Raw genomic sequence first — 86,806 nt, forward strand, 5'->3', positions numbered from 1 at the left:
ATTCGTCGCCCGCGAGATCTACCGCCACCTACCCCGCACGATCCAAACCACTGAATCGCTCCCACAGACCGCTTGACGATCTATAGGAGCTTCCCGACCACCCGGGCGTGGACGACTCCTCCAACGCTGTCTCGGCACTGCGCGTAATTAACCAACTGCGGTTCCGCATACCGCGACGCTAAACTCGCCCTGCTCCGCCGTAGGTGCTGGCTTAGGCCGGCCAACAGAGCCAGGAGCGTAACGACGCCATGAGCCGTCTCACCGAGTCCGTAGTCCGCGCCATGGAGATCCTCAAGGGATCGGACCTGGCCGCGGACTATATGGTCGCCCGGCTCTTGGAAGAGACGTATCGCCGGCGCTCGCTGGACCTGTCCGACCTCTCGCCGGCCGAGCAGGCCGCGCTGGTCGAAGGCCGTGCGATCAACGTCATTCCCTCCGCCTCCGGGCTCGCGGAGAAGATCGCCGCTGCCCAGCGGGAGGGGCGCTCGCTCGTGGTCAAGTACGGGATCGACCCGACGTCCCCGGACGTGCACCTGGGTCACTCGGTGCCGATCATCATTGCGTCCCGGTTCCAGCGGATGGGGCACCACGTCGTCTTCATCATCGGCGACGTCACAGCCAAGATCGGCGACCCGTCCGGCCGCTCCTCCGAGCGACCGCCACTGACCGACGCCGACATCGCCCACAACCTCAGCGGCTACCAGCAGCAGGTCACGCCGTTCATCGACTTCACGCGTGCGGACCTGCGCTTCAACGGCGAGTGGCTGAACAAGGTCAGCCTGCCCGAGCTGGTGGGGATCCTGGCCCACGTCCCGGTCTCGATGACGCTCCAGCGTGACGACTTCCGCAGTCGTCTCGCCGCGGGTGACGGCCTGTCAGTCGCCGAGTTCGTGTACTCAGTCGTGATGGCGCTGGACTCCGTGGCCATCACAGCGGACGTCGAGCTCGGCGGCGTGGACCAGCTGCTGAACCTCCAGATGTGCCGCAAGGTCATGGAGATCCGGGACCAGACCCCCGAGGTCATCATCACCACCCCGCTCATCGAGGGCGCCGACGGCACCGGCGCCAAGATGAGCAAGTCCAAGGGCAACTACGTCGGACTCTCCTCCTCCCCGGACGAGATCTTCGGCCGTGTGATGTCCATCCCGGACCACCTCATCGAGCCCTACCTCAAGCAGCTCACCGAGTGGACCGACGAGGAGATCACGACCGTCACTGGCCGGGTAGCGGACGGCACCGCGCACCCCATGGCCGTCAAGCGCATCCTGGCTGGCGAGGTCACTGCGGCCCTGCACGGCCTGAAGGCTGCTGAGGCAGCCCGAGCCGAGTTCACCGCCCGCTTCTCCAAGCGGACCTTCGGCGAGGCGCAGAACCTCCCGGCCGTCTCGTTCCAGGAGCACGCCGAGACTCCGCTGGTAGCCCTGCTGACTCAGGTCCTGGGCTTCGCCGCCAGCAACTCGGCCGCCCGCCGAGTCGCTGCTCAGAACGGCCTTCGCCTGATCGCCGAGGGCGTCGACGGCGAGCAGCACACCACCCAGCTCGACGAGGGCAGCACCCAGCAGCCGCTGTCCGCCCTCGTGGGAGAGGCCGAGCTCGCCGGAGAGGCGACCTTCTACCTCAAGGCCGGCCGGAAGATCGCCCGCATCGACGTCTGAGCAGCAGCGTGAGGTGGGGCGGCCGGACTGGCCACCCCACCCCACGCTGCTGAGCCGAGCTTCAGCTGGCGGAAGTCAGGAGCTTGCGCACGTGCTCCGCCACCTCGGCCACCGGCACCAGCTGCATCTCGCCGGTGGCCCGGGTGGTGACCTCGACCGTCCCCTCGGCGAGGCCGCGGGCCCCGACCGTGATCCGGTACGGGATGCCGATCAGCTCGACGTCGCTGAACTTCACCCCGGGCCGCTCGTTGCGGTCATCCAGCAGCACATCCACCCGCTCGGCCCGTAGCTGCCGGTACAGGTCCTCGGCTGCCTCGGCCACGGTCGCGTCGGTGACGCCCAGGACGACGAGCGCGACCTCGAACGGTGCGACCGAGAGCGGCCAGACGATGCCCTTCTCGTCGCGGTGCGACTCCACGATCGAGGCCATCGCGCGCTCCACGCCGATGCCGTAGCTGCCCATGGTCGGGACGACCCGGTCGCCGTCGGGGCCGAGCACCGTGACGCCGAGCTTCTCGGTGTACTTGCGGCCGAGCTTGAAGATGTGGCCGACCTCGATGGTGACCACCACGTCCAGGGGCTCGCCACAGTTGGGGCAGGGCTCGCCGGAGACGACCTCGCGCAGGTCCGCCCACCGCTGCACCGCGATGTCCCGCTCCACCGACAGGCCCCGCAGGTGGACGCCATCGGTGTTGGCGCCGGTGGTCATGTCGGTGCGCCCGCGCAGGGCCTCGTCCGCGAGGATCGGCAGTCCGGTGACGCCGACCGCCCCGAGGCTGCCGGGCGCGGCGCCCAGCGCGGCCTGGATCTCCTCGGCGGTAGCCGGCCGCACGGCGGTGGCGGCCAGGGTGTCGATGAGCTTCTGTTCCACCAGGCTGTGGTCGCCGCGCAGCAGGACCAGGGTCAGCTGGTCGTCGACCACGTACACCAGCGTCTTGATCTGGCGTTCGGCCGGGACGCCGTGCAGGCGCGCCAGCTCCTCGATGGTCCGGGCCTCGGGGGTGTCGAATCGCTCCGGCACGTCCAGGCCGGGGCCGTCCGCCACGGCGGCCAGGGCGGAGGTGGCCTTCTCGGTGTTCGCGGCGTAGCCGCAGCCGAGGCAGCGGACCACCAGGTCCTCGCCGGCGGCGGAGGGGCTCATGAACTCCACCGATGCGCTGCCGCCCATGCTCCCGCTGGATGCCTGCACGGCGATGGCGGGCAGGCCGAGCCGCTCGAAGATCCGCTCGTACGCGCCCCGGTGCAGGTCGAACGAGCGGTCCAGGCCCCCGTCCGCCACGTCGAAGCTGTACGAGTCCTTCATGGTGAACTCGCGCACCCGGAGCAGGCCGCTCTTGGGCCGCGCCTCGTCGCGGAACTTGGTCTGGAACTGGTACCAGATCTGCGGCAGGTCCCGGTACGAGCGCAGCTCCTGGGACAGGACGGTGAAGATCTCCTCGTGGGTCATGCCGAGGGCCATGTCCGCGCCCTTGCGGTCCTTGAGCCGGAACATCTCCTCGCCCATGACCTCCCAGCGGCCGGTCCGCTGCCAGATCTCCGCCGGGTGCATGGCCGGCAGGGCAAACTCCTGGGCGCCGATCGCGGTCATCTCCTCGCGGATGATGTCCACGATCTTCGCGCGGACGCGCACCGCCAGCGGCAGCAGGGAGTAGTGACCGGCCATCAGCTGCCGGACAAACCCTCCCCTCACCAGCAGGCGGTGACTCACCGCATCCGCGTCCGCCGGATCCTCCCGGAGAGTGGGCACGTACAGCTGGGACCAACGCATAGGACCGGAGACCGTCCTCTCGGTGAAGCTGCGGAGTGTCGCGGCGGCGCTCGCGCCGACATCACGACGGGGAACGGATCCTAGTGGCTGAGCTCTGCCCGAATCACCCCATTTTGAGAAGCCCAGGTGAGAGGCCCTCAGGGTCACAGCTCGACACGCGACAGCCCGAACGGAGGCAGATGTCTGGCAACACAGCCGACCTGCCCAGCAGCGATCGGTCCGTCGAGGGCATCCGCCGCTACTACGACGCCCTCGCCGAGGGTGAAGAGGACCGGCTCGCCAAGGACGTCGCTGGCAGGGTCCCCTTCGAGATCCACCGACGCTTCCTGGAGCCCCATCTGCGTGAAGGGCAGCGCGTACTTGAGATCGGGGCCGGCCCCGGGCGATTCACCATCGTGCTCGCCGAACACGGTGCACGCGTGGTGGTCACCGATATCTCGCCCGTCCAGCTCCGCCTCAATGAGGCCAACGTGTCCGCAGCGGTGGCCGAAGACGCAGTCGAATGCCGCCACACACTGGACATCCGCGACACCAGCCGCTTCCCCGACGCCGCGTTCGACCTCATCCTCGCCTACGGCGGCCCGCTCTCGTACGCCTTCGACCAGGAGCACGAGGCACTCACCGGCCTCCTCCGGATCCTGAAGCCTGGCGGCATCGTGGTCGCCTCGGTGATGTCCTTGTGGGGAAGCTGGCGGGCCCGCCTCACCGGTGCCACCCAGCTCGCGATCCGCCATGGCATCGACGTCGCCGATGCCGTGATCCGCACCGGCGACCTACGCCACGTCCCTGACGCGGCCCACGTCTGCCGCATGTTCACCTGGGAACAGCTCACCGACCTCGTCGCCGAGTGCGGCGGCGAAATCCTCGCGGGCTCGGCCAGCAACTGGGCGAGCCTCGAAGACCCGGCCGTCCTCGCCAACATTGAACGCGCCCCTCAGCTCTGGGAGCGGTTCCTCGCCTACGAGACTGCCGCCTGCGCCAGCCTCGGCGCCCGAGACGGCGGTACCCACATCCTCTTTGCTGCCCGCCCCAGTAGCTGTCTCTGAAGTGTCATCTCCAACCAGATGAGCGCCAACAATCATGCAAATTCAGCTACTTGATGTCGCGTAGCGGCTCCAGACGTCGCTCACCTGGGCAGGGCCGCTACAGTCGCCGCTATGAGCGACTCCGCCCATTAGGTCGTGGCCGAGCGAGCGCGGACTTCAACAAACGGGCGACAGCGCGGAGAGCATCTTCATGACCGCACTGCGGCGGCTCTCTTTGATCATCCCGCTGCACCGAGAGGTATTGCCCATGGCATGGAGCCCGCAAGCAGCTGGCCCGATGCAGCGGCTGGTCAATCAGGCTGACTACGTCGGCCACTTCCGGACCGGTCGGAGGGTCGACAACCGGCCCGAGTCACTCGCCACCTGGCGCGTGACTATGGCTGCCCCGAACGTCGCCACGGACGTCGCCAGACTGCTCGGTGGCGAGCCTGCGCAGTGGGAGACGACCACCGAGGACTCTTGGGAGGTGTTGACCGACTACGACACGGTACGGATCGTCCTTGACGGACCATCCGCCGTCCAGGTCCGCATGGTGCTCTTCGGTTACAAGGGCAAGAAGCTGCACGAGTGCGACGGTGCCCAGCTCCTCGCGCCGGAGGTGGAGGCTGGCAAACCGTGCGGGTGCCCTTCGACCTTCGAAGAGCGGCGGCTGAAGGCGAAGTCAGGCCGAGGTCCGGCGCCAAGCACGTCCGTCGCGTTCAGGCTCGCCGCCGAGCCCGCACTCGGAGAGTTCTGCTTCGCGAGCGGCTCGTGGGAGCTGCTCAAGACAGTCCCCGATCTCCAACGTGCGCTGGAGGACGTTGATGGCCCCGTGACCTGTGAGATCGCGCTTGAGCTGGTGAAATGTACGACCGCCTCCGGCATGGCTGTGTCTTATCGGAAGCCGGTGATCCGTGTGCTCGGCGATCCGTCCGCTCCGGAGCCTCGCCCCGTCCCAAGGCGCTCCTCGGTCCCACTGGTTTCACCGGCGGCCGCCTCCGATGTGCGCGCACTGGTACGGAGCCCAACAGGGCCGCCGTCGCGTAGGCGGCCCGCTCCGGAGCCCCAAGACCTTCTCAGCGGGTCAAGCGGGACCGCCACCGGACGACGGATCGAGTACTACAACGACCCCGACGCTCCAAAGGCCAACACGCTGATCCCTGCCAGCAACCTGCTCGTCGTCGACAACCACGGCGCCATCCTGCTCCAGCGCCGCCGTGACACCGGCCAGTGGGCGCTGCCCGGCGGGGCCCAGGACATCGGCGAGACCGCGGCCCAGTGTGCGGTCCGCGAGTGTTTGGAGGAGACCGGCATTGTCGCCAGGATCACCGGCTTCCTCGGCGTCTACACCGATCCGAACCACATCGTCGCTTACGCCGATGGCGAGATCCGCCAGCAGTACGAGACCACCTACATCGGCCGCCCTGTCAACGGCGAGCCGACGGTCAACGACGAAGCCGACGCTGTCCGCTTCGTCCAGCCCGTCGATCTCGCCCAGTACGCCATCCACCGCAGCATGCGTCAGCAGATCGGCGACTACCTAGCCGGCACCTACCCCTACCTCGGCTGAACCGCCAGCGTGGTGAACCACCTCCGTCAGGCGCGGCTCCTGGCCAACCGCACGGGGGTAGCCCGCCAACGCGCCGGAATCGACCAGCTGGTTGGAAAGTTCGAAGCACCACGATGAGCGCGGAAATCCGCCCAGCTGTCACTGCCTACGGGACGCCAGGACATGCAGGAGCGCCACGAGGGTTCCCGAGCCCATGAGCTTCCCCTCCGCCATGAGCATCGGGATCTCGGACATCGGAACCCACGCGACGTGGCCGGCCTCCTCGCCGTCCTCGGGCGCGCCCACGAGGGTCGCCCCCTGGCCGACGAACACCTCGTGCGGCGAGTCCACCATGCCGACCATCGGCTGGAACGTAACCACGTGGTCGAGGTGATCCGGTCGCCAGCCGGTCTCCTCCTCGACCTCGCGCAGAGCAGCCCCCAGACCGTCCTCGCCGGGATCGACGATGCCACCGGGAAGCTCCCAGCCCCAGGACTGCGGCACGAAGCGGTACCGCCAGAGCATCAACACGCGGTCATCGGCGTCCAGCACCGCGGCGATGGCCACGCGCTTCAACCGCACGACGTGATGCTCGAAGCGCGCCACGCCAGGCGGCTCAACGTCTACGAGCGCCAGTTGCACCCATGGGTTGTCATAAACCACGCGGTCGCCGTAGATCTTCCACGGCTCGAGCCCATCGGCCTGAGTGCTCATCAGCAATCACATCCTGCGAAGGCGGCAGTGGGCATAGTTGACCACAACTGCCGATTAGGCGGTGCACGTTGAGCGCTGTGAACCAGCCTCGTTCGTGGATGATCGCCCTCACGCTGGTCGGCGGGAGCATCCATTCCATGATGGCCGCCGCATATGCCGGCTCGATCGTGGCTGTGTTCGGGGTGAGTCCGGTTCCCCAGAGCTTCGCGGCCAAGCTGGAGAAGCCGCTGCTTGGTCCTGGTTGTCCTCACCAACCGCGTCGGCAACGGAGCGGACCTCCGACGAGGCGTAGAACCTTCGGCGGGGTCTGGTTGAAGACCACGCCGAGACCCCGCTGGTCGCCCCGTGCACACCAGGCCCTGGGCTTCGCACCAATACCGCGTCGCCGCCCAGAACGGTCTGCCCGCGCTCGCCTAGGGCGTCGATGGCGAGCAGCACACCACCCAGCTCGACGAGGGCAGCACCCAGCAGGCACTGTCTACGCTCGTCGGCGAAGCCGAACTCGCCGACGAGGCGACCTTCTACCTCAAGGCAGGCCGGAAGATCACCCGTATCGACGTCTGACTAGCGTGTGGGGTGGTGGGGGCTGGCTCCACTACCCCACACGCTGTCGAGTCGAGGGGTCTCACCCGCTACTCAGAAGACCCGCGTGGAGAGACGTCCGTTAGCCAGCGGCTTCGACAGCTTCTTCCTCGCTGACCAGCTCGTCCGGGTCCACCCCGAGCACTTCCGCGATGGCCTCGAATTCGGCCAGGGCGGTCTTCAGGTCCTCGACAATCTCCTGGGCGATCACGCCGGGCGGCAACTGGCTGTCCGCGTCGTCCAGCGCCGGGTCCTTCATCCAGGTGATGTCGAGGTTGACCTTGTCACGCGCAATCAGCTCGTCGTACGTGAAGGGCTTAAACCGCCCCGACTCGAGCTCAGTGCGCTCGGCCCGATCCTTGCCCGGCAGGTACGCGTCCACGAACTCCTGGAGGTCGGCCTGGCGGAGGGGCCTGGTCTTCAACGTGAAGTGCTTGGCAGTGCGGAGGTCGTAGACCCAGGTGATGCTGGTGTGCGGCTTACCGTCGGTCCGCGGGGCCCTCTTGTCGAAGAACAGTACGTTCGCCTTGACACCTCCGGCGTAGAAGATGCCAGTCGGCAGCCGAAGGATCGTATGCAGGTCGAAGTCCTGCAGCAGCCGACGTCGGATCTTCTCGCCCGCCCCTCCCTCAAAGAGGACGTTGTCGGGCAGGACGACGGCGGCTCGGCCGTTGATGGCCATCAGCGACATGATGTGCTGCAGGAAGTTGAGCTGCTTGTTGGTGGTGCTGGCACGGAAGTCATCGCGGTCGTAGGAGATGTCCTCCCGCTCGGACTTCCCGTCGGTACCGATCACCGTGATGGCGGACTTCTTCCCGAACGGCGGATTCGCCAGGACGAGCGATGCGTGACGCGACGGCTTCTTGGCCAGGGCATCCCCGACGTTGATCAGCGATGGGCCGTCGCTGTGACCGATGCCATGAAGCAGCATGTTCATCGCGGCGAGGCGGGCCGTGCCTGGCACCAGCTCAGTGCCGAAGATGTTGGTCTCTAGCTCGAGCCGCTGCTCGCGGGACATGCTGCTGCCGTAGTGCTCGCGGATGTACTGCCGAGCGGCGATGAGAAATCCGCCCGTACCGCATGCCGGATCGGTGATCGTGTCCTCGAGCGTCGGCTGGGTCACCTCCACCATCGCGTCGATCAGCACACGGGGGGTGAAGTACTGGCCGGCACCAGTCTTGGTGTCTTCGGCCCCCTTGGCCAGGAGGCCCTCGTACGCGTCGCCCTTGAGGTCTGTCCCGGTACCGGTCCAGTCCTGGCCGCCGATCAGATCGACAGCAAGCTTCTGCAGCAGCGCGGGCTCAGTGATGCGGTTCTGTGCCTTGGCGAAGATCGTGCCGAGAGTCGTTCCGGGATGCTTCGCCAGCTCAGTGAGGGTATTGCGGTACTGCTCCTCCAGAGCGACGCCCGTCTTGGAGACGAGCGCCTGCCAGTCGTACTCAGCCGGGACGATGCGCGCAGCGGAGGGGTCGTCGGCGAACGGGTCGGTAGCGATCTCGTCGGCCATCTTGAGGAAGAGCAGGTACGAGAGCTGCTCGACGTACTCAATGGTGGAAAGGCCGTTGTCACGCAAGACGTTGCAGTAGTTCCAGAGCTTGGCTACCAGGGCGCCGGTCTGGGCGGAAGCGGCGGTGGTCATACGTCGAACTCCTGCTGGGCGGTGGTGGAGCGGGTGCGCTGGGTCATGCGCTGGCGCTTCGGCTTGGCGTTGGTGCTCCCGCGTTCGGCTGCAACGCGCATGAGCATCACACCTGCTGGCTCGTCACTTGGATCTTGGCGAACGAGTCGGCCGGAGAATGCCTTAGCGAGGAGAGCACGGCGGAGGGAGATGGATCGCACGCGGGATCGTGCAACCAGTTCGCACACATTGTCCATCACCGAAAGATCGTTCTCAATGCGCTCAACGATCCGCTGCTGCTCGGTAGAGGGCGGAACGGGCAGCGGAAATTTTTTGATCTTCGATAGGCTGATGGATGCCAGATTCACGCTTTGCTTGCCATTGCGCTCGAACCAGGCCCCGGAGCCATTTGCATACCAAGACAGGAGCTTCGGCTCGATTTCCCCCGAGAGCACGCGGGCCCTAAAGACGTGGTTTTGATGGATGACGCCGGGAATCTGCCCTTCCCATACCCACCCGCGCCCGAGCTTGTCACGATCCCCTCCCTCATTCATGAGGACATCACCGGGCTGGAGCGCCAGCGCCTTGGCCTTCCTTTCCGGCACTCTGATGACAGAGATCTGGTCTAGGTCCAGCCGCCCGCGCTGGACATTGGCGACCCGAAGGTACGGGACCTCAGGCAGGTCCGGGTCGCTCTGCTTCTTACTGTCCTTAGTGACTCCACCGACGACCTCGGCGACATCCTCCAGGCGGCGCCATCGCCATCCATGCGGGACTCGCGGGAGGTCGGAGTCGATCGTGCCAGCGGGAACCGGGAGGTCAGCGGCATCCGCATCCCCGCCCACGGTGTATCCGAAAGTCGGATCCGACACCGTGTTACGAAGCCTGTGCAAACGGATGGAACTCCGCTCGATCAGTTTGCCCGCTGCGTCGAGTCGAGACAAGTGGTCTTCAATGGCATCAACGATGCGCTGTTGCTCCAGGAACGGTGGGATGTCGATAGGAGTATCCATGAGCGCCTGCTGGGAGATATTGCGCATGGAGTCCTTGGTGCCTGTCGCCGTGTCGGAGATGTACTTGCGGACTCCGGGCGAGGAAAGCAGATAAAGCAGCCACTTGCGGTCAACCTCTGAGCTCGGCACAAGGCGCAGGCTCTTGTCCGACAGGAGCAACTTGGGGCGGCATTCCCCTACCAGAACGGGAGCCCCAACGTATTCACGGGTGTTCGCTCGACTGATCAGAATGTCGCCTGGGCGGATCTCATGCTTCTTATCGAATTCCTTCCCGGCAGGCACCGCCTTGTTCTCGCTAGCCCGGAAACTTCCCCAAGTCATGGCGCTAACCTTGATGATCCCCCATTCACCCTCTTCGGCAGGGCGGGGTTCGCAGGTGAAGGACTTTCCAGCCTCGATAGCAATGAGGACATCGCGAAGATGCCCCCGAGTCCAGCCAGACGGAAGGGCCTCAATAGCTCTGCTGTTGCTCACGCCAGTTCCTGGTTCAGTTCCGTCAGGAGTTTCCGAGCAGCTCCTGGATCGCCGCCGAAAGCGGCAATAAAGCCGCGGCTTCCACCGCGCTCAGTGAAAGGTTCGTGTCGAAGGGCCTCTACCTCGACACCGACATCGCTGGCCACCCGGTTGCAGATCCGTTCCAACCACCACATCTGCTCGTAGCTGTACGTAGCACCGGCCTGGTGCTGCCGTAGCAGCCAGCCTGCGAAGCGTTCCTCGACCGACGAGCGGTACGGCCGGAGCTCGCTGTCTGCCCCGAGCTCGAAGCGGATGAGCGAGATCAGGTCAGGAACACCCGCGGTCTGGCCAGGTCGCGCGACGGCACGGCCCAGGTCCTCGTACGCCTGCCACAGTATCTGGGGCGTCCAGTCGTACTGCGGGCGCTTGATGTAAGTAGCGAGTTCCCGCAGTGCAGCGTACGCAACGTCCGGTGCCACCCGTGTCTGGCCGAGGGCGACCCCGATCGCAGTCAGCTCGTCCCGCTTACTGTCCAGCAGGCTGTGCCAGTCCGATACGTACTTCTGCGCCCGCTCCTCACGCGGAACCTCGCGAAGAGTCGTGATGGTGGCGACGGTCACCTCGTCGATCGTCAGGTCTTCCTGCCGCCGTATCCCCATGATGACCTTGCGGAGTTCGGCGTTCGCCAACGGAGCGGTCGCGTCGACGATCAGCTGCCGCGCCGCTGCCGGCCCTTCGTTCAGCAAGACCTGCTCCTGGCAATCCGGATCGCAGGCGTCGGTCAGCCACCTGGTGATCGTCATCAAGCTGACGCCACCTGCGGCATGGGCGATCGTCTCGTGCTGTTCGTTCGTCAGCTGCCTTGCCAGCCGACCGAGTCGGCGGGCCAGCACCTCGGTCTCCTCGGCACTGATCGCCTTGGACGCAGCCTTGTCGAGCAGCTTCTGCAGCGACATCCCCGGAGCAGTGGGAAGGGGGCTGGCCTCCACCAGCGGAGTGTCGGTGACTCCTGCGGCGTCGATGAGCAGGAAGCGGTCCTTCACCACGGGCGGGAAGGACTCGTCGGCGCCCGGCGTGACCTCGCTCAGCTCGGTCGGGTCGATCGACCGAGCTCCTCGCCCCTTCATCTGCTCGAACAGCACTGCGCTCTTGACCGAGCGCATGAAGATGACGCACTCGAGCGCGCGCACATCGGTACCCGTGGCGATCATGTCGACGGTCACGGCGATACGGAGCCGCGGCGAATTGCGCAGGTCGTTGATCAGCTCATCCGGGTTCTGACCGTTCTCCCGGCTCTTGTAGGTGATCTTCGCAGCGAAATCATCACCACGCTCGAAGACCTCCCGTGCTTGCTTGAGGACCTCCTCCGCGTGCGCTTCGCTGGCCGCGAAGATCAGGGTCTTCGGGACGTCCTGCCGTCCGGGGAACCAGCGCTGCCAGTTGTCCCGGTAGGTCTGCAGGACCGTGCGGATGTCGTCCTCAGCGATGACCGAGCGGCCGAGCTGCTTGCCGGAGTACGCGAAGTCGTCCTCGAGCTCCTCGAAGCGTCGGCGCCGCGACGCCCGGTCGAGTATCGGGATCGTGGTCCCCGCCTCGATGACGGAGCCGTCCTTCTGGACGTCCGTCAGCAACTCCACCACGTCGAAGTCGACATTCACGCCGTCAGCGACGGCCTTGGCGAAGGAGTAGCTCGAGACCAGGTTCTGGTCGAAGAATCCCTTGGTCTGGGCCGTGGGGGTGGCAGTGAGTCCCACGAGGTGGGCGTCGAAGTACTCGAGTACTCCGCGCCACAACCCGTAGATGGACCGGTGGCACTCGTCGACCACGATCAGGTCGAACGACTCGATCGGTACATCCGGGTTGTAGCTGACCTCGACCGGGCGACCACTCTCGAACGCTTCGTCGGCTTCGTCGGCACGGTCGTCTGCCGCATCGTCGTCGACCAACGTCCGGCCGCGCAGCAGCGAATGCATCTTCTGGATGGTGCCGATGACCACGGAGGAGGTTTCCTGCAGCCCCGCCGCGCCGAGTCGATCCACGCCGTACAGCTCGGAGAATTTCCGGCCGTCGTCCGGCGTGGTGTAGTTGCGGAACTCCGCGAGCGCCTGCTTCGCGAGGTTGTTCCGGTCCACCAAGAAGAGCACCCGCTTGGCCTGCGAGTACTTGAGGAGCCGGTAGACCTCCGTCACCGCGGTGAACGTCTTGCCTGAACCGGTGGCCATCTGGATCAGCGCTCGCGGACGATCCGCGGCGAGCGAGGTCTCGAGCTTGGTGATCGCCTCGATCTGGGCGGGGCGCAGGCCACCGGTCTCCAGCACCGGCATAGACCGGAATCCAGCGCGCAGGGTCGGTGCCTGCGGGCGCTCGTCCGCGCGACGCATCCAGGCCGAGATCGTCTCGGGCCGGTGGAAGGAGAAGACCTCGCGGGACTTCGGCTCCGGGTCGATCCGGTTGATGAAGTAGGTCTCGGCGCCGGTCGTCGCGTAGCGGAAAGCGAACGGCTCGCTCTCACGCCACACGGCGAGTCGGAACTCCTTGAGGACCCCACGCGCGTAGCGGTCGTTCTGGGCCAAGGCGCGGCTCAGTACCTCGCCCTCTCGCTTGGCCTCGACCACACCGACGATGGACCCGTCGACGTACAGGACGTAGTCGGCCCGCCCGGTGGCCACCGTGAACTCGCGGACGGCGACGCCGCGGCCGGCGAGCGGGTTGAGGTCCTCGCGGTCCTGGACGACCCAGCCAGCTTCGACGAGCATCCGGTCGATCGCCTCACGGGCCTGGACCTCGCTGAGCGGCTTGGGCCGCTGGGCCCGCTCCACGATCGCCTCACGAGCCGCACGCGCCACTGGTGCGGGCTGCTTGCGAGCCCGCTCGTAGTCCCGCTGCTGGTCCTGGCGGAGTGCTGCGATCTCCCTTTCGAGCTCGTCGATCCGCGATGCGAACTCGGCGCGACCGGCCGCTGCGCTCGCGACCAGGGCCGCAGCCTCATCCCGCGCGCGCTGCTCGGCCTCGGCTTGTGCTTGTCGGGACTCCGCCAGCTTCGTCCGGGACGCGGCGAGGGCACGACCGTAGCGCTCCAGCTCAGCACGGAGCTTCTCAATCTCCGCAGGGTCGGTGATCCCTTGATCAGCTGTGGGAGCAGTCGGAGGGACGAAGGCGGTGACGGTTCGCTTGCCGGAGACGGAGAGGTGGAACCAGCTGCCCAGATCGTAGGCGGCCTCGATCGCCTTGAGAGCGCGGACCGAGTCGAACAGGTGATCGTGGGCTGCGCGATTCCTGTCCTTGCGCAGTTCATCGAACGCGTTCCGCACCTGCGGAGTGAGGGCGCCGATGCGCGTGAGGGCAGCCAGCCGATCGACCTGCTGGGCGCCGTCGACCCGGAGACCCACCCTCGTGACCAGTTCCTTGGCCAGGACCTCGCCGAACTGGCCGGTGTGGACCAGAGCTGCGTTGGGGTTGGTGAAGACCGTGGCCTCTGCCAAGGCGCCGTAGAGCGCGAGCAGGGGTTGGTACTGGAAGAGCACACCGAAGTTCGGGGACCGTCGGGCAAGATCCCGAAGTCGCTCGTCCATATGCTCCGTCCGTCCACCGCACGCGGGCGTGCCTGTCCACTGATCCAGGTGCAGCGACCCAGACTACGCAAAATGTGCCCCGGCCGTGCACGGTCTCGGGAGCGGCGAACGGTTGTGGGCAAAGTCCTCCCCGACTCGCTGGTCCTGCGCCACAGCTGATCTGCTCGAGGTCGGGCCCTCTGGACGGATCACGCCATGACCCGCCGCACGGCACCCGCGCCGAACTCCGCGACGTAGATGTCGCCGGTGTCCGCGACCACGAGTTGGCTCGGGTTCCTCAAGCCTGAAACCAGGGTCTTGATCCGCCCGTCGGCGAGGCGGACAAGCTCGCCCGCCTCGAAGTCGCTCAGCAGGATTCCCTCACTGCTCCAGGCCACCCCGTTCAAGCCTGTCAGTGTCTTTCCCTCCAGCAGGTCCACGGGACCGCCGGCCTCGGCCGCCAGAGGAACCTCCCAGAGCCGGTTCCGGGGTTCCGGACCAGCCGAGCAGAGCACGTACAGGGTGCCGTCGGCGTAGGACATGGCGACCGGCTGCCCGGACACGGTGCAGAGTGCCGTGTAAGTCCCGTCCATCCTCACCCGCAGCACGGCGCCCGTGAACATCGCCACGATCAGGTCATCGCCTTCCCAGACGAACGCCATCGGTGTGCCGCCTGGCCCAGTGGAGATCCTTATCAGCTTGCTGCTGGAGTAGTCACCGTCGTGGTGGAGCACCAGGATTCCGGGTCGGTCCACGAGCCGGACGGCGAGTTCACCGTCGCTGCGGGCAGCCACAGAGTCCGTGCCCAGGCTCTGAAGGAGGCGTGACGGCACGGCGGCAAACAGCCGGTACACACCGTCCTTCCCCGCGCGCCACAGTTCCTGTCCCCGCGTGCTGACCACCAACCCCCCAGGAGTCCAGGCGACACCGGCTACCGGAGGAAGTCCCGAGAGGTACGTGGTGACTGTGCCGGTCGGGTGTGCAGCGACCTCCAAGCTCGCCTCCGCTGTGCAGCCCCCGTGGAGGCACCGGAGCACGCTCCTACCCGGGCCCTTCGCGAAGACGGCTCCGCCCCTGAAAACGGCGACCTTCTCGTCACTGGACTCGACTTGGGGGTCGTCGATGGGGGAGGTCCAGGTCGCGGTCCCGTCGGTGAAATGCCCCATTACCCGCAGCGGCGTCTTGCCCTTGCCCCGCAGCAGGAGGTGTGAAGGCTCGATGCTGATCTTCATCAGGCGCTCGGCGTGGGCGGGAGCGACCGGCTGGCCGTCGAAGACACCGTTGTCGTCCCACACCTTGCGCAGGGGGTCACCCGGTCGGTTACGCACCCAGGTCGCTCCGATTCCGTGCTCGGAGGCGGCCCAGTGCCAGGAGACGTAGTGGCCCACCTGGTACGTCTCGCGCGTCGCCAGGATTCGCTCACCAGGAACGCCAGCCTCCAAAGTCGCGAGCCGCACACCAGCCAGGTCATGTTGGCTGTGCCCCGAGACGTCGGCGAACAGTGGGATGTTCACCTCCACTACCCGGTACCAGTTCGTCTGTCCCGGTGCGAGGGTGATCCAGACGACGTGCTCGGGCCCTTGGCGGGTTCCGTCTACCAGGTGGATCCGGTGCTCCCCGGCAGGCACGCCGGCCACATCCACCGTCAACGTGCCAGTCTGGAAGCTGATCTTTTCGAGCTTGTGCTTCTCATCCAGCCACACCTCGACCTGGCTGCCAGTGCGCTCCACCCACAGCGTGAGCGCGGTTCCCTGGTCATGGCGGTAGCCCCGCACCACGGGCGCTCGATCGACGTCGCGATCCAGAAGATCGAGCAGCGAGCTCGCGTGCGCGAGGATCCGCAGGCACTCACGCCGCGATCGGCAGGGCAACAAGGGCCGGTCCTTGTGGGACCGGTCGCCCTTGAACAGCCCGATCGCCCCGGCGAACAGCTCGAAGAGACGGTCGGCGTCCCGCTCTCGATCTGAGATGCGGATGCCGTCCTTCCTCTCCTTGAATGCGGAGCTGACGAGCTCGTTGCCGATCGCCGGGCTCCCGATCCTCTGCTGCACCTCGTGCTCGAGCCGCCGGAAGGCAGCGAAGATGGCGTCGTCGAACCGGTCCGCCTTCAACAACTGCGCGCACACCTCGACCACCTCCGGGCGGAGGAGCGTCAGATGGACGGCCAACTCCCCGTCCCCCGTTCCCGGCAGTGCAGGATGATCAGCTCCTGGTTTGGGAACGGCACGGGCCGCTTGCGGCTCGGGCAGCCGGCGCGTGCTCTCCCCGTCCAGGAAGGCGAGCAGCCCCTCGACTCCCTGGACACTGCGATAGGGCCGGGTGCCTCGCCGGTTCACGTGGAATTGCCACTGCCAAGGGCTGGCCGTTTGCCTGTTGCTCCCCCGCCACAGCTGTGGAAGCAGGTCTGCCAGGACGAACAAGCGGCTCATCAGCTCGCGCGCGTCCATGACCTCACTGTTCGGAGGGACAGAGTCCCCGCCAGGCGAGCTCAGCGGCAGCTTGAGGTGGGCAGCGAAGTCCAGGCTGGAGGCGACGAGTTCCTTCTCGGGGTCGGCAGAGCTGTTCAACTCCAACTCCACGGTCCACTTGACGAACTCACTCAGCCGAGCGAGATCGCCCGAGCCGCCCCGGCAGGTTTCCACCCCACGGAGGGTGAGCCGAACCTCGTCCTGGTCCGAATAGCCATGAGCCTGCCATGGATCGGCAACGTAGCGGGAGCTGATCGCGGCCAAGGCCGCCTGGGCGTCCTCGACGCCGAGATCTCGGTCGGCCTTGAGGTCAACCGCCGTGAAGGTCGGCCAGGATCCCCGCTGTCCCATCAACTCGTACACGGTCTGGAGTAGAACCTGGTCCTGGGCGTTCAGCACGTCATCGGTCACGGCATGATTCTCGTGCGTGCGCTGGGGCCTGCGCACGGAGATTGTGCCGGAGGCTGCAGGAGCTGCACCGCCGGTGCCGGGAATCCAAGGACAGGGCGGCACGAAGATCGCGGACGGCGAGCCAGCGCAGTCTCTTGCTGGTGCACCGCTGACTAGCCGGTTGACGCCAACGCTGACGCCAACCGGCCCGAACGATGGCGTCCGACGGCAGCCTTCGACGGACGGCAGAATCACCCAAACTGGGGCATATCGCCGCCCCGGCTTGGCCTGAAAAGCGGAAGGTCGCCGGTTCGACCCCGGCCCTGGCCACAGAAGGAAGGCCCCGGAGAGTCCACTCTCCGGGGCCTTCCGTATGCCCGCCCACGGCGGAACGAACCTTTCCCCACCTCCCTTGTGATGACACGGGAACCTCGCGCTCGTCGGCCGCGGGTCGTCAGCCGCGGTCGCCGGGCGTCCCGTCGGCGGCGAGGCGGGTGGCGAGCCAGTCGGCGGTGGCCGGGAGCCAGTCGGCGAGGGCGGTGCCGAGCAGGTGGTTGCCGTGCGGGACGAGCAGCAGTTCGGCGTCGGGGGCGTGCTCGGCGAGGGCCGTCGCGGGGGTGACGCCGGGGATGCCGTCCTGGCCGCCCTCGACGACCAGCAGCGGGGTGGTGATCGTCGGGGCGAGCGCGGTCAGGTCGATCCGGCGGGCGAAGGCGCGCGCGGCGTCGAGGCCGCCGCAGCGCTGGGCGAGGGTCGCGGTGACGAACGGGACGAGGCCGTCCCAGTCCAGCCGGTACGGGCCGCTGACCAGGGCGGCGGCCCGGACCCGGGGCTCGTGGGCGGCGGCCTTCGCGGCGTGGTGGCCGCCCAGGCTGAGACCGATCACGGCGACCCGGTCCAGGTCCAGGTCCAGGCCCGCGTCCGCGTCGAGGGCGTCCAGGGCGCGGGCGACGATCCGGTGGTAGTCCGGCTCCTGGGTGCTGACGGCGGCGAGGACCCCCTGCCCCGGGCCGTCGATCGCGAGGACGGCGAGGCCACGGGCCAGCAGGGCCTCGGCGACGGCGTGGAACTCCTCCTTGCCGGAGTCCGTCCCCGGCACCACCAGCACCACCGGGAGGCCGCCCGCGACAGCCGCCCGGGGGCGGCGCAGCCAGCCCGCGAAGCCCTCGCCCTCGACGCGTCGCGCGTCCGGTTCGAGGAGGGCCAGCGCCCGCCGCATCGCCTCGTCGGCCTCGGTGGCGGCGCGGGCGGCGGCGGCCCGGTCGGGGTGCGGCAGCAGGCAGGCGAAGTGGAACCAGCGGGCGGCCGCCCGGTAGCCGGTGCCGGCGGTGACGCTCCGGCCCTCGGCCTCGGCCCGGCCGGCGGCCTCGGCGTGCCGCCGGCCGGCGGCGCGGCAGGCCGCGGGCCAGTCGTGCAGGGAGGTCAGGGCGGCGGTCACCCGGGCGTACTCGTACGGGTCGAGGCCGGCGCCGTGGGCGCGCGGGCGGGTCTCCTCGACGAAGGCGGCCGTCAGGCCGGGGGCGTCCAGGAAAGAGAGGTCGGGGGTGTCAGCGGCATCAGGGGTGTCGGTGGCATCGGCGGTGTCGGGCGTGACGGTCATCGCGGGCTCGCTTCCGGCGGCGTGGGACGGGCGGGGTGGAAGGGCAGGGGTCGACGGCCGGGTGAAGGGGCGGAACGCCCGGCGGCCGCGCCGGGCTCAGCCGACGGTCAGCACGGCCTTGCCGCGGATCCGGCGCTCGCGCAGGTCGGTGAGGACGGCGGCGGTCTCCTCCCAGGGCGCGACCCGGCCGAGCTCCGGGGTCAGCCGGCCGCCCGCCGCCAGGCGCACCAGGGTGGCGAGGTCCTCGCCGTCGGGGGCGTCGGAGTCGGCGTAGTGGAAGTGCCGCAGGGTGGCGGACTCCGGGCCGGCGAAGAAGTCGAAGAAGTCGAGCGTGGCGGGCGTCCTGGAGGCCTGGCCGAACCAGATCAGCGTGCCGCGCCGGGCCAGCCGGGCGAGCGCCACCGGCAGGGCGGCCCCGCCGGTGGACTCCAGCACCAGGTCGTACGGGCCGCGCGCCGCCGCGACCTCGTGCACCACCTCGGCCGCGCCCAGCTCGGCCAGCCGGCGGCCGCGCTCCGGGGACGCGGTGACCGCGGTCAGTTCGGCGCCCGCGGCGGCGGCCAGCTCGGTGACGTAGTGGCCGACACCGCCGGAGGCGCCGGTCAGCAGCACCCGGCGGCCGGCCAGCGGGCCCGCGGTGCGGAGCAGGCGCAGCGCGGTGAGACCCGCGAGCGGCAGTGCGGCGGCACGGACGGTGTCCAGGGTGTCGGGCAGTTCGGCGAGCGAGGAGGTCGGGACGGCCACGTACTCGGCCCAGCCCCCGGCCGGCGGGTGGCCGACCACCCGCCGGCAGACGGCCGGGCCCGATCCGTCGGCGGCCGCCTGGACGACCAGCCCGGCGACGTCCTTCCCGGGCCGCCAACCGGGCCGGGGGGCCTCCAGCTGGAAGGTCTCGCCGCGGTTCACCGAGAACGCCTCGACCTTCACCAGGGCCTCCCCCGGCCCCGGCTTCGGCTGGTCCACCTCGGCGAAGCCGACCGGTACGTCCCGCCGCCCGGTGCCCAGCAGTGCCCTCATCGCGCTCTTCCCTCCACGGCCGCCCGGGCCCTGGCGGCCCGGGAACGGCCCCAGCTCACCGCGCCCGCCGGGGGCCGGTCCAACAACGAGGGGGCGGCGGCGACAACCGCCGGTTGTGCTGCCGGGCCCGGCGGGCCCGCACGGGCGTCGGGGACGGGCCCGGGGGCGGGCTCCGGCCGCGCCCGCCCGGCGGGGGTCCGCGCGGCATAGGCTGGCCGGTCATGGATCTCGATCTCGCGCAGGTGCGGGCGTTCGTGACGGCCGCGGAGGAGTTGCACTTCGGCCGGGCGGCCGGGCGGTCGGGCATCACCCAGCAGGCGCTCTCGAAGCGGGTGGCCCGGCTGGAGGGGGTGCTCGGGGTCCGGCTGCTGGAGCGGGACGCCCGCGGGGTGGCGCTGACGGAAGCGGGGCGGCGGTTCCTCGGACCGGCCCGGCGGGTGCTGGAGCAGGGCGAGCGCGCGGTGGCGGCGGTGGGGGGTGCCCGGCGGCCGCTGCGGATCGACGTGTGGGGGCACCTGTTCGCGCCGATGCGGACGGTCGCGCAGGCGCTGGGCGGGGTGCCGGGGCTGGAGGTGGAGCCGGTGCCGGGACGGGACCTGCCGTCGGTCGCGGCGGCGGTGCTGCGCGGGGAGTCGGACGCCGGGTTCGGCCGGGTGCACGCCCTGCCGGACGGCGGCGACGCCGGGTTGACGCACCGACTGGTCCGGTTGGAGCCGGTGGACGCCCTGCTGAGCACCGACCACCCGCTGGCCGACCGGGAGGTGCTGAGCCCGGCGGACCTGCGCGACGGCGTGCTGCGCTTCCCGGCCGCGGTGGACCGGCTGGACTTCCTGACCCGTTTCGCCGACCGCTTCGGCATCGCCGGGCGGATCGGTTCGACCAACCTGGGCCCGGAGCACTTCGTCGAGCGGATCCGCACCGACCCCGGCTGCTTCTCGCTCGTCCCGGCCGACTGCCCGCTGCCGGAGGCGCACCCCGGCCCGGGCCGGCCGGGGGTGCGGACGGTGCCGCTGGCCGGCCCGACGCCGCTCTACGCATGGTCGCTGCTCTGGCGCGAGGACGGCGGCGGCGCCGGCCCCGACGCCCTGCTGGAGCCGCTGCTCCGGGCGTTCGCCGCCGAGGCCGGGCGCAGCAGGTGGCTGGAGTACGACCCGGCCCGGGACTGGCTGCCGGACGCCGACGAGGCCGCGCTCACCACCTGAGCCCGCCCGGCCCGGCGCCCGCCCCGCCCGGCCACCCGGACCCGGGCCCCGCCCCCGCCCCCTCCCGGCGACCACCCGTCACCCGGGCCGCGGGGACGCCCCGCCCGTCACCCCGCCAGGGCCTGGTACGCCGCCGTCTCGAAGTCCCGCGCGATCGCCGGCGGCGTGGCGGACTCGAACATCCGCTGGGTGAGCAGCACCCCGGTCAGCCGCTCGGCCGGGTCGTTGAACCAGACCGTGCCGAGGCCGCCGTCCCAGCCGTAGCGGCCGGGGGCTGCGAGGCCGGTCCGGGCGGTGGTGACGGAGACGCCGAAGCCCCAGCCGGTGAGGTCCTCCCGGCCGAGCAGCGGTCCGGAGGCGGCCAGTTGGGCGGGGGTGAGCTGGTCAGTGGTCATCAGCTCGACGGTCGGCCGGGAGAGCACCCGCACGCCGCGGTGGCTGCCGCCGCCGAGCAGCATCCGGGCGAAGGCCAGGTAGTCGTCCAGGGTGGAGACCAGGTCGGCGCCGCCGTCCGGGAACACCGCGGGGCGGGCCCAGGCGCTGTCGCCGGTGGCGCCGTCGTAGGGGACGAGCCGCCCGCCGGCGGGGTCGTACAGGTATTCGACGGGCAGCCGGTGGAGCTGGTCGGCCGGGACGACGAAGCCGGTGTCCCGCATGCCGAGCGGGTCGAGGACGCGCTCGCGCAGCACCTCGCCGAGCGGTCGCCCGCAGGCCCGGGCGAGCAGGACGCCGAGGACGGCCGAGCCGGTGTGATAGAGCCAGCCGGCGCCGGGCTGGTGGAGCAGGGGCAACTCTCCGAGCCTGCGCAGGAACTCGTCCGGCTCCGGCTGGTCGGCCCGGGGCGCCCGGACGTCGACCCCGCGCTCGGCCAGGGCCCCGGCGATCGGGGCGGTGGGCGGGAGCATGGCGAGGCCGTGGCCGAGCCGGAAGGTGAGCAGGTCGCGCAGGGTGATCGGCCGCGCGGCGGGCTCGGTGTCGTCGAGCTCGCCGTCCGGGCGGCGCAGCACCCGGCGGTCGGCCAGCTCGGGCAGCAGGTCGTCGACCGGGTCGTCGAGCCGCAGCACGCACTCCTCGACGAGGGTGAGGGCGGCCACCGCGGTGACCGGTTTGCTCATCGAGGCGATCCGGAAGAGGGTGTCCCGGCGCATCGGGGTGGTGCCGGCGAGGTCGTGGTGGCCCAGGACCTCCACGTGTTCGTCGCCGTCCCGGGCGACGGCGGCCACCAGACCGGGCACCCCGCCGCCCTCGACGTGGCCGGTCAGCACCCGGTGCATCCGGCCGAGCCGCTCCTCGGACAGTCCCGTCGGTCCGCCGCTCATCACCCACCGCCCTCCGGGCCGCCGACGGCCCGTCACGTCCGTTGTCGCCCACCACTGTGGCGCACGGGACCGACGGATCGGGCGCACGTCGCCGCCGACCGGGCGCGGCCCGAGGCCCGACGGGCGCGGAGCCGGCTGGTCGGCGGCGGCCGAGCCGTCCGCCGCGTAGGAGGTGATGCCCGTGACGTCCGAGTCCGGCTTCGCCCGGACGGCTGGAGCCCGGATCCGCCCCGAACCGCTGCCGCCCCGCCCGATCACCCGCACCCGATCGCCCCCGACAGCCCGCCCCGGGCGCCCCGCACCCGATCACCCGCACCCGACCCGACCCGCCGTTCGCGCTCGGCCACCGGCGACTGTGACACTGGAGGGGCTCGAAAACCGAGGTGCGCGCCGCCGCCCCTCCTTGCGAACCTAGAGGGATGCCCGCAGTGAGTTCTCCCGCAGTCCAGTCCGCCGCCGCCCCCGCCGACGGGCCAGGGATCGGCGAGCTGGCCGCCCGCCTTCCGGAACTGACCCTGCGCGACCAGGTCCGGATCGGGCGCCGGCTGGAGGGGGCCCGCCGGGTCCGCAAGCCCGAGGCCCGGCAGAAGGTCGCCGCCGAGATCGCCGCCGACATCGAACGCGCCGAGCTGCTGGTCGAGCAGCGCCGCAGCGCCGTCCCGGCGATCACCTATCCCGCCGAGCTGCCGGTCAGCCAGAAGAAGGACGACATCCTGGCGGCCATCCGGGACCACCAGGTGGTGATCGTCGCGGGCGAGACCGGCTCGGGCAAGACCACCCAGATCCCCAAGATCTGTCTGGAGCTCGGCCGGGGCGTGCGCGGCCTGGTCGGCCACACCCAGCCGCGCCGGATCGCCGCCCGCACGGTGGCCGAGCGGGTCGCGGAGGAGCTGGACAGCCCGCTGGGCGAGGCGGTCGGCTGGAAGGTCCGGTTCACCGACCAGGTCGGTCCGGACACCCTGGTCAAGCTGATGACGGACGGCATCCTGCTCGCCGAGATCCAGACGGACCGCGAGCTGCGCCAGTACGACACCCTGATCATCGACGAGGCGCACGAGCGCAGCCTCAACATCGACTTCATCCTCGGCTACGTCAAGCAGCTGCTCCCCCGCCGCCCGGACCTCAAGGTCGTGATCACCTCCGCGACCATCGACCCGGAGCGCTTCGCCCGGCACTTCGGGGACGCGCCGATCATCGAGGTCTCCGGCCGCACCTACCCGGTGGAGGTCCGGTACCGCCCGCTCGTCGAGGAGGGTGCCGAGGACGAGGACGCGGCCGACGCCGACCGCGACCGGGACCAGGTCCAGGCGATCTGCGAGGCCGCCCAGGAGCTGCAGGCCGAGGGCCCGGGCGACATCCTGGTCTTCCTCTCCGGCGAGCGCGAGATCCGGGACACCGCCGACGCGCTCAACCGGCTGAAGCTGAAGTCGACCGAGGTCCTGCCGCTGTACGCCCGGCTGAGCTCGGCCGAGCAGCACCGGGTGTTCCAGCGCTCCGGCAGCCGCCGGATCGTGCTCGCCACCAACGTCGCCGAGACCAGCCTCACCGTCCCGGGCATCAAGTACGTGATCGACCCGGGCACCGCCCGGATCTCCCGCTACAGCCACCGCACCAAGGTGCAGCGGCTGCCGATCGAGGCGGTCAGCCAGGCCAGCGCCAACCAGCGCAAGGGCCGCTGCGGCCGCACCTCGGACGGCATCTGCATCCGGCTGTACTCGGAGGAGGACTTCCTCTCCCGCCCCGAGTTCACCGACGCCGAGATCCTGCGCACCAACCTGGCCTCGGTGATCCTGCAGATGACGGCGGCCGGCCTCGGCGACATCGCCGCCTTCCCGTTCCTGGACCCGCCGGACTCCCGCAACATCCGGGACGGCGTGCACCTGCTGCACGAACTGGGCGCGCTGAACCCGGACGAGAAGGACCCGCGCAAGCGCCTGACCCCGCTCGGCCGCCAGCTGGCGCAGCTCCCGGTGGACCCGCGGCTGGCCCGGATGGTGCTGGAGGCGGAGCGCAACGGCTGCGTGCGCGACGTGATGGTGATCGCCGCGGCGCTCTCCATCCAGGACCCGCGCGAGCGCCCCGCCGAGAAGCGCCAGGCCGCCGACGACCGGCACCGCCGGTTCAACTCGGAGACCTCCGACTTCCTCGCCTACCTGTCGATGTGGCGCTACGTCCGGGAGCAGCAGAAGGAGCTGTCCTCCTCGGCGTTCCGCCGGATGTGCAAGGCGGAGTTCCTCAACTACCTGCGGATACGGGAGTGGCAGGACATCTACACCCAGCTGCGCACCGTCGCCCGGCAGCTGGGCGTGGCGGTCGAGGAGCCGCATCCCGGCGCCGAGCCGGACGCCGACCGGATCCACCAGTCGCTGCTGGCCGGCCTGCTCTCCCACATCGGCCTCTTCGACGCGGAGAAGCGCGAGTACGGCGGTGCGCGCGGCGCCCGCTTCGCGGTCTTCCCGGGCTCCGGCCTGTTCAAGAAGCCGCCGCGCTGGGTGATGTCGGCCGAGCTGGTCGAGACGTCCCGGCTCTGGGCGCGGATCAACGCGAAGATCGAGCCGGAGTGGGTCGAGCCGCTGGCCGGCCACCTGATCAAGCGGAGCTACAGCGAGCCGCACTGGGAGAAGAAGGCCGGGGCCGTCCTGGCGTACGAGAAGGTGACCCTCTACGGGATGCCGGTCGTCGCCCAGCGCAAGGTCAACTACGGCCGGATCGACCAGGAGCTCTGCCGCGAGCTGTTCATCCGCAACGCCCTGGTCGAGGGCGACTGGGAGACCCACCACCGGTTCTTCGCCGAGAACCGCCGGCTGCTCGGCGAGGTCGAGGAGCTGGAGAACCGGGCCCGCCGCCGCGACATCCTGGTGGACGACCAGACCCTGTTCGAGTTCTACGACGCCCGGCTGCCGGAGGACGTGGTCTCCACCCGGCACTTCGACGCCTGGTGGAAGAAGGCCCGGCACGAGCAGCCGGACCTGCTCAACTTCGAGAAGTCGATGCTGATCAACGACACCGCGGACGGCGTCACCGAGGCCGACTACCCGGACCACTGGCAGCAGGGCAAGCTCCGCTTCCAGCTGACCTACCAGTTCGAGCCGGGCAGCGACGCGGACGGGGTGACCGTCCACATCCCGCTGCCGGTGCTCAACCAGGTCACCGCGGAAGGCTTCGACTGGCAGATCCCCGGTCTGCGGGCCGAGCTGGTCACCGCGTACATCAAGTCGCTGCCGAAGGCGATCCGGCGCAACTTCGTCCCGGCGCCGGACTTCGCGAAGGCCGCGCTGCGCGAGGTGAAGGACCGCCAGGAGCCGCTGCTGCCCTCCCTGGAGCGCGCGCTGAAGCGGCTGACGGCCGTCACCGTCCCGCCGGAGGCCTGGGACGACGAGCGGGTCCCGGACCACCTCAAGGTGACCTTCCGGGTGGTGGACGGCCGCCGCAGGCTCGCCGAGTCCAAGGACCTGGAGGAGCTGCGGCTGCGGCTCAAGCCGAAGCTGAAGGAGACGCTGTCCTCGGCGGCGTCGGGCCGGGGCATCGAGCAGGGCGGGCTGACGGCCTGGCCGGCCGGTCTGCCGGTGCTCCAGCGCACCTTCGAGCAGCGCTCGCGCGGCCACTCGCTGCGGGCCTACCCGGCGCTGGTGGACGAGGGGGAGACGGTCGGCGTCAAGCTGTTCGACACCCCGCAGGCGCAGGCGCAGGCGATGTGGGAGGGCACCCGCAGGCTGTTGGTGCTGACGACCACCTCCCCGGCCAAGTCGATCCAGGGTCGGCTGGGCAACCAGGCGAAGCTGGCGCTCTCGCACAACCCGCACGGCTCGGTCGCCGCCCTGTTCGAGGACGTGGTGGCCTGCGCGACGGACCGGCTGATGACCCTGGCGGGCGGCCCGGCCTGGGACGAGGCGGCCTTCGGCAAGCTGCACGACAAGGTGCGGGCCGACCTGTACGACCTGTCGGCCGACACCACGCTGAAGACGGCCACCGCGCTGATCGCCTTCCACAAGGCCTCGACCCGGCTGAAGACGGTGAGCAGCCCGGTGCTGCTGAACGCGGTGAACGACGTCCGGCTGCACCTGGCCTCCCTGGTGCACCCGGGCTTCGTCACGGGCACCGGCTGGCAGCGGCTGCCGGACCTCAAGCGCTACCTGCTGGCGGTGGACCGCCGGCTGGAGGCGCTGCCCAACCACCCGCAGCGGGACGCCCAGCACCTGCTGAAGGTCCAGCAGGTGCAGCAGGCGTACGGGGAGCTGCTGGCGGCCGTTCCGGCCGGGCAGCAGCCCTCCGCGGAGGTGCTGGCGATCCGCTGGATGATCGAGGAGCTGCGGGTGAGCTTCTTCGCCCAGTCGTTGGGGACGCCGAGCCCGGTGTCGGAGAAGCGGATCATGAAGGCGATGGAGGCGGCCCGGGCGGCGCTCTGAGCTGGGCGGTCCTCAGGGGCCCTCAGGTCCCGGTTCGACCTGGGGGCCCGACATGGGCTACAGTCTGTCTTGTTCGCAGCGCGGCAAGCGAGTGAACGAGATCAGAAAACTCTGGTCCCGTGGAGCAGTTGGTTAGCTCGCCACCCTGTCAAGGTGGAGGTCGCGGGTTCAAGTCCCGTCGGGATCGCCGCAGTGCGAGAGGCCCGGAACCGTCAGGTTCCGGGCCTCTCGCGTTTTCGCGCGGGCGCTTCCCGCCGGCTTCCCTACGCCCGGACAGGTCTAGACCACAAGCCCCGGACGTGTGACCGTCGTCACCCCCCATTTCCCGATCATGACTCCGTCACACGCCCATCACGACCCTGCTAATTTAATATGTAAAATTGCACTGCCATTCACTGTAAATCCCCCCCGCCCCACGCACATCGAATCGTTATCCGGAGTTCAGCATTCCGCCCCCGGCGCGGCCGGCCCCGGGCATGGCAAAGGGGCCGCTTACCGGACCCGGCGGAGTCCGGTAAGCGGCCCCTTTAAAGAGCCTTCGGCCTATCAGGCCTCAGTGCGCTGAGCGGGAATCCCGGCCAGCAGAGCGCGCACCTCCGCCTCGCGGTAACGGCGGTGACCGCCGAGCGTGCGAATGGACGTCAGCTTGCCCGCCTTGGCCCAGCGGGTGACCGTCTTCGGGTCCACGCGGAACATGGTGGCAACCTCTGCCGGCGTCAGCAGCGGCTCAGCATCAGGGGTACGAGCGGTCATGAGCGGCCTCCTCGGGAGAACCGAACCAGGGCGGTTCTATCCTTCAAATTCTGCACCTTGGCCCGCGATGCCCGAAATGGCATAGACGGGCCGAGTCGGTTATAGGACGAACGGCTTGTCCTGGTGTCTACAACTACACCATCCGTCCAGCCCTATCGACCAAACCGCCAAAATTGACCCCTCACGGGTTCAAGGCTGACGGATGGCGATGGACCACCCCATAACGGACAGTCACGCGGTCGTGACGTCCGGTTACGAAGGGACCAGACCCTCCGTTTCCCCGCAAAGCACGCATCGACTCCAGAACCACCCAAAAGTGGGCACGCTCACGTGAAGTTGGGCTGGTTGTCCCATTTTTGCACATAGGGGTAAGTTCGCGTCAACGGTGAGTAGTGTCACGTTCGACAGCTATTGACCCGAACCAGGACCTTGGTCATGCGGTCCGGGCCGTAGGACCCTTCCAGTCATACACGGGCCCCACGGGGTCAGTTCGCGTACCGCAGCGCCAGCACCCGCCGCCACCGCGCCGTCAGTTCCCCGTACGCCCGCATCGCCTCCGCGGCGTCCCCCGCCCGCAGCGCGCGCAGCCCCTCCTCCAGCTCCCCCGCCGAACGGTCCGCCAACAGCCGCTCGGGCCCCAGCAGATGCACCAGCCCCCCGTAGTCCAGCTCCACCAGCGAGCGCGGGTGGAACTCCTCCAGCCACCGCCCGACCCGCTCCGCCCCCCGGACCAGTTCCCCGTCCGGCACCTCCTCACGCAGCGCCCGGTAGGCCCGGGCCACCCGCCGCCGCGCCTGCGCCATCGGCACCAGGTAGAACAGCGCCGCCGCCCGCGCCGGACCGCCCGGCTCCGCCGCCGGCACGAAGCAGCGGTCCTCGTCGCCGAACGGCAGGAACCAGCGCACCGGCACCTCCCACCGGCTCGTCAGGATCCACGGCCGGGCGTCCGGGTGCTCGGCCCGCCAGCGCTCGTGGTCCGCCTCGGCGGCCGCCCGGGCCACCGGCGGCACCGCGGTGTCCAGCAACGTCACCGGGGCGGCCGCCCGCAGCTCCTCCAGGGCCTGCCAGCTGCGCAGCCTGGTCGCCCACGGGCAGACGTAGAGCACGCCGTCCACCACCCGCACGAAGGCCCGCTCGCTCTCCCGCTCGGGCAGCGCCCGGGGCGTCCGGGCGACCAGCTCCGCGAGCGCCCCGCGCTGCTCCTCCAGGGCCGCCCCGGCCACCGGCTGCGCCGCGTCCCCGGCGTCCGGCCCGTGTTCCGCCGCGTAGGCCTGCCACCGGGCCCGCTCGGGCTCCGGGTAGGCGGCGAGCGGCTCGTAGACCCGCAGGTGGGCGGCGTAGGGCGGCAGTACCGAGGTGCGTACGACGGTCACGTCCTGCATGGTCGCACGCGCCGACCGGCCCCGGGAGGGCGCGCTCCCGAACCGTTCGCGCCCGCACCGCGGACCGCGGCCCGTCTCACCCCTCGGACAACCGGCACAAGCTCGGACAAGAGGGCCGATCGCCACCGCACGCGCGACTACGCTTCGCCTTAGGCGCCCGCACCACAGCAGCGGGCCTTCGATACTGGAGTCACCACAGTGACCGACGTACAGACCCCCGCCACGCACCCCGCACCCGGCGTGCTCAGCAGGATCTTCCGCACCGAGCAGGACGGCGCCCCCGGCGACGGCCACGAGCAGGTCGTGCTCTGCCACGACCGGAGCTCCGGGCTCAAGGCGATCATCGCCATCCACTCCACCGCGCTGGGCCCCGCCCTCGGCGGCACCCGCTTCTTCCCGTACGCCTCCGAGGAGGCGGCCCTGGAGGACGCGCTCAACCTGTCCCGCGGCATGTCCTACAAGAACGCGCTGGCCGGGCTCGACCTCGGCGGCGGCAAGGCCGTCATCATCGGCGACCCGAACAAGGACAAGAACGAGGCCATGCTCCGGGCCTACGGCCGCTTCGTGGAGTCCCTGCGCGGCCGCTACATCACGGCCTGCGACGTGGGCACCTACGTGCAGGACATGGACGTCATCGCGCGCGAGACCGAGTTCGTGACCGGCCGCTCGCCCGAGCACGGCGGCGCCGGCGACTCCTCCATCCTGACCGCCTTCGGCGTGTTCCAGGGCATGCGCGCCACCGCCCAGGCCCGCTGGGGCCAGCCGACGCTGCGCGGCCGCCGGGTCGGCGTCGCGGGCGTCGGCAAGGTCGGCCACTACCTGGTCGGCCACCTGGTCGCGGACGGCGCCACGGTCGTCGTCACCGACCCCTTCGAGGCCGCGGTCAACCGCGTCCGCGCCGCCCACCCCGAGGTGGAGGTGGTCGCCGACACCGCCGCCCTGCTGCAGGCCAAGCTGGACGTCTACGCCCCCTGCGCCCTCGGCGGTGCGCTGACCGACTCCGTCGTCGCGGCGCTGGGCGAGTTCGGCACCTCGATCGTCTGCGGCGCGGCCAACAACCAGCTGGCCCACCCGGGCGTCGAGAAGGACCTCGCCGACCGCGGCATCCTCTACGCGCCGGACTACCTGGTGAACTCCGGCGGCGTGATCCAGGTCGCCGACGAGATCGACGGCTTCAACTTCGAGCGGGCCAAGAACAAGGCCACCAGGATCTTCGACACGACCCTGGAGATCTTCACCCGCGCCACCTCCGACGGCGTGCCGCCGGCGGTCGCCGCCGACCGCCTGGCCGAGAAGCGGATGCGCGAGATCAGCGCGCTGCGCACGGTGCTGCTGCCGGGTGCCCGCCGGGCCTGATCCGGCCCGGTCCGGACCCGGGGTGCGCGGGGGGCGGTCTTCTTCCGTCCCCCGCGCATCACGATGTGGAACCGGATTCTCACTTCTGCGCCCGATCGGGTGATCCAACGTCCCCCTAGGGGGGATAATCGGTCCTGGAACGACGGACCTCAGACACCTCCGGACAGCGCGCAAACCGCCGCAAAACCTCCCCTGACCTGGGAAGACCTGGTCTCGGGTGCAGTCGGTGCGCGCCACGTCACACCGACGACGTACCGTCCAGCGGCGGAAACAGGTACCGTTAATGCTCCAAGGGACGGTCCTCCCATTCGGGCAGGCCGGACCTGATCATGAACACGTGTCAGACTCGGGGCCGTGAGCCCCATCGTTGAGGGGGTCGACCCATGGGGCGCGGCCGGGCCAAGGCCAAGCAGACGAAGGTCGCCCGCGAGCTGAAGTACAACAGCGGCGGGTTCGACGCTAACCGTCTGTCCAACGAGCTGGGCGTATCGCCGTCCACCGCTTCGATCGAGCCGGAGCCGATCGAGGAGGAGGAGGACGACGACCCGTACGCGGAGTACGCCGCCCGCTACGCCGACCTCGACGACGAGGACGACAGCGGGCCGGGTACCGGGCCGTCGCAGGCCTCCCGCCGCTCGTAACCCGTAGTCCCGCCGACCGGTCCGGGCGCCCCAGGGCGCCGGGCCGGTTTTCGGCGTTCCCGCGCACGCCCGCCCCACCGCCCTCCCGGACACGGTCCCGGCGCGCCCGCCCCGCCCTCCGCGCACGGCCGCTCACGGCCCCGGACGGCACGAGGGGCCCCTCCGGCGCACCGGAGGGGCCCCTCGTCGTTCCGGCCGGGATCAGCCCGCCGTGAAGCCCTCGTAGGCGTTGTAGAGGGCCGCGCCGCCCTCGTGACCGTCGCCGCGCTCGACGATGTCGCCGAGCAGCCAGGCCTCGACGCCGCGGTCCTCCAGGATCGACAGCACGACGTCCACCGAGTGCGGCGGGACGACCGCGACCATGCCGACGCCCATGTTGAGCGTCTTCTCGATCTCCAGGGTGGCCACCTTGCCGACCTCGGCGACGGTCTGGAAGACCGGCAGCGGGGTCCAGGTGCCGCGGTCCAGGCGGGCGTGCAGGCCGTCCGGGACGACCCGGGCCAGGTTGGCCGCCAGGCCGCCACCGGTGACGTGCGAGAAGGCGTGCACCTCGGTCGCGCGGGTGAGCGCCAGGCAGTCCAGCGAGTAGATCCGGGTCGGCTCCAGCAGCTCCTCGCCGAGGGTGCGGCCGAACTCCTCGACCTTGCGGTCCAGCTTCCAGCCGGCCTCGTTCAGCAGCACGTGGCGGACCAGCGAGTAGCCGTTGGAGTGCAGGCCGGAGGCGGCCATCGCGATCACCACGTCGCCGGCCCGGACGCGGTCCGCGCCGAGCAGGGCGTCGGCCTCGACGACGCCGGTGCCGGCGCCCGCCACGTCGTACTCGTCCGGGCCGAGCAGGCCCGGGTGCTCGGCGGTCTCGCCGCCGACCAGGGCGCAGCCGGCCAGCGCGCAGCCCTCGGCGATGCCCTTGACGATCGCGGCGACCCGCTCCGGCACGACCTTGCCGACGCAGATGTAGTCGGTCATGAACAGCGGCTCGGCGCCGCAGACCACCAGGTCGTCGACGACCATGCCGACCAGGTCGTGGCCGATGGTGTCGTGCTTGTCCATGGCGGCCGCGATGGCCACCTTGGTCCCCACGCCGTCGGTGGCCGAAGCCAGCAGCGGCCGCTCGTAGCTCTTGAACGCGGACGCGTCGAAGAGGCCGGCGAAGCCGCCGAGACCGCCGACCACCTCGGGGCGGTTGGCCTTCTTCACCCACTGCTTCATGAGCTCGACGGCGCGGTCGCCCGCCTCGATGTCGACGCCGGCGGCGGCGTAGGTGGCGCCGTTCTGGTTGCTGGTCACTGCGGTGCGGCCCTCTCGGGTCTGGGGGGTTGTTCGGGAACAGCCGGGGGGCTGAACAGCGGTGGGGCCCCGGTTCGCGGGACCCCACCGTGGTGACGCTACGGGCGGCGCAGCGCGTCGGCCGCGCCCGCCCCGCCGAGCAGCGACTGGACGCCGTCCAGGTCGCTGCCGCTGGTCGGCTTGCCGCGCACGGCGGGCGGCTGCTGGCCGCCCTTGATCTCGGCCTCCAGCAGGAGCTTGCCGAGCAGCGCCGGGTCCGGCAGCTCCATCGGGTACTCACCGTCGAAGCAGGCCCGGCAGAGCCTGTCCTTGGGCTGCTTGGTGGCCTCGATCATGCCGTCGATCGAGATGTAGGAGAGCGAGTCCGCGCCGAGCGTGCGGCCGATCTCCTCGATGGTCATGCCGTTGGCGATCAGCTCAGCGCGGGTGGCGAAGTCGATGCCGAAGAAGCAGGGCCACTTCACCGGCGGCGAGGAGATCCGGATGTGGACCTCGGCCGCGCCGGCCTCGCGGAGCATCTTCACCAGCGCGCGCTGGGTGTTGCCGCGGACGATCGAGTCGTCGACGACCACCAGGCGCTTGCCCTGGATGACCTCGCGCAGCGGGTTCAGCTTGAGCCGGATGCCGAGCTGGCGGATGGTCTGGCTCGGCTGGATGAAGGTGCGGCCCACGTAGGCGTTCTTCACCAGGCCGGAGCCGTACGGGATGCCGCTGGCCTCGGCGTAGCCGATCGCGGCGGGGGTGCCGGACTCGGGCGTCGCTATCACCAGGTCGGCCTCGACGGGGGCCTCCTTCGCCAGGCGGCGGCCCATCTCCACGCGGGAGAGGTGGACGTTGCGGCCGGCGATGGAGGTGTCGGGGCGGGCCAGGTAGACGTACTCGAACACGCAGCCCTTGGGCTTCGCCTCGGCGAAGCGGGAGGTGCGCATGCCGTTCTCGTCGATGGCGATGAGCTCGCCGGGCTCGACCTCGCGGATGAAGGAGGCGCCGCAGATGTCGAGCGCCGCCGTCTCGGAGGCGACCACCCAGCCGCGCTCCAGCCGGCCGAGCACCAGCGGGCGGATGCCCTGCGGGTCACGGGCGGCGTAGAGCGTGTGCTCGTCCATGAAGACGAGCGAGAACGCGCCCTTGACCTTGGGCAGCACGACCTTGGCCGTCTCCTCGATGGAGAGGTCCGGGTGGCCGGCGAGCAGCGCGGTCACCAGGTCGGTGTCGTTGGTCGCGGCGGTCCGCCCGGAGCGGGAGACGTGCTCCTCGCCGGGCAGTTCGGCGACCATGGCCGCCAGTTCGGCGGTGTTCACCAGGTTTCCGTTGTGCCCGAGGGCCAGCGAACCGTGCACGGTCGCCCGGAAGGTCGGCTGGGCGTTCTCCCAGACCGAGGAACCGGTGGTCGAGTAGCGGGCGTGTCCGACGGCGATATGCCCGTGCAACGACCCCAGCGAGGCCTCGTCGAAGACCTGGGAGACGAGTCCCATGTCCTTGAAGACGAGAATCTGGGAGCCGTTGCTCACTGCGATGCCCGCGGATTCCTGACCGCGGTGCTGCAGGGCGTAAAGGCCGAAGAACGTGAGCTTGGCGACCTCCTCGCCGGGAGCCCAGACACCGAAGACGCCGCAAGCGTCCTGGGGGCCTTTCTCACCGGGAAGAAGATCGTGGTTGAGTCTTCCGTCACCACGTGGCACGCCTTCGAGTCTAGGGCAGTTGGCACAGGCTTCCGGAACGCGGGATGCCGCGTTTGTCGGGCGATCGGCCAGTAACGCGCGTAGACAAAACCCCTTACGGGGTGGGGATTTCGGGTGGGGGGAATTCCGGCGGGTGGCGGTTGGCCTTGCGGTTCGCGCCTGTTGGGGCGTTCCGTGTGCGGAGCGGTCGGGATCGCGGCGGCGGCGAACGTGAGCCTGCTCACCCGGCGTTCACTCCCGCTTCACCGGCCCCCGCGAGCCGCCCCGGCGGCCACCGGGGGCCGGCGCGCGCCGTCAGGCGGCCGGCAGCAGCAGCCCCCAGGCGCCCGGGTGGACCGTCCAGGTGCGGGCGCGGACCGGGCCGACCGCGCGGCCGTCCGCCTCGTAGCCGAAGCCGCGGCCGATCACCGAGACGCTCGCCGCCCTCGCCCGCACGAGCGCGCCGGGCGCGCGGACCACCACCTCCATGACGCCGGCGCCGTCCGACTCGCCGCCCGGCAGCGTCACCTGGACCAGCCGGACCGGACGGTGCACGTCGGCCAGCAGCCGCCCGTCGGCCTCGACCCGGACCCGGGGGCTGAGCTCGGCGGCGGGCCGCCCCTCGGCCGTGAGGGCGTTCGCCTGCTCGGCCGCAGCCAGTTTCGCCCATAGCGAACGCCAGCCGCCCGAACGGCCGCCCGGCCTGCGCGCCCCGGCACCGGTGATCCGCACCCCGCCCAGGGCCACCCCGCCACCGTCGTCCACCAGCAGGTCGAGCTTGCGCGACGCCCCCGACAGCACCGCCCGCGCCGCCCGCACCGGCTCGCCCGGCACGCCGAGCGCGCGGGCCGCCGCCAGCTCCTCCGCCCGGCCGACCGGAACCATGCCCACCGGATCCGCGCCCAGCTCACGGTGCCGGTGCAGCGCCTGCAGGACCCGCTGCAGCGCGAGGTCGGAACCGATCACCACCGGTCGCCTGCGACCCCGGTGCGAAAGCACCCGGTCGAGCTCGGACGTGCTCTCCGGGTAGACCACCTTGACGTCCGCACCACCGCAGAGCACGTCCTTCGCGATCCGCACCGACTCGCCGTCGGTCTGCCGGGCCGCCGGGTCGAGGAGCAGCAGAAGCGGCTCGGGGCCGCCGTTCGCAGGCGTGGACAGGGACGACACGACCGGTCCTTCCTCAGGTAATCTCTCGGTGCAAGAGCCCCTTGCGCTACTGCGCCAGGGGCTTCGTCTATCTCGGGGCAGACTGCGGCCTACGCAGGATGCCCCAACCGGAAGGGGTGTACGCCTGTGCCGGCACTCGTGCTCGTTGGCGCTCAGTGGGGGGACGAGGGCAAGGGGAAGGCCACCGACCTCCTCGGCGGCTCCGTCGACTACGTCGTCCGCTACCAGGGCGGCAACAACGCCGGTCACACGGTGGTCATCGGCGACCAGAAGTACGCCCTGCACCTGCTCCCTTCCGGCATCCTCAGCCCGAACGTGACGCCGGTGATCGGCAACGGCGTCGTGATCGACCCGGGTGTGCTGCTCTCCGAGCTCAACGGGCTCAACGAGCGCGGCATCGACACCTCCAAGCTGCTGGTCTCGGGCAACGCCCACCTGATCACGCCGTACCACCGCACCCTGGACAAGGTCACCGAGCGCTTCCTCGGCAAGCGCCGGATCGGCACCACCGGCCGCGGCATCGGCCCGACCTACGCGGACAAGATCAACCGCGTCGGCATCCGGGTCCAGGACCTGTTCGACGAGTCGATCCTGCGCCAGAAGATCGAGGCGGCGCTGCACGACAAGAACCAGCTCCTGGTCAAGCTGTACAACCGCCGCGCCATCCCGGCCGACCTGGTCCTCGAGGAGTACCTCGGCTACGCGGACAAGATCAAGCCCTTCCTCGCCGACACCACCCTCGTCCTGGACGAGGCGCTCAAGGCGAACAAGGTCGTCCTGCTGGAGGGCGGCCAGGGCACCCTGCTCGACGTCGACCACGGCACGTACCCCTTCGTGACCTCGTCGAACCCGACCGCGGGCGGCGCCTGCACCGGCGCCGGCATCGGCCCGACCAAGATCGACCGGGTCATCGGCATCCTGAAGGCGTACACCACCCGGGTGGGCTCCGGCCCGTTCCCGACCGAGCTGCTCGACGAGGACGGCGAGGCGCTGCGCCGCATCGGCGGCGAGCGCGGCGTCACCACCGGCCGTGACCGCCGCTGCGGCTGGTTCGACGCGGTGATCGCGCGCTACGCCACCCGCGTCAACGGCCTGACCGACTTCTTCCTCACCAAGCTGGACGTGCTCACCGGCTGGGAGCAGATCCCGGTCTGCGTCGCGTACGAGATCGACGGCCGGCGGGTCGAGGAGCTCCCCTACAACCAGTCGGACTTCCACCACGCCAAGCCGATCTACGAGACGCTGCCGGGCTGGACCGAGGACATCAGCAAGGCCAAGTCCTTCGCCGAGCTGCCGAAGAACGCGCAGGCCTACGTGAAGGCACTGGAGGAGATGTCCGGCGCGCCGATCTCGGCCATCGGCGTCGGCCCGGGCCGCGACGAGACGATCCAGATCAACTCGTTCATCTGATCCCCGGCTCCGGGAGCGGAGCGGGCAGGGTCGCAGTGGAGGGCCCCGCGGGACGCGTCCCGCGGGGCCCTCGCCGCGTCCGCGCCAGGAATTTTGCACTAGTGCAGAAATGCATTGCCTCTAGTGCAGACTCGCGCTAGTTTCGGATCATGACCGCACAGCTGCCCGCCCCCGTCACCCTCACCGGCCGCCACGTCCGCCTGGAGCCCCTCGGCCGCCACCACCTGTCCGAGCTCTGGGCCGCCGTCGGCCCCGACCCGGAGGTGTGGCGCTGGATCCCCTCCCTCCCGCCCACCACCGAGCAGGAGCTGGGCGAGGCCCTCGACGTCCGGCTCGCCGAGGTCGCCGCCGGGACGGCCGTGAAGTTCGCCGTCGTCGACCTCGCCTCCGGGCGGGCCGTCGGCATCACCGGCTACTACGACTTCTCCGCCACCGACGAGCTCGTCGAGATCGGCGGCACCTGGTACGCCCGGTCCGTGTGGCGCACGGCGGTGAACACCGAGTCCAAGCTGCTGCTGCTCACCCACGCCTACGAGGACCTCGGCATGGGCCGGGTCTACTGGAAGACCGACGCGCTCAACGAGCGCTCCCGCAACGCCATCCAGCGCCTCGGCGCCCGGTTCGAGGGCGTCCACCGCCGGGAGCGGCTGCGCGCCAACGGCGTCTGGCGCGACACCGCCTACTTCTCGATGCTCGCCGACGAGTGGCCGGCCGCGAAGTCGCGGCTGCAGGAACGCCTCGCCCGCGGCTGATCGTTGACCGGGCAGGGGCCCAGCGCCCGCCACCTCCACCACGGGAGCCACCCATGACCGACTGGCAGCGGCCGTCCCTGAGCGGCGACTCCGACGACTGCCTGGAGATCCGGACCGTCGACGGCATGGTCGAGATCCGCGAGTCCGGCGGGGCCGGGGTCGTCGTCCGCACCACCCCGCAGAAGTGGGAGGCCTTCCTCCTCGGCGTGCAGGCCGGCGAGTTCGACCACTTCGTCGCCGACGCGTAGCGGCCGGCTCCGCGCCCCTCGCCGGTCGGGGGGCGCGGGGCGCGGGGCCCGGAGCCGCGGGTCGGCGGGCCCGGAGGCCGGCGGGGCCCGGAGGCCGGCGAGGTCGGCGAGGTCGGCGGGAAAGGCCACCGGACGGCCGGGGCCTAGTTCTTGTCGGCCGGCGCGGAATGGGGCGCGACGAACTCCGCCTTTGCCCGACGCGGTTCGCGGGGCTGGGCGTTGACCAGCCACACCAGCCAGCCGACGAATAGGACGGCGAGCAGCAGGGCCGACAATCCGGCGACGAGGAGAGCGTTCACGGGCGGTCTCCGGTCGGTGATGTCGGGGCGTCCCGACCGTGCATCTGGTGTGTATTTACTGCTGATTGGCAGCTGTTTAGGCGACAACAAGTCAGCGAGTGACACGCCACGACCATAGGGTCAGGGTGCAAGACTTGCTACCGAGCGAGTGGACGTTCACTCCATCGTGGGGTATCCCCCATTTCAGTAGCTAGGGCCGGGTGTGCGCGGCACACTTCACCGGAAGCATCGACCGAACCCGCGATCCGGAGAAGAGAGTCATGCCACCCCGCCTGTCTCCGACCGTGCGCCAACAGCGCCTTGGCATCGAGCTGCGCAAGATGCGCGAACGCGTGGGCGTGACGCCGAAAACCCTCGCGGCCAGGCTGGGCACCGACCTGCCCAAGATCTCCCAGATGGAGAACGGCAAGGCCGGCATCAGTGCCGAACGGCTGCGGATCTGGGCGCGCACCTGCGACCGCACCCATGACGACGGCTACCTCGACGCCCTGCTCTCGATGACCCAGGACCGGCGCAAGTACTGGTGGGACAGCTACCGCGGACGGCTGCCCGGCGGGATCATCGACATCGCCGAGATGGAGCACCACGCCGAGTCGCTGGCCATCCTGCACACCACCTTCGTCCCCGGACTGCTGCAGACCGAGGCCTACGCCTCCGCGGTGTTCGCCCGGCTGCGCCCCCCGCTGTCCCCGCACGACGCGGACACCCGGACGGGATTCCGGATTCGGCGCCAGCACCTCTTCACCGAGCGCCCCAAGCCGTACAGCGCTTTCATCCACGAATCCGCGCTGCGGATGCAGTTCGGCGGGCCGGAAGTGCTGCGCGGGCAGTTGCGGAGCGTGCTGGAGAATTCCGAGCGGCCCGGGCTGGAGATCCGGGTGATCCCGTTCAGCGTGCACACCTTTCCCGGTTCCGGGGAGAGCCTGTATCTCGCGCGCGGGCCGGTGCCCGAGCTCGACACCGTCCAGATCGACCTTTCGAACGGCCCGAAGTTCGTGCACGCCGACGCCGAATTGCGGACCTACCGCCGGATCAAGGAGGAGACCGCGGGGGTCGCGCTCGGGCCGGTCGAGTCCCGGGACTTCATCCGGGCCTTACTGAAAGACTTCACATGAACACGTGGCGCAAGTCGTCGTCCAGCGGCGAGAGCAACGAATGCGTCGAGGTCCGGGCCGCGGGCGGGCTGGTGGAGATCCGCGAGTCCGACCGGCCCGAGACGGTCGTGCGGACGACACCGCGCAAGTGGGCCGCCTTCGTCCGCGGGGTCAAGGCCGGGGAGTTCGACCCGTACGCCGACTTCACCCCGCTCTGAAACCGGGCTGCGCCCCGGCCCCGCGGCGGTAGGCTGGGCAGCCCACAGTGGACCCCTGCGCCTGGCACAGCACCCCGGGTGGGGTGCGCGTGCGGGAGAAATCGGAGCATCCGAGGATGGCTCGCCACCTGATCACCAGCGCCCTTCCGTACATCAACGGGATCAAGCACCTGGGCAACATGGTCGGGTCGATGCTCCCGGCGGACGTCTACTCCCGCTACCTGCGCCAACGCGGCCACGAGGTGCTGTACATCTGCGCCACCGACGAGCACGGCACGCCCGCCGAACTGGCCGCCCAGGAGGCCGGACTGCCGGTCGCCGAGTTCTGCGCGCAGGCGCACGGGGCCCAGAGGGCGGTGTACGACGGCTTCGGGCTCTCCTTCGACCACTTCGGCCGCAGCTCCTCGCCGCAGAACCGGGAGATCACCCAGGAGATCGCCCGCGAGCTGCAGCGCAACGGCTTCATCGAGGAGCGCGCGATCCGCCAGGTGTACTCCAACACCGACGGCCGCTTCCTGCCGGACCGCTACATCGTCGGCACCTGCCCGCACTGCGGCTACGACAAGGCGCGCGGCGACCAGTGCGAGAACTGCACCCGGGTGCTGGACCCGACCGACCTGGTGGACCCGCGCTCGGCGATCAGCGGCAGCTCCGACCTGGAGGTCCGGGAGACCAGGCACCTGTTCCTGCTCCAGTCGAAGCTGACCGAGGAGGTCGAGCAGTGGATCGCCGCCAACGGCGACCACTGGCCGGTGCTGGCCTCCTCGATCGCCCGCAAGTGGCTCACCGAGGGCCTGCAGGACCGCTCGATCACCCGCGACCTGGAGTGGGGCGTCCCGGTGCCCGCCGACGTGTGGCCGGAACTGGCCGCCGAGGGCAAGGTGTTCTACGTCTGGTTCGACGCCCCGATCGAGTACATCGGCGCCACCAAGGAGTGGTCCGACGCGGCGCCGGCCGGGGTGACCAGGGACTGGCGGTCCTGGTGGTACGAGGCCGACGAGAGCGTCCGGTACACCGAGTTCATGGCCAAGGACAACGTCCCGTTCCACACCGTGATGTTCCCGGCGACGATCCTCGGCTCGCGCCGCCCCTGGAAGAAGGTCGACTACGTCAAGGCCTTCAACTGGCTGACGTACTACGGCGGGAAGTTCTCCACCAGCCAGAAGCGCGGCATCTTCACCGACGTCGCCCTGGAGCTGCTGCCGGCCGACTACTGGCGCTACTTCCTGATGGCGCACGCCCCCGAGTCCGACGACTCCAGCTTCACCTGGGACCTCTTCGCCTCGGTCGTCAACAAGGACCTCGCCGACACCCTCGGCAACTTCGTCAACCGGGTGCTCTCCTTCAGCCGCAAGCGCTTCGGCGACGACGTGCCCGCCGGCCACCTGCCCGGCGAGGCCGAGGAACGGCTCGGCGAGCAGATCGCCGCGCTGCTGGCGGAGTACGAGGCCCAGCTGGACGCGCTCAACTTCCGCAAGGCGGCGCAGGGGCTGCGCGCGCTGTGGAGCGCGGGCAACGCCTACCTGGACGAGAAGGCGCCCTGGCTCCAGGTGAAGACCGACCCGGACGCGGCCGCGCTCACCCTGCGCACCGCGATGAACCTGATCCACCTGTACGCGGTGGTGTCCGAGCCGTTCATCCCGACCGCCGCCGCGGCGATGCGCGGCGCGTTCGGACTCCCCGAGGACTCCCCGGCGGCCACGCTCACCTGGGTGTCCGCGGACCACGCCCGGGCGCTGGACCTGGTGCCGGCCGGGACGGCGTTCACCGTGCCGCCGGTGCTGTTCGCCAAGATCACCGACGAGGACCTGGCCGGCTGGACGGCCCGCTTCGGCGGCCAGGAGGGCTGAGCCCGTACCCCGCGCGGGCCCGTCCGGTCCTCCGGCCGGGCCCGCGCGTCCGTCCGCTCCGATCGCTCCGGCCGGGACTCCGCCCGGTCAGCGCCCCGGGCCCGGCCCGGCCGTCTCCGTGACGACCCAGTCCAGGTAGCCGGGGTGGCCCGCGACCACCGGGACGGCGATCACCTCCGGCGTCTCGTAGTCGTGCCGGTCGGCGAGGAACGCGCCCAGCCGGTCGGCGAGTTCGGCCCTGGTCTTGAAGTCGGTCCGCCACTCGGCGGCGTCCTGCACCTCGCCGTCCCACCAGTAGACGGACCGGACGGGGTACACCTGGGCGCACGCGGCAAGCCGCTCCCGGACGGCGGCGGACGCCAGGGCGCGGGCCCGCTCCTCACTCTCGTGGGTGGTGGTGACCACGACCAGGCGGTGCTCGGTTACTGCCATGCCGCGACGGTACCGCGACGGCCCTCCGGCCGTGCGGCGCCGCCGCGCGTCCGCCGTCCCGGGAGGCCGTACCGGACCGCCGTGGCGAGCCGTCACCGCGCCGCCGTACGGCGGGTGTCGGCCGGAACCCCGCCGTCGACGGCCGCCGGTACGATCTCCAGCCATGGATCCCGACCTGGTCACCGCCCTGCGGGCGATCGCCAATCCGACGCGCCTGCAACTGCTGGCGTGGCTGCGCGACCCGGAACGCCACTTCCCGGTGGCGGACACCGCCGTCGACCCGCACGAGGTCGGGGTCTGCGTCAGTCTGATCCACGCCAAGGCCGGCCTCGCCCGGTCCACCGTCTCCGCCTACCTGGCCGAACTCCAGCGCGCCGGTCTCCTGCGGGCCACCCGCCTCGGCAAGTGGACCCACTACCGCCGCGACGAGGACCGCATCGCCCGGCTCATCACCACCCTCGGCCAGACCCTCTGACCTGGTCGCCGGCGGGCGGGGTCGGCGGGCGGCCGGGGCGGGCGGTCAGGGCCGGCGCGCCGTGTGCACGGTCGTCGCCGAGAGGTAGAAGGCGTCCGGGCGGTGGAGGATGCCGGTGGGGGCGTCCTCGGCGAGCAGCGCCTCCAGGGTGGCCCGGTCCTCGGGATCGAGGGTCCCGGCCAGCTGGTCCCGGAGCCGGCTCAGCTGGGCGTGCAGGTGCTCGCGGGCCGGGCGGGCGAGCGGGGCCGGGTGGTCGACCAGGAAGGTGCGGGTACCGCCGGGGACGAGTCCGGCGCGGCCGAGCATCGCCGGCCAGTCCTCCACCTCCGCGGTGGCGCCCGGCAGTTCGGCGCGCATGGTGCTGAAGCCGTCCTCGTGCGCCGCGTCCAGCCGGGCCTGGAAGCCGGCCCGGCCGAGGCCGAAGTCGCGCGGCAGGTAGCGCAGTGGCAGGCCGCGTTCGGCGACGGCGAGCACGCCACCGGGCCGCAGCAGGCCGGCGAGGGAGGTCAGGGCGGCCTGCTGGTCGCCGAGGTGGTGGATCGCGTTGCCCGACCAGATCAGGTCGGCCTCGCCGAGCTTGTCGAACTCGGCGGGCAGGTCGGCCTGCTGGACGCCGAGGCGGCCGCCCGAGCGGGCCCGGGCGCGCTCCAGCAGGGCGGCCGACTGGTCGACGGCGACCACCTCGGCCTCCGGGAAGGCGTCCGCGAGCTGCCCGGCGACCACTCCGGGGCCGCTGCCGACGTCGAGCACCCGCCGCACGGCGGCCCGGTCGGCGCCGGGCAGCGCGCGCAGCCACTGCGCGGCGGCGGCCACGGCGGGGGCGCGCAGCTCGGCCTCGCGCTCCAGGTGGTCCGCGAGCGCGTCCCAGTCGAAGTCCGCGGCGGGGACGTGCCCGTGGTGGTGGCCGTGGCCGTGCTGGTGCTGGTGCTGGTGTCCGGACATCGTGGTCACTCCGATCGTGGCTGGGCTGACGGTGGTGCGGGAGGAGCCTCCCCGCCGGGGCGGGTGCGGCGGGGCCGGGCGCTCGGTAGCGGGCGGTGGCCGGTCCGCATCGGGCCCCGGCGCCATCGGCGCCATCGGCGCCATCGGGCCGAGCACCGTCCGGCGCTGCCGAACCCACCGGGCCCGTCGGACCTGCCCGGACCAGCCGGGTGCACGGCGCCGACCGACACCGCCAGGCTGCGACGCCTCCCGGCGATTCGGCAAGCTTTGTTGCCGTTTCCGCAAATCCGCCTCAGCCGCCGGTCCGCCGCCAGTACGACCGGGTCGCCACCGCCAGCGCCACCCCGTACCCCGCGAACGCCACCGCCCCGACCCACCCCACCTGCAGGGCCTCCGCCCCGGAGGCGAAACCTCCCCGCCGGACGTCCAGCACTCCCGTCGTGCACAGCGCCAGGTAGCCGATCCCGGCCACCCCGTACGGCGCCAGCGTGGCCGCGCCCACCAGGGCCGGGGCGAGCGGCAACCAGCGCGGCACCCGGCGGCCGCACAGCCCCGGGGCCCAGCGCGGGAACACCTGCCCCCAGGGGCGCACCAGCCCCCAGAGCAGGAACACGCCGAGCGCCGCCAGCAGCACGGTGCCGTCGATCCCCCAGGACTCCAGGGTGAGCCAGAGCCCGGAGGCCCCGTCCCGCGCGTACATCGCGTCCATCTCGTCGCCGTCGATCCCGGCGAAGCTGCCGCCGAACGCCCAGATCGACTTCATCGCGACGTACGGAGCGAAGGCCAGGGTCCCTGCCCAGGCCGCGAGTTGGACGGCCGCCGGGGCCTCCGAGGGGGCGATCGTCCGGACCGCGACAGGCCACCGCCGACGGGCCGCCGACCCCAGCAGCAGCGCCCCGACCGCCGCCAGGGCGTGCTGCACCGCACCCGGGACGCTGTCCACGGCCTGCCCGAACAGCAGCGCCAGCACGTCCATCAGCAGGCCCCAGGCCGCCACCGCGGCCAGCCCGCAGAACGGCCACAGCACCGGCCGCCAGGCCGGCCGCCGCCGCACCGCCACCCCCGCCGCGGCCGCCGCCGCACCCGCCCCGGCGACGAGCCACCCCAGCCGCGGTGCACCGAACAGCGCCACCCCGCCGACCGCGCACCCCGCGCCGAACCCGGCGTAGACGACGCCCCAACCGACCACCGGCCATCCGCTGCGCACCATGGCCCCAGCCTCGCCCGCACCCCCGCGCCGCGGCCTCCACCCCGGCGACGATCCGGCTCCCCCGGCCGGGGGAGCCGCGGGCCCGGGCCTATCCCCTGGGCGCCGCGAAGCAGTGGACGACGACCGTGCGGTCCGCGCCCCACCGCTGCTCGCCGCTGCCGAGCCAGGTCCAGCCGAGCCGGCGGTAGAACGCGGTGGCCGGGGCGTCGGTGGCGAGGACGTCCAGGACGGGGTGCAGGCCGAGCATCCGGGCGTGCACCACGGCGGTCGCCATCAGACGGGCGCCGATCCGGTGGCCGCGCGCCCCGGGGGCGACGAAGAGGCGGCCGATCACGGCGGTGAGCTCCGGCCTGCCGCCGGTGCGGTGGCTCCACAGCGCGGGGGCGACGTCGCCGGGGGCGCTGCGGGAGAGGCCGACGTGGCCGGCCGGGCGGCCGTCCAGGTCGGCGACCCAGGCGGCGAGCAGCCCCTCGGGGGTCAGCCAGGCGGCGGGGCGGTCGGGCCAGTCGGCGGGGTAGCCGTCGGTGGTGTGGACGTCGCCGAGCAGCCGGACGCACTCCGCGAGGTCGGTGACGCGGCGCCGTCTGACGGCCACCGCGGCTCCGGCCCGCCGTGAACCGGACGCGACGACGTCGGCGCGTTCTTCAAGGTCAGCCATGCCGGTACGTTACCGGCCGGGCCCCGGCTCCGCAGCAGGCCGGCGGCGCCCGCCGCCCCCTCCTCGCGGCCCGCCGGTGCGGCCCGACGCGGCGTCAGCCACGGCCCCGGTCGGCACGGTTCGACCGGCGCACCCGTCCGTGCCGGCCACCCGGCCGCCGCGGCTCAGGCGATCGCGGCCGACACCACCGCCGCCACCGCGATGTTGCAGCTGGCGGAGACCCAGACCGCGGGGTGCGGCTCGGGCTCGACCAGGATCGCGCCGAGCTTCCCGGGGGTGAGCAGGTCCACCGCCCAGAAGGCGACGGTCATCAGCACCAGCCCGAGCAGGCCGTAGCAGGCGGTGGAGACCAGGCCCTTGGCGAAGTCCTCGTAGGTGTACATGATCGCGGTGAAGACGATGCCGCCGATGCCGAGCAGGGCCGAGCTGAGCAGGACGGCGGCGTTGCGGTTGCGCTCGACCCAGATCTGGTGGCCGAGCCTGCCGGGCGTCAGCAGGTCGACCAGGCCGACGCCGAGGAGCAGCAGCACCACCCCGACGGCTCCGTAGGCGGCCGCCGCGCCGAGCCCGTGCAGGATGTCGTTCATGGTGGTTCCAGCCCCCGGTCCGCTCGCCGTCCCCCGACCGCACCGGTCAAGGGTTGGCAAAAGATACCCCACGCGGGTGAGGGCGGGCCGGGGATCCGGGAACCCCCGCGGTCAGTCCTCCTCGGCCACCAGGTGGTCGACGCAGGCCGCGACGGCCAGCAGCAGACCGGTGTCGGCGCCGTCGGCGATCTCCACGCCGTAGGTGTCCCGGACCCGGAACCACTTGCGGGAGATCCGGGCGAGCTCGTCGCCGTGCTCGTTCTCGACCCGGTAGTCCTTGTCGATCAGGTTCCCGTGGATCTTCAGCTCGCCGCCGGAGGCCAGCTCCACCAGGTACTTGTCGCGGAACGGGGTGAACAGCTTCTCCCGGACGGTCGCGACCACCTCGCCGTCCGCGTCCTCGATCTTCATCGCGTCGCGGACGGTGAAGGCCTTCTCCTTCACCACCGCGACCACCCGGCCGTGCGCGTCCTTCAGCTCGAAGGTGTGCCGCAGCCGCAGCACCTTGCCGTCCACCAGGTACGCCTTGTGCCCCCGGTCGTCCTCGATCCAGTAGTCGTCGCCCACCGCGAACAGCTTCTCCCTGACCAGGTACCGCACAGCGGCCTCCTCCGTGTTGACGTGGCCCCCATTCGACCCGATCCCCCCACCCGCCCGGAAGCACCGCCACACGACGGCGTTCAATACCGCCATGACCGCCCCGCGACGACCCGACACCACGGCCCCGCTGCACAGCGGGCGACTCGACCTGCTCCCGATCGGACCGGAGCACGCCGCGGAGATGGCCGCCGTGCTCGCCGACCCCGCCCTGCACGCCTTCACCGGCGGCGCCCCGGCCACCGCCGAGGAGCTGCGCGCCCGCTACGCCCGGCTCGCCGCGGGCTCCCCCGACCCGGCGGAGGTCTGGGGCAACTGGGTGCTGCGGCTGCGGGCCGACGGCCGCCTGACCGGCTACGTGCAGACCACCGTGCGGGCCGGGAACGCCGAACTCGCCTGGGTGGTCGGCACCCCCTGGCAGGGCCGCGGCCTGGCCACCGAGGCCGCCCGCGCGCTGCTCGCCCACCTGACCGCCGCCGGGATCGGCACCGTGACGGCCCACGTCCACCCCGACCACCACGCCTCCGCGGCGGTGGCCCGCGCCCTCGGCCTCGCCCCCACCGGGGAGCGGCAGGACGGGGAGCTGCGCTGGCGGGCGGAGCTCCCCCTCCGGCCGTAGGGCTCGGGCGCCGGGGTGCGCGGTCACTCCTCCCCGGGTGCCGGGTGGGGGTTGATGGCCTGCCCGTCGACGGGCTGCCCCCAGTAGTCGTCCCCGAGGGCACCCACGCAGTAGCCGGAGCCCTCCACCCAGCCGCCGGCGTCCCGGCACTGCTCGGCGGTGACGTCGCGCGGCGCGGCCGCGGCCGGTGCGGGGGCGGCCGCACCGGCGGCCAGCAGGACGGCGGTCGCGGCGGTCAGCCCCGCCCGGATCAGGAGTGAGGTGGTCATACGGGCAACGACAGCACGGAGCCGCCGGCCGCCCCCGCCGACACGCCCGCCACCCCAGACCCCCGCCCCGCCGGCGCCCCGGAATGCCGCCCGGGCGCGATGCGGTTGGATACAGGCATGGCATCTCGTGCACGTGTACGCGCCCCCGAGCTGGTCGGGGCAGGCGGTTGGCTGAACACCGGCGGCAAGGAGCTCACGCTCGCCGACTTCCGGGGCAAGATCACCGTCCTGGACTTCTGGACCTTCTGCTGCATCAACTGTCTGCACGTCCTGGACGAGCTGCGGGAGCTGGAGGAGAAGCACCGCGACACCGTGGTGATCGTCGGGGTGCACTCGCCGAAGTTCGTGCACGAGGCGGACCACCGGGCCGTGGTGGACGCCGTCGCCCGGTACGAGGTGCACCACCCGGTGCTGGACGACCCGGCGCTGGCGACCTGGAAGCAGTACGCGGTGCGGGCCTGGCCGACGCTGGTGGTGATCGACCCGGAGGGGTACGTGGTCGCCCAGCACGCCGGGGAGGGCCACGCCCACGCGATCGCCCGGCTGGTGGAGGAGCTGGAGGCGGAGCACGCCGCGAAGGGCACGCTGCGCCGCGGCGACGGCCCGTACGTGGCGCCGGAGCCGACCGCCGGGGACCTCAGGTTCCCCGGCAAGGCGGTCCGCCTGGCCGACGGCCACTTCCTGGTCGCCGACTCCGGCCACCACTCGCTGGTGGAGCTGGCCGAGGACGGCGAGACGGTGGTGCGGCGGATCGGCGACGGGCAGCGCGGTCTGGTGGACGGCACCAGCCCGCGGTTCAGCGAGCCGCAGGGCCTGGCGCTGCTGCCGGCGGGCTCGGAGTACGACGTGATCGTGGCCGACACCGTGAACCACGCACTGCGCGGGGTGCGGCTGGCGGACGGCAGCGTGACCACCCTGGCCGGCACCGGTCGCCAGTGGTGGCAGGGTTCGGCGACCACCGGCCCGGCCCTCGAGGTGGATCTCTCCTCGCCCTGGGACGTCGCCTGGTTCGACGGCGCGGTGTGGATCGCGATGGCCGGCGTGCACCAGCTGTGGTCCTACGACCCGGCCGCCGGCACGGTCGGCGTCGCGGCCGGCACCACCAACGAGGGCCTGGTGGACGGTCCGGTCGCCGAGGCCTGGTTCGCCCAGCCGTCCGGTCTGGCGGTCTCCGCGGACGGCGAGCGGCTCTGGGTCGCGGACTCCGAGACCTCCGCGCTGCGCTGGGTTTCACGTGAAACGGGCACCGTGCACACCGCCGTCGGCACCGGGCTGTTCGACTTCGGCCACCGGGACGGCGCGGCCGGGCAGGCGCTGCTGCAGCACCCGCTCGGCGTCACGGTGCTGCCGGACGGCTCGGTGGCGGTCAGCGACACCTACAACCACGCGCTGCGCCGCTTCGAGCCGGTGAGCGGTGAGGTCACCACGCTGGCCACCGACCTGCGCGAGCCCTCCGGGGCGGTGCTGGTGGACGGCGACATCGTGGTGGTCGAGTCGGCCCGGCACCGGCTGACCAGGCTGCGGCTGCCGGAGGAGGCGGTGCGGGTCGAGTCGGTCGCGCACCGCACCCAGCGGGCGGCCACCGAGGTCGCCCCTGGCGCGTTCCGGCTGGACGTGGTGTTCTCGGCGCCGAGCGGCCAGAAGCTGGACGAGCGGTACGGCCCGTCCACCCGTCTGCTGGTCAGTTCGACCCCGCCCGAGCTGCTGGTCTCCGGTGCCGGCGCGGACAGCGACCTCTCCCGCGAGCTGGTGCTCTCCGACGCGGTCACCGAGGGCGTGCTGCACGTCTCGGCGATGGCGGCGTCCTGCGACGACGACCCGGAGATCGAGTTCCCGGCCTGCCACGTGCACCAGCAGGACTGGGGCGTGCCGGTGAAGCTGACCGCCGACGGCGCGCGCCGGCTGCCGCTGGTGCTCGCCGGCATGGAGTAGGGCCGGCACCGCCCGGCGGGCGGCACCGGCCGGTACGGGACGGCACACGGCGGAGGGGCCCGGCGGAGCGCGTACGCTCCGCCGGGCCCCTCCGTGCTGTCCGGTCAGCCCTCCAGGAAGGCCTTGATCGCGCTGGCCAGCAGGTACGGGTCCTCCGCGCCGCACAGCTCGCGCGCCGAGTGCATGGAGAGCGCCGCGATGCCGCAGTCGACCGTCCTGATGCCCAGGCGGGCCGCCGTGATCGGGCCGATGGTGGTGCCGCAGGGCATCGCGTTGTTGGAGACGAACGACTGCCACGGGACGCCGGCCCTCTCGCAGGCGGCCGCGAACACCGCCCGGCCGACACCGTCGGTGGCGTAGCGGTTGTTGACGTTCACCTTGAGGATCGGGCCGCCGTTGGGCATCGGGTGGTGGCCCGGCTCGTGCCGCTCGGTGTAGTTCGGGTGGACGGCGTGGCCCATGTCCGAGGAGAGGCAGACCGTCCCGGCGAGGGCGCGGGCGCGGTCCTCCGGGGTGCCGCCGCGGGCGTACACGGTGCGGTCCAGGACGTTGCCGAGCAGCGGGCTCTGCGCGCCGGTGTCGGACTCGCTGCCGGTCTCCTCGTGGTCGAAGGCGGCCAGCACCGGGATGTACGGCAGGTCGGCGGCGCCCTCGGCGGAGGCGACGGCGGCGAGCGCGGCGGTGGCGGCGTGCACCGAGAGCAGGTTGTCCAGGCGCGGGCCGGCCAGCAGCTCGCGGTCGCGGCCCAGGTAGGAGGCGGGCTGGACGTCGTGCGTCATGAGGTCCCAGCCGGCCACGTCGGCCGGGTCGACCCCGGCGCGCTCGGCGACGTAGGAGATCAGCGAGCCCTCGTCGACCGGGCCGAGGCCCCAGATCGGGGTGAGGTGGCGCTGCTTGTCGAGCTTCATGCCGTCGTTGACCTGGCGGTCCAGGTGGATGGCGAGCTGCGGGACGCGCAGCAGCGGCTCGTCCAGCTGGACCAGCCGCCAGCTGCCGTCCTTCAGGGCCAGCCGGCCGGAGAGGCCGAGGTCCCGGTCGAGCCAGGTGTTCAGCGGAACGCCGCCGTAGATCTCCACCGCGACCTGCCGCCAGCCGGCCGAGCCGGTGTCCGGCAGCGGCTTGACCCGCAGGTTGGGCGAGTCGGTGTGGGTGCCGACCACCCGGAACGGCGTCTCGGGGCCGGCGCCCGCGGGCAGGTACCAGGCGATGAGCGCCCCGCCGCGGATCAGGTAGCGGCCGCCGGCGGCGCCGTCCCAGGCGTCGGTCTCGGCGACCTGCCGGAAGCCTGCCTTCTCCAGCCGCTCGGCGGCGCTCGCGACCGCGTGGTACGGGGACGGCGAGGTGCCGAGGAACGCGATCAGATCGTCGCTGTGCGTCCGGTCGAAGAATGCCTGGCGGGCGGCGGCGGTCGACATACTGCTCCTGAGTCGAGGGAGGGTCGAAGCCGGATGGGGAGTCGGCTTCGCACCTTGAGCATATGCCCGTACACGGACAGGGCATTCGGAACGTCCCAACGGATGCGGAACGCGGACGGAACCGTGAAGTGACGCCGCACCGGGCGGCGCACACCCAGGGATCCCCTCCGGTCGCGCACGGTCATCGCGGGTGCGGGCGGGTCCGTGCCCGCCACCACCCCGACGGGGCCGAGTGGATGACGTGCCGTCAGTTCGCGGCGGCCCCGACGTTCCACCGCCGGAAGGGAGTTGTACCACGGGGCCGGGGGACCACGGGCGCCGGGGACGCCGAAGGGCCCGGCGGGAGGCCGGGCCCTTCGGTGTGAGGGTTTCGTCGGGCGGTCGGTGGGTGCGGGCCTTAGAAGGCCTCCTCCGCCAGCTCCATGATCTCGTTGTCGATGCCCTCGGCGATCAGGCGCTGCGGGGTGACGGTCGGCAGCACGTTCTTGGCGAAGAAGCGGGCGGCCGCGACCTTGCCCTGGTAGAACGGGACGTCCTTCTCCGAGGCGCCGGCCTCCAGCTTGGCCAGGGCCACCGCGGCCTGGCGCAGCAGCAGCCAGCCGACCACGACGTCGCCGGAGACGAGCAGCAGGCGGGTGGTGTTGAGGCCCACCTTGTACATGTTCTTGACGTCCTGCTCGACCGAGGAGAGGTCGGCCAGCAGCTTGCCGACGATGGCCTCCAGGTCGCCGGCGGCCTTGGCGAGCAGGGCGCGCTCGTCGGCCAGGGCGTCGCCGCCCTCGGCGGAGCCGAGGAACTTCTGGATCTGCTCGGACAGCGCGGTCAGCGCCTGGCCGCCGTCCTTGACGATCTTGCGGAAGAAGAAGTCCTGGCCCTGGATCGCGGTGGTGCCCTCGTACAGGGTGTCGATCTTGGCGTCCCGGATGTACTGCTCGATCGGGTACTCCTGCAGGTAGCCGGAGCCACCGAAGGTCTGCAGGGACTGGGCGAGCTGCTCGTAGGACTTCTCCGAGCCGTAGCCCTTGACGATCGGCAGGAGCAGGTCGTTCAGGCGCTCGGCGGCCTCGTCGCGCTCGCCGCGGAGCTTGGCCGCCATCATGTCGTCCTGGGTGGACGCGGTGAACAGGACCAGCGCGCGCATGCCCTCGGCGTAGGCCTTCTGGGTCAGCAGCGAGCGGCGCACGTCGGGGTGGTGGGTGATGGTGACGCGCGGGGCGGTCTTGTCCAGGAACTGCGAGATGTCGGCGCCCTGCACGCGCTCCTTGGCGTACTCCAGCGCGTTCAGGTAGCCGGTGGAGAGGGTGGCGATGGCCTTCGTGCCGACCATCATGCGGGCGAACTCGATGATCTTGAACATCTGGCGGATGCCGTCGACGGTCTCACCGAGCAGCCAGCCCTTGGCCGGGTGCTTGGCGCCGAAGGTCATCTCGCAGGTGTTGGAGGCCTTGAGGCCCATCTTGTGCTCGACGTTGGTGGCGTAGACGCCGTTGCGCTCGCCGAGCTCGCCGGTCTCCCAGTCGAAGTCGAACTTGGGGACGATGAACAGGCCCAGGCCCTTGGTGCCGGGCTTGCCGCCCTCGGGGCGGGCCAGCACCATGTGGATGATGTTCTCGGACATGTCGTGCTCACCCGAGGTGATGAAGCGCTTCACGCCCTCGATGTGCCAGGAGCCGTCCTCCTGCTTGATCGCCTTGGTGCGGCCGGCGCCCACGTCGGAGCCCGCGTCGGGCTCGGTGAGGACCATGGTGGAGCCCCAGAGGCGGTCGGTCATCCGCTTGGCGACCTCGAGCTGCTCCGGGGTGCCCTCCTCGGCGATGACGCCGGCGAAGGCCGGGCCGGAGGAGTACATCCAGATGGCCGGGTTCGAGCCCAGGATCTGCTCGGCGAAGGCCCAGATCAGCGAGTTCGGGGTGACCTGGCCGCCGATGGACTCCGGGATGCCCAGGCGCCACCACTCGGCGTCCATGAAGGTCTGGTAGCTCTTCTTGAACGAGGCGGGGACCGGCGCGGTGTTGGTCTCCGGGTCGAAGACCGGCGGGTTGCGGTCGGCGTCGGCGAACGAGGCGGCGAGGTCGTTCTCGGCGAGGCGCGAGATCTCGCTCAGGATGTTCTTCGCGGTCTCGACGTCCATGTCCGCGAACGGTCCGGTGCCGTAGACCTGCTCGCGACCGAACACCTCGAAGAGGTTGAACTCCACGTCCCGCAGGTTGGACTTGTAGTGACCCATGGCCGTTTTCTCCGGTTCGTCGCTTCCGGGAGACCGCCGCGTTCGGGCGCCCCGTACCCACCAGTAGGCATCATGATGCTACCCAGCGGTAACTTGGGCAAGCCCCCGGCGGTGAATCCGCTATGAACGTGGTCACGTCCCACAAGCCGGGCCGACCACTCCTTGTCAGGATCGACGCCCGCACGAGCGGCCGCGCTCCCGCTAGCCTGTCCGTGTGTACGGATATGACCAGAACGCATACCCGGGCGACCCCTACCAGCAGCAGGCGGGTCCGCAGCCGGGCATGAACGGCATGCCCGGCGCCGACGCCTACGGCGCGCAGTCGCAGACGTCCCAGCAGCAGTCCCTCTACCCCGAACCCTCGCCGCCCTCGCTGGCGGACGCCGTCCGGGCCTTCACCACCGGCTCGATGGCGGTCGAGGACTTCCAGGCCATCTTCATCACCTCGAAGGTGCACTGCCCGCGCGGCGACCGGCCCGGCTTCCTGGCCCTGCACAACACGCCGACCCCGGTGATCCCGATGTTCAGCTCGCTGAAGGAGCTGCGCCGCTACGCCGGCAAGGACTCCAAGCACTTCACCGTCACCGGCGCCGAGGTGCTGGACCTGCTGCCGACCGGCTACGGCTTCGCACTGGACATGGAGGGCGAGCACCGGATGGTGTTCGACGCCAAGGCCGTCGAGCAGATGGTCGACTTCACGATGCGCCGGATGTACGGCTAGCCCACCCCGGGGGAGGAGCCCCGGCTCCTTCGTCACCACTTGGTTCAATTTTCAACTTGCTTGTTGTTGAGGATTGAACTATTCTCGTGGACGTAGGCCAGAGGAACCCCCCGAAGGAGGCCGACATGCCCGCCGTGACCGTCGAGAACCCGCTCGTTCTGCCGCGCGTCGCCACCCCGGACCCCGCCACCACGAGCGCCCGTCCGGTCCTGACCGTGGTCACCGCACCCGAGGGCTACGAGGGCGAGGGCTTCCCCGTCCGCCGCGCCTTCGCCAAGATCAACACCAAGTACCTCGACCCGTTCATCATGATGGACCAGATGGGCGAGGTGGAGTACGCCGCCGGCGAGCCCAAGGGCACGCCCTGGCACCCGCACCGCGGCTTCGAGACGGTCACCTACCTGATCGACGGCGAGTTCATCCACAAGGACTCGCACGGCGGCGGCGGCCACCTCGGCGGCGGCGACACCCAGTGGATGACGGCCGGCTCGGGCCTGCTGCACATCGAGACCCCGCCCGAGTCCCTGGTGGCGACCGGCGGCCTGTTCCACGGCATCCAGCTGTGGGTCAACCTCCCCGCCTCCGACAAGATGACCGCACCGCGCTACCAGGACATCCACGGCGGCCACGTCAAGCTGCTCTCCACCCCGGACGGCGGCGCGATCCTGCGGCTCATCGCCGGCGGAATCGACGGCCACCAGGGGCCGGGCGTCACCCACACCCCGATCACCCTGATGCACGCCAGCATCACCCCGGGCGCCCGGGTCACCCTGCCCTGGCGGCCCGACTTCAACGCGCTCGCCTACGTCCTCAACGGCGACGGCACCGTCGGCGCCGAGGCCCGCCCGATCCGCACCGGGCAGGCGGCCGTGTTCGGCGAGGGCGACACCATCACCATCACCGCCGACGCCCGGCAGGACTCCCGCCACCCCAACCTGGACGTGATCCTGCTCGGCGGACAGCCGATCCGCGAGCCCGTCGCCTGGTACGGCCCGTTCGTGATGAACAGCCACCGGGAGCTCCAGCAGGCCATGGAGGACTTCCAGGCCGGGCGGCTCGGCTCCATCCCGACCGACGCCTCCTGACACCGGCGCCCGGCCCGCACGACGACGGCCCTCCGGCCCCCCGCACGGGGCCCGGGGGGCCGTCGTCGTGCCGCGCACCCCCGCGCGGTGCCGCGCGCACCGCTACAACAGGGCGTACAGCGCCGAGGCGTCGTCGTGCGCCTTGCCGCGCGGCCAGCGCTCGCAGGCGGCGTCGGCCCGCTCGACCTCGCGGACCTGGGCGATCAGCTCGGCCGGCCCGGACTCCGCGAGCAGCCGCAGCACGTCCGCCCAACTGCCCAGCCCGAAGCGCTCGGTGTAGCGCGAGGCGCCGTCGGTGAGGGCGGCCAGCGCGCGCAGCCGCTCCAGCCGGACGAAGCCGGTCTCGGCGTGCCCGGCGGCCTTCGGACTGGCCGCGGCGATCCACGGGCCGTTGCCGCGGTTGCGGGCGGCCCGGACGGCGAGCGCGTACTCCAGGTGCAGCGCGGCCCGCTCGGCCGTGCCGGGGACGGTCGACCAGACCTGCCGGCGCAGGCCCTCCCCCCCGGGGAAGCGCTGGTTGTCCCCGATCACCTTCGGCGGGCCCTCCTTGTACTCCAGCACCAGCAGCGAGTCGCCGAGCACCAGGTACTCCAGCGACTCGCCGTGCCGCCGGGCGGCGACCACCATCGCGGCCGGGGTGTTGGGGTGCCCGAGGTCGCAGCGGCCGCCGTGCAGGGCGGCCGTCTCCACGATGGCGTCGGACAGGCACTCGGCGATCGAGCGGTCCACCCGGTCGGTGAGCCGGGCGAGCAGGTGCACGCCCAGCCGGCGGACGTACCAGGCCGTCCCGTGCCGGCACCCGGACTCCAGGCCGGTCGGCGAACTCGCACCGTCCAGCAGTACCAGCGCCTCCGGCGAGGCCGCCGCGAAGTCCTCGCTCTCGCGGTCCGGCCGCCGTGCTTCCCCTGCGAGCTGTAGCTGCATCCCGACAGTGTGGCCGCCGCCCCCGGCCCACGCCCAGACCCGTGCGCCGGAGTGGCGCGGGCCGGTCCCCGCCGCCCGGTGGCAGCCGGGGCAATTCGGCCATACCGTCGGATAAGGACTGGACAATTCGGCCAATCAGGGCCACTCAGGTTTGGTAGCACCTTCGGGTGTCAGGGCGGCCCGGGACTGACGAGGAGCAGGACATGGTCTGGCAGTTCATCGTGCTGGTGGCCGCCTCGCTCGGCTTTCCGACCGCCGCGCTGCTCTTCCTGATCGGCGGGCCGCGCTTCCCCGACGAGCAGCGCGGCGGCCGGCACGCGCGGACCTGACCCTCCGGACGGAACGGGCCCCGGCCGGGTCAGGGCCGCCAGGCGGGGTCGCGGCCCAGCAGCGCCAGCGCGCGCTCGAACCGGCCGCCCCGCGCGTCCGGCTCCAGCCGCGGACCGAAGGCCTTGCCCGGGGTCCGGTTCTCCGGCGCCGCCGGGACGGCCTCGGCGACCGCCGACAGGGCGGCGGCCAGCGCCTCGTCGGCGTCCACGGCGGAGACCAGCGGGGCCCGGGCGCCGACCGCGGCGGCGACGTCCCAGCCGTGCACCAGGGTGTCGAGCAGGTGGAAGCCCACCGCCAGGTCCGTGGGGACGGCCGCGTCGGGGCGGATCTCCGGGAGCCGGACGGCCGCCCGGCCGGCCGCCGCGGCCTCCCGGAACGCCGCGGTCAGTTCGGCGCCGGTGCGCCGGAAGGCGCCCGCCGGATCGTCCCCCACCGGGGCGTCCGCCCAGAGCGCGAGGTCGGGCCCGGCTCCGCGGGCGGCCGCGGCGAACCCCTGGTGCTGGCCGACGACGTGCGCCAGCAGCCGGCGCAGCGGCCAGCCCGCGCACGGGGTCGGCAGGTCGAGCTGCTCCGGCCGTACGGTGTCCACCACCTCGGCGGCCAACTCCAGGGACCGGGCGTGCAGTTCGACCTGTGCGTGCAGTCCGACGAGCTTCATGCGGCGGCGACCTCCGGGCCGGCGGCGGACAGGAATCCGATCACCTGGTCAACGACGGCCGGTTCCGCGACGATCCGGCGGTGGCCGAGGCCCCGGGTGACGACCAGGTCCAGCCGATCGGCGTAGGCCTCCTTGAGCCGGTGCGCCTGGGCCAGCGGGACGACGTCGTCGCCCTCGTCGTGCAGCACCAGGACCGGCAGGTCGACCGCCGCGCTCCGGCGGGCGGCGTCGTAACGCTCCCAGACGCCCGCGTCCCCGCCGAACAGCTCGCGTTCGACGCGGTGGCGCAGCGCGCGCTCGACGGCGCCGTTCAGCCCGAGCCCGGCGCAGAAGGCGGCGGGGAAGAAGCCGACCTCGGACACCCCGGAGACGGCCGCCATCCGGCCCGCCCGCAGGCCGTCGGCCAGTGCGCCGAAGGCGGCGCAGACGCCGAGCGAGTGGGCGACGACCCCCTCGAACGGGCCGTACCGCTCCTGGAGCAGCAGGGCGAGCTCGCGGAACTCCAGCACGCTGGTGGTCCGCCCGCCGGAGTCGCCGTGGCCGGGGGCGTCGAAGGCGACGGCGCTGAGGCCGAGCTCCCGCAGCCGGGGCACGAAGGGGGCGAACCGGGAGGCGCGGGAGCGCCAGCCGTGCAGGAGCAGGACGGGCCGTTCGCCGTCGCCCCAGCGGTACCCGACCACGGGCTTGCCGTTCACGACGAGGCGCTCGGTGGCGGCCTCCCGGTGGACGTCCTGCTCGGCCGGGCGCACCCGGCTGCGTCGCAGCGGGCGCTGGAACAGCTCGAACGCGGCCCGGCCGGCCGGGCCGGGGGCGAGCCGTGCGGCGGGGTTGAGGACGGTGCGGATCAGTGCCTGGGCCGGGTCCATCGGGTCTCCCTGTCGGTGCTGACGGGCGTGGGGCCGTGCTCGGGGCGAGATATTAGCACGATCGTTCGTGCAGTTTTATGGGGCCGGGACGGCCCCGCCCACTACCCTGGGCAGCACGCACCGGACGAGCACGGGGGTGGACGATGGCCGGACCGACCACGGACGGCAGGGTCCTGCGCGGCGAGGAGACCCGCCGGGCCGTCCTGCGCCGAGCCGTCGCCGTCGCCTCCGTCGAAGGCCTCGACGCCCTCTCCATCGGCCGGCTCGCCACCGACCTCGGCCTCAGCAAGAGCGGCGTCTTCGCCGGCTTCGGCTCCAAGGAGGAACTGCAGCTCGCCACCGTCCGGGCCGCCCGCCGGATCTTCGCCGACGCCGTCGTCGCCCCGGTCGCCGACACCCCGCCCGGCCTCGGCCGGGCTCGCGCCCTCTGCGAGAGCTGGCTGGCCTACTCGCGGGCCCGGGTCTTCCCCGGCGGCTGCTTCTTCTACGAGGTCACCGCCGAGTTCGACGCCCGCCCGGGGGCCGTCCGGGACGCCCTCGCCGAGTGCGCCGTGGAGTGGCACGGCGTGCTCGCGGACGCCCTCGCCCGGGCGCGCGACGCCGGCGCACTGCGGCCCGGCACCGACCTCGACGACCTCGCCTTCGCCCTGGTCGCCGTCCTGGAGACGGCCAACGCCCAGGCCGTGCTGCACGAGGACGACACCCCGTACCAGCGGGCCGGCCGCCTCCTGCTGCGGCTGCTGCGCGCCGAGGCCACCGACCCTGCCGACCCGGACCTGAGCCCGGGCCCGGCCCAGGGCGCGAACTAGGCGGTCTCCGCCAGCACCCGTTCCAGCAGCGCCGCCCGGCCGAGCAGCGCCTCGTCGCCGCCCGCCGCGCCGACCACCTGCAGGCCCAGCGGCAGCCCGTCCGCCGTCCGCCCGGCCGGCAGGCTCACCGCGGGCAGGCCGAGGTGGCTCCAGGGCAGCGACATCACCGCGTCCCCGGTGGTGTGCAGGCCCTCCGGCGCACCGCCGGTCGCCGAGGGCGCCAGCCAGAGGTCCACCCCGGCCGCGGCGGTCGCCCCGGCGACCCGCTCCCGCAACCGCTCCCTGGCCTGCAGGGCGGCCGCCCGGTCCTCGGCCGCGACGCCCTGGCCGACCCGGATGCTCGCGACCGTCTCCGGCCGGTACAGCCCGCCGAACCGGGCGAACCAGTCCGCGTGGCTGCGGGCCAGTTCGAAGCGGTTGATCGTCTGCAGCTGGCGGGTGATCTCCGCGAAGTCCGGGAACAGCGGCACCCGGCGCACCGTCAGCCCGGCCCGCTCCAGCCGGGCCAGCGTCGCCTCGAAGGCCCGCAGCGCCGCCGGTTCGGCCCGCTCCAGGTAGGACCCGCCCGGCACGCCCAGCACCGGCGCCCCGGCCCGCTCCTCGCCGGCCCGCTCCTCGCCGGCCCGCTCCTCGCCGGCCCGCCAGTCGTCGCAGAGCAACGCGGCCGCCAGGGCCGCCCCGGCCAGGTCGGCGGTGAACACCCCGAGGGTGTCGAAGCTCGGCGCGTTCGGGAGCACCCCGGCCGTCGGGATCCGCCCGTACGTCGGCCGGAAGCCCACCACCCCGCAGTACGCGGCCGGCCGGATCACCGACCCCACCGTCTGGGTGCCGACGGCCAACGGCACCAGCCCTGCCGCGACCGCCGCCGCCGAGCCGCTGCTGGAGCCGCCCGGGGTGTGCCCCGGGTGGTGCGGGTTGCGGGTCGGGCCGGGCGCGCTCGCCGCGAACTCGGCGGTCACCGTCTTGCCCGCGACCAGGGCGCCCGCCGCCAGCAGCCGGTCCACCACCACGGCCTGCGGGCCGGCCAGCACCCCCGGCGGCAGCGCCGAACCGCCGTGCGTGGGCAGGCCGTCCACGTGCACGACGTCCTTGATGCCGACCAGCACCCCGTACAGCGGCGGCCGCCCGGCCCGGTCCGGGTACCGCGCGGACAGCGCTCGCGCCCCGGCGCTCAGCCGGTCGTGCCGGCCCGGCTCCGGGACGAACGCGTGGATCAGCGGGTCGACCCGCTCGACCAGCCCGCAGAACCGGTCGACGTGCTCGGACGGGTCCCGGCTCCCGGAGCGCAGTTCGGCGGCCTCACGACTCAACGACCTTGGCCGGACGAGGGGTTGTTCCATGCCGATCACGATAGACCGGGCGCCGGCGACCGTTACGGGTGCTCGGCCGCCAGGTACGGCTGCTCGCGCAGGAAGTACGCCCCGCAGGTGTGGCAGCAGAGTTCGGGGGTCTTGCCCCAGTCCACCGCGTCCCGCACCTGCGCGGCCGCATCGAGCTCCCGGCCGCACATCGCCACGTTCTCCGCCCCCCGGACCATGTGCCACAACCGCACTTCGCCGGCCGCACCCCCGGCCCCGTACTCGGCTCGCATCTGGTGCATCATCCATCCATCGTCCGACCGCCCCCCGGCTCCGGCAACCGGGGCACGGACACGCTCCGCAGCCGTGCGATCGGAAAATGCCGATCCCGATCGAATTCAGCCACCGGAACCCGATAGGGTCACGGGCGCGACAGCCGACGGCGCCATTCGCCGAGGCTCAAGTCGCCCCAAAACGGACTCATTTCACCCAAAGCTGGAGCACTCATCGTGCGCTCTTCCCGCCTTCTGGCCGCGTCCACCCTGGTCGCGCTCTCCCTCGGCGCCACGGTCGGCGCCGCCTCCGCCGGTGCCGTCGGCATCACCCCGACCGCGACCGCCACTCCGAGCGCCACCGCCACCCCCAGCGCCACGGCCACTCCGAGCGCCACCGCGACGGCGACCCCGAGCGCCACCGCGACGGCGACCGCCAAGCCGCCGACGAACCTGCCCACCCCGCCGGTGCCGGCCCCCAGCGGCGGCCCCTGCCACGGCGTCCTCCACCAGGACCTGAAGGTCACCGGCTCCGGGCTCGCCAAGGCCACCCTGGTCAAGGGCGGGCCGGCCCAGGAGGCCACGGTCACCTTCGAGAACACCAGCACGGTCGACCTCAAGAAGGTCGACGGCTACTTCCTCTTCAGCGACGCCGGCCAGACCGAGGGCGCTGCCAACCCGGTCACCTGGGGCAAGGAGTCCTTCACCATCCAGGTGAAGCTGCCCGGTGGCGACTGGAAGACCCCCGCGCCGGAGAGCGTCAAGGGCAACATGTCCTACCTGATGGTGGACCTGGGCGAGTACAAGATCGCCAAGGGCGAGAAGCTCACCTTCCAGGTGCGCCTCGCGGCCACCGACAAGGCGCTCGTCTCCCCCTACTTCGCCCAGCTGAGCGTCAACTCCGAGACCTTCGAGCGCAAGGACGTGCCGGGCGCCCCCGCCACCGACAGCTGCCTCAACTTCGGCGGCGACTACCGCGTCAACGACCTCTTCAAGGTCGTCGACGCCGCCGCCCCGGGCACCCCGGCCACCGGCACCACCGCCACCACGGCCGCCGCCCGCCCCGCCGCCTCGGCCTCGCCGTCGGCCGGCCCGCACCTGGCCGAGACCGGTGCCGACTCCAACACCCTGCCGATCGCCCTCGGCGGTGCCGCGGTGCTGGCCGCCGGTGCCGGCACCCTCTTCTTCCTGCGCCGCCGCAAGGCGGGCTCGCAGGGCTGAGCCGTCCGCGGATGAACGACCGAGGGGCCCGGAGTGCTGCACTCCGGGCCCCTCGGCGTCGGCCCGCTCCGGCCCCGGCCCGCGTCAGGAGGCCGCCCGCAGCAGCGCGCCGTCCTGCCACTTGAGGATCTTGTCGAAGCTCACGATGGCCCCCCGCAGCGGATGGTTGCGCAGCTGGACGTGGTCGGTGAGGGCGTGGATGAGGAAGAGGCCGCGACCGGACTCGGCGGTGAGGTCCGGGAGGGCGTCCAGGTCGACCGGCCGCAGGCTCGGCGCCGGGGGGCGGGCCGGCAGCACGTGGGTGTCGTACGGGTGGCCGTCGCGGCGGGGGCGGTGGGCGGTGAGCACCCGGGCCGGGACGGTGGCGCGACCGCGCCGGGGGCGGCGGTGCGCGAGCGGCCGCAGCACCGGGGGCGCCGGCCGGCGGTGCGGCAGCGGCGGCACGGCCACCGCCGCGGGGGCGGGCAGGCCCGGGCCGGAGTCGACGACCTCGATCCGCAGCCGGTCGCCGCTGATCGAGGCGGTGACCTGGAAGCCGTCGTCGGGCCGGCCGGCGGCGCCGTGCTCGACGGCGTTGGCGCAGGCCTCGCTGAGCGCGACGCCGAGGTCGTGGGCGACCTGCGGGTCGACGCCCGCGGTCGCCATGGCGCCGAGCAGGATGCGGCGGGCCAGCGGAACGCTGGCCGGGTCGCGCTTGAGGTGCAGAGTCCACCAGATGTCCACGGGAGGTCCCTCCTGGCTGCGGCTCCACATACAACTAGGTATCTCCGGGCGATTCCGCGGTGAACCGTGCCCGGGGGCCGCTGCCGCCCGTTCGGCGGATGGACTGGGGCCGTGGTCTGTGCCGAGTGGCGCACTCACCGCCCTGCACGCCGCCGCCGAACGGGGCATTCGTAGGGATTTCCCACCCTGCCCGCGTCGGCGGTGTACGCGATGAGATGATGTCCCGGCCATGACTGCCCTCGCCGCCGCCCCGCTCCCGGGCGCCCCCGCACCGGACGCGCCGGTCGGGGCCGCCGCCTGGGACCTGCGGCTCCTCAGGGCCGTCCCGTTCGCGCTGGTCTGCACCCTGATAGCGGCCGCCGGGCACGCCCTGGCCGGCGGCGGGAACGTACCGCCGACGGCGCTGGCGACGGGCTTCGCCGCGGTGCTGGTGCTCGCGGTGGCGTGCGGCGGGCGGGAGCGCTCGCTGGCTGCCATCGCCGGTGCGCTCGGCGCGGGCCAGCTCGCCCTGCACTGCCTCTTCCACGGCCTCGGCGGCCAGGCCGCCGGCATGGCCGGGATGGCCGGGATGCACCACGGCGGCTCCGGCCCGCTGACCCTGCCGCAGGTGGCCGGCCGACTGATCTGCAACGAGGGCCGGCCCGGCACGCTGGCCGGCCTGCCGGGCGCCCCGTCCGCGGAGCAGCTGGTCTCCTCCGCCGGCCTGGACCCGAACGCCTACGCCGTCGCGCCGTGGTGGCAGGGCGGCGTGTTCGGGATGACGCCGTCGATGCTGGCCGGGCACCTGGCCGCCGCGCTGGTGGCGGGCTGGTGGCTGCGGCGCGGCGAGGCCGCCCTGTGGCGCCTGGTGCGGGTGGCCGCCTCGGCGGCCCGGGAGCACTGGGCGGCGCCGCTGCGTTCGGCCCTGGTCCTGGTGGCCGCGCTGCTGCGCGGGCTGTTCGGCGCGGCCGGGCCGGTGCGCCGGTTCGCCGCCCGGGGCGGGGAGGTCCTGCTCCCGGCGGGTGCCGCGCTGCGGCACAGCGTGGTGCGGCGCGGTCCGCCGTGCGGGGCCCCCGCGTACTAGCCCGTCCCGGCTCCTTGGTGCCGGTTCGCGCGGGTGCGCGGCGTCCGGGCCGTTCCCGCGTCCTGCTCGCGGCGGCCCCCGGTTCAGCCCCCACGCCCCCCGCACGGCCCCGCCGAGGCACGGTCCCACCGTCGCCCGGGAGCGGGCCGGCCACCGAGCTCCGATCGGAGACCCCGCATCATGCGTTCCCTTCCCACCCGTCGTCTCGCCGCCGTCGCCCTCACCGCCGCCGCCTCCGTGGTCGCGCTGGCGGGCCCCGCGTTCGCGCACGTCACCGTGAACCCCGGTGCGGCCCAGCAGGGCGGCTACACGGCCGTCGACTTCCGGGTGCCGAACGAGAGCGACACCGCCTCGACCGTGAAGCTGGAGGTCAACCTCCCGCTGGACCACCCGCTGGCCTCCGTCCGGACCCTCCCGATGCCGGGCTGGACCGCGACCGTCGAGAAGGCCAAGCTCGACAAGCCGCTGAAGGTCCACGGCAGCGACGTCAACGAGGCCGTCTCCAAGATCACCTGGACCGCCGACGCCGGCACCAAGATCGCCCCCGGCCAGTTCCAGGAGTTCCGGGTCTCGCTCGGCCCGCTGCCGACCGACGCCGACAGCCTGGTCTTCAAGGCCCTGCAGAGCTACGACAACGGCGACGTCGTCCGCTGGATCGACGAGTCCAAGGACGGCCAGCCGGAGCCGGCCAAGCCCGCCCCCGTCCTGAAGCTCACCAAGGCCGCCGCCGGCGACGGCCACGACGACTCCCACGGCGTCACCGCCTCCCCGACCGCGGCCGCCCACGGCGACAGCTCGGACCACGCCGCGGCCGCGGACGGCGGCAAGAAGGCCGACGACTCCACCGCCCGGGTGCTCGGCGTGGTCGGCATCGTGGTCGGCGTGATCGGCACCGCCGTCGGCGTGCTCGGCCTGCGCCGCCGGAGCAGCGGCTCCGCCAACTGACCCGTCCGCCGGCGGGGCGGCCCCGGGCACTCCCCGGGGCCGGCCCCGCCGGCGCTCCACCGCGCACGATCGGAACCCCATGCCCCGCACCACCCGCACCACCCGCCTGGCCGGCGCGGCCGCCGTCGCGCTCGCCGCCGCCCTGACCCTGTCCGCCTGCGGCTCCTCCGGCGGCTCGGCCCCCGCCAAGGTCACCCAGCAGAAGGCCGACTCGCCGTACCAGGGCACGGTGCTCAGCAAGAACTTCGAGAAGCCCGACCTCCAGCTGACCGACACCTCCGGCCAGCCGTACGACCTGCGGCAGAAGACCGCCGGCAGGAGCACGCTGCTGTTCTTCGGCTACACCAGCTGCCCGGACGTCTGCCCGACCACCATGGGCGACATCGGCGTCGCGATGAAGGCCCTGCCCGCCGAGGAGCGGCAGAAGATCGACGTCGTCTTCGTCTCCACCGACCCGCAGCGCGACACCCCGAAGGTACTGCGCACCTGGCTGGACTCGATGGGCACCGACTTCATAGGCCTCACCGGCGACCTGGCCAAGGTCAAGACCGCCGCCCGGTCGCTCGGCATCATGATCGAGGACCCGGTGGTCAACCCGGACGGCACCGTCACCTCGACCCACGGCGCCCAGGTGCTGGCCTTCCTCCCGTCGGACGACAAGGCGCACGTGCTCTACCTGAGCGGCACCGAGGAGAAGACCTACGAGCACGACCTGCCCCTGCTCGCCAAGGGAGTCGCGGCGTGAGCGCGCGGACCGGCCGCCCGGCGCTCGGCTTCCGGCGCACGGCGCTCACCGGCGCGGTGCTGGCGACGGCCCTGGGCGGCGGCGCCATCCTGGTCGCCTGCGGGGCGGGCGGCCAGGACGGCGCCGGCGGCGGGCCCGCGCGGCTGAGCTTCGCCGACTCCTACATCCCGCTCCCGCCGGCCGGCGGGATGGCCGCCGGCTACCTGACCGTGCGCAACGACGGCGGCCGGGACCAGCTGGTGAAGGTCAGCAGCCCAGGCGCGGAGTCCGTCACCATGCACCGGTCGACCCAGTCCAGCATGGAGCAGGTCGAGAGCCTGGACGTGCCCGCGCACGGCGCGCTGCAGTTCGCCCGCGGCGGCACCCACCTGATGATCATGGGATGGCAGAAGGCCCCCGCGCTCGGCGACGAGCTGGAGCTCGACCTGACCTTCGCCAGATCCGGCACCCTGTCGGTCAAGGTGCCGGTCAAGGAGCTCACCTACCGACCCGGCCACAGCTAGAGGGGACCCGCCAGCATGGAGAAGGCCTCCCACCGCCGCATCGCCGGACTGCTCGGAGTGCTCGGCGCGCTGCTCGCGCTGATGCTCGCCGGCGCCGGACCGGCCTCCGCGCACGCCACCCTGGAATCCACCGACCCGCACCAGAACTCGGTGGTCGCCGCAGCCCCGCAGGCCGTCACGCTGACCTTCAGCGAGTCCGTCTCGCTGTCCGGCGACTCCGTCCGGGTGCTCGACCCGGCCGGCAAGGCCGTCGACAGCGGTGACCCGGGGCACGCCGACGGCAAGTCCAACACCGCCCGGGTCGGACTGCGCGGCGGACTCGCCAACGGCACCTACACGGTGGCCTGGCGGGCCGTCTCGGAGGACTCGCACCCGATCGGCGGCGCCTTCACCTTCTCCGTCGGCGCCCCCTCGGACACCTCGGTGTCCGCCACCGCGCTGCAGGGCGCCAAGGCCGACGGCCTGGTCGCCGCCCTCTACGGCACCGGTCGCACCGTCGCCTACGCCGCGTTCGCCCTGCTCGCCGGCGTCGCCGGGTTCGTCCTGCTCTGCTGGCCCGGCGGGGCGGCCCGGCGCCGGGTGCAGCGGCTGCTGATGACCGGCTGGACGGCGCTGCTCGCCTCCACCGTCGCGGTCCTGATGCTGCGCGGCCCGTACGAGCGCGGCTCCGGGATCGGCAAGGCGCTCGACCTCTCCCTGGTGCGCGCCACCCTGGACGAGCGGATCGGCACCGCGCTGGCCGCCCGGCTGCTGCTGCTCGCCGCGAGCGGGGTGTTCCTCTCGCTGCTGGTCGGCCAGTTGGGGCAGCCCGCCCGGCCCGCCGCGACCGGTGCCGGGGGCCCGGAGGCGGAGGCCGACGCCGAGGACGCCGAACTGCGGGAGCTGGAGCAGCGGGCCGCCGAACGGCCCCAGCGCGAGGCCCGGCTCGGCCTCGGGGTCGCCGGGCTGGTGCTGGCCGTCGCCCTGTCGGCGACCTGGGTCGGCGCCGACCACGCCGCCGTGGGCATCCAGGTCTGGCTGGCGCTGCCACTCGGCATGCTGCACCTGATCGCGATGGCGCTCTGGCTGGGCGGCCTGGCCGCGCTGCTGGTCGGCCTGCGCGAGGGCGTCGGCGCCGAGGTCGTCGACCGCTTCTCCCGGATCGCCTTCGGTGCGGTCGCGGTGCTCGTCGCCACCGGCCTCTACCAGTCCTGGCGCGGCCTGGGCAGCTGGGGCGCCCTGACCGGCACCGAGTACGGGCGGCTGCTGCTGGTGAAGACCGGCTGCGTGCTCGCCATGCTGGGCGTCGCGTGGACCTCCCGCTCCTGGCTGGCCCGGCTGCGCTCGGCCCCGGCCGAGGCCGCCGAGGTCGAACCCTCCGAGGTGCCGGAGCCGGTCGGCGCCGCGGCGCGGTCCGCGGACCCGGTCCGGCAGGCCCAGCTGGAGCGCCAGCAGGCCGCCCGGCAGAGCGCCGGACGCGACCGCGGGCTGACCCCGACCCGCGCCGGACTGCGCCGTTCGGTGCTGGTCGAGGCGGCGGTCGCGGTGGCCGTCCTGGTGGTCACCACCCTGCTCACCAACTCCCCGCCCGGACGGGTCGCGGGAGAGGTCAAGGCCGGGGCCGCCGCCCCCGCCCCGGCCGGCCCTGCGGCGGGGGACGCACCCGCCCCGCAGACCGAGCCCGGCCGCACCGTCGAGCTCAAGCTGCCGTACGACACCAAGGGCCGGACGCCGAACGCCAAGGGCACCGCGACCGTCACCCTCAACCCGGCCCGGACCGGCCCCAACGAGGTGCACCTCAAGCTGGACGGCGCGGACGGCCAGCCGGTGGAGGTCCCGGAGGTGGAGCTGGCCTTCACCCTGCCGGACCGCGACCTCGGCCCGCTGCCGGTGGCGCTCACCCCCGAGGGCACCGGCCGGTGGAGCGGCTCCGCACAGCTGCCGCTGACCGGCACCTGGGTCGTGTCGGTGCAGATCCGCTCCTCCGACATCGACCAGACCACCCCCACCCAGCAGTTCAAGATCGGCTGACCTCGATGGAGCACACCACGCCCGACCGCGCCACGCCGGACGGCGCCCCCGCGGACACCCCGGCGGACGCCCCCGCCGGCGGCACGGGCCGGTCCGGCCTCACCCGGCGGGCGCTGCTCGGCACCGCCGGCGCCGGACTGCTGGCCGGCGCGGGCGTCGCCGGCGCCGTCGTCCTGGACCGCTCCGGCGGGGCGCAGGCCCCGGCACAGGGCGGCGCGCTCGGTGCGGCCCGGGTGCCGTTCCACGGCGAGCACCAGGCCGGCATCCTCGAACCGCAGCAGGCCCGGGTCCAGCTCGCCGCCTTCGACCTGGCCGACGGCGTCGGCCGGGACGGCCTGCGCACCCTGCTCCGGCGCTGGACCCGCACCGCCGAGCGGCTGACCGCCGGGGAGCCCCCCGAGGACTCCGACGACCAGGTGGCGCTGGACGCCGGCCCCTGCGCGCTCACCGTCACCGTCGGCTTCGGGGCCACGCTGTTCGACAAGGCCGGGCTGGCCGACCACCGACCGCAGGCGCTCGAACCGCTGCCGGCCTTCCCCGCCGACGCGCTCGACCCGGCCCGCGGCGACGGCGACCTCTTCGTCCAGATCGGCGCCGACGACGCCCTGGTGGCCGTGCACGCGCTGCGGGTGCTGCAGCGGCAGGCGGCCGGGACGGCGGCGCTGCGCTGGCAGTCGGCCGGCTTCGCCCGCACGCCGGGCGCCACCGCGCGCCCGGTGACGGGCCGCAACCTGATGGGGCAGATCGACGGCACCAACAACCCCAGGCCCGGGGAGGACGGCTTCGCCGCCAAGGTGTTCTGCGCCGCCGGTCCGGACCAGCCGGCCTGGCTGGCCGGCGGCTCCTACCTGGTGTTCCGGCGGATCCGGATGCTGCTGGACACCTGGGAGGCCCTGCCGCTGGACCGGCAGGAGCGGGTGATCGGCCGGCGCAAGTCCGACGGCGCCCCGCTCGGCGCCCCCGCCGGGGCCGGCGAGCGCACCCCGGTCGACCTGGCCGCGCAGGGGCCGGACGGCGCACTGGTGATCCCCTCCGACGCGCACGTCCGGGTCGCCGCCCCGGCCGCCAACGGCGGGGCCGCCATGCTGCGGCGCGGCTTCTCGTACCACGACGGCCTGCTGCCCGACGGGTCGCCGGACGCCGGGCTGCTGTTCCTCGCCTTCCAGTCCGACCCCCGCCGGGGCTTCACCCCGGTGCAGCGCAAGCTGTCCCGGGGGGACGGCCTCTCCCGCTTCCTGCGGCACGAGGCCAGCGGCCTGTACGCCGTCCCGCCGGGCGTCCCCGCGGGCGGCTACCTCGGCCAGCAGCTGCTCGACGGGTAGGGCCCGTCGGGCGGCTCCCGCCGGACGGGCCCCGGCCCACGGGCCCGTCGGCCCCCGGTCCCGGCTGCTGGAACGCTTTCCTGCCCGGACCGCGAAGTCGTTATGGTGGCTGTTTCGGCACCACCCTGCCCCGGTTCCACCCGTTTCCCAGGAGGCGTCATGTCGGCCACCCGCTACACCTACCTCGGCCCGGCCGGCACCTTCACCGAGGCGGCGCTGCGCACCCTGCCCGAGGCGGCGACCCGGGAGCTGGTGCCGCTGGCCACGGTGCCGCTGGTGCTGGACGCGGTGCGCGGCGGGGAGGCCTCCGGGGCGTTCGTCCCGATCGAGAACTCGGTGGAGGGCGCGGTCACCGCGACCAACGACGAACTGGCCGCCGGCGCCCCGCTGATGATCTACCGCGAGGTGCTGCTGCCGATCTCCTTCGCGCTGCTGGTGCGGCCGGGCACCGAGCTGTCCGGGGTCAAGACGGTGACCAGCCACCCGGTGGCGCAGGCCCAGGTGCGCCGCTGGCTGGCGGCCAACCTGCCGGAGGCGCAGTGGGAGTCGGCGGCCTCCAACGCGGACGGCGCCCGGCTGGTCGCCGAGGGCCGCTACGACGGGGCGTTCGCGGGCGAGTTCGCGGCCCCGATCTACGGTCTGGACCCGCTGGTCAAGGACATCGCGGACGCGCAGACCGCGACCACCCGCTTCGTCCTGGTGGGCCGCCCGGGCCGGGTCTCCTCGCCGACCGGCGCGGACAAGACCTCGATGGTGGTCTGGCTGCCGGACGACCACCCGGGCGCGCTGCTGGAGCTGCTGCAGGAGTTCGCGGTGCGCGGGGTCAACCTGATGCGGATCGAGTCCCGGCCGACCGGCGAGGGCATCGGCAACTACTGCTTCGTGATCGACTGCGAGGGGCACCTGTCCGACCGCCGCGTGGCCGAGGCGCTGATGGGGCTCAAGCGGATCTGCCCCCAGGTGCGCTTCCTCGGCTCCTATCCGCGCGCCGACCGGCAGGAGTCCACGCAGCGGCGGCCGGGCACCTCGGACGCCGATTTCACGGCGGCCGCCGACTGGCTCTCCCGCTGCCTCGACGGGCGCGGGGACGTCTGATCGACGCCCCTTGTCTTTCCGGCGTCCTTCCGACCTTTTCCGATCGTTTTCGCCCGGTTCTCCGGGGCCGGGCGCATGACCGCACCCGTCGTCCACAGGGGGCGGCGACGCCGGATCCCGCCGTCCACAGGGGCGGGGACTATCCACAGCCGAAAGTTATCCACAGGCCTGGGGATGAGTCGACAAACCGGTATAGCCACTGCAGCTTTCGGTCGGATCATCGGGAAGCGGCGCAGAGATGACTAATCGGACCAGAGTCACCCGTGTGCCAGCAAATCACCCGAACGAGTGCTTCAATTCCCTCACTCGGGAAGGTCAAATGAGGTTTGAAACCTCAATTCTCTGGTTTCGACACCCGGACGCCTCCACTCCCCTTCGATCCACAGGCCAGGGCCGGAGGCTGTGGATAACCGGGACCCGGTCAAGTTCCCACAGAAGTTATCCACAGGCTGTGGGCGGTTATCCCCAGGGGAAAACCGGTACCGGTGGAGGAGTCCCCGCCCGGTACGCTTGGGCCTGTGATTGACCTTCGCCTGCTCCGTGAGGACCCTGACCGAGTGCGCGCCTCGCAGCGCGTCCGTGGCGAGGACGTCGACCTGGTCGACGCCCTCCTCTCCGCCGACGAACGGCGCCGGTCCTCGGGCAGTCGCTTCGACGAACTCCGCGCCGAACAGCGGGCGCTCGGCAAGCAGGTCGCCCAGGCCAAGGGCGACGAGAAGACCGCCCTGCTGCAGCGCACCAAGGAACTGGCCGCCGAGGTCAAGGCCGCGGACGCCGAGCAGGGCGCCGCCAAGGAGGAGGCCGACCGCCTGCTCCGCTCCCTGGCGAACCTCATCGACCCGGCCGCCCCGGTCGGCGGCGAGGAGGACTTCGTCACGCTGGAGGAGATCGGCACCCCGCGCGACTTCGCCGCCGAGGGCTTCGAGCCCCGCGACCACGTCGAGCTCGGGCAGATCCTGGGCGCGATCGACACCGAGCGCGGCGCCAAGGTCGCCGGTGCCCGCTCCTACTACCTGACCGGCGTCGGCGCGCTGCTGGAGTTCGCCCTGGTCAACATGGCGATCGCCCGGGCCACCGCGGCCGGCTTCATCCCGATGATCACCCCGACCCTGGTCCGGCCGGCCGCCATGGACGGCACCGGCTTCCTCGGTCAGGCCGCCGAGAACGTCTACCACCTCGCCGAGGACGACCGGTACCTGGTCGGCACCAGCGAGGTCCCGCTCGCCGCGTACCACATGGACGAGATCCTCGACGCCGACAAGCTGCCGCTGCGCTACGCCGGCTACTCGTCCTGCTTCCGCCGCGAGGCGGGCACCTACGGCAAGGACACCCGCGGCATCATCCGCGTCCACCAGTTCGAGAAGGTGGAGATGTTCGTCTACACCACGCCGGAGGACGCGGAGAACGAGCACCGCCGCCTCCTGCAGTGGGAGAAGGACTTCCTCAACGCGCTGGAGCTGCCGTACCGGGTCATCGACGTCGCCTCCGGCGACCTCGGCGCCTCGGCCGCCCGCAAGTTCGACATCGAGGCCTGGATCCCGACCCAGGGCAAGTACCGCGAGGTCACCTCGACGTCCAACACCACCGAGTACCAGGCCCGGCGCCTCGCCATCCGGATGCGCGAGGAGGGCAAGACCCGCCCGCTGGCCACCCTGAACGGCACCCTGGTCGCCGTCCCGCGCACCATCGTGGCGATCCTGGAGAACCACCAGCAGGCCGACGGCTCGGTCGTCGTGCCGGAGGCGCTGCGGCCGTTCCTCGGCGGGCGGACCGTCCTCGAGCCGGTCAAGTAGCCCGGTCGAGTAGCACCGAGCCACCCGCAGCACCTGCAACTCACGGGAGACGTACGGCCATGAGCACCACCAGCCCCAGCCCCCTCTCCCGGGACGGCGCACGTCCGGACGGTGGCGGCCTGCCCTACCGGCTGGTCGCCACCGACCTCGACGGCACCCTGCTGACCAGCGCGGAGACCGTCTCGGAGCGCACCCGCGCCGCCCTGGCCACGGCCACCGACGCGGGTGCCCTCCACATCGTGGTGACCGGCCGCTCGGCCGTCTGGGCCCGGCCGGTCTTCGACGAGATCGGCTACACCGGGATAGCGGTCTGCGGCCAGGGCGCCCAGGTGTACGACGCCGGCGCGCACAAGCTGCTCACCTCACTCACCCTGGACCGCCGGCTCGCCGCGCTCGCCCTCGCCGAGATCGAGGCCGAGACCGGCCCGCTGGCCGTCGCCGCCAGCCAGGACGGGCTGGACGGCCAGGTGCTGGCCGGGCCCGGGTACGAGCTGCTGATCGGCTCCGACCTGCCCGTCGTCCGGGTCGACCGGGGCGAGCTGCTCGCCTCCCCGGTCAGCAAGCTCTACGTCCAGCACCCCGGCATGACCGACGACGCGCTCGCCGAGGCGGCCCGCCGGGTCGCCGGCCACCTGGTCGGCGCCGTGATGGCCGGTGCCGGTGTGGTCGAACTGCTGCCGCTGGGCCTGTCCAAGGCCACCGGTCTGGCCGTCGCCGCCCGCCGCCTGGGCGTCCGCGGGGCCGACACCATCGCCTTCGGCGACATGCCGAACGACGTGCCGATGTTCGGCTGGGCGGCGCACGGCGTGGCGATGGCGGACGCCCACGAGGAGCTGCTCGCGGTCGCCGACGAGGTCACCGCCGGCAACGACGAGGACGGCGTCGCCGTCGTCCTGGAGCGTCTCTACCCGGCCCGCTAGGGCCCTCGTCCGCCCCCGCCGGGCCCCTGCACCCGAGGCCCCCGCCTTCGGCCGGCCGCGTCTCGCCGCGTGCCGTTCCGCGGCTGTTCACGCCCAGTTGTAGGATGACCGGGCAAGCAGTTGTAGGATGACCGATGACCGGCTCGGAGGCCGGTGTCCGCAGACGGTCCGCACCGCAGAGGGAGGTTCCGGCATGACCAGCGACGGCAGCAGCCTGCAGGCGGCCGGACGGCGCTCCCTGGTGGACACCGCGATCGACCAGCTGCGCGAGCAACTGGCCGGCGGGGCCTGGCCGGTGGGGTCGCAGATCCCCACCGAGCACGAGCTCGCCGAGCGGCTGCAGGTCGGCCGCAACACCGTCCGGGAGGCGATCCGGGTGCTGGTGCACGCCGGCATGCTGGTCTCCCGGCAGGGCGAGGGGACGTTCGTCCGCTCCACCAGCGACCCGGCGGCCGTCCTGCGCGGCGTCCAGCGCTCGGGCGTGCGCGACGTCCTGGAGGTCCGGGCCGCGCTCGAGGCCGAGGCCGCCCGGCTGGCCGCACTGCGGCACACCCCCGAGGACGTCCGGCGGATGCGCGCCGCGCTCGCCCGTGAGGCCGAGGTGATCGCCTCCCAGCCCGAGCGGGCCGGCCGCGAGGCCACCGTCGAGCACGACCTGGAGTTCCACACCGCCGTCGTCGAGGCCGCCCACAACCCGGCACTGACCGAGGTGTACCGCTACTTCGGCGCCTCCGTGCGCGAGTCGATGACCACGGCCTTCGGCGACCACGAGATGCCCGAGGTGGTCGTGGCCACCCACGAGGCGCTGGTCGACGCGATCGAGAGCGGCGACCCGGACCGCGCCGAGGCGGCGTGTCGTGCGCTGCTCGCCGAGCCGACCGCGGCCGTCGAGCAGCTCCTCGCGGCCATCGCGGCCCGGAAGTAAGGCACCCGCCCCTTCCGCCGTCCGCACCCCTCGCAGCACATTCACGAAAGAACACAGCACACCCATGGCCGTCACCCGTGCCCAGCAGCCGGTCGTCACCTCCTCCGCCCCGCTCCCCGTCCGCAGCCGGCTGGCCCACCCCGCCCTGCTGCTGACCGGCATCGTGCTCGTCGCGCTGAACATGCGCGCCTGCCTGGCGGCGATCTCCCCGATGGTCGGCGAGATCCAGCGGACCTTCGGCCTCTCCACCACCGCCAGCGGCCTGATCACCACCGTGCCGGTGCTGTTCCAGGGCGTCGGCGCCCCGCTCACCCCCCGGCTGACCCGGCGCTTCGGCACCGAGCGGGTGGTGCTGGGCGCGGTGCTGGTGCTCGGCGCGGGCGTGCTGCTGCGGGTGCTGCCCTCGGTGGGCGCGCTGTACGCGGGCTGCGTGGTGATCGGCGTCGCCATCGCCGTGCTCAACGTGTCGATGCCGGGCCTGGTCAAGCGGGAGTTCCCGGACCGCGCGGCCACCATGACCGGCGTCTACTCGACCACCATGCTGGTCGGCGCGACCCTCGCGGCCGGTACGTCCGTCCCGCTGGAGCACGTGCTCGGCGGCGGCTGGCAGGCCTCCCTGGGCGCCTGGTCGCTGCTGGCGCTGGTCGCCGCGGTGGCCTGGCTGCCGCAGGTGCTGCGCTCCCGGCAGGAGCGGACGGCCGTCGCCGCCGCGGCGGCCCGACCGGGCCGACCGGTCGAGGGGATCTGGCGCTCGCCGCTGGCCTGGCAGATCAGCCTCTTCATGGGCATCTCGTCGCTGCTGGTGTACACCCTGGTCGCCTGGATGCCGACCATCCTGGCCGACCACGGCATGGACCGCGGCGAGGCCGGGCTGGTCTTCGCCTTCTCCAACCTGGTGCAGGTGGCCGGCGCCTTCCTGGTGCCGCTGCTGGCCGGCCGGATGACCGACCAGCGCGTGCTGGCCGTCGCCATGGCCGGGCTGAACGGCCTCGGCATCGCGCTGCTGCTGGTCGCGCCAGTCTCCGGCGCCTGGGTGGCGGCGGCGATCCTGGGCGTCGCCCAGGGCGGTTCGCTCGGCCTGGGCCTGGCCTTCATCGTGCTGCGCACCCGCAGCGCGGCCGGTGCCGCCCAGCTGGGCGGGATGTCGCAGGCGATCGGCTACCTGGTCGCGGCGGCCGGACCGGTCGGCGCCGGGGCGCTGCACCAGCTCACCGGCGGCTGGACGACCACCCTGGTGCTGATGCTGGCGCTGGTCACCGTGGTCGGCGCGGCCGGCTGGGGCGCGGGCCGCAACCGGACGCTCTGAGCACCGACCGTCCGGCGCCCCGGACCGGGGCCGCCGGACGGGAGCGCCGGACAGGGGCGCCGGCAGGCCCTACTCCTCCCCGGCCAGGGTCAGCCCGGCCAGCTTCACCGAGGCCAGCACCGTCGCCGCGACGGTGACCACCAGCAGCAGCGGCACGGCCACCCCGAAGGACACGTCCGCGCCGATCGCGGCGTCCCCGGCGACCGCCTCGGCCACCGACCGGCCCCACTGCTGGACGCTCAGCGTCCGGGCGCCCGAGACGAAGTTGCCGATCAGCGACTCCCAGACCAGCGCGTAGGCCAGCCCGGCCACCACCGCGTGCCGGGTGACCACGCCGAGCAGCAGGAACAGCGCGCTGTAGGCGGCCCCGGCGACCAGCACGGCCACCGTGTAGCCGAGCGCGACCCCGTCCCGGGTGCCGTACAGCAGCAGGCCGGAGAGCAGCGTCGGGACGGCGGCGAACACCCAGGTGGTGCCGATCGCCACGGCCAGCTTGGTGGTGACGATCTGCCACCGCGGCAGCGGCTTGGCCAGCAGGTAGACGATCGAGCCGTCGTCGATCTCGGTGGCGATCACCCCGGTGCCGACCACCAGGCCGAGGATCGGCACCAGGGTGCCGAGGCCGAGCTGGCCGAGGATCTTGACGGTCAGCTCGTGCGCGTTCCCGTCGGAGCCGCCGGCCAGGGCGGACACGAGCAGCAGCAGGGCGGGGACCACCAGCAGCAGGAGGCCGCGGCGGCGGCCCAGCAGGCCGCGCAGGGTCAGCCGGGCGACGGTCGGGTTCATGGTCGGTCGGCCCTTTCCTGGGTCCGGTACGGGAGGGGGTCGGCGGCGCGGGCGGGGCGGCCCGGGCGGCCCGGGTGACTCGGGCGGCCGGCGCGGCCCGGGCCGACGGCGCGACGCGGGCGGCTCACGTCGAGACCAGGTAGGAGAAGACGCTCTCCAGGGACTCGTCCGCCGGAGCGACGGTGAACAGCCGGATGCCCGCGTCCCGGGCGACCCGGGGCAGCAGCGTCGTGAAGCCCTGGAAGTCCACCGCCTCGATCCGCAGCACCCGCTCCCGCTCGTCCACCTCGATGCCGGTGGTGGAGCCGTCGGCGATCAGCGCGGCCGCCAGCCGGCGGTCGTCGCCGGACCGGACGAGGTAGCGGTGCGGGCGGTCCGTCATCAGTCGGCGGATCTTCCGGAAGTCGCCCGAGGCGGCGTGCCTCCCGGCCACCACGACCTCGATGTGGCGGGCCAGTTGCTCGACCTCCTCCAGGATGTGCGAGGAGAACAGCACCGTCCGGCCGTCCGCGCCGAAGCGGCGCAGCAGCTCCATCAGCTGGAGGCGCTGGCGCGGGTCCATGCCGTTGAACGGCTCGTCGAGCAGCAGCACGGCCGGGTCGTGGACCAGGGCCGAGGCCATCTTGACCCGCTGCTTCATGCCCTTGGAGTACGTCCCGGTGCGGCGGTCCTTCGCGTACGCCATCTCCACCAGGTCCAGGGCGCGGCGGGCGGCGGCGCCGGGCTGGGCGAGGCCGTGCAGTTCGGCGTTGGCGAGCACGAACTCCCAGCCCGTCAGGTAGTCGTACATCGACTCCCGTTCGGGCACCAGACCGATCTGCCGGTACACCTCCTGGTTGCGCCAGGTCGGCGCGCCGTCCAGGGTGACCGCCCCGCCGGACGGCGCCAGGAAGCCGCTCATCATGTGGATCAGGGTGGACTTGCCCGCGCCGTTCGGCCCGAGCAGACCGGTGATGCCGGGCCCGATCGACATGCTGATGTCGTTGACGGCGACCACGTTCCCGAACCAGCGGGAGACCTTGTCGATGCTGATGGTGGCCATGGCGCCCTCTCACACTCCTCGGTTCGTCAGACGCTGCGGTAGCGGCGCAGCAGCAGCCCGTACGCGGCGGCCGGGACGGCCAGCGCGGCCACCAGGAAGACGGCCGCGCCGAGCCCGCCGGGCGCGTGCATCCGGCCGTCCACGCCACCGACCGAGAAGAGCTGGTTGGTCAGGCTCTCCACCAGGTCGTTCGGCGAGAGCAGCGCCGCCCACTGGACGGAGTCCGGGACGGTGAGCTCGGTGGCGGTGCCGATCCTGGTCAGCACCGCCACCACGACCGAGCTGATCGTCAGGTAGCCCATGATCCCGGCCACCCCGAAGCCGCGGCGCGGGGTGGCCGCGGCGATCACCATCGCCACCGAGGTCGGCACCAGGGCGTACAGCGCCGCGGCGAGCAGGCCGGACAGGAAGTGCCCGGTGTTGTGCCCGAAGTCCAGCCGGCCGAGCAGCGCGCCCAGGTAGAGGACCGTCAGCGGCGCCGCCATCAGCAGGAACTGGGCGCAGACCATGGCCGCGAACTTCGCCCGGACGTAGTCGGCGCGGGTGATCGGGCGGGAGAAGTACAGCGGGACGGTGTGGTACCTGAGGTCCCGGGAGAGCAGCACCGGCGCCTGCGAGGCCAGGAAGATCGCCACGATCGGCCCGAACAGCGACAGGTAGCGCGCGTAGTCCAGCGGCAGCTCGGCGGCGCCGGTCGCCAGCGCGACCGCCACCATGACGACGGCGGGCATCGACACCACGCCGAGGACCAGCATCGGCAGCACCTTGGACCTGCCGGAGCGCCCCAGCCCGTACGCGGCGCGCAGGCTCTGGGTGAACAGCGAGCGGGTCGCGTAGCCGCGGCCGAGCCGGGGGCCGGTGTAGCCCCGGTAGCCGATGTCGTGGATGACGCCGGAGTCGGCGGCCCCGGTCTCAGGAGGCAGCGGCATCGTCCGTCCCTCCCCTGCTGTCGTCGGTGAAGAGTTCGGCGACCCGGTGGCGGCGCTGCTCCAGCCGGACCAGGCCGAGGCCCAGGCCGGCGACGGTGTCGCGGATGGTGTCGTAGGTGTCCTCGCCGGCCAGCCGGACCAGCAGCAGGTGCGAGCCCTCGGACTGGACGGACAGCCCGGCCGCGGCCAGCCGCTCCCGGACGGCCCCGCCCGGCTCCGGGAGCCGGTCCTCCGGGTGGTCGGTGACCTCGACGGCGAGCACGGCCGTCGCCTCCGTGAAGGAGGCCGTGGACGAGGACCGCAGCAGCGTGCCGCCGTCGATGACGACCAGGTGGTCGCAGGTGCGCTCCAGCTCGCCGAGCAGGTGGGTGGTGACCAGCACCGAGATCCCGAAGTCGGCGTGCACCCGGCGGATCAGCGCCAGCATCTCGTCCCGGCCGGCCGGGTCGAGGCCGTTGGTCGGCTCGTCCAGCAGCACCAGCCTCGGGTCATGCACCAGCGCCTGGGCCAGCTTGACCCGCTGCTTCATGCCGGTGGAGTACCCGCCCATCGGCCGGTACCGCTCCTCGTACAGGCCGACGTGACGCAGCACGTCGGCCGTGCGCTCGCGGGCGGCGGTGGCCGGCAGCCCGGTCATCCGGGCCATGTGCACCACGAACTCGGTCGCCGAGACGTCCGGCGGCAGGCAGTCGTGCTCGGGCATGTAGCCGACCCGCTCGCGGATCTCCGAGCCGCGGGTGGCGACGTCCAGCCCGAGCACCTCGCCGCGACCGGAGGTCGCCGGGGCCAGCCCGAGCAGGATCTTGATGAGGGTGGACTTGCCCGCGCCGTTGGCACCGACCAGGCCGACCACGCCCGGCTGCACCTCGACGGTGAGCCGGTCCAGGGCGGTGACCCGGGGGAACCTCTTGGTGAGGCCGTCCGTCTTGATGACAGCAGTGGACACGCCCTCAACGTAACGGCGTTGCGGGGAAAGGGCCATGAGCTGGAATGACGAGCCGATCTGCTGCTGCGGTATGACGGCGCGGGCCCGCTCCCCTAGGGGGTGCGCTCGTGCGCCACCGGTCGGCAAACCCCGAACGCGCTTGTACCCTGGTCGAATTCTTTGCCAACGGGGGTGCCGGAGCGCTGCGCCGGCACGGAGGGGGAGAACGACATGGCGGACCGGGCGACGGCCTTCGACCGGATGATGAACCCCTGGGCGTACGACGCGGACGGCAACCTCACCGCGCAGGCCCGGGCCCAGGAGAGCGCCCGCACGCAGATCAACTCGGCCCAGGCGCCCGGCGGCGGGGACGGCGGCGGCTTCGCCGCGGACCCCACCGTGCTCGCCACCGCGGGCGGCAACTCCGACCAGATCCACGCCCGGCTCAACACCGACGGCCGGGGCGCCGACGAGGCCACCGCCAAGGTCGCCACCGGGCTCGCCAACTGGAGCACCGGCCGGGCCGCCCAGGCCGCCGCCACCACCTGGGACCAGCAGGTCGCCGCGCTCGGCGCGACCATCGGCCAGATCACCCAGGCGCTGAACACCAGCGCCGCCAACTACCGGCAGAACGAGTCGGCCGTGCAGCACGACCTCAACCCCTGAGCCGGACCGGACTCCTGAGAGGACGACAGCCGTGGTCGACTTCCACGAACTCAGCACCGCCCGGTTCGACGTGCTGGAGAACGCCGCCACCGCCTGGACCACCGCCGCCCAGAAGCTCAAGTCGATGGACGACGACTGGAACACCACCGTGGTCGGCAAGATCTTCTCCGTCTGCTGGGCCGGCCCCGCGGCCGACCAGGCCAGACCGGGCCTCAAGCGCACCAACGAGCAGCTGACCGCGGCGGTGACCGAGGCCAACGCGCTCGCCTCGCTCTTCAAGGACGCCGCCACCGAGTTCCAGGCCGCGAGGTCCAAACTGGAGAAGGCCGTCGCCGACGCGGTGGCCGCCGGACTGACCGTGGGCCCCGACGGCACCGTCAGCTGGCCGCCGGCCGACCAGGCCACCCGGCACGACCCCGACGGCTACCGCGACTACCAGAACGAGTACCGGGGCAAGGCCGAGACCGCGCGCAACGCGATCGACGCCGCCGTCCAGGAGGCCACCGCCGCCGACGAGCGGATCGCCTACGCGCTGCGCTCCGACACGAGCACCGACCCGCAGAAGTCCTTCAACGCCCGGGCCATCGGCGGCGGACCGGAGGCGGACGGCAGGCGCGCCGCCCTCCTCGCCGCCCGCGGCGGCGACATCGGCGACACCGAACTCACCGAACTCAACTCGCTGCTGGCGGCCCACTCGGGCGACCCGAAGTTCGCCGTGGCGTTCTACCAGGACCTCGGACCGGACGGACTGATCAAGTCCTGGAACAGCATGGTCGGCGACCCGGCGCACTACCGGGACCCGAACGACCCGCGCTGGAAGGCCTACCAGGAGCTCCAGAAGAACCTCGGCCTCAACCTGGCCACCGCCACCCACACCGGCAACGAGCCGCACCTGTCCGACGAGTGGGCCGCCGCCCTGCGCAAGGCCGGCGCCCAGCCCGTCTGGGACAAGCCGATGCGGCCGACCGGCCTGGACTACGTGCCGTACGGCTACCAGGTGCTCTCCGGCATCCTGGCCACTGGCGACTACGACCCGCACTTCCTCGGCCCGATCGCCGAGCACGTCACCCAGCTCGACACCAGGGACGACAAGTACTGGCCCGCGCCGCCGCCCTCCGTCGCCGACCGGGTGCACGGCTTCAACCTGCTCGGCGGCCCCGAGGCCGGATCCGGCTTCCGGCCGACCACCGCGATCCTGGAGGCGCTCGGCCACAGCCCCGAGGCGGCCAACGCCTTCTTCACCGGCCAGGCGACCGCCTACCACGAGGACGGCACGGTCGACCCGGGCGGCCGGCCCAAGCCGGCGGACTACTTCGACTACTACGTCCACGACAAGGAGTGGATCCCCGACACGGGCTCGCGGGACCCGGACCTCGCGGCCAAGACCCGCCTCGGCGGCCCCGCCGCACTCGGCCACGCCCTGGAGGCCGCCACCACCGGCCACCCGTACGACGGCCCGGCCGCCGTCCCGCCGACCCCGCACACCGCACAGCAGGCGGGCCTGATGCAGCGGGTGGTCGACACCTTCGGCACCCACGGCGACCACGGCGCGCTCGACGAGATCAAGGGCGACGGCAGCCTCGCCCCGATGCGGACCAGCCTCGGGCACATGACCGCCGAGTACATCGGCGACGTCCAGAACGCGCTCTCGCACACCACCGACCTGCCCGTCAACGGCTCGCCCGCCTCCCTGCGGGACGCGCCGGTCAGCGGACTGCTCGACGCGCTGGGCCGCGACCCGGACGCGTACGGCGCGGTGACCAACGCCAACCAGGCCTACACCACCGCCGTCATCCGCGGCCACATGGACGCCGGGCAGACCGACTTCGCCCGGCTGCAGGCCGACATCGACCACACCAGCCGGGCCGGCGGGGTGGTCAACGGCGTCCTCAACGAGGCCCGGGTCGACGAGGTGCACAACCAGCACGCCGCCTCCGACAAGGAGTACAACGACGCGCTGGAGACGAACGTCGGGTACGCCAAGGACGCCTTCAACAGCACCATCGGCTCGGTGACCGAGAAGATCCCGCTCGGCGGCGAGATCTCGGGCGCGATCGTCGACTCCATCGCCGACAGCGTGATCGAGGCCAACTCCCGCGACACCACCGAGGACGGCCGCCAGGAGGCCCGCAACTTCAACGACGACGCCAAGAACGGCGCCGCGACCGGCGCCCAACAGGCCGTCCGCGACGCGGCCGTCGGCTCCGGCCTCGGCTACGACGACGTCCGGCGGCTCGCCGACAGCGCCGGCGACCGGGCGCTCGACGGCTACACCACCGGGGTCGCCGACGGGCTCAGCGCCAACGCGAAGGGGAGTTCGTGACCGGGCCCGGAGGCCGGTGGGTCCTGCCCGCCGCACTCGCGGCGGCGGTGGTCGCCGCGGGCGCCGTCGGCTACCTGGACTGGCGGGGCCACCGCCCGGCCGACGCACCCGGCCGCGCGGCCCGCCTCTGCGGGCTGCCCACCGGCGCCGGCACCCCGCTCGGGCGCCTGCTGCCGGCCGGCGGCCAGGACGTCGAGGAGGAGCGGACCGGCCGCACCGGCGTCGACCCGCGCAGCTGCACCATCCGGGTCGACGGCCGCACCGCGCTCACCCTCACCGCCGTCCGGCGCGACGGCGAGGCCGTGCTCCCCCCGGAGGCCGCCGGGCACCCGGACGCGCACGCCTTCGACGCGGGGAGCGTGGCCGCCTCCTGGAGCGGCGGCGCCGCCGTCTCCGACTACTGCGCGGGCGGCCACGTCGCCCACGTCCAACTGGCGGTCACCGCCGACGGGGCCGCCCCGGCGGGCGGCGACGGCCCGCGGCGGACGGACCTGGAGCAGATCGCCCGGGACGGGCTGCCGACGAGCAAGAAGGACGTCTGCCGGTGAGGCACCCACGACCACTGACCGCGGGCCTGACGGCCCTGCTGCTCGGCGGCGGCCTGCTCGGCTGGCACGCGTACCTCGACCGCACCGGGTACCGGCCGCCGGCCGTCTCGCTGTCGCACGACGAGTGCCGGGGCGCCCTGGCCGACCCGGGGGTCGCCGAGCTGCTGGGGCGCACCCCCCGGGTCTTCGCGAACACGCGCTACCTGGCGCCGCAGCCGGACTCCCGGCCCGTCCTCGACTGCGACGTCACCGGGCAGGGCGGCCGGACGCTGTTCGCCTCGGTGACCGACGGCGCCGGCGGCATCAGCGGCGACGGCATCGGGGTGGCGGTCTTCGGCTGCACCCTGAACGGCCGGACCGAGCCCTACCAGGCCGTCCTCAGGCTCACCGAGGACGGCGTCCGGCCGGCCGGCGGCCCCGGCCGGGAGCGGATGGGCGAGCTGGTGACCGGCTTCGCGGAGCGGGCCGCCGCGACGTTCGGCTGCGCCGGGGGTGCCGGGTCGCTCACCGTGCGGTGAGCGACCCGGCGTCCTCTGCCCGACCCGGCGGCGGGTGCGCGACCCGTCAGGAGTGCGCGCGCTCCCACAGCTCGGTGACCTTGCCGGAGGCGTCGATCGCCACCTTGTAGTCGCCGACCGAGCAGGGGTAGGAGCCCTTCTCGTTGTACGGCGAGGCGAGGCACTCGCTGATGTGCTTGACCAGGTCGGCCAGGTTGACGTCCTTCGGCGGGGCCAGCACCGAGCTCAGGTGGCCCTTGGCGGTGGGCGCGAACGGGGCGGTCTTCTCGGCGCCCACCGGGTCGAAGCCGACGTCGTTGACGCCGCAGACGTCCTTGGTGTCCTTGTAGACCAGGGCGGTCGCGCTGGTGCCCTTGACCGGGTAGATCCACTTCTGCCCGGCCGGCAGCGGCCCGTGGGTGCAGAAGCCCTCCGGCTCCCCGTCGGCCGTGCCCGACGGCTTGGCGGTCGGCGCCGGCTTGCCCGTCCCGGCGGGGGAGGCCGCCCCCGTGCCGGGCGCGGCCCCGGTCGGCGCGGCCGTGGCGGCGGTGCTCGGCGCGCTGCCCTGGCCCTGGTCCGACGCGTTGTCCGGCCCGCAGGCCGAGAGCCCGAACGCGGCGGCGGCGACCAGCGCGGTGGTGAGCAGTCTCCTGGAAGAAGGCATGACGAATGAACCCCCGTTTAACACATGATCAGATTGAAGGTGCGGCCGACAGACTAGCGCCTCCCCCGCGCCCCCTTCCGGAAGATGTCCGGGGCCGGCTCCGCCCGGCGGCGGAGCCGGCCCCGCCGTTCAGGAGGAGAGCCGCTTCAGGGCAGCGGTGGCGATGCCCTCGACGGAGTTCGGGGCGCCGGCGGCCCGGCCGGTGAGCTCGACGACGGCGACCTTGCTGCCGCTGCGCAGGACCGCGACCCCGCCTCCGGCGACGCCGTCGCCGCTGTAGGCCGGGTACCAGCGGGCGGTACCGCCGGGGACGGTCAGGGTGTGGGCCGCGCCGTAGTGCCAGTGGCCCGCGGGCTCGTCCTGGCAGTCCTGGACGAGCGCGACGAGCTGCTTCTCCCAGGTGGCGGCCTCGGCCCCGGTGGGGGCGCTCGCGGCCGACTCGGTCAGGAGGCCGTCGGTGTCGAAGGTCCAGGCCACGGAGGCGTACGCGGTGGCCCTGCCCTCGGTCAGGTCGCGCATCGTCTCCTCGCCGGAGCACGCGGACAGACCCTGACGCCCGGTCAGCACGACGGTCGCGCCGACCGGGTTCAGCCCCTGCCGGACGGCGTCCTCGCTCTGGACGAGGGCGGCGGAGCCGAGCCCGGGCGCGGGGGCCGCGACCGCAGCCGGACGGGCGGCGCCCTGCGCGGCCCCGTCGGCGGTGGCCGACGGGGTGCCGACGACGCCGACCGTGATCAGTGCGGCGGCGAAGCAGGCCGCGGCGGCGGCGACCCGGTTGCGGCGAACGGACTTCTGCTGGACGGCCTGGTTCTCGGTCATCTGGTCCCCCTGCTGGTCGGGACGCCTGCTGCGTCCTCGTACAACCGGGGAGATGCCGCCGGAGGAGGGAATGTTGGAGCCCCGACCGGCTGTTTCACAGCTGTGACAGAGCGGTCCTGACGACGCGGTCCATCGCGGCCGTCCCCAGGCAGGCGTGGACCTCCAGCACCCCGTAGTGGCTGCCGCTGCGCAGCACGGCGATGCCCCCGCAGGGCTCCTTGCCCTCGGGCGCCCTGCCGGTGGTGTTGAAGGCTCCCGGGTAGAGGCCCATCCAGCTCGCGGTGACGTCCGGGGCGAGCTGCAGCGTCGTGGTCCTTCCGTAGACCCAGTGCCCTGGCGGTTCCTCCTTGCAGGGCACCTCCTCCAGCAGCAGACGCTCGGTGAGGCTCTGCGCCAGGGAAGGGCTCGGGGCCTCGGCGGCGACCTCGCGGGCGACCTGGTCGACGCGGTCGGCGGCCGGCGGGGGGTCGCCCGGGTTGGTGCGGGGGCTGGTCACCAGTTCGCGGGAGTGGGCGCCGGGCCCGCCCAGGGTCTTCTTCTCGCCGGAGCAGGCCGTGTCGGCGTAAACCCCGTCGCCGTAGCGGTCGGTGACGTGGATCTGCCCGATGCCCACGTCCGGGCTGAACGCCGCGGGTTCCAGGAGGTTCGCGGTCGTCACCGGCCCGGTCGCATCGGTCGGCGAGGCGGAGTCGGATCCGGAGGCCGAGGACGCGGGCGCCGACCCGCCGGGCGTCGCGGGAGCGGACGCGGCCCGGGACGCCCCGCCGACCGTGGCGGCCTGCCCCGCTGCCGGGTGCGCGGTGGTGCCGGGTGGCGGCGGCAGGACGAAACGGCCGGTCGCCAGCCCGAGCGCGGCGGCTGCCACCAGGGCGGCGACGGCGGACCGGGGCCGGACGACGGCACGGCCGCCGCCCGCCACGGGGCCGCCGTTCACAGGCCGGGGGCCAGACGCCCGCGCATGAAGCGACGGGCCTGGTGGATGCGGTCCCTGACCGTGCCCAGCGGGGTGTCCAGCTCCTCGGCCACCTGCGCGTAGGTCAGGTCGCCCAGGTCGCGCAGCACGAAGGACTCCACCAGGGTCGGGTGCTGACGTTCCAGCGCGCCCAGCGCCTCCATCAGGTCCAGCCGCGTCCCGGCGATGACGCTGGTGGTGCGCGGGTCGACGGAATCGGGGAGGTCGGCGTGGCTGTCCTCGGCGCGCCGGCGCATCGAGCGGTAGGTGGACCGGGCGGCGTTCGAGGCGATCACCGTCACCCAGCCCAGGAAGGAGCCGCGGCCGCCGTAGTCGCCCAGGTGCGTGCTGATGGACAGCAGCGCGTCCTGCGCGGCCTCCTCCGCGTCGGCGTGGTGCGGCAGGAAGCGCGAGCAGCGGCGCAGCACCACCGGCCGCAGTTTGGCCAGCAGGTACTCCCTCGCCCCCGGGTCCCCCGCCTGAGCAGCCGCCACGAGCCGTTCCAGCTCGCCTTCCTCGAACACCCGGATCCCCCGTTCCGTCCCGCCCGGCACCCCGCTCGTCGAACGGGAGTTCCGCGCTCCCCCCGACTCCGGCAGAATGCTGCCACATGCGCAAGCTCGGCCGTTACCTCCTCACGGAGCGGCTCGGAGCCGGCTCCTTCGCGACGGTCTGGAAGGCCTACGATCCGGAGCTCGACACCGAGGTCGCGGTGAAGGTGCTGGCCGAGAACTGGGCCGCCAACGCCGATGTGCGCGAGCGGTTCCTGGCGGAGGCGAGGCTGCTGCGCCGGATCGCCAGCCCGCGGGTGGTCCGGGTGCACGACGTCGGGGTGCAGGAGGACCGGCCCTACTTCGTCATGGACTACGTACCCGGCGGCACCCTCGCGGACCGGGTCGGGCGGTGCGACCCGCAGGAGGCGCTGCGGCTGGCCGCGGAGGCGGGCTACGCGGTCCAGGTCCTGCACGAGGCGGGCGTGGTGCACCGCGACGTCAAGCCGTCCAACCTGCTGCTCGCCACCGGCCCGGTGCCCGCCGCGGTGCTGGTGGCGGACCTGGGCAGTGCGAAGCAGCTGGCCGACGCGTCCGGGCTGACCGTGACCACGGGCACACCCGCGTACATGGCACCGGAACAGGCCTTCCAGACCGGCGGGTTCGACGGGAGGGCCGACGTGTACGCGCTGGCCGTGGTGGCCTACGAGCTGCTGACCGGGCAGAAGCCGTTCGGCCCCGGCGGGCGCGCCACGGCCCTGATGACCGACCGGCCGACCGCCTCGACGCTGCCGGCGCTCCCGGCCGGAACGGAGCTCCCACCGAACGTCGCCCTGCTGCTGCGGACCGCGATGTCCGTCGATCCGGCGGACCGACCGCCGACCGCCCGGGCCTTCGCGGACGCGCTGCTGGCTCCGGCCCCGCAGCCCCCGCCTCCGCGGCCGGCCCCGGAAGGCCCCGGGTGGCTGACCCCGCGCGCGGTCTTCCTGACGTCGGGCGCGGTGTTCACGGCGACGGCCCTGCTGAGCTGGCTCCAGCGCTGATTCCGACGGTGACCCGGTCCGCACCGCCGGATCCGGACCGGCCACCGGACACGCGATCCGTCAGGTGGACGGAACCGGCAGGACCCGGGTGCGCGGCCCCGGCAGTGCCTCGCCACGTCGGCGGCGCCGGCCACCGGGGCCCACCGTAGGGAGATCCGGCGGCGGGCCGAGAACCTCGGGTTCCACGCCGCGTACACCTACGACCACCTGTCCTGGCGGTCGTTCCGCGACGAGCCCTGGTTCGGCTCCGTCCCGACCCTGACGGCGGCGGCGTGCGCGACCGAGCGGATCCGCCTCGAGACCCTGGTGACCTCGGTCAAGCCTCCTTCACCTATCGCGTCCTGGACCGAGGACTCGCCCTGTCACGGCTGGCACCATCCACTCGTGTCCTGCCGCACCTGCCCTGCGCAGCACGCCTGAGCTGCGCACAGGCGTGTCTCTCACCCCTGACGCCCGGCGACTCACATGCCCACGATCTCCGCAGCGATAGCAACGTCACGCTGATTATCCCTCTCGATCAATGTCGGCGAGCTGGCGGTTGCCTACGACACAAACCTTGCCATCACCGAACATTAATCGGAATTTCCATCGACACAATCCAACCATTGGATTACTTGTTCAGAATATCGGGCCATGCGTCAGGAAATGACAGTTCCGGGATTCATCCCCCACTTGGCCGTGTATTATTCCTACATGACCAGCCGACAGCTCTCGCTGGGCGATGGCATGATGCCGCCAGCAGAGATCACGATGACGCTCACCCTCGTCACGCCGGAGTTGGCAAAGGAGTGGTTCAAGCGCAACATCAAGCACAATCGACCCATCTCCAACTCGAAAGTCAGGCAGTGGCGGGCGGCCATTGACGAGGGGCGCTGGAAGCTGACGCATCAGGGGATTGCCTTTGACCCCGACGGTAATCTGATCGACGGACAGCACCGCCTGATGGCCATTGCGACTGGTGACCGTCCGGTCTGGCTCCCGGTCTTCTACGGCGTCCCGGCGGACTGCTTCGCCGTCCTGGACATCAACTACCACCGCAGCGCCGCCAACTCTCTCAGCATTGCCGGCCACAAGAACACCGCCACCCTTGCTGCCACCATCAAGCTCATTGCGGCCTATGATGCAAACAGCTTCTCGTCCTCCAGTAGCAGCATGACCAACGAGGAGCACCTTGCGCTGGTCGAGAAGATGCCTGGCGTAGCGGAAGCCACTCACTTCGGCCTCCGCCTCTGGAAGGCGATCCGAATCACGCCATCTGCCGCTGCTGCTGCCGCGTACATCGCTCGGCGTGAACGCAGGGATCTCGCAAATGGACAATGGGAGAGCTGGGAGGAGGGTCTCATCACGGGTGCAATGCTTCCGGGAAACGATCCTCGACTGAACCTGCGCGAGGCCATGAAGAAGAGGGCGATCGAAAGTATCGCCGCCAAGGCCGCCGGTGAAGCCGGTCGAGTGAAAATTCACGCAACCCGCGATATCGCCCGAGGTCAGATCGCCATCTATCTGCTTGCTTTCAATGCCTGGATTGAGAACAGGAAGCCGCGATCCTTTGCATGGAACCCGAGCGAGGATCTCATGCCGACCGTGACGTCCGCGCCGTTTGCCAGGCGGAGTTAATCCAGGTTGAGCCTCGCGACCCGCGGGCATCCATCGTGCGGCAGGGCGCGGACATCTTCATTACGCGCATGATACCGTGCGCGTAATGAAGATGCGGTTCGAACCCGAGGACGAGCCTCGGCTGCGTGCGGCTGCCGCCGCCAACGGCTACCG

At 72.3% G+C, this 86,806-nt stretch carries 75 protein-coding genes, 1 tRNA gene and 3 pseudogenes; 41 read left to right on the forward strand and 38 right to left on the reverse strand.

Annotated features, from left to right (window positions below):
• Positions 1-248 precede the first annotated feature (248 nt).
• Positions 249-1,655, forward strand: coding sequence for a tyrosine--tRNA ligase (gene tyrS, locus AB0N04_RS29545; RefSeq protein ID WP_360213110.1), 1,407 nt, complete (start codon positions 249-251; stop codon positions 1,653-1,655).
• 61 nt (positions 1,656-1,716) lie between these two features.
• Here the strand turns inward: tyrS and AB0N04_RS29550 are convergent, their stop codons facing one another.
• Complete coding sequence (locus tag AB0N04_RS29550; protein ID WP_360213112.1) at positions 1,717-3,423, reverse strand: proline--tRNA ligase; 1,707 nt, start codon at positions 3,421-3,423, stop codon at positions 1,717-1,719.
• A 179-nt stretch (positions 3,424-3,602) separates the two neighbouring features.
• Between AB0N04_RS29550 and AB0N04_RS29555 the strand changes: the two genes are divergently transcribed.
• The 3 genes and pseudogenes from AB0N04_RS29555 (at position 3,603) to AB0N04_RS29565 (ending at position 6,018) form a co-directional block, all read left to right on the forward strand.
• On the forward strand, positions 3,603-4,469 hold the full coding sequence (locus AB0N04_RS29555) for a class I SAM-dependent methyltransferase (RefSeq protein WP_360213114.1): 867 nt from the start codon (positions 3,603-3,605) through the stop codon (positions 4,467-4,469).
• Between the two features lie 277 nt (positions 4,470-4,746).
• A pseudogene (locus tag AB0N04_RS29560) lies at positions 4,747-5,265 on the forward strand (hypothetical protein); the annotation flags it as partial.
• A gap of 294 nt (positions 5,266-5,559) precedes the next feature.
• Positions 5,560-6,018, forward strand: coding sequence for an NUDIX domain-containing protein (locus AB0N04_RS29565; RefSeq protein WP_360213251.1), 459 nt, complete (start codon positions 5,560-5,562; stop codon positions 6,016-6,018).
• Between the two features lie 138 nt (positions 6,019-6,156).
• Here AB0N04_RS29565 and AB0N04_RS29570 read toward each other — a convergent pair.
• The 7 genes and pseudogenes from AB0N04_RS29570 to AB0N04_RS29600 form a co-directional block, all read right to left on the reverse strand.
• A pseudogene (locus AB0N04_RS29570) lies at positions 6,157-6,705 on the reverse strand (NUDIX hydrolase); the annotation flags it as partial.
• A 670-nt stretch (positions 6,706-7,375) separates the two neighbouring features.
• On the reverse strand, positions 7,376-8,932 hold the full coding sequence (locus tag AB0N04_RS29575; RefSeq protein ID WP_360213116.1) for a class I SAM-dependent DNA methyltransferase: 1,557 nt from the start codon (positions 8,930-8,932) through the stop codon (positions 7,376-7,378).
• Complete coding sequence (locus AB0N04_RS29580; protein WP_360213118.1) at positions 8,929-10,398, reverse strand: restriction endonuclease subunit S; 1,470 nt, start codon at positions 10,396-10,398, stop codon at positions 8,929-8,931. The genes AB0N04_RS29575 and AB0N04_RS29580 overlap by 4 nt, the downstream gene beginning before the upstream one ends.
• On the reverse strand, positions 10,395-13,952 hold the full coding sequence (locus AB0N04_RS29585) for a DEAD/DEAH box helicase family protein (protein ID WP_360213120.1): 3,558 nt from the start codon (positions 13,950-13,952) through the stop codon (positions 10,395-10,397). The genes AB0N04_RS29580 and AB0N04_RS29585 overlap by 4 nt, the downstream gene beginning before the upstream one ends.
• A gap of 188 nt (positions 13,953-14,140) precedes the next feature.
• On the reverse strand, positions 14,141-16,810 hold the full coding sequence (locus AB0N04_RS29590) for a TIGR02391 family protein (RefSeq protein ID WP_360213122.1): 2,670 nt from the start codon (positions 16,808-16,810) through the stop codon (positions 14,141-14,143).
• 433 nt (positions 16,811-17,243) lie between these two features.
• On the reverse strand, positions 17,244-18,389 hold the full coding sequence (locus AB0N04_RS29595; protein ID WP_360213124.1) for an alpha/beta fold hydrolase: 1,146 nt from the start codon (positions 18,387-18,389) through the stop codon (positions 17,244-17,246).
• Positions 18,390-18,485: 96 nt separating this feature from the next.
• Positions 18,486-19,406 (reverse strand): zinc-binding dehydrogenase, encoded by a 921-nt coding sequence (locus AB0N04_RS29600; protein WP_360213126.1) that lies wholly within the window; start codon positions 19,404-19,406, stop codon positions 18,486-18,488.
• A 221-nt stretch (positions 19,407-19,627) separates the two neighbouring features.
• Between AB0N04_RS29600 and AB0N04_RS29605 the strand changes: the two genes are divergently transcribed.
• Positions 19,628-20,608 carry a LysR family transcriptional regulator gene (locus AB0N04_RS29605; protein WP_360213128.1) on the forward strand — a complete coding sequence of 327 codons (981 nt, stop codon included), beginning with the start codon at positions 19,628-19,630 and terminating at the stop codon, positions 20,606-20,608.
• Between the two features lie 107 nt (positions 20,609-20,715).
• On the opposite strand, the gene AB0N04_RS29610 is transcribed toward AB0N04_RS29605, so the two are convergent.
• Positions 20,716-21,927: a serine hydrolase domain-containing protein gene (locus tag AB0N04_RS29610; protein ID WP_360213130.1), complete on the reverse strand. Its 1,212-nt coding sequence runs from the start codon at positions 21,925-21,927 to the stop codon at positions 20,716-20,718.
• 419 nt (positions 21,928-22,346) lie between these two features.
• Here AB0N04_RS29610 and hrpA point away from each other — a divergent pair, with 419 nt between their 5' ends.
• Both hrpA and AB0N04_RS29620 read left to right on the forward strand, forming a co-directional pair.
• The gene (gene hrpA / locus AB0N04_RS29615) at positions 22,347-26,333 is read left to right on the forward strand and encodes an ATP-dependent RNA helicase HrpA (protein WP_360213132.1); all 3,987 of its coding nucleotides are present in this window, start codon (positions 22,347-22,349) and stop codon (positions 26,331-26,333) included.
• Positions 26,334-26,446: 113 nt separating this feature from the next.
• Positions 26,447-26,520: transfer RNA gene (locus AB0N04_RS29620), tRNA-Asp, on the forward strand.
• A 359-nt stretch (positions 26,521-26,879) separates the two neighbouring features.
• On the opposite strand, the gene bldC is transcribed toward AB0N04_RS29620, so the two are convergent.
• A complete protein-coding gene (bldC, locus tag AB0N04_RS29625) occupies positions 26,880-27,086 on the reverse strand; it encodes a developmental transcriptional regulator BldC (protein ID WP_014137253.1) in 207 nt (68 codons plus the stop codon).
• A gap of 485 nt (positions 27,087-27,571) precedes the next feature.
• Positions 27,572-28,459: a hypothetical protein gene (locus tag AB0N04_RS29630; protein WP_360213134.1), complete on the reverse strand. Its 888-nt coding sequence runs from the start codon at positions 28,457-28,459 to the stop codon at positions 27,572-27,574.
• A 249-nt stretch (positions 28,460-28,708) separates the two neighbouring features.
• Between AB0N04_RS29630 and AB0N04_RS29635 the strand changes: the two genes are divergently transcribed.
• Positions 28,709-29,824 (forward strand): Glu/Leu/Phe/Val dehydrogenase dimerization domain-containing protein, encoded by a 1,116-nt coding sequence (locus AB0N04_RS29635; RefSeq protein WP_360213253.1) that lies wholly within the window; start codon positions 28,709-28,711, stop codon positions 29,822-29,824.
• A gap of 383 nt (positions 29,825-30,207) precedes the next feature.
• Positions 30,208-30,465, forward strand: coding sequence for a DUF3073 domain-containing protein (locus tag AB0N04_RS29640; RefSeq protein ID WP_360213136.1), 258 nt, complete (start codon positions 30,208-30,210; stop codon positions 30,463-30,465).
• Between the two features lie 201 nt (positions 30,466-30,666).
• Here the strand turns inward: AB0N04_RS29640 and purM are convergent, their stop codons facing one another.
• The 3 genes from purM to AB0N04_RS29655 form a co-directional block, all read right to left on the reverse strand.
• On the reverse strand, positions 30,667-31,752 hold the full coding sequence (purM, locus tag AB0N04_RS29645; RefSeq protein ID WP_360213138.1) for a phosphoribosylformylglycinamidine cyclo-ligase: 1,086 nt from the start codon (positions 31,750-31,752) through the stop codon (positions 30,667-30,669).
• A gap of 98 nt (positions 31,753-31,850) precedes the next feature.
• Entirely contained in the window at positions 31,851-33,434 is a 1,584-nt protein-coding gene (gene purF, locus AB0N04_RS29650) for an amidophosphoribosyltransferase (protein ID WP_360213140.1), read from the reverse strand.
• 294 nt (positions 33,435-33,728) lie between these two features.
• The gene (locus tag AB0N04_RS29655) at positions 33,729-34,583 is read right to left on the reverse strand and encodes a diacylglycerol kinase (RefSeq protein ID WP_360213142.1); all 855 of its coding nucleotides are present in this window, start codon (positions 34,581-34,583) and stop codon (positions 33,729-33,731) included.
• A gap of 126 nt (positions 34,584-34,709) precedes the next feature.
• Here AB0N04_RS29655 and AB0N04_RS29660 point away from each other — a divergent pair, with 126 nt between their 5' ends.
• The 3 genes from AB0N04_RS29660 to AB0N04_RS29670 all read left to right on the forward strand — a co-directional run bounded on the left by AB0N04_RS29660 (position 34,710) and on the right by AB0N04_RS29670 (position 36,993).
• A complete protein-coding gene (locus AB0N04_RS29660; protein ID WP_360213144.1) occupies positions 34,710-35,993 on the forward strand; it encodes an adenylosuccinate synthase in 1,284 nt (427 codons plus the stop codon).
• Positions 35,994-36,142: 149 nt separating this feature from the next.
• Positions 36,143-36,745: a GNAT family protein gene (locus tag AB0N04_RS29665; RefSeq protein ID WP_360213146.1), complete on the forward strand. Its 603-nt coding sequence runs from the start codon at positions 36,143-36,145 to the stop codon at positions 36,743-36,745.
• Between the two features lie 53 nt (positions 36,746-36,798).
• Positions 36,799-36,993 carry a DUF397 domain-containing protein gene (locus tag AB0N04_RS29670; protein WP_360213148.1) on the forward strand — a complete coding sequence of 65 codons (195 nt, stop codon included), beginning with the start codon at positions 36,799-36,801 and terminating at the stop codon, positions 36,991-36,993.
• 143 nt (positions 36,994-37,136) lie between these two features.
• On the opposite strand, the gene AB0N04_RS29675 is transcribed toward AB0N04_RS29670, so the two are convergent.
• Positions 37,137-37,292: a hypothetical protein gene (locus tag AB0N04_RS29675; protein ID WP_360213150.1), complete on the reverse strand. Its 156-nt coding sequence runs from the start codon at positions 37,290-37,292 to the stop codon at positions 37,137-37,139.
• Between the two features lie 260 nt (positions 37,293-37,552).
• Between AB0N04_RS29675 and AB0N04_RS29680 the strand changes: the two genes are divergently transcribed.
• From AB0N04_RS29680 to metG, 3 genes are all read left to right on the forward strand, one after another.
• Entirely contained in the window at positions 37,553-38,407 is an 855-nt protein-coding gene (locus AB0N04_RS29680; protein WP_360213152.1) for a helix-turn-helix transcriptional regulator, read from the forward strand.
• Positions 38,404-38,604, forward strand: coding sequence for a DUF397 domain-containing protein (locus AB0N04_RS29685; protein ID WP_360213154.1), 201 nt, complete (start codon positions 38,404-38,406; stop codon positions 38,602-38,604). The genes AB0N04_RS29680 and AB0N04_RS29685 overlap by 4 nt, the downstream gene beginning before the upstream one ends.
• Positions 38,605-38,720: 116 nt before the next feature.
• On the forward strand, positions 38,721-40,454 hold the full coding sequence (metG, locus tag AB0N04_RS29690; protein ID WP_360213156.1) for a methionine--tRNA ligase: 1,734 nt from the start codon (positions 38,721-38,723) through the stop codon (positions 40,452-40,454).
• A gap of 87 nt (positions 40,455-40,541) precedes the next feature.
• Here the strand turns inward: metG and cutA are convergent, their stop codons facing one another.
• On the reverse strand, positions 40,542-40,886 hold the full coding sequence (gene cutA / locus AB0N04_RS29695; protein ID WP_360213158.1) for a divalent-cation tolerance protein CutA: 345 nt from the start codon (positions 40,884-40,886) through the stop codon (positions 40,542-40,544).
• A 163-nt stretch (positions 40,887-41,049) separates the two neighbouring features.
• Here cutA and AB0N04_RS29700 point away from each other — a divergent pair, with 163 nt between their 5' ends.
• A complete protein-coding gene (locus AB0N04_RS29700; protein ID WP_360213160.1) occupies positions 41,050-41,361 on the forward strand; it encodes a helix-turn-helix domain-containing protein in 312 nt (103 codons plus the stop codon).
• Between the two features lie 45 nt (positions 41,362-41,406).
• Here AB0N04_RS29700 and AB0N04_RS29705 read toward each other — a convergent pair whose 3' ends face one another.
• The 5 genes from AB0N04_RS29705 to AB0N04_RS29725 form a co-directional block, all read right to left on the reverse strand.
• On the reverse strand, positions 41,407-42,303 hold the full coding sequence (locus tag AB0N04_RS29705) for a class I SAM-dependent methyltransferase (protein WP_360213162.1): 897 nt from the start codon (positions 42,301-42,303) through the stop codon (positions 41,407-41,409).
• Between the two features lie 292 nt (positions 42,304-42,595).
• A complete protein-coding gene (locus AB0N04_RS29710) occupies positions 42,596-43,513 on the reverse strand; it encodes a hypothetical protein (protein WP_360213164.1) in 918 nt (305 codons plus the stop codon).
• Between the two features lie 88 nt (positions 43,514-43,601).
• On the reverse strand, positions 43,602-44,171 hold the full coding sequence (locus tag AB0N04_RS29715; protein ID WP_360213166.1) for a GNAT family N-acetyltransferase: 570 nt from the start codon (positions 44,169-44,171) through the stop codon (positions 43,602-43,604).
• A gap of 164 nt (positions 44,172-44,335) precedes the next feature.
• The gene (locus AB0N04_RS29720) at positions 44,336-44,758 is read right to left on the reverse strand and encodes a DUF350 domain-containing protein (protein ID WP_360213168.1); all 423 of its coding nucleotides are present in this window, start codon (positions 44,756-44,758) and stop codon (positions 44,336-44,338) included.
• A 111-nt stretch (positions 44,759-44,869) separates the two neighbouring features.
• Positions 44,870-45,358 (reverse strand): LURP-one-related family protein, encoded by a 489-nt coding sequence (locus tag AB0N04_RS29725; RefSeq protein ID WP_360213170.1) that lies wholly within the window; start codon positions 45,356-45,358, stop codon positions 44,870-44,872.
• 91 nt (positions 45,359-45,449) lie between these two features.
• Between AB0N04_RS29725 and AB0N04_RS29730 the strand changes: the two genes are divergently transcribed.
• Positions 45,450-45,974 carry a GNAT family N-acetyltransferase gene (locus tag AB0N04_RS29730; RefSeq protein ID WP_360213172.1) on the forward strand — a complete coding sequence of 175 codons (525 nt, stop codon included), beginning with the start codon at positions 45,450-45,452 and terminating at the stop codon, positions 45,972-45,974.
• A gap of 23 nt (positions 45,975-45,997) precedes the next feature.
• Here AB0N04_RS29730 and AB0N04_RS29735 read toward each other — a convergent pair whose 3' ends face one another.
• A complete protein-coding gene (locus tag AB0N04_RS29735; protein ID WP_360213173.1) occupies positions 45,998-46,243 on the reverse strand; it encodes a hypothetical protein in 246 nt (81 codons plus the stop codon).
• A gap of 117 nt (positions 46,244-46,360) precedes the next feature.
• Between AB0N04_RS29735 and AB0N04_RS29740 the strand changes: the two genes are divergently transcribed.
• Complete coding sequence (locus AB0N04_RS29740; RefSeq protein WP_360213175.1) at positions 46,361-48,175, forward strand: NHL domain-containing thioredoxin family protein; 1,815 nt, start codon at positions 46,361-46,363, stop codon at positions 48,173-48,175.
• Positions 48,176-48,279: 104 nt separating this feature from the next.
• Here AB0N04_RS29740 and AB0N04_RS29745 read toward each other — a convergent pair whose 3' ends face one another.
• Both AB0N04_RS29745 and AB0N04_RS29750 read right to left on the reverse strand, forming a co-directional pair.
• Complete coding sequence (locus AB0N04_RS29745; RefSeq protein WP_360213177.1) at positions 48,280-49,590, reverse strand: M18 family aminopeptidase; 1,311 nt, start codon at positions 49,588-49,590, stop codon at positions 48,280-48,282.
• Positions 49,591-49,987: 397 nt separating this feature from the next.
• Positions 49,988-51,817, reverse strand: coding sequence for an acyl-CoA dehydrogenase (locus tag AB0N04_RS29750; protein WP_360213179.1), 1,830 nt, complete (start codon positions 51,815-51,817; stop codon positions 49,988-49,990).
• A gap of 292 nt (positions 51,818-52,109) precedes the next feature.
• Here AB0N04_RS29750 and AB0N04_RS29755 point away from each other — a divergent pair, with 292 nt between their 5' ends.
• Together AB0N04_RS29755 and AB0N04_RS29760 are read left to right on the forward strand one after the other, a co-directional pair.
• Positions 52,110-52,538 carry an SseB family protein gene (locus AB0N04_RS29755; protein ID WP_360213255.1) on the forward strand — a complete coding sequence of 143 codons (429 nt, stop codon included), beginning with the start codon at positions 52,110-52,112 and terminating at the stop codon, positions 52,536-52,538.
• Between the two features lie 125 nt (positions 52,539-52,663).
• Complete coding sequence (locus AB0N04_RS29760; protein WP_360213181.1) at positions 52,664-53,623, forward strand: pirin family protein; 960 nt, start codon at positions 52,664-52,666, stop codon at positions 53,621-53,623.
• A gap of 102 nt (positions 53,624-53,725) precedes the next feature.
• Here the strand turns inward: AB0N04_RS29760 and AB0N04_RS29765 are convergent, their stop codons facing one another.
• Complete coding sequence (locus AB0N04_RS29765) at positions 53,726-54,547, reverse strand: integrase (protein WP_360213183.1); 822 nt, start codon at positions 54,545-54,547, stop codon at positions 53,726-53,728.
• 203 nt (positions 54,548-54,750) lie between these two features.
• Between AB0N04_RS29765 and AB0N04_RS29770 the strand changes: the two genes are divergently transcribed.
• Positions 54,751-54,876, forward strand: a complete 126-nt coding sequence (locus AB0N04_RS29770; RefSeq protein WP_360213185.1) for a hypothetical protein — start codon at positions 54,751-54,753, stop codon at positions 54,874-54,876.
• 29 nt (positions 54,877-54,905) lie between these two features.
• On the opposite strand, the gene AB0N04_RS29775 is transcribed toward AB0N04_RS29770, so the two are convergent.
• The gene (locus tag AB0N04_RS29775; protein WP_360213187.1) at positions 54,906-55,535 is read right to left on the reverse strand and encodes a TIGR03086 family metal-binding protein; all 630 of its coding nucleotides are present in this window, start codon (positions 55,533-55,535) and stop codon (positions 54,906-54,908) included.
• Positions 55,532-56,401, reverse strand: coding sequence for an alpha/beta fold hydrolase (locus tag AB0N04_RS29780; protein ID WP_360213189.1), 870 nt, complete (start codon positions 56,399-56,401; stop codon positions 55,532-55,534). Before AB0N04_RS29780 ends, AB0N04_RS29775 begins: the two co-directional genes overlap by 4 nt.
• A gap of 143 nt (positions 56,402-56,544) precedes the next feature.
• On the opposite strand from AB0N04_RS29780, the gene AB0N04_RS29785 reads away from it, so the two are divergent.
• A complete protein-coding gene (locus AB0N04_RS29785) occupies positions 56,545-57,210 on the forward strand; it encodes a TetR/AcrR family transcriptional regulator (RefSeq protein WP_360213191.1) in 666 nt (221 codons plus the stop codon).
• Here the strand turns inward: AB0N04_RS29785 and AB0N04_RS29790 are convergent.
• Both AB0N04_RS29790 and AB0N04_RS29795 read right to left on the reverse strand, forming a co-directional pair.
• The gene (locus AB0N04_RS29790; RefSeq protein ID WP_360213193.1) at positions 57,207-58,550 is read right to left on the reverse strand and encodes an amidase; all 1,344 of its coding nucleotides are present in this window, start codon (positions 58,548-58,550) and stop codon (positions 57,207-57,209) included. The genes AB0N04_RS29785 and AB0N04_RS29790 overlap by 4 nt on opposite strands.
• A gap of 32 nt (positions 58,551-58,582) precedes the next feature.
• Complete coding sequence (locus AB0N04_RS29795; RefSeq protein WP_360213195.1) at positions 58,583-58,813, reverse strand: hypothetical protein; 231 nt, start codon at positions 58,811-58,813, stop codon at positions 58,583-58,585.
• A gap of 204 nt (positions 58,814-59,017) precedes the next feature.
• Between AB0N04_RS29795 and AB0N04_RS29800 the strand changes: the two genes are divergently transcribed.
• The gene (locus AB0N04_RS29800) at positions 59,018-60,001 is read left to right on the forward strand and encodes an LAETG motif-containing sortase-dependent surface protein (protein ID WP_360213197.1); all 984 of its coding nucleotides are present in this window, start codon (positions 59,018-59,020) and stop codon (positions 59,999-60,001) included.
• Positions 60,002-60,085: 84 nt separating this feature from the next.
• Here the strand turns inward: AB0N04_RS29800 and AB0N04_RS29805 are convergent, their stop codons facing one another.
• The gene (locus tag AB0N04_RS29805; RefSeq protein ID WP_360213199.1) at positions 60,086-60,724 is read right to left on the reverse strand and encodes an ATP-binding protein; all 639 of its coding nucleotides are present in this window, start codon (positions 60,722-60,724) and stop codon (positions 60,086-60,088) included.
• Between the two features lie 229 nt (positions 60,725-60,953).
• Here AB0N04_RS29805 and AB0N04_RS29810 point away from each other — a divergent pair, with 229 nt between their 5' ends.
• From AB0N04_RS29810 to AB0N04_RS29860, 11 genes are all read left to right on the forward strand, one after another.
• Entirely contained in the window at positions 60,954-61,787 is an 834-nt protein-coding gene (locus tag AB0N04_RS29810; protein WP_360213201.1) for a hypothetical protein, read from the forward strand.
• Between the two features lie 180 nt (positions 61,788-61,967).
• Positions 61,968-62,732, forward strand: a complete 765-nt coding sequence (locus AB0N04_RS29815; protein ID WP_360213203.1) for a YcnI family protein — start codon at positions 61,968-61,970, stop codon at positions 62,730-62,732.
• A 79-nt stretch (positions 62,733-62,811) separates the two neighbouring features.
• On the forward strand, positions 62,812-63,477 hold the full coding sequence (locus AB0N04_RS29820) for an SCO family protein (protein ID WP_360213205.1): 666 nt from the start codon (positions 62,812-62,814) through the stop codon (positions 63,475-63,477).
• Positions 63,474-63,980 (forward strand): copper chaperone PCu(A)C, encoded by a 507-nt coding sequence (locus AB0N04_RS29825; protein ID WP_360213207.1) that lies wholly within the window; start codon positions 63,474-63,476, stop codon positions 63,978-63,980. The genes AB0N04_RS29820 and AB0N04_RS29825 overlap by 4 nt, the downstream gene beginning before the upstream one ends.
• A gap of 15 nt (positions 63,981-63,995) precedes the next feature.
• Complete coding sequence (locus AB0N04_RS29830; protein WP_360213209.1) at positions 63,996-65,990, forward strand: FixH family protein; 1,995 nt, start codon at positions 63,996-63,998, stop codon at positions 65,988-65,990.
• 5 nt (positions 65,991-65,995) lie between these two features.
• Entirely contained in the window at positions 65,996-67,312 is a 1,317-nt protein-coding gene (gene efeB / locus AB0N04_RS29835) for an iron uptake transporter deferrochelatase/peroxidase subunit (protein WP_360213211.1), read from the forward strand.
• A 159-nt stretch (positions 67,313-67,471) separates the two neighbouring features.
• Positions 67,472-68,407 (forward strand): prephenate dehydratase, encoded by a 936-nt coding sequence (gene pheA / locus AB0N04_RS29840; RefSeq protein ID WP_360213213.1) that lies wholly within the window; start codon positions 67,472-67,474, stop codon positions 68,405-68,407.
• A gap of 518 nt (positions 68,408-68,925) precedes the next feature.
• Complete coding sequence (serS, locus tag AB0N04_RS29845) at positions 68,926-70,200, forward strand: serine--tRNA ligase (RefSeq protein WP_360213215.1); 1,275 nt, start codon at positions 68,926-68,928, stop codon at positions 70,198-70,200.
• Positions 70,201-70,259: 59 nt separating this feature from the next.
• Positions 70,260-71,120: an HAD family hydrolase gene (locus AB0N04_RS29850; RefSeq protein ID WP_360213217.1), complete on the forward strand. Its 861-nt coding sequence runs from the start codon at positions 70,260-70,262 to the stop codon at positions 71,118-71,120.
• A gap of 193 nt (positions 71,121-71,313) precedes the next feature.
• On the forward strand, positions 71,314-72,045 hold the full coding sequence (locus AB0N04_RS29855; RefSeq protein WP_360213219.1) for a FadR/GntR family transcriptional regulator: 732 nt from the start codon (positions 71,314-71,316) through the stop codon (positions 72,043-72,045).
• Between the two features lie 64 nt (positions 72,046-72,109).
• On the forward strand, positions 72,110-73,351 hold the full coding sequence (locus AB0N04_RS29860; RefSeq protein WP_360213221.1) for an MFS transporter: 1,242 nt from the start codon (positions 72,110-72,112) through the stop codon (positions 73,349-73,351).
• Between the two features lie 69 nt (positions 73,352-73,420).
• Here AB0N04_RS29860 and AB0N04_RS29865 read toward each other — a convergent pair whose 3' ends face one another.
• The 4 genes from AB0N04_RS29865 to AB0N04_RS29880 all read right to left on the reverse strand — a co-directional run bounded on the left by AB0N04_RS29865 (position 73,421) and on the right by AB0N04_RS29880 (position 77,090).
• Positions 73,421-74,137 (reverse strand): ABC transporter permease, encoded by a 717-nt coding sequence (locus tag AB0N04_RS29865; protein WP_360213223.1) that lies wholly within the window; start codon positions 74,135-74,137, stop codon positions 73,421-73,423.
• A gap of 124 nt (positions 74,138-74,261) precedes the next feature.
• A complete protein-coding gene (locus AB0N04_RS29870) occupies positions 74,262-75,179 on the reverse strand; it encodes an ABC transporter ATP-binding protein (RefSeq protein ID WP_360213225.1) in 918 nt (305 codons plus the stop codon).
• Positions 75,180-75,205: 26 nt separating this feature from the next.
• Entirely contained in the window at positions 75,206-76,108 is a 903-nt protein-coding gene (locus AB0N04_RS29875; protein WP_360213227.1) for an ABC transporter permease subunit, read from the reverse strand.
• Complete coding sequence (locus tag AB0N04_RS29880; protein ID WP_360213229.1) at positions 76,092-77,090, reverse strand: ABC transporter ATP-binding protein; 999 nt, start codon at positions 77,088-77,090, stop codon at positions 76,092-76,094. Before AB0N04_RS29880 ends, AB0N04_RS29875 begins: the two co-directional genes overlap by 17 nt.
• A gap of 174 nt (positions 77,091-77,264) precedes the next feature.
• On the opposite strand from AB0N04_RS29880, the gene AB0N04_RS29885 reads away from it, so the two are divergent.
• From AB0N04_RS29885 to AB0N04_RS29900, 4 genes are read left to right on the forward strand one after another with little or no spacing between them, the layout of a single operon-like run.
• Complete coding sequence (locus AB0N04_RS29885; RefSeq protein WP_360213231.1) at positions 77,265-77,699, forward strand: hypothetical protein; 435 nt, start codon at positions 77,265-77,267, stop codon at positions 77,697-77,699.
• A 31-nt stretch (positions 77,700-77,730) separates the two neighbouring features.
• The gene (locus AB0N04_RS29890) at positions 77,731-80,022 is read left to right on the forward strand and encodes a hypothetical protein (protein ID WP_360213233.1); all 2,292 of its coding nucleotides are present in this window, start codon (positions 77,731-77,733) and stop codon (positions 80,020-80,022) included.
• Entirely contained in the window at positions 80,019-80,570 is a 552-nt protein-coding gene (locus AB0N04_RS29895) for a hypothetical protein (RefSeq protein WP_360213235.1), read from the forward strand. Before AB0N04_RS29890 ends, AB0N04_RS29895 begins: the two co-directional genes overlap by 4 nt.
• Positions 80,567-81,088 (forward strand): hypothetical protein, encoded by a 522-nt coding sequence (locus AB0N04_RS29900; RefSeq protein ID WP_360213237.1) that lies wholly within the window; start codon positions 80,567-80,569, stop codon positions 81,086-81,088. Before AB0N04_RS29895 ends, AB0N04_RS29900 begins: the two co-directional genes overlap by 4 nt.
• Positions 81,089-81,134: 46 nt before the next feature.
• Here AB0N04_RS29900 and AB0N04_RS29905 read toward each other — a convergent pair whose 3' ends face one another.
• From AB0N04_RS29905 to AB0N04_RS29920, 4 genes are all read right to left on the reverse strand, one after another.
• A complete protein-coding gene (locus tag AB0N04_RS29905; protein ID WP_360213239.1) occupies positions 81,135-81,731 on the reverse strand; it encodes a hypothetical protein in 597 nt (198 codons plus the stop codon).
• 129 nt (positions 81,732-81,860) lie between these two features.
• Entirely contained in the window at positions 81,861-82,550 is a 690-nt protein-coding gene (locus AB0N04_RS29910; protein WP_360213241.1) for a hypothetical protein, read from the reverse strand.
• Between the two features lie 94 nt (positions 82,551-82,644).
• Positions 82,645-83,484 carry a hypothetical protein gene (locus tag AB0N04_RS29915; protein ID WP_360213243.1) on the reverse strand — a complete coding sequence of 280 codons (840 nt, stop codon included), beginning with the start codon at positions 83,482-83,484 and terminating at the stop codon, positions 82,645-82,647.
• Complete coding sequence (locus AB0N04_RS29920) at positions 83,481-84,026, reverse strand: sigma-70 family RNA polymerase sigma factor (RefSeq protein WP_360213245.1); 546 nt, start codon at positions 84,024-84,026, stop codon at positions 83,481-83,483. Before AB0N04_RS29920 ends, AB0N04_RS29915 begins: the two co-directional genes overlap by 4 nt.
• 86 nt (positions 84,027-84,112) lie before the next feature.
• Between AB0N04_RS29920 and AB0N04_RS29925 the strand changes: the two genes are divergently transcribed.
• The 3 genes and pseudogenes from AB0N04_RS29925 to AB0N04_RS29935 all read left to right on the forward strand — a co-directional run bounded on the left by AB0N04_RS29925 (position 84,113) and on the right by AB0N04_RS29935 (position 86,653).
• Positions 84,113-85,036, forward strand: a complete 924-nt coding sequence (locus tag AB0N04_RS29925) for a serine/threonine-protein kinase (protein WP_360213247.1) — start codon at positions 84,113-84,115, stop codon at positions 85,034-85,036.
• A 30-nt stretch (positions 85,037-85,066) separates the two neighbouring features.
• Positions 85,067-85,351: pseudogene (locus AB0N04_RS29930) on the forward strand (LLM class flavin-dependent oxidoreductase); the annotation flags it as partial.
• A gap of 378 nt (positions 85,352-85,729) precedes the next feature.
• Positions 85,730-86,653: a hypothetical protein gene (locus AB0N04_RS29935; RefSeq protein ID WP_360213249.1), complete on the forward strand. Its 924-nt coding sequence runs from the start codon at positions 85,730-85,732 to the stop codon at positions 86,651-86,653.
• The last annotated feature ends 153 nt before the right edge of the window (positions 86,654-86,806 follow it).

It is taken from the genome of Kitasatospora sp. NPDC051702, from assembly GCF_040681575.1.
Taxonomy (GTDB): Bacteria; Actinomycetota; Actinomycetes; order Streptomycetales; family Streptomycetaceae; genus Kitasatospora.

Coding starts and splice junctions, on each gene's coding strand:
- tyrS (WP_360213110.1), top strand. CDS start 249: ATGAGCCGTCTCACCGAGTCCGTAGTCCGCGCCATGGAGATCCTCAAG.
- AB0N04_RS29550 (WP_360213112.1), bottom strand. CDS start 3,423: ATGCGTTGGTCCCAGCTGTACGTGCCCACTCTCCGGGAGGATCCGGCG.
- AB0N04_RS29555 (WP_360213114.1), top strand. CDS start 3,603: ATGTCTGGCAACACAGCCGACCTGCCCAGCAGCGATCGGTCCGTCGAG.
- AB0N04_RS29575 (WP_360213116.1), bottom strand. CDS start 8,932: ATGACCACCGCCGCTTCCGCCCAGACCGGCGCCCTGGTAGCCAAGCTC.
- AB0N04_RS29585 (WP_360213120.1), bottom strand. CDS start 13,952: ATGGACGAGCGACTTCGGGATCTTGCCCGACGGTCCCCGAACTTCGGT.
- AB0N04_RS29595 (WP_360213124.1), bottom strand. CDS start 18,389: ATGACCGTCACGCCCGACACCGCCGATGCCACCGACACCCCTGATGCC.
- AB0N04_RS29600 (WP_360213126.1), bottom strand. CDS start 19,406: ATGAGGGCACTGCTGGGCACCGGGCGGCGGGACGTACCGGTCGGCTTC.
- AB0N04_RS29605 (WP_360213128.1), top strand. CDS start 19,628: ATGGATCTCGATCTCGCGCAGGTGCGGGCGTTCGTGACGGCCGCGGAG.
- AB0N04_RS29610 (WP_360213130.1), bottom strand. CDS start 21,927: ATGAGCGGCGGACCGACGGGACTGTCCGAGGAGCGGCTCGGCCGGATG.
- hrpA (WP_360213132.1), top strand. CDS start 22,347: ATGCCCGCAGTGAGTTCTCCCGCAGTCCAGTCCGCCGCCGCCCCCGCC.
- bldC (WP_014137253.1), bottom strand. CDS start 27,086: ATGACCGCTCGTACCCCTGATGCTGAGCCGCTGCTGACGCCGGCAGAG.
- AB0N04_RS29640 (WP_360213136.1), top strand. CDS start 30,208: ATGGGGCGCGGCCGGGCCAAGGCCAAGCAGACGAAGGTCGCCCGCGAG.
- AB0N04_RS29665 (WP_360213146.1), top strand. CDS start 36,143: ATGACCGCACAGCTGCCCGCCCCCGTCACCCTCACCGGCCGCCACGTC.
- AB0N04_RS29670 (WP_360213148.1), top strand. CDS start 36,799: ATGACCGACTGGCAGCGGCCGTCCCTGAGCGGCGACTCCGACGACTGC.
- AB0N04_RS29680 (WP_360213152.1), top strand. CDS start 37,553: ATGCCACCCCGCCTGTCTCCGACCGTGCGCCAACAGCGCCTTGGCATC.
- AB0N04_RS29685 (WP_360213154.1), top strand. CDS start 38,404: ATGAACACGTGGCGCAAGTCGTCGTCCAGCGGCGAGAGCAACGAATGC.
- metG (WP_360213156.1), top strand. CDS start 38,721: ATGGCTCGCCACCTGATCACCAGCGCCCTTCCGTACATCAACGGGATC.
- cutA (WP_360213158.1), bottom strand. CDS start 40,886: ATGGCAGTAACCGAGCACCGCCTGGTCGTGGTCACCACCACCCACGAG.
- AB0N04_RS29700 (WP_360213160.1), top strand. CDS start 41,050: ATGGATCCCGACCTGGTCACCGCCCTGCGGGCGATCGCCAATCCGACG.
- AB0N04_RS29705 (WP_360213162.1), bottom strand. CDS start 42,303: ATGTCCGGACACCAGCACCAGCACCAGCACGGCCACGGCCACCACCAC.
- AB0N04_RS29710 (WP_360213164.1), bottom strand. CDS start 43,513: ATGGTGCGCAGCGGATGGCCGGTGGTCGGTTGGGGCGTCGTCTACGCC.
- AB0N04_RS29715 (WP_360213166.1), bottom strand. CDS start 44,171: ATGGCTGACCTTGAAGAACGCGCCGACGTCGTCGCGTCCGGTTCACGG.
- AB0N04_RS29720 (WP_360213168.1), bottom strand. CDS start 44,758: ATGAACGACATCCTGCACGGGCTCGGCGCGGCGGCCGCCTACGGAGCC.
- AB0N04_RS29730 (WP_360213172.1), top strand. CDS start 45,450: ATGACCGCCCCGCGACGACCCGACACCACGGCCCCGCTGCACAGCGGG.
- AB0N04_RS29735 (WP_360213173.1), bottom strand. CDS start 46,243: ATGACCACCTCACTCCTGATCCGGGCGGGGCTGACCGCCGCGACCGCC.
- AB0N04_RS29740 (WP_360213175.1), top strand. CDS start 46,361: ATGGCATCTCGTGCACGTGTACGCGCCCCCGAGCTGGTCGGGGCAGGC.
- AB0N04_RS29745 (WP_360213177.1), bottom strand. CDS start 49,590: ATGTCGACCGCCGCCGCCCGCCAGGCATTCTTCGACCGGACGCACAGC.
- AB0N04_RS29750 (WP_360213179.1), bottom strand. CDS start 51,817: ATGGGTCACTACAAGTCCAACCTGCGGGACGTGGAGTTCAACCTCTTC.
- AB0N04_RS29755 (WP_360213255.1), top strand. CDS start 52,110: ATGCCCGGCGCCGACGCCTACGGCGCGCAGTCGCAGACGTCCCAGCAG.
- AB0N04_RS29760 (WP_360213181.1), top strand. CDS start 52,664: ATGCCCGCCGTGACCGTCGAGAACCCGCTCGTTCTGCCGCGCGTCGCC.
- AB0N04_RS29765 (WP_360213183.1), bottom strand. CDS start 54,547: ATGCAGCTACAGCTCGCAGGGGAAGCACGGCGGCCGGACCGCGAGAGC.
- AB0N04_RS29770 (WP_360213185.1), top strand. CDS start 54,751: ATGGTCTGGCAGTTCATCGTGCTGGTGGCCGCCTCGCTCGGCTTTCCG.
- AB0N04_RS29775 (WP_360213187.1), bottom strand. CDS start 55,535: ATGAAGCTCGTCGGACTGCACGCACAGGTCGAACTGCACGCCCGGTCC.
- AB0N04_RS29780 (WP_360213189.1), bottom strand. CDS start 56,401: ATGGACCCGGCCCAGGCACTGATCCGCACCGTCCTCAACCCCGCCGCA.
- AB0N04_RS29785 (WP_360213191.1), top strand. CDS start 56,545: ATGGCCGGACCGACCACGGACGGCAGGGTCCTGCGCGGCGAGGAGACC.
- AB0N04_RS29790 (WP_360213193.1), bottom strand. CDS start 58,550: ATGGAACAACCCCTCGTCCGGCCAAGGTCGTTGAGTCGTGAGGCCGCC.
- AB0N04_RS29795 (WP_360213195.1), bottom strand. CDS start 58,813: ATGATGCACCAGATGCGAGCCGAGTACGGGGCCGGGGGTGCGGCCGGC.
- AB0N04_RS29810 (WP_360213201.1), top strand. CDS start 60,954: ATGACTGCCCTCGCCGCCGCCCCGCTCCCGGGCGCCCCCGCACCGGAC.
- AB0N04_RS29815 (WP_360213203.1), top strand. CDS start 61,968: ATGCGTTCCCTTCCCACCCGTCGTCTCGCCGCCGTCGCCCTCACCGCC.
- AB0N04_RS29820 (WP_360213205.1), top strand. CDS start 62,812: ATGCCCCGCACCACCCGCACCACCCGCCTGGCCGGCGCGGCCGCCGTC.
- AB0N04_RS29830 (WP_360213209.1), top strand. CDS start 63,996: ATGGAGAAGGCCTCCCACCGCCGCATCGCCGGACTGCTCGGAGTGCTC.
- efeB (WP_360213211.1), top strand. CDS start 65,996: ATGGAGCACACCACGCCCGACCGCGCCACGCCGGACGGCGCCCCCGCG.
- pheA (WP_360213213.1), top strand. CDS start 67,472: ATGTCGGCCACCCGCTACACCTACCTCGGCCCGGCCGGCACCTTCACC.
- AB0N04_RS29850 (WP_360213217.1), top strand. CDS start 70,260: ATGAGCACCACCAGCCCCAGCCCCCTCTCCCGGGACGGCGCACGTCCG.
- AB0N04_RS29855 (WP_360213219.1), top strand. CDS start 71,314: ATGACCAGCGACGGCAGCAGCCTGCAGGCGGCCGGACGGCGCTCCCTG.
- AB0N04_RS29860 (WP_360213221.1), top strand. CDS start 72,110: ATGGCCGTCACCCGTGCCCAGCAGCCGGTCGTCACCTCCTCCGCCCCG.
- AB0N04_RS29865 (WP_360213223.1), bottom strand. CDS start 74,137: ATGAACCCGACCGTCGCCCGGCTGACCCTGCGCGGCCTGCTGGGCCGC.
- AB0N04_RS29870 (WP_360213225.1), bottom strand. CDS start 75,179: ATGGCCACCATCAGCATCGACAAGGTCTCCCGCTGGTTCGGGAACGTG.
- AB0N04_RS29875 (WP_360213227.1), bottom strand. CDS start 76,108: ATGCCGCTGCCTCCTGAGACCGGGGCCGCCGACTCCGGCGTCATCCAC.
- AB0N04_RS29880 (WP_360213229.1), bottom strand. CDS start 77,090: ATGGCCCTTTCCCCGCAACGCCGTTACGTTGAGGGCGTGTCCACTGCT.
- AB0N04_RS29885 (WP_360213231.1), top strand. CDS start 77,265: ATGGCGGACCGGGCGACGGCCTTCGACCGGATGATGAACCCCTGGGCG.
- AB0N04_RS29905 (WP_360213239.1), bottom strand. CDS start 81,731: ATGCCTTCTTCCAGGAGACTGCTCACCACCGCGCTGGTCGCCGCCGCC.
- AB0N04_RS29910 (WP_360213241.1), bottom strand. CDS start 82,550: ATGACCGAGAACCAGGCCGTCCAGCAGAAGTCCGTTCGCCGCAACCGG.
- AB0N04_RS29925 (WP_360213247.1), top strand. CDS start 84,113: ATGCGCAAGCTCGGCCGTTACCTCCTCACGGAGCGGCTCGGAGCCGGC.
- AB0N04_RS29935 (WP_360213249.1), top strand. CDS start 85,730: ATGACCAGCCGACAGCTCTCGCTGGGCGATGGCATGATGCCGCCAGCA.